Origin of the sequence: Trueperella bialowiezensis, from assembly GCF_900637955.1 — a bacterium.
GTDB lineage: Bacteria > Actinomycetota > Actinomycetes > Actinomycetales > Actinomycetaceae > Trueperella > Trueperella bialowiezensis.
The window spans coordinates 403,700-519,042 of sequence record NZ_LR134476.1 but is presented as its reverse complement, the minus strand read 5'-3'; the positions used below and the strand labels follow the sequence as shown (position 1 = coordinate 519,042).

Below are 115,343 nucleotides of genomic sequence, written 5' to 3'. Positions count from 1 at the left end.
TTTGAAAACGACGCCGAACGCGCCGAGTTTTACGCCCGCCACGACAAGGCGAGGGTGGAGTCCGTGCCGACGTCGGAGGCTCGCGGTGATTGCTTCCTCGGTATTGATGCCGGGTCGACGACGATCAAGGCCGTCGTCATTGATGAAGACGACCGCATTGTGTTCACGCACTACGCTTCGAATGAGGGCGATCCGGTGAACGCGGCGGTGGAGATCGTCACGCGCATCCAAAACGAGCTACCTGACACGGCGCGAATCGTGCGCTCGTGCTCGACCGGCTACGGCGAAGGTATTGTGCAGTCCGCGATTGGTGTGGACGAGGGCGAGATCGAAACGATGGCTCACTTCCGCGCGGCCGAGTACTTGCAGCCGGGCGTCACGTCCGTCATTGATATTGGCGGCCAGGACATGAAGTACCTGCGGATTAAGAACGGCGTGGTCGATTCGATCTCCGTCAACGAGGCTTGCTCCTCGGGCTGTGGATCGTTCCTGCAGACCTTTGCCGCGGGCATGAATACCGACGTGCAGAGCTTCGCGAAGGCCGCCACCGAATCCACTGCGCCGGTGGACCTCGGCACCCGCTGCACCGTGTTCATGAACTCCTCGGTCAAGCAGGCGCAGAAGGAAGGCGCGAGCGTGGCCGACATTTCCGCAGGCCTGTCCTACTCCGTGGTTCGCAACGCGCTGTACAAGGTCATCAAGCTCAAGGATGCGGACGAGCTCGGCGACCACGTCGTCGTCCAAGGCGGAACGTTCTTGAACGACGCCGTTTTGCGGGCTTTCGAACTGCTGACCGGCCGGGAAGTAGTCCGGCCTAACATTGCCGGACTCATGGGCGCTTTCGGAGCGGCGCTCACGGCCAAGCGGCACTACAAGCCGGACGAAGTGGATCAGGCCCGTCCGTCGTCGTTGCTCACCGTCGAAGAGCTTGATGGGCTGACGGTGGAAACCGAGCTGAAGACCTGCCGTCTGTGCCAAAACCACTGCAACATGACGATCTCGAAGTTTTCCACCGGTGAGCGGCACGTGTCGGGTAACCGGTGTGAGCGTGGGGCGTCGCTGGAACGCGTGCCGGCGAAGTCGCCGATCCCGAACATGTACGAGTGGAAGTACAAGCGTATTTTCGGCTACCGCCGCTTGCGTGAAGCCGACGCCGAACGCGGCGATATCGGCATCCCGCGCGTGCTCAACATGTACGAGGACTATCCGTTCTGGTTCACGGTACTGACCAAGCTCAAGTTCCGGGTGATGATTTCGGGGCGCTCGAACCACGCCCTATTCGAGGACGGCATGGAATCCATCCCGTCTGAAAACGTGTGCTATCCGGCCAAGCTCGCCCACGGACACATTGAATCGCTGCTGAGCAAGGGGATCAAGACGATCTTCTACCCGTGCGTGTCCTACTCTGAAGAGACGACGAGCGGGCAAGACAACAACTTTAACTGCCCGATTGTGGCCACCTATCCCGAGGTCATCCGCAACAATATGGAACGGCTGACGGAGGAGAAGGCGACGTTCATTTCGCCGTTCCTCTCGCTGTCGAACCGTGAAATCTTGCCGAGGCGAATTGCCGAAACCTTCGCGGATTGGGGCGTGACCGAAGAAGAAGCCCGGGAGGCCTGTGAGGCCGGCTGGGAGGAAATGGCGGCCGTGCGCGCCGAAGTCAAAGCCAAGGGGCAAGAGGCGCTCGACTACATTCGCGAGAACAACATCAAGGGCGTGGTGCTCGCCGGGCGGCCCTACCACCTTGATCCGGAGATCAACCACGGTATCCCCGAGCTCATCGTGGGGCTGGGAACGGCGGTACTGACGGAGGACGCCGTCGTCGAAAACAAACTCGAACGCCCGTTGCGCGTGCGCGACCAGTGGTCGTACCATTCGCGACTCTACGAGGCGGCCGCCACCGCCGGTGATGATCCGGACCTGCAGCTTGTGCAACTTGTGTCGTTCGGGTGTGGTCTGGATGCAATTACCGCCGATCAGGTGCAGGAAATCTTGGAGGGCAGGGGAGACGTCTACACCTCGCTCAAGATCGACGAAATCTCCAACTTGGGCGCGGCGCGTATTCGGCTGCGGTCGCTGGCTGCTGCCGTTGACGAACGAGCGGAACGGATGGGTATGGACACCCCGCCCGAGTCAGAAGAAGTGCTCACCTATCCGGCGCAGTTGGATGCGCAGGCCGACGGCGATGGGCGCAGGCGCCGCAACGCGATCGCGCCGTCGCAGGCCGGAATGGTGGAATACAAGAAGGCCGGGCATATTTACGAACCCGTGCCGTTTACCAAGCAGATGCGCGAGGACGGCTACACGATCCTCGTGCCGCAGATGGCGCCGATCCACTTCCGGTTGCTCATGCCGGTGCTCCGCCGTGGCGGCTATAACGTGAAGCTGCTGGAAAAGACGACGAAGGAAAACATTGAGACCGGGCTGAAGTACGTCAATAACGATTCGTGTTATCCGGCCATCGTGGTGATCGGGCAGCTCATCGACGAATTCGTGGCTGGGCGCGCCGATCCAGACCGCACGGCAGTTGCGATCACGCAGACCGGTGGGATGTGTCGCGCCACGAACTATGCGGGGCTTTTGCGCAAGGGGTTGCGCGACGCCGGATACAGCCAGGTGCCAGTGATCGCGGTGTCTGCGCAGGGGTTGGAAGACAATCCGGGCTTCGAGTTCACGATTCCGATGCTGCACCGTGCGATCCAGGCGGTGACGCTTGGTGATCTTTTGCAGAAGGTGCTGCTGCGCACGCGCCCCTATCAGATCGACGGCAACGTGGTGGCGCTCTACGAAAAGTGGGACCTCGTTGTCCGGGAGTTCTTCGAATACAAGGGCTATTCGCCCACGCTCGGGCGCAAGATTGGGTTCCACGCGCTGATCAAAGAGATCACCCGCGAGTTCGACACGGTTCCGTTGCAGGATATTCCGCGCAAGCCACGAGTGGGCATGGTGGGCGAGATCCTTGTGCAATACCATCCGGATGCGAATAACGACGCGGTTGGCGTGATTGAAGCTGAAGGGTGTGAGGCTGAGCTGCCGAGCTTGGCGCAGTTCTTCCACAACTCGCTGGTGACTGCCGACTGGAAGTATGAGACGCTCGGATCGCTGACGAACAGGCAGCGCAAGCTCAACAATCTTGCGCTGTGGGTGCTCCAGCAATACGAGAAGCCCTACCGCCGGGCGCTTGAAAAATCGGAGCGGTTCACGGCCGGGCCGACCATCCAAGAGCTGGCTGAGAAGGTTCAGGAGATCGCCCAGCTTGGCAACCAGGCCGGTGAAGGCTGGTATCTGACTGCCGACATGATGGACATGATCGAAAACGGGACGCCCAATATTATTTGTGCTCAGCCGTTCGCCTGCCTGCCCAACCACGTGGTGGGTAAGGGCATGTTCCGTGCGCTGCGCCAGAAGTACCCGCAGGCCAACATCACCGCGATCGACTACGATCCGGGTGCCTCCGAGGTTAACCAGCTCAACCGGATCAAGCTCATGATCTCCACCGCGTTCATCAACCATAAGGAAGGCGAGCAGAAGCTTGATCTCACCGGGGACGTGGATCTGGATCTGACCGATCCGAGCGAATACGACCCTTCAGAACTGCAGGGCGGCATGCTCGGCGGCGGTTGTGGCTGTGGGTGTGCAGGCGGAGGTGTTCCTGCGGGCGCCGGTTCTGCGGGTGCCGGCCAGTCCACCAAGGTGGGGCTCGGCATGCCGCGAATTAGGGTAGGCGCGCCGTCGGATGCGCGCTAAGAACGTAACGCTTTGCGTTCCGGGGGTATCTGTTTCGTTCGCGGGGTAGACAAATCGCCGGATTTGGTACCCCCGGAAGTGAACGTGTACCCCGGGAACTGTGAAAAGCACGAGTTCAACATAAGGGTGCCCGGCAGATCGGTTCGATCTGCCGGGCACCGCTTGCAATCAGCTAAGACCTCAGCCTAGAGCAGCATTCGGCGCATACCGCAGCCTAGAGGAGGGCCACCGCCTGCTGGGCAATGGAGAGCTCTTCGTTGGTCGGCACAACCATGACCTTGACGGTCGAGTCCTCGGTCGAGATCACGCGAGGCTCCTTCGAGCGCGTGTTGTTCTTCTCCTCGTCAAGCTTGATGCCGAAGGGCTCCAGGCGCTTGATCACCGAGGCGCGGGTCGAGTTGTCGTTCTCGCCAATGCCGGCGGTGAACGTGATGACATCCAGCCCGCCCATCACCGCGGAGTAGGCGCCGATGTAGTGCAGTAGGCGATGTACGTACACTTCGAGTGCTTCAATGGCGTTCTCATCGCCCTTGCCAGCAAGTTCGTTGACGTTGCGCATGTCGTTGTCGCCAGCCAAGCCCTTCATGCCGGACTTCTTGTTGAACAGCGTGTCGATCTCATCAATCGACATGCCACCCACGCGGGCCAGGTGGAACACGGCCGCCGGGTCGATGTCGCCGGTACGGGTACCCATAACCAGGCCTTCGAGAGGGGTCAAGCCCATCGATGTGTCAACAGCCTTGCCGTTCTTGACGGCAGACACCGAAGCGCCGTTTCCGAGGTGGAGCACGATCTGCTTGAGGTCATCGCGGCCGAGAATGTCCGAGACCTTCTGCGAGACGAACATGTGCGAGGTGCCGTGAGCGCCGTAGCGGCGGATCTGGTATTTCTCTGCCGTCTCGCGATCCAGAGCATAGGTGGCCGACTCGTTGGGCAGGCTCTGGAAGAACGCGGTGTCAAACACGGCCACGTTCGGCACGTCGAACAGTTCGCGAGCAACTTCAATACCTTTGAGGTTGGCCGGGTTGTGCAGCGGTGCCAGCGGCGCGAGTTCTTCGATGAGCGCCTGGACCTCGTCGTCGATGATGGCGGCCTTGCTGAAATGATTACCGCCCTGGACGACGCGGTGGCCAACAGCCTGCACTCCCGCGTCTGCGAGCTTGGGCCCGACGTCGTTGAACATGTCGATGACGAGGCGCAGGCCTTCGCCGTGGTCAGCGATCGGCTGGTTCAGCTCGGTGGTCTCGCCGTTGTAGTCGTGCTCGAGGTGGCTGGTTTCTTCACCAATGCGTTCCACGAGGCCGGAAGCAATCGATTCGCCCGACTCGGGGTTCACGAGCTGGTACTTGATCGACGACGATCCGGAATTAATAACCAGTACTGTCACTGGGGTCTCCTATCCTGTTTCTGTGTGCGCCCGGGCGGCTCCTGTGCCGCCCGGGCTACTCCTTGTAATTGACGACGAACCTAGCTTTGCGCCTGGATCGCGGTGATAGCCACCGTGTTGACGATGTCTTCGACGAGCGCACCACGCGACAGGTCGTTGACCGGCTTGTTCAGCCCCTGCAGCACGGGCCCGACGGCGACGGCACCAGCCGAACGCTGCACGGCCTTGTAGCCGATGTTGCCCGAGTTGAGCTCGGGGAAGATGAACACGGTCGCCCGGCCAGCAACTTCCGAACCGGGGAGCTTCTTCGCGGCGACCTTCGGTTCGACTGCGGCGTCGTACTGGATCGGGCCTTCGATCGGAAGATCGGGTGCCATCTCCTTGGCCAGCTTGGTGGCTTCGATGACGGCGTCGACGTCCGGGCCCGCACCGGAGGAGCCGGTGGAGTACGAGAGCATGGCAACCCGCGGGTCGACGCCGAACTGTACGGCGGTCTCTGCGGAGGAGACGGCGATGCCGGCCAGCTGCTCCGGGTTCGGGTTCGTGGTCACGGCGCAGTCGCCGTACACGTATACGCGGTCTTCCATGAGCATGAGGAAGCACGAGGAGACCAGTTTGGCACCCGGCTTGGTCTTGATGATCTGGAAGGACGGCACGATAGTGTTCGCAGTGGTGTTGACGGCGCCGGAGACCATGCCGTCGGCATCGCCCATGTGAACCATCATCGTGGCGAAGTAGGAAAGATCCTTGAGCGTTTCGACCGCCTTGTCGTAGGTGACGCCCTTCTTCTCGCGCAGGCGGGCGAACTCGGTGGCGTACTTGGCGATCCGCTCCGGGTCGTCAGCAGAGACGATCTCGGCCTTGGAAAGGTCAAGCCCGAGGTCAGCTGCACGCGAACGCACCTCGTCGGCGTCGCCAACCAAGATGATGTCGGCAACCTCGCGGGCGATCAGCTCGTCGGCTGCGCGCAAAATTCGTTCGTCGGAGGACTCCGGCAGCACGATCCGCTTGCGGTCAGCGCGCGCCCGTGCGATGAGAGACGACTGGAAGCTCAGCGGCGTGACGACGGGCGAACCGTGCTCCATCGCGCCGCGGATAATATCCCGGTCGCGATCTTCAAGTTTCACTTCCTCGTCGTCGTAGAAGTAGATGATCGGCGTGTGGTCGCCTTCTGGGCCGTGAGCGGCGGCGAGCTTGCGATCCGCATGCGTGACGGCAATAGCCGAAATCGGCGCGTTCTCGTTCTGGATTTCCATTGCGGCCAGGTGCGAGGTGTCGACGATCTGGTTCGGGGTGCGCATCGCACCGGAGAACACCGTGAACACGGACGTGCCGAGGTTCGCTGCGGCGCGGCCGGTACGTGCGAGGAAGCCGGGGTTGACCGGATCGCCGTCGAGCAGGCCGAGGATCACGACGGCGTCGAAATCGTGAGCGTAATCCGTGTAGCGCTTGACGAGGTCTGTCATCGCGGCGTCTTCGTCTGCGACGTAGGCCTGGCGCGTGGTGCCCCAAGCGCGCTCGAGGTCGTCGCTGCGGCCAACCAACTCGAGGAGGTCAATAAATTCTTGATCGGCGGTAATGGGGCCGTTTGTGAAGGCCCGGAAAAGGCCAAGGTTCGGATAGTCGTTCTTGAGCTGTTCGATCACGACACGGGCAACGGCGCGCGTGCCGGCATTCCCTTCTGCTGCTGTGAAGTAGACGCTCTTGGTCATGTCATCCTCTCTGATACTGATACGTGAGCGGGTGTAATCCCGTTCACTAATACAGTCTAATAGTCCCACGTTTTGGCTCGCTCGGTGGTGAAGTTGGAAATAATGCCAAGAAATGGGCACGAATGGGCTAGATTTTCTGGGCGAAGGAGGTCTCATGAGTCGACGACGTCCGCGTTCTCAGCGCCGTTCAGAGTATCAGCGTGCGGTGCGCCCGGCATTTCGCCATGGGATTAATGCCACGCCGGTGACGCTGCCGGAAGCAGATTTTGGCACGCTCGGCGAGTGGGCGGAGGATCGTTTTGGTGCCGAGGGTGCTCGGGCTTTCGACCGCGGGGACGTGTTCTACGACTTTTCCGTGCCCGCGAACGCCGCCGACCCGTATCGCCCTGGACAGCGCGTGTGGCTGTTCCGCCCGGTCCCGGACGAGCCCGCCGAGCCGATCATCCTCGACGTCGTCCACCGCGGCCCGCGCTTCATGGTCGTTGACAAGCCGCACGGGATCGCCACGATTCCGCGGGGGATGTACGTGGCGAAATCGGTGACGATAGCCGCACGTCGGCAGTTTTCGAACGACGACGTCGTCGCCGCTCACCGCCTAGATGCGGAAACCGCCGGACTCGTGTTGCTGACCGGAGAGCCACGCTGGCGCGGGGCCTATCAGGACATGTTCGCCAAGCGGGCGGTGACGAAGGTGTACGTGGCGGTGGCGCCCGTTATTGACCTAGGCGGCGGCGAGGACGGCTGGCTGACCGTTGACCTGCGCTTGGAGCGCGAACCGGGGGCGCTCGCGGTGTCGGTGGTAGATGGTGAGCCGAACGCGCGCACGCACATCCGGCTGGCGCGCGAGCTCGGCGACGGGCTGGCGCTCTACGAGCTACGCCCGATCTCGGGCAGGCTGCACCAGCTGCGCGCGACGATGAACCATCTCGGCGCGCCGATTGTTGGCGACCCGCTGTACCCGACGGTGCTGTCGTTGGAAGAGACCGCCGCGCGCGATCTTCCCACCCAGCTACTTGCCACCGAGTTGGCATTCACCGATCCCGTGGACGGCAGCCATGTACACGTGCGGACCCGGCGCCGCCTGGCGCTCGCGCCCGATATTCCGTAGGCCAAGACGTCAATTGCGCGGAACACGCAGCTAGCGCTTTTTGTGAGCCGCACGGGCGCGGTAGGATCGGGGCGTGAGTGAAATTCGCCCTGTACTTGTGATTGATAACGGCGCGCAGAACGCGCAGCTCATCGCCCGGCGCGTGCGTGACGCGGGCTATTACTCGGAGCTCGTGCCGCATTCGTGGCCGGCTGAAAAGATTTTGGCTAAGGAGCCGCTGGCGCTCATCCTGTCTGGCGGGCCGGCGTCCGTCTACGCCCCGGGCGCGCCGCAGCTGGACCGCGCTTTGCTCGAGGCCGGAATCCCCGTGCTGGGCATCTGCTACGGCTTCCAACAGATGACGCACGTGCTCGGCGGCACGGTGGAAGAAACCGGCAAGCAGGAATACGGGCAGACGGGCGTACAGACCGTTGCCGATTCGCTCGTCACCGGTGCGGCCGGGCAGAACGTGAACGTGTGGATGAGCCACGGCGATTCGGTGACTGCCGCGCCCGAGGGTTTTACCGTCACAGCCACGAGCCCAGGCGCGAAGGTGGCCGCGTTCGAGAACCGCCAGGCACGGCTGTTTGGCGTGCAGTGGCATCCGGAGGCGAAGCATTCTGAGGCAGGCCAAGAGCAGATCGTGGCGTTCTTGCGCGATGGCGCGGGGCTGGAGCCGAACTGGTCGGCGTCGTCGGTCATTGACGAGCAGATAGCGAAAATCCGAAAGCAGGTGGGGGATAAGCACGCGATCGTCGGGCTGTCTGGCGGCGTCGATTCCTCGGTAGCCGCCGCCCTCGTTCACCGGGCGATTGGCGATCAGCTGACTGCCGTGTTTGTTGACCATGGCTTGCTGCGCAAGGGCGAAGTCGAGCAGGTGGTACGTGATTATGCGGGCGCTCGCGGCATGCGTATCCTCGCCGTCGACGAATCTGAACGCTTTCTTTCCGCGCTCGCCGGGGTGACCGACCCGGAGGAAAAGCGCAAGATTATCGGCCGGGAGTTTATTCGCTCCTTCGAGGCGGCGCAGCGCAAGCTCGTCGAGGAGGCGGGCGCCGAGGGCAAGGACATCAAGTTCCTCGTGCAGGGAACGCTCTATCCCGACGTCGTAGAGTCCGGTGGCGGAGACGGCACGGCGAACATTAAGTCGCACCACAACGTGGGCGGACTGCCGGACGATCTTGAGTTTGAGCTGATCGAGCCGCTGCGTGACCTGTTTAAGGACGAGGTGCGGGCGATTGGCGAAGAACTGGGCCTCGGTCCGAAGTTGGTGTGGCGCCAGCCGTTCCCAGGGCCGGGTCTGGGAATCCGGATCGTCGGCGAGATCACCCGCGAGCGCCTCGACATTTTGCGTGAGGCGGATGCGATCGTACGCGAGGAGTTGAGCGCGGCAGGGCTCGACCGTGAGATTTGGCAGTGCCCGGTGGTGCTGCTGGCAGACGTGCGCTCGGTGGGCGTGCAAGGCGATGGGCGCACCTACGGGCATCCGATCGTGTTGCGCCCGGTGAGCTCGGAAGATGCGATGAGCGCGGACTGGTCGCGCATTCCTTACGATCTGCTGGCGAAGATTTCGAACCGGATCACCAATGAGGTTAAGGACATCAACCGGGTGGTGCTCGACGTGACGAGCAAGCCGCCGGGCACCATCGAGTGGGAGTAATCGATTCCCTGCTCTGTGTTCTTGAGGTTCTCGCCGAGAGCCTGCCCGTGTTTGCCTAGGAAGTAGAGATGTCACAAACTGTGCTTGAATCAATACGTCAAGTCCCGGAGGTTGACGGCCCAATACCGGTGACCGCCACGAGCCATCCGTTTTGCTCGATGGCTCACGCCAAGCAGCCGCTCGACTTGGCGGCGGCGGGCTACACCGAGGAAGAGTATTTCATCTCGGGTACCGCGAACGTCTACGAGGGCCAAAGCGAGCTCGCCGTCAAGTACCGCGAGCAGCCGTATACGACGCGCATCATGGTGCGCAAGCCTGCTGCGGAGAAGTTTTCGGGGCGGGTGTACATCGACATCTATAACGCATCGAACGGCTACGACATCGAGGACGTGTGGCGGCGCTCGTACGAGTACTACATGGCAGGCGGACACGTGTATGTTGGCGTCACGGCCAAGCCGATCAACGTCGTCTCGCTCAAGAAGTTCGATCCCGAGCGCTACGCAAGCCTGCGCTGGGATGGCCAAAAACCAGCGCCGCTTCCGAAGAAAGTCAACCCGCTCAAGTCGATCAAGGGCATGGAAGAAGGTCTGGTGTGGGATATTCTTTCCCAGCTGGGCTACATGGTGAAAGGCAACCGGGCGAGCTTCCTTGCCGATTACGACGTGACCGAGCTGTACTTGACTGGCCAGTCGCAGTCGGGCGTCTACCTCAACACCTACGCGTATTTCTTCCACAGGTACGTGCGCGATATTTACGACGGCTTCCTGACGGTCGTGGGCGCGGGGCGGATGCGCGACCTGCGGCAAAACGAACGCCTGATCACGCTGGCTGGCATACGTGACCAGCTCATCGCAGACAGCGAGGTGCCGTTCATTCTTGTGTCGGCACACGGGGACATCAATCTATTCCGTTCCAAACTGGAGATCCTCCGTGAGCTTGGCGCGGATCGCAGCAAGATTCGCCACTACGAGATGGCTTCGGCGCCGCACACCGATCCGACGTCGCCGCTCATCCCGGACAACAGGGAAGTGGAAAAGACGGGCAACAGGCCGCGGCTGCTCGATGGCGACTACGACTTCGAGGTCAACTCGATCAAACTGGCCTACTACGTGAACGCGGCTCTCGAGCACCTTCACGAGTGGGCGGTGAACGGCGTGGAGCCACCGGCGTCGCTGCTCATCGAGCGCGACGACGACGGCGATCCGCTTAGCGACGAGCACGGCAACGGCGTGGGCGGTTTGCGCAGCCCGTACGTGGACGTGCCGATTGCCACCTATCGCCCCAACGAGGAGACGAAGCTGAGCAAGATCGGCTTCGAGCTCGGCGTGAATGGATCGATGGAATATTTCGACGGGCCGACACTTGCCAAGCTTTACGCGAGTAAAGATGATTACTTGACTCGCTTCGCCGCGGCGGTGGACCAGCAGGTGGCTGACGGTTGGCTGTTGCCGGCAGACGCTCAGCGAATGGTGGACTGGTCGCGCCAGGTGGCCGACGAGCTCGACTTTCCTGCGTAATACACCGGAGCGTGTAGCGCCCGGATTGCGACGCCGAATCCGTGCACGGCAACGCCTGCTACGGGTGGCACAGTTCAAAGCGGGGCGCCTCCCAGAATTGTCGGAGGCCTGAATTAGGCTGAGAGAGCTATGTCTGAACACAACATGTCTCCAGCTGACCGCCTACGCGCCAAGCTTGTGGCCGCCCAAGAGGCACAAGCGGCGCGCCCAAGCGTTGCATCACCTGCTAAACCGAGCGTGGCGGCGCACGGGCAGGGTGATCCTGCTCTTCTCGAGGGGCTCAATCCGCAGCAGCGGGCAGCGGTGGTTCACGACGGCGGGCACCTGCTCGTCGTCGCCGGTGCAGGTTCAGGCAAAACCCGCGTGCTCACCACGCGGATTTCCCATCTCATTTCGACGGGGCGGGTGCGCCCGAGCGAAATCCTCGCGATCACGTTCACTAATAAGGCAGCTAAAGAGATGAAAGAGCGGCTCGAGCAGATGATCGGGCCAACCGCTCGCCGGATGTGGATATCCACATTCCATTCGGCATGCCTGCGCATTCTGCGCGCCGAACACAAGGCCATCGGCATGCGCTCAACGTTCACGATCTACGATTCGGCTGATTCGACTCGGCTGATGACGATGGTCGTGCGGGAAGAGGGCATCGATTCGAAGGCGTATCCGCCGAAGAAGCTGCTGCGCCAGGTCTCGGACCTGAAGAACGAGATGGTGAGCGCCGAACAGTTCGCCAGGCGCGCTCAGGATCGGGACGAAACCGTGCTGGCCGAAGCGTATCTCGACTACCAGAGCAGGCTGCGGGCTGCCAACGCGGTGGATTTTGACGACCTCATCATGCTGGCCGTACAGCTGCTGCGCAACAATCCGGAGATTGCCGAACATTACCGGCGTCGTTTCCGCCATGTGTTGGTGGACGAATATCAGGACACGAATGTTGCCCAGTACCAGTTGATCCGCGAGCTCGTGGGCGAGGAGACGGACGACCCGCACGGCGAGCTCACCGTGGTGGGCGACGCCGATCAGTCCATCTACGCCTTCCGGGGCGCAACCATTCGCAACATCGAGGATTTTGAGCAGGACTTCCCGAACGCCACAGCGATTTTGCTGGAGCAAAACTATCGCTCCACCCAGAACATCCTGTCGGCGGCGAACGCTGTCATCGCCAATAATTCAGGGCGGCGGCCGAAGAGGTTGTGGACGGACTCGGGAGCCGGCGAAAAGATCGTCGGGTACGTGGCGGATGCCGAGTCGGACGAGGCTGGCTTCGTCGTCGAAGAGATCGATGCGCTTCGCGACCAGGGCTACACGTATGGCGACGTGGCGGTGTTCTATCGCACGAACGCGCAGTCGCGAGCCTTGGAGGAAATGTTTGTGCGCTCGGGCATCCCGTACAAGGTTGTGGGCGGCACGAAGTTTTACGAACGCAAGGAGATCAAGGACGCGATCGCGTACCTGCAGGCGATCGCCAATCCTGATGACACGGTGTCGATCAGGCGAATCTTCAACGAGCCGCGCCGCGGGCTGGGTGCGAAAGCGGAAGAGGCGGTGGCCATGCACGCCTCACGCTACGGCATCTCGTTTGGTGCAGCGCTGACGGATGTGGCCCACCCCGAGGCCGCATCCGAAGCCGGTCGTAGTGAAGTGCTCGGTTTGCAGGCGCGTGCTGAGAAGACGATGCGAGAATTCGTCCTCATGCTCGAAGACTTGCGCGCGCAGGCCGAGGCCGGGGCGGCTCCGGCCGATATTCTCGACGCCGTCATGGACCGGTCGAATTATCTTGCCGTGCTCCAAGAATCACGCGACCCACAAGACGAAGTGCGCGTAGACAACCTGGCCGAATTTCACTCTGTGGCCTCCGACTTCCGAGTGGTCAACCCTGAGGGCACGCTTGGCGATTTCCTCGATCAAGTCTCGCTCGTAGCCGATTCGGATCAAATCCCGGATGAAGACGGCGGCGAAGGCGAAGTGGTTCTCATGACAGTGCACACCGCCAAAGGCTTGGAATTCCCGGTGGTGTTCGTGACCGGCATGGAAGACGGCACGTTCCCACACATTCGCGCGATGAATTCCCCCGAGGAGCTGGCCGAAGAGCGCCGGCTCGCCTACGTGGCCTTCACGCGGGCGCGCGAAAGACTCTACATTTCCCGCGCCGGGTCGCGGTCCCAGTGGGGCGCCCCGCAAGAGCTACCGGCCTCCCGGTTTTTGGAAGAGATTCCTGAAGAGACGATCGACTGGCGGCGCACCGAATCAGCGATGCAGACTCTGCGTGGTTCGGCGTCGTGGGGCAGGTCGCGTCAGCAACGCTGGGATGACGACGACGATTTCGCCCCGGCTTTCGGAACGGGCACAGGGCGCACGTTTGGGCGTCGCAGTGCAAGCGCTACCGGCTCCCGCACGTTCACGCCAAGCAAGTTTGGTGCCACCAGTAGCGCCGGATCGGTTAGTGGGTCGGCTGGCCAAGGCACACCCGCGCAGGATAAAGCCGAATCGAACGCACCGGAAACGGGCGGCTTGGCCGTAGGTGATCGGGTACGCCACAAGTCGTTCGGCACTGGCAAAGTGGTGTCTTTTGAAGGCAAAGGCAGATCCACAATCGCCAAGGTCACCTTCGACTCAGGGCCGACCAAACGCCTCATGCTCCGTTTCGCGCCTTTGGAGAAGGTATGAACAAGTACGGTCTGAGAACACCGGGGCGCTCGCGGCAATCCGAAAGCACGCCCACGCCCGCGCGTAGCAAACGATCTGCGATGTCCGATCCGGGCGGATACATTCGCGGCCTTGATGGCCTGCGCGCAATCGCCGTGGCAGCAGTGATCCTCTATCACGTGTTTCCAGGCGCCGTCCCTGGTGGCTTTTTGGGTGTGGACGTCTTCTTCGTCATCTCCGGCTTCCTTATCACCACCCTTTTGCTGCGTGAAGACAGGGCGAACAACTACATCGACCTCAAAGGCTTTTGGCAACGCCGCATCCGCAGGCTGTTGCCCGCACTCGTGGCGCTGGTCATTACAGTCGTGCCGGCTGCGCTTGCCACCCACCGCGACTTACTGGTTGGCACACCACGCCAAGTGCTCGGCGCGCTCACATTTTCCACGAACTGGCTGGAAATCATTCACGGCTCGAGCTACTTCGACCAAACCACGCCCAATCTGTTCAAGAACCTGTGGTCACTGGCAATCGAAGAACAGTTCTATCTGGTGTGGCCGCTGATTATTCTCGTTGTGCTCGCGCTCATCCCCGGGTGGCGTGTGCGCGTGGGAATCGCCATCGCATTAAGCCTCATCTCCGCAACGCTGATGGCCGTGCTCTACAACGGCACTAACCAGACGAACCTGTACTACGGCACCCACACTCACGCGTTTGGAATCCTCATCGGGGTCGGGCTAGCGTTCCTCTGGTCAGACAGGAAAGCGACCGTGCTCGGGCACGTGCACTGGCGTCGATACAGCTCGTGGTACGGCTGGGCAGCGCTCGCGCTGCTCGTTGTGTTCATGGCGCTCATGCCTGATACCGGGGCGTTCGCCTACCGCGGGGGAATGTTCTGCGCCTCGCTTGCAACCGCGGTCATCATCGCCGCCATGATCGCGCCTGGCTCTCGCATGGCAACTCTTGGTGAGGCGCGCATCTTCCACTGGCTCGGCACCCGCTCCTATGGCCTGTACCTATGGCACTGGCCAGCACTTGTGATCGCAAGCGTGCTCTTTCCGGCAGCGGTAGGATCCGCCCAATACCTGGTACGCTCGCTTATTGCTCTGGTTATCACAGGCATTATCTGCGAGCTGTCATATCGGTTTATCGAGACGCCGGTCCGCAAAAACGGCATCCGCGCCAGCCTGCGAGCATACCGGAACGCCGTCGTCGACACGACCGGAGGGAAGATCGCAGCCGGAATTGTTGCTGTGCTCGCAGTGGCAACCGTCGTCGGGCTCATTGTTGCACCTGCCAAGAGCCAGACTCAGTTGATGATCGAACGGCACGAAGCAGAAACTGCGAAAGCGGCCGAGCAGCAAGCGCAACCGGCAGACGACGACGCGATCTTGCCCCCGCCAAAAGAAATTTCCCCGACTCTGGACACCTCAATGCCGCCGTGGGAGCAGGTCACGGCGATTGGCGATTCGATGGTTGTGGCATCGAAGACCGGCCTAGAAGCGGCGATGCCCGGGATGAACTTCCACGCCAAATCAAACTTGCAATGGGCCGATGCGCTCGACGTCGTCAATAATGCGCTTGCCGAAGATTCGATTGGGCGAGTGGTCATCGTCCACTTCGGAACTAACGCAGGCGTGCCAGATGCCGACGACGTCTACCGAGTCATCCAAAAGCTCGGCCAAGAACGCATCATCCTGCTCGTTAACCTGTACTCGCCGTCGACGTTCATTGACGACTCGAACGACGTGCTCGCCAAGATCGCTGGCGAGTATCCGAATGTGCGGCTCGTGGACTGGCACAAGGCAGCATCGGAGAATCCCGATTTGCTGCAAGTGGACCAGACGCACACGTCGATAGAAGGCGCGAACTACTACGGAAACCTCATGGCAGAATCAATAGCCGAGTTCACCACGGAGCTGTCCGCACAAAAAGCTGGTAAGGAACAGGCTCAGGGCGCAGAAAGCAGTGGAGATAGTCCGGCTGAGGGCTAGGGTTTTCCCGCGTATCGTCAGCGAAAAGTAAAGATTGGAAGTTTCCCAAAAAGTGTGTCACAGCCGACGTTTTTAGGTATGCTCAAGGAGATGTCTCGACGGCGAGATAATCCGGGTTGTTCGGCAAGCGAAAGGACACTTCGTGGATCTCTACGAGTACCAAGCGCGCGATCTACTAGCAAAGCACGGCGTGCCTGTGCTTCCTGGCAAGGTCGCAACCACAGAAGATGAAGCATACGAAGCAGCACAAGAGCTGCTTAAAGACGGCGACCTCGTGGTCGTCAAAGCACAGGTGAAAACGGGCGGGCGCGGCAAGGCAGGCGGCGTTAAGCTGGCACGCACCGCAGAAGAAGCACGTGAAAAGGCAGGCGAAATCCTCGGTATGGACATTAAGGGCCATACCGTGCATCGGGTGCTCATTGCGGCGGGCGCCGATATTGCAGAGGAATACTATTTTTCGATCCTCCTCGACCGCTCCGAGCGGCGCTACTTGGCGATGTGCTCCACAGAGGGCGGGATGGACATCGAACAGCTGGCCGTGGAGCATCCCGAAAAGCTGGCACGCATCGCCGTCGATCCAAACGTGGGGATTGACGCGGCGAAAGCAAACGAGATTGTTACCGCGGCAGGCTTTCCAGACGATATTAAAGACGCGGTGAGCGACGTCATCGTCAAACTGGGCCAGGTTTACGGGTCTGAAGATGCCACGCTTGTGGAGGTCAATCCGCTCGTGTTGACCACAGACGGTGAAATCATCGCACTCGACGGCAAACTCACGTTAGACGACAACTCGCGTTTCCGGCACGGTGAACACGACGAGCTCGTCGATAAGGAAACAGAAAACCCGCTCGAAGCCAAGGCGAAGAGCCTCGGTCTCAACTATGTCAAGCTCGACGGCGGGTCAGTGGGCATCATCGGAAACGGTGCGGGCCTCGTTATGTCGACCCTCGACGTCGTCGCCTACGCGGGCGAAGACTACGGCGTGGGGCCGGCGAACTTCCTCGATATTGGTGGCGGAGCATCGGCCACAGTGATGTCGAATGGGCTCGACGTCGTGCTCAACGACGCGGACGTTAAATCCGTGTTTGTCAACGTCTTCGGTGGTATTACCGCGTGTGACGAAGTGGCGAACGGCATTGTGGAAGCGCTGGAAATCCTGGGTGATAAGGCCGCGAAGCCAATTGTTGTACGGCTTGATGGCAACCGGGTGGAACAGGGGCGCGCAATTTTGGAAGAGGCGAACCATCCGCTGGTCACGCTGGAAGAAACGATGGATGGCGCTGCCGCGAAGGCCGCCGAGCTGGCAAGGGGATAACAGATGGCTATTTTTCTGACGAAAGACGATTCAGTAATCGTCCAAGGAATAACAGGGGCGGAAGGCCAAAAGCACACGCTGCGAATGCTCGGAGCGGGAACAAAAATTGTTGCGGGAACGAACCCGCGCAAGGCAGGCCAGCAGGTGACGTTCGACGTCGAACCGATCGGATACGGCAAGGAAAACCGCCAGGCCGAAACGGTGAACGTGCCCGTCTACGGCACGGTGCGCGAGGCGAAAGAAGCGACGGGTGCGGAAGTTTCGGTGATCTTCGTGCCCCTAGCGTTTGCGAAGGCAGCCGTGGTGGAGGCAGTGGACGCGGGGCTACGGCTCGTCGTCATCATCACCGAGGGCATTCCGGTCAAGGACGCCTCGGAGTTCTTCACCTACGCAAAGGAAAAGGGTGTGCAGCTCATTGGCCCGAACTGCCCAGGAATTATCACGCCGGGCCAGTCCAATGTGGGCATCACGCCGCCGGATATTACCGGTCCGGGCAGGATCGGGCTGGTGTCGAAGTCCGGCACGCTCACCTACCAGATGATGTACGAGCTGTCAGACATCGGGTTCACCACGTGTATCGGTATCGGTGGAGATCCGATCATTGGCACCACACACATCGATGCGCTCAAGGCTTTCGAAGAGGACCCGGACACCGAGCTGATCGTCATGATTGGCGAGATTGGGGGCGACGCCGAAGAACGCGCGGCTGCCTACATCAAGGAGCACGTGACTAAGCCAGTGGTCGGTTACGTTGCTGGTTTCACCGCGCCGGAAGGCAAAACGATGGGCCACGCGGGCGCAATCGTCTCCGGTTCGGCAGGAACCGCGGCGGCCAAGAAGGAAGCCCTTGAAGCCGTGGGTGTGAAGGTGGGTAAGACACCAACCGAAACCGCTAACCTCGCTAGGGAGATCCTGCTCGGAAACTAACGTTGAGGGCGAACTCGCCTGAACGTGCGCGGCATCGAGCGTGCCAATGGGTGCGAGCCGTGGTTGGAGCCTATCGCGGTGGCGGCGTGAGCAACACGCCGCCACCGCTTTACATTCCACCATGGGCGCTTCAGGAACGATGGGAGTGTGAAAACCATCGATCTTTCCCGTGAAATGACCGTCGTGCGCGCGGGTCTTACCGCGCCCTTTTTCACGTGGCTTGCGATGGTCACATTTGCGGTGGTCGCGTTTACGCTCACGGCGTCGGCGCCCATGCTGGGGGATACCACCTGGGCGGATGCGGCCCGCGTGGGCACGGGATGGTGGATGACCACTTTCGGTGGTGAAACTGCGATTGGCGGCGTGCCAGTATCGTTGATGCCTCTCACGTTTACGATCATCGTGGTCTATGTCAGTTACATGCTCTTCCGCAAACGTGAAGTGGCACGGTGGTCGGAAGTGGTGACCGCCGGGATCACGCAGGCGCTCGTGGTTGCGCTCCTCGGCGTGCTCATCCGACCGAATGGGGCGTGGTGGCCGGCCATATTCGGAGCGTTTGCGCTCGGCTTTGGCAGCGCGCTGTGTGCGGCACGCCACGAGCTTATACACGTGAGCTGGTGGGACGCCGCCAAGCCGCGGCTGCGCTATCTCCTTGTTGTGCTGACCCTACTGGCGTGCCTGGTGTTGGTTGTCGCTATTGCTCTGGGCTGGTCGCGCATCACTCAAATCCACGGCTACTACCTGACGGGCGTGCTCGGCGGGGCAGGACTCGTGGTGTTACAGCTCGCCTATCTTCCGGTGGGGGCGGTGTGGGCGCTTGCGTGGCTGCTCGGTGCTGGTTTCGCCGTCGGCACGGGAACCGAGTTTTCATCGCTTGGCGTGGAATCGGCGCCACTGCCAGCCATTCCAATTTTCGGGGCACTACCGCAAGTATCTGACGGCTCGCCGTGGATCGTGGCAGGCGTATGCGTGATTTTTGCGGCCCTCGCAGTGGTGAATACGCGGCGTGAACAGGCCGCTCTTGGCGTGACTCTCAAGAACACAGCCGTGGCAACGCTTGCTACCAGCCTCGTTCTTGCCGTGTTGAGTTTGATGGCCAGCGGAGCGATCGGCCCGCAGAACATGGCCGAGGTAGGCCCGGTCGCCGCCGAGGTCTTCGGATACGCACTGGCCGTGATCGGCCTGCCGTATATGGCTGCCACACTTTTCGCACACAGCACGACCCACACTTTCATCCGGACTAAGTTTACGGAGGCACGTGAGCGGCGCCAGGACACGAAGGCCGAGTCCGAACCGGACGACGTCGAACCTGAACCACGCCAAGACGGGCAATAGTTCACATTCCGTTTAAATAACAGGTGTAACCTTAAAGACACACATTGGTTACATCTTTGGAGCTATTCATGCTTTCAACTGCGGCAATAACTGAACTCTCACCCATAGCAGACCCCATTATTAGTGTTCGTGGCTTGACGAAAACGTTCGGCACGGGCCAGGCGCAGGTGCGTGCACTACGCGGGGTTGATGTCGACTTCGCCAAAGGTCAGCTCACCGCTGTCATGGGACCATCCGGCTCAGGAAAATCGACGCTCATGCACTGTGTGGTCGGCCTGGAGGAGGCCACCTCGGGCACGGTGGATCTCGCGGGCAAGCGGGTCACTGACTTGAACGAAAAGGGGCTTACCGCGCTTCGACGCGACGAGGTGGGTTTCATCTTCCAGTCGTTCAACTTGGTGCCCACGCTCAACGCGCGGGAAAACATTGAACTGCCCGCCACGATCGCCGGGCGCAAAGTAGACCAAGCGGCGTTCGACCACGTCGTGCGCTCGCTGGGGATCGAAGATCGGCTCACTCACCGGCCATCTGAACTGTCGGGTGGTCAGCAGCAGCGCGTCGCCTGTGCACGTGCAATGGTGGGTAAGCCCGCCGTCGTGCTCGCCGACGAACCTACGGGAAACCTGGACTCGACGGCCACCCAACAGGTGCTTGAGTTCTTGCGTCGTTCGGTTGATGAGGACGGGCAGACGGTCGTCATGGTCACCCACGAACCCGAATCGGCCGCGATTGCTGATCGCGTGATCTTCCTTGCCGATGGCCAAATCGCTGGCGAGATCCTGAACCCCACGAAGGAACAGATCTTGGACGCGCTGAAGGAAGGCGAATAAGACGTGTGGAAAGTGACCCTTCGTGACGCGAAGGAACATTTCGGCAGGTTCCTCATGTCCGTTATCGCCGTGACGATCGGCGTGGCATTTTTGTGTGGCACGCTCTCGCTACGCGACCTGCTATCGGCGTCGTTTTCTGACTTGACGTCGTCAACATACCGCGACGACATCTACGTCTCCGGCCCGCAGATCGCTACCGATCCGATACCGCTCAACGACGACATGACGCCCGCCGACCTTGAAACGATTGCGGGCGTTGAGGGCGTGCGCGTGGCGTATCCGGTACGTCAGACGATGGCCTACGTGTATGACGACGACGGCCAGCAGGCGAACATGTATGGTGCGCCCGGGCTCGGTTACTCGTATCAGTCGGACACGGACGACCCGCTTCTTGTGGAAGGTCGCGCCCCGGCGTCGGGAGAGATCGTCATCGAACGCTCCGCCGCTACCCGCGCGGGTATCGAGGTGGGCGACGAGGTGCACGTCGTCATTGGCGAGCCGTCGCCGGCTAACGTGGTGGGCATCGTCGAATATGGCACTCCGATGGCAGGCGCGTCCGTCATCTTGATGGACGAGGCCGATCTCATCGCCCGGATAGGCGAGGAGTTTTCCGAGGTCGCGGTGAAGATCGAGGATGGGCAGACACGGCAGGCTGTCAAAGAGCGGATCGCTGCCCAGCTTCCTGCCGACTACGTCGTGCACACTGTTGAAGAAACGCGCGCAGAAACTGATGACGCGGTCAGTGAAATCTTGGACATGGTCAACACGTTCTTGCTCGTGTTTGTGATCATTGCGATCACGATTTCCACGTTCATCATCACGAACACGTTCACGATTTCGGTGCGCCAGCGCCAACGGCAGTTCGCGCTTTTGCGTGCGATTGGCGCCTCACCGCGTCAGGTTTTCCAAGCCGTGATGCTGCAGGCGTTGCTCATTGGCCTCATCGGATCGATCATCGGCGTGGTTGTCGGCCAAGGTCTACTGTTTTTGATTAAGGGTGGGCTAGAAGCTGCCGGTATGCCGCTCGGCGGGTCGGTCCTCGTCACCGGCAAGACCGCCATCATCTCAATCATTGCGGGTACCGTTGTCACATTCTTGGCAACGATCGTCCCATCGCGGCGTGCCGCGCTCACCCCAGCGATCGAAGCGATGCGTGAGGGCAGCGGGCAAAAGGAGAAGCCGCTTGCTAGGCGGACGATCATCTCGGTCGTCCTGCTTGTGGCCGGCACGGTGGCGATGGTGGTTGGCGCGGTGAACGGTGCGTCGCCGCTGTTCGGCCCGGGTGTGGCCGCCATGTTTATCGGAGTCATCGACGTCATGCCTGCACTCGTGCATCCGGTTGCGGGCACGGCTGGCTGGGCTGCCAAGAAGATCGCCCCGGCAACCGGCGTTCTGGCGTCACGTTCGCTGAGTGCCAGCCCGCGCAAAACGGCGACGACGTCGGTGGCGCTCGCGATCGGCGTCGCGCTGGTATGTGCGGGAAGCTCGGTGGCTGCGTCACTGGACGAGACGATTACCCAGAACGTTGACACGGAGATTTCCGCTGACATCGTGATGCTATCTCCGGTGGAGGTGCACAACGCTCCCGAGATCGCGAAGGAAGTCGAGAAGATCGCCGGCGTGGCTGCTGTGGATGCCACGATGACGAACGGCTGGGCTGTCGCCAACCCGGTGACAGCGGCCGAGCCGAACACGATGACGGCGATGACGGGCGCCTCGTCGGCGCGGGCCATTGATTCCTTGGGCATGAGGTTCCTCGAGGGCACACCGGGCGTGCTCGATTCCGGGCAAGCCGCGATTTTCGACAACGTGGCAGAGAGCATCGGCGTGGGGGTGGGCGACGACGTCGCTTTGACCTCGCCAGCCGGAACGATCGTCGTGCCGGTGGGTGCCATCATCGAGACCGGCACGCTCACCTTCGGCCAGCCACAGATCCTTCTACCGCCGCAGCTGGCGGAGGAACTGCAGCCCGCGCAGTCGTACACACCACTAGTGGCGGTATTCACTGACGACGGCGCGGACATCGCCGCGATCAAAGACGAGATTAAAGACCTGGTCAAAGACCAGTATGTGTGGCTCGTTAATGATCGCGCAGACATTAAGAATATTGCCGGAGGCCAGGTCACCATGCTGCTCACCATGCTGTATGCGCTGCTCGCGCTGTCAGTGGTGATCGCCGTGATCGGCGTCGTCAATACGCTTACGCTGTCGGTCGTGGATCGCACCCGCGAAATCGGACTGCTCCGCGCCGTTGGCATGCAGCGCTCGGGCGTGCGGCGCATGGTGTTACAAGAATCCGTGATCATCACGCTGCTCGGCACCTTGGTGGGCGTTGTGTTCGGCACTGCGCTTGGGCTTGGGCTCACCCGGTTTATGGCCGACGACGTCGCCACCACCTACGTGATCCCGTGGCAGGCGATCGGTGTGGTGATCGTTGTTGCCGTGATCGTGGGCGCGCTAGCCGCCTTCTTGCCGGCCCGCAAGGCCGCCAAACTGGACGTGCTGGACGCGATTGCCGAGGACTAGCCTCGCAGGTGTGTCGGTGGTGAGGGCGTAGACTGGGCGCATTGAGCGTTGGAGGTTATGTTGGCAAAGCGTGCGCTAATTTCGGTATCCGACAAGACAGGTATCACCGAGTTCGCCCAGGCATTGACCGGCGCGGGCTACGAGCTCGTCTCGACTGGATCGACAGCGGGCGTGCTCGAATCCGCGGGGCTTGATGTGACGCCCGTCGAAGCCGTGACTGGGTTTCCGGAGTCTTTCGACGGGCGGGTCAAAACCCTGCACCCGCATATTCACGGCGGGATTCTTGCCCGGCGTGACGCGCACGGAGAGCAGATGGCCGAACTTGGTATCGAGCCGATCGATATCGTCGTCGTCAACCTGTATCCGTTCGCAGAAGCGGTGGAAAGCGGCGCAAGCCACGCAGAGTGTATTGAACAGATTGACATCGGCGGGCCGGCGCTCATTCGCGGGGCGGCGAAGAATTATCGTGATGTCGCCGTCGTGACCGATCCTGACCAGTACGAGCAAGTGGCAGCTGAACTGGCAGCCTCTGCGGACGGCACGGTCAGTGATGGCCTCCGTGCCGAACTTGCCGCCGCCGCATTCGCGTTGACGGCCAGCTACGACGAGCAGATTGCGCGCTGGTTCGCTGACCGCGCTGTGGCCGATAGTGAAGCAGTGGCCGATAGTGAAGCCGCCGAAGACGGTCCAGCAGCCGACGACGAGTGCGCGCTTCCGCAGACAGTCACGGCCACATGGCAGAAAGCCAGGGACTTGCGCTACGGCGAAAACCCGCATCAGCCGGCAGCACTGTATCGTGATGCCTCCGGAGTGGGGCTGGCACATGCCGAGCTGCTGGGCGGGAAGCCCATGAGTTTTAACAATTATCAGGACACGCAGGCGGCTATCGACGCGGCTTTCGACCACCCGCAGCCCGCTGTCGCCATCATCAAGCACGCAAACCCGTGCGGAGTAGCGATCGGCGCCAACGTGCGCGAGGCACACGAGCGTGCCCACGCCTGCGATCCCGTGTCGGCCTACGGTGGCGTGGTTGCTGCAAACCGCACTGTCACGGCAGAACTTGCCGAGCAGCTCGCGCCCATCTTCACCGAAGTAGTGGTCGCACCGAGTTTTGCCGACGACGCGCTCGCGATCCTCCGCACGAAGAAGAATCTGCGGATCGTTCAGACCGGACCGAACTATGAACGATACGGAATCGTGCCGATCAGCGGCGGCGCGCTCATCCAGGAACGCGACATGGCATACGCGAATTTAGACGAGTGGGATCTCGTGGCCGGCGAGCCTGCTGATGCTGCCATGCGAGCCGATCTGGAGTTTGCTTGGCGGGCCGTACGATCCGTGAAGTCGAACGCGATTCTGCTTGCCGACGGCGGAGCCACGGTCGGCATCGGAATGGGACAGGTGAGCCGCGTGGATGCCTGCCTGCTTGCTGCTATGCGCGCGAACACGCTCACTGATACGGAGCGGGCACGGGGAAGCGTGGCCGCATCGGACGCATTCTTCCCGTTCCCAGACGGGGTGAAAGCGCTGGCTGACTATGGAGTGCGGGCCGTCGTACAACCAGGTGGGTCGATCCGCGACGGCGAGGTCATTGCCCTCGCACAGGAAGCCGGCATGACCATGTACCTTACGCACACCAGGCATTTCGCGCACTGATGAGCAGGGACCCGATGGATTCAGATTCGCGCAGTCCAAACAAGTTCCCGCCCGCGGGCGTCTACGCGCTGGGCCTGCTGTGGCTGGCGGTGATTGTTGCACTCGCTTTCGCCGTCGACGTGAAAACGGCTGCCTACGTTCTGGGCGGCTCGCTCATCGCCTACGCTGCCGCCCGGGCGATCTTGCCAACGGGAGCCATCCCGCGCGTACGTTCGAAGATTCACGACGCCGGGATTGCGCTTGTGTTCGCAGCCCTCCTATTCGCTCTTGGCAGCTGGGGCAACGCCCTGCCGGTGTAACTTGCTAGTCGTCCACCACGAGGTGCAGCTGGCGCAAATCGAGGTCGGCAGTCGAATCTGAGACGACGTAGACGATGTCTTTCAACGGCAGATACCACGGGTCGTAGGGGAGGCGGTCGTCCATGTCGATCAGTTCGTTCATGTGCGCGATTGGCCGGGCTTCAATTTCGCCGTCGATCATGCCCACGTGGTAGGACACGTGCCGGCCGGCATCTAGAAGTTCTTGAAGCTTTGACATCGCCGCGTCTACGAGCCGCACCGCCAGCGTGCGATCGAACGGGGAGGGGTTGCCGCCCTGTTGGGCATGCCCGAGCACAACCGAACGCACATCAAACAGCTGGTTGCCTTCCTGCTCGAAAATGTTGCCCATGACGTTCGCGTTGTAATACTCTGACGCGTTCTCGTTACGGACCACAAGGTAGAGTTGGCGACCGGATTCAAACGAGCTGATCATCTTCTTCGTGTCGCGTGCCAGCTGGCTGAGGGTCACGCCGTCTTCATACAGGTAAACCTGCTCGGCGCCAGTCGTCAGCCCGCTCATCAGCGCAAGGTAGCCGCACTTGCGGCCCATTGTTTCCACCACGAAACAGCGGCGGGAGGCCGACGCCGACTGGCGGATCCGATCAATAGTTTCAGTGTTCCAGTTCAGCGTGGTGTCCGCGCCGATCGAGTATTCGGCACCCGGCAGATTGTTGTCAATCGACGTGGGCACAAGAATCATCGGGATCTTAAACGCCGGGTAGCGGTCTTGTTCGCGCTGCATCTCGTAGACCATCTTGTAACCCTTGAAACCACCGATGATGATCAGGCCGTCCAGGCGGGCGTCTTCGATGGCCCTGCCAAGCGCGTAGTACTGGTCGATCGTGGGGATCGTTCGCCGAGTACCAAGGTAAGCGCCGCCGTCGCCAGCCCAGCCTTCGACGTCGTGCCACTTCAACTCACGCACGTTGCCCGCAAGCAAGCCGGGGAAGCCGCCTTCGATACCGAGCATGGTGTAGCCGCGGTCGATGCCGAGCTTAACGGCTGCGCGTGCCGCAGGGTTCATCCCGGGTGCAAGGCCGCCGGCGTGCATGATGCCGATCCTCTTCGAGTCTTCTGCACGTTCGGGTGCGATGGGGGAGGACAGCGTGTCGAACAGTGCGATCATGTCGTGGAAGTGCCCGCCACGCGAGGCGATTGCATCCTCCCAGTTGCCCTCCGCAAGATATTTGGCAACCGCGCGCGTATTAGACACCGCTTCCATCATTGGCAGTCGCTTCAGCTTGTTACGCCGGGTACCGATGATCATCGGCTCGGTGTCAGGCGTGGCGTGGAACATCTCGTAGGCCGCCGTGTATCCGAGCAAGGTGGGCATCCAGCGGTCGTAGGCCGACGGCGTGCCACCGCGTTGCACGTGCCCGAGCGAGGTAATTCGCGGGTCTTCATCCATCCGCTCTTTGAGCGCCTCCCGGATGCCTTGAGCCGTGATTGGGTTACCGCTACGATCAGTTGCACCTTCTGCCACGATAATGAGCGAATCGCGCCGCCCGCCGGCCCGGCCAATACGTAGCTTTTCTGCCAGTTCGTCTTCCCACCCGTTCGCAGGCGGCAGCTCGGGAATAAACACGTAGTCACAGCCACCCGCAATCGCGGACATCAGCGCAAGATAGCCGCAGTGCCGGCCCATGACCTCAATAATGAATGTGCGTTGGTGGGATGCCGCCGTCGCCTGAATCGCATCAATAGCTTCAATGATTCGGTGCAGGGCAGAATCTGCGCCCACCGTCATGTCTGTTCCCACCAGGTCGTTGTCAATAGAGCCAACGACGCCGGCCAGCATCAGTGTTTCGTGGTTTGCGGCTTGTTCGGGGCTCAGTTCGCCGTCGTCCACCAGCTCGGCTAAAAGTTCAGGCCACAGTTGGCGAAGTTCGTTCGCTCCGGTGAGCGTGCCGTCCCCGCCGATGACGACGAGCCGGTCAATCCCGTTGAGCACGAAATTCTTCACGGCCTTCTTGATGCCGGAGCGCTCGCGGAACTCGTCCGAACGCGCCGTACCTATCGCTGTGCCACCCTTGTTGATGGTGGATGAGACGTCGTCCCACGCCATCTTTTTAATGAGGTCGCCACCTTCAACAGGCCCGCGCCAGCCTTCTAAAAACGCGTAGGGTTGGGCACCCAGCTGTAGCGACGTTCGTACCACTGCGCGGACGATCGCGTTCATCCCCTGCGCGTCCCCACCTGACGTCAATACGCCAATCTTAACTTTTGCTTGTGAATCTGCTGGTAGATGTGCTGGCGATGATTGGGCCGCGGTATCGGTCAAGATAACTCCTTCATCCGAACTACCTTCTAATTCTCTCACAATTACAGATCGATTCTTAGGTAGAATGGCACTACCCATGAGGTCTTTTACTAGGAGTGACATGACAACCCCGATTGATGCAACACTCACCGACGCATGGGCTCGTTTGAAGCAGCTGCATGCGGAACTCGATGTTGATTTCCGTAGCTGGTTCCAAGACGAGTCGCGCGCCGAGAAGTTTACGTACCAGGCTGGCGATCTGTTCGTCGACATGTCGAAGTCGTACCTGACTGACGACATCAAGGCCGCTCTACTCGACCTTGCCGACCAGGTTAATCTCAAAGAGCGCCGCGACGCCATGTTTAGTGGCGAAAAGATTAACGTCACCGAGAATCGCGCCGTTTTGCACACTGCGTTGCGCCGCGAAAAAGGCGACGAGGTGTTCGTTGACGGCGAGAACGTAGTACCGGAGGTCCACGAGGTTCTCGAGCGCATGTTTGCCTTTGCCGATTCGGTGCGCGATGGTTCGTGGACGGGCGTAACTGGCAAGCCGATCAAGACCGTCGTCAATGTCGGTATCGGCGGCTCCGATCTTGGTCCGGTCATGGCCTACGAGGCGCTCAAGCCCTATGTGCAAGAAGGGCTCGAATGCCGGTTCATTTCGAACATTGATCCCACGGATGTGGGCGAAACGGTCAAGGATCTGGATCCGGAGACGACCCTTGTGATCGTGGCGTCCAAGACGTTCACCACCCTCGAAACCCTGACGAACGCGCGTCAGGTTCGCAGCTGGCTGCTTGAGACTCTCGAGAAGCAGGGCGCGCCCACAGACGGCGCGGTGGCCAAGCACTTCATTGCCGTGTCCACCAACCTGGAGAAGGTGGCTGAGTTCGGTATCGACCCGGCCAACGCGTTCGGGTTCTGGGACTGGGTCGGCGGACGCTACTCGGTGGATTCCGCGGTGGGCATGTCGCTGGCGATTGCGATCGGCCCGCAGGCGTTTTCGAATTTCTTGGGCGGTTTCCGGATGATGGATACCCACTTCGTGTCCGCTCCGGCCGAACGTAACGTGCCACTGCTCATGGGCCTGCTTAACGTGTTCTACGTGAACTTCGTGGGCGCACCGACTCACGCGGTGCTGCCCTATTCACAGTACCTGCACCGGTTCCCGGCCTACTTGCAGCAGCTGACGATGGAATCGAATGGTAAGCGCGTGCGCTGGGATGGCTCGCCCGTTACCACCGCCACCGGCGAGGTCTTCTGGGGTGAGCCGGGTACGAACGGCCAGCACGCGTTCTACCAGCTGATCCATCAGGGCACCCAGCTCGTGCCGGCGGACTTTATCGCCTTCGCCAACCCGGCCTTCCCGCTCAAGGATGGCGAGAGCGACCAGCACGAACTCTTCCTAGGCAACTTCTTCGCACAGACGAAGGCTCTTGCGTTTGGTAAGACGCCGGATGAGGTACGTGCGGAGGGGACAGCCGAGGAGCTCGTGACTGCTCGCACGTTCCCGGGTAACAAGCCGACGACGTCGATCATGGCGCCGTCGCTCACACCGTCGGTGCTCGGCCAGCTCATCGCGCTGTACGAGCACATCACGTTCGTGCAGGGCATCGTGTGGGGTATTGATTCCTTCGATCAGTGGGGAGTCGAGCTCGGTAAGGCGATGGCTAAGGAACTGCAATCGGCAGTTGAGGGAGACGAGGGGGCAATCGCTCAGCAAGACCCGTCAACCCGCGGACTGATCAAGTACTACCTGGACAAGCGCACGAAGTAAGGGCGTTGTCCTCTGTGACTGGAGGGCCGGGAGCAGCAAGCTCCCGGCCCTCCGTTTGTCCACCAAAGCCCGAGATTCAGAGTGCGGCTGCTATTCGGCCTTGCAAAGAGCCCACCGAGCAACCGAGATTCATGACTCGCATAGCGTCCTGTAGGCTTTCCCTATGGAGCAACAGCTGGGCAAGCGAGTACGCATCTTCGTCGGCACCGCATTAGTATTCGTGGGCATCTTCCTGATCGGCCCCACATCTCGCGGCGCCACGCTGGGTGGAGCCTTTGCCGAGAACTGGATGTACATGATCGGGATGGCGATTGTTGCGCTCGCGATTGCGATGTTCGTGCCGCTTTCCGACCGTCGTCGTAACGATAGTGACGACGACGAACACTGAGTCGCGCTGATTGCGTAGCTGCGCGGACCGGCGCCCTGGCAATCGCGTCGTGTTCGTCACGCTTGAGGTGAAGCTGGGCCGTTAGCCCACCGCCTGCATAAAAAGTCGTGGGATAATCATTCGTGGCTGGTAAGCCGTACGTTAAAGGATGGTTATGACCGCGGTTTTTGAGTTTTTGGCTTCGCAACCCGTGCTTCTCGCGTTCTTCCTCGTTGGTCTGGGAATGGTATTCGGCCACATTAAAATCAAGGGAATTTCGCTGGGTGCGGCTGCCGTGTTGTTCGTGGCGATTGGCCTGTCTGCGTGGGCGGCTCACTTGGGCGTTGACCTGCTGGTGCCGCATGAGATCGGCGTGCTTGGGCTGGCCCTGTTCGCGTTTACGATTGGCAATAATTCCGGTCCGTCGTTCTTTGAGAACGTGAAGAAGGCGGTGGGGCCGATGGTCTCGCTGGTCGCGCTGTATGGCGTGGTGGCGGGAGTCGGCTACGCGGTGGGGCGCTTCGTGTTTGATATGGACGTCTCGCTTATTGCCGGTACGTTTGCTGGTTCGGTGACGAATACGCCGGCGCTGTCGGCGGCCGGTGAGGCCTCCGGGGATGCGGCGACAGCGACCGTCGGCTATTCGATCGCCTACCTGTACGGTGTGATCGGCATGCTGATCGCGGCCTACGTCGCCTTGCGCAAGGCTCATGAGGATACGGATAAGCCGGAGCCGGTCACGCACGTGACTTTGCGCGTGGATCGCGACGATCAGCCGCGCTTGGGCGAGATCGTTGGCCTGCTCAAGCGACCCGTGGAAATTTCGCGCATGCGCCGCGGTGAGGACGGCCCGATTTGGATTCCCACCCGCAATGACATCTTGGAGAAGGACGACCTGCTGACCGTCGTCGGCACGAACGCTGAGCTGAGCGCGCTTGAGGACTTGGTGGGGCATCGTTCCTCGCACTCGCTGCGTTCGGATCGCCGCTTCTTGGATTTCCGCCGCATCACCGTCTCGGAGCCGAAGCTGGCCGGTAAGACTATCGCGGAGCTCGACGAGGTTCTGACCGAGAAGTTTGGCGCCACGGCGTCGCGTATCCGCCGCGGGGATAACGACATGCTTGCCATTCCCGATTTCATGATCGAAATGGGGGATCGCATCCGGGTGATTGGCCCGACGTCGAACATGAAGGCGATCTCGCGGTTCTTCGGCGATTCTGCCAAGGGGCTGACGGATATTAACCCGGTGGCGCTCGGTCTAGGTATCGCGCTGGGTATGGCTATCGGCTCGATCAAGATTCCGCTTCCGGGCGGTTCCACGATGGCGATAGGTGCGGCGGCTGGCGCGCTTATTGTTGGCCTGATTTTCGGGCGGCTTGGGCGGATTGGTGGCCAGGTGACGGCGCTGCCGAACACCACCGGCACGGTTTTAGCTGAGATTGGTCTGCTGCTCTTCCTGGCCCAGGCGGGTACGAATGCGGGCGCCCAGATTTTGGTCGCGTTCTCGTCCGGCACGTGGATCAACATCCTGATTTTGGGTGTGTTGATGACGACGACGCTCGCCATCGGCATGTTCTTGGTAATGCGCGGTCTGTTCAAGATTGGTGCCACCCAGTTCTCGGGTATGTTGGCCGGCGCGCAGACCCAGCCCGCCGTGCTTGCGTTTGCGAACTCGCGAACCAACTCTGACCCGCGCGTGGCCTTGGGTTATTCGTTGCTCTATCCGGTGGCGATGATTGGCAAGATTGTGGTGGCTACGATCCTCGGCGCCCTGTAAAATTTGATCTTGACTCCGGGCACGGCTCACTGCACTACACTGCTGGCTTGGAGCCTTGATCACAGGAGGGCGGACGATGAGCTCGGGTGCGGGATTTCGACGCACATACCGAAAGCGCGCCGATAACCGTCGCCTGCGCATGGCAAAGCGGAGCGTCTCCCGCCCTGAATTTTCCCGCGTCATCAAACAGCACGCGCACAAACGATACGGAACTAGACCGTCCCAAATTGCGTTGATCGGCCTGTCCTATGCGCTTGTTGGCTTCTTCTTGTTTCGCATGCTCGATGTTGGATTGGGCGCTGTACGGCATGCGCGTCTCAATGGTCTGGCGAGCCTTCAGGATTGGGCGCCAGAACCGTGGTCGAACGTGATTCGCAATCTCGGCGTGGTCGGCATCGACTTAGGAGACTTCCTCGCCACACTCGGAATCGTGGTCAGCGTGCTCGCGTTAGCTCAAGGGTTCCATTCGGCGAGCCGGAACCAGACCGACGAAGATTCACGTTCCGTGTTCATCTATGCGCTCACCCGTTTTGATGTGAGGGATACCGAGAAGCTCACCCTGCCAGCTTCACGTAGTAAACCGAGTGTAGCCAGGCGCTTTTCTCGGCATGACAAGGAGAACGGCTATCAAAAATTGACCGACGCAACGAGACGCCTGAGCGATGGCCTGTTCTTGCGACCAAGTACCGCTAGGTTTGCGTCGGCTGGCCCTGACCGCGTCCAGCACTCGCTGAATGAGTTCGCGAAGATCATGGCGTCACTCTTGTTTGGGTTTGGATTGCTGACGATTCTGGTCGAGGTACACGTAGCCGTTACTCAGTGGGATGATCGCAGGCCAGCGCGGTTTGCGTTAATTATCGCCACCTTAGTGGCGTGCGCGTATTTGCCCACGATCCTGTCGAAACTGGGCGCGATCACCGGCGAGGTGTATCAGTTCAGTACGGCTGCCCGTGAGCACATAAGCATCGTAGAGAAAACCCTCAGCGGCAAACGGGCATCCGGAAACAACCATTATTGGGCCCAGCAGATTAAGCGCTTCTTCAACAGCCCGATCACGTGGGAGAAGCGCATTGACAGTTTTATTTTCCGAATCTGCCAGCCCAACAACGGCGGGTGGGCGATAGCTGTAGTTCTCGCCGGAGTGGCCACGGTCGCGGCTGGCATTATTGCATGGCCAATGGAGACTCAAGCGTTAGCGAACAGGCTGCTCGTCATCGTGTTCATGCCTATGGCGTGGGGATGGTTGTGCGTCGAGCAGGTGGTACCGAGCTTTGTCAACGTTGCTGCCGACGCCATCTTGCGCAATGAACCCCCGCGCCGCCTCAGCAAACCCACTCGTATTGGCGCGATCTTGCTGATCGTGTTCTCCGTCGGTCTTCTTGGCGCCTATGGGCTTGCGGTGTTGGGGGAGCACGGCTGGGCGTCGGCGATTACAGAAACGGTCGCGTGTGGCCTATGGCTGATTGTTGCGGTGCTGTGGATGGCATCGCGCACTCACCGCGCGATAGCAAGCCTGCTTGCCGAACGCTTGGACGAGGCCGGCGATTCGGTCAAGGCGATTCTGGCCAGCCAAGAGTCGCGGAGCTAATTATTGAGAAAAGGCGAAACGTTGCGCATATATGCAGCGAGCCTGAAATTCTCAATGATTGGCTCGCGCTTGTGTGCGGCCCACCCAACCCGCTGTCGGAAAGCCCCAACTCGCACCAACAGCCAGCTCAATCCGTAAGATGGTTATCCACGATGTGAGACGATTCGGTTTTAATTTGGCCCACCCGAAAAGGCGGGATACCCTATGAACTATGACGACGCTCCTCGTAGTAATTAACTAGCGCGCCACAGGCCTCAGTGCCACGGTGCGCCCCTCGGAAACCTACGAGGGGTTTTTTATTGCCCGGAACGCGTCACACCCACATCCAAGGAGGAACTATGGCTAAGGCGCCAACCCCGCCCAAGGCTAAGGATCGCAAAATCCGCGAAACAGCCACCGGTGCAAGCGCAGTCATTCGCTCTCTCGAAGAGCTGGGAGTCAAGAACGTTTTCGGGCTCCCCGGTGGGGCAGCACTCCCACTGTATGACGCGATTTTTGAATCCGACAAGATCCGCCACATTCTCGTACGCCACGAGCAAGGCGCAGGCCATGCTGCAGAAGGCCTCGCCGTCTCCACAGGAGAGGTAGGCGTATGCATCGCCACCTCAGGCCCTGGAGCATCCAACCTCGTGACCACGCTACTCGATGCATACCTCGACTCGGTTCCTCTGGTTGCGATCACCGGTCAGGTGGGCGCAAACCTTATTGGAACAGACGCCTTCCAAGAGGCTGACATCATCGGCGCCACCATGCCGTTTGTTAAGCACTCGTACCTGATCACGGACGCCAACGAAATCCCGGCGCGCATCGCAGAGGCATTCCACCTCGCGAAGTCGGGACGGCCAGGCCCGGTCGTCGTCGACGTCACCAAGTCCGCACAAAACGACCCATGCGAATTCGTGTGGCCGCCGAAAATGGAACTACCCGGATACAGCCCGCAAACCACGCCGTCGCTGCGAATGGTTCGCGAAGCTGCCCGCCTCATCGCAGGTGCGCAGCGCCCGGTGCTCTACGTGGGCGGCGGCGTGATCCGCTCCCGCGGACACGAAGAACTGGCCAAACTCGTAGAGATCACCGGCATTCCCGTGGTCACCACGCTGCAAGCCCGCGGCGCGTTCCCGGACGCCGACGAGCATCACCTCGGCATGCCCGGCATGCACGGCACGGTTCCAGCCGTGGCTGCCATGCAAAAGTCGGACCTGCTCATCACGCTCGGTGCACGTTTCGACGACCGCGTGACAGGCAAACTCGACGACTTCGCCCCCGGAGCCAAGGTCATCCACGCCGACATCGACCCGGCCGAGATCGGCAAGAACCGCAAGGCCGACGTCGCTGTGATCGGCGACGTGAAAGAAACGATGGCCGCACTCGCTGAGGAAATGGAACCCACCTACGAACAGTACGGCAAGCCGGATCTGACCGATTGGTGGGCGTACCTCAACAAGCTGCGCGAAACCTACCCGGTGGGCTACGAAGAGCCAGATGATGGCCTTATGAGCCCGCAGTACGTGATCTCCCGCCTCGGCGAACTCGCTCCGGACGCGATCTTTACCTCGGGCGTGGGCCAGCACCAGATGTGGGCCCAACAGTTCATCTCCTGGAAGTTCCCCGGCCAGCTCGTCAACTCGTGCGGCGCGGGCACCATGGGATTCGGTGTCCCGGCCGCGATGGGTGCGAAGGTCGGCAACCCGGACAAGACGGTGTGGTGTATCGACGGCGATGGCTCGTTCCAGATGACGAACCAAGAGCTCGCCACCTGCCGCCTTAACGACATTCCGATCAAGGTTGCACTGATCAACAACTCGTCGCTGGGCATGGTGCGCCAGTGGCAAAACCTGTTCTACGACGGGCGTTTCTCGCACACCGACCTCAACACCGGCCACGGCACGCAGCGCATCCCCGACTTCGTCAAGATGGCTGAAGCCTACGGCTGCCACGGCATCCGGGTTGAGAATCCCGACGACGTCGACGCCGCAATCAACGAGGCGATGGAAATTAACGACCGCCCCGTCGTCGTTGAATTCGTTGTCTCACCCGACTCGATGGTGTGGCCGATGGTGCCCGCCGGCGTGTCGAATGACGACATCATGTACGCGCGCGACCTGCGCCCCACCCACGAAGATGAGGAACAAGCATGATTTCCCACCGCAAAACTCTCTCGGTTCTCGTAGAGAACAAGCCGGGCGTGCTCGCCCGCGTCTCGGGCCTATTCGCACGCCGAGCATTCAACATTCACTCGCTCGCAGTTGGCCCCACCGACGATCCCGAACTGTCGCGGATCACGCTCGTAGTCGACACGGACGAAACGTCCTTCGAACAGTTGAAGAAACAGCTGGACAAGCTGGTCAACGTCATCAAGATCGCCGAGCTGGAAGACAACAATGCCGTCCAGCGTGAGCTCATTTTGGTCAAGGTAGCGGCCGACGACGCGTCGCGCACGTCCGTCATCCAGATCGTCGAACTGTTCCGCGCTCATATCGTCGACGTCGTACCCGATGCGGTCACGATCGAGGCCACGGGCGGAGAAATGAAGATCCGCGCCCTGCTGACCGCTCTCGAACCCTACGGGGTCAAGGAGATCGTCCAGTCCGGCGCGGTTGCGATCGGCCGTGGCGCAAGGTCAATGACCGAGGTCGTAGCCGCTGAACGCAAGCAGCTTCGCCGCGCATAACCCGGCCGGCGTTAATCCCTGCGCGGACACGACGCCAACACCAAACAAGAACACAATAGAATTTCACTACGCCCACCTAAGGAGAAATAACGTGGCAGAAATCTTTTACGATGCAGATGCTGATCTGAGCATCATCCAGTCCAAGAAAGTGGCCGTCATCGGCTATGGCTCGCAGGGGCACGCACACGCGCTCAACCTGCGTGATTCGGGGGTCGACGTCGTTGTTGGCCTGCGCCCCGGATCGAAGTCGATTGCGAAGGCGGAAGACCAGGGTCTGAAGGTCGCCTCGATTGAGGACGCCGTTAAGGGCGCCGACGTCGTCATGATCCTCACCCCGGATCAGCACCAGCGCAAGGTCTACGCTGAGCAGATCGAGCCGAACCTGAAGGACGATGCCGCACTGTTCTTCGCCCACGGATTCAACATTCGCTTCGGCTACATCAAGCCGGGCGAAGGCCATGACGTGTGCATGGTGGCTCCGAAGGGCCCGGGTCATACGGTGCGCCGCCAGTACGAGGAAGGCCGGGGCGTTCCGGACATCATCGCTGTTGAGCAGGACGCGTCGGGCAATGCCTGGGATCTGGCGCTGTCGTACGCGAAGGCAATCGGTGGTACCCGTGCGGGTGCGATCAAGACGACGTTCACCGAAGAGACCGAAACCGACCTGTTCGGTGAGCAGGCCGTGCTCTGCGGTGGTGTTTCCCAGCTCATCCAGTACGGTTTCGAAGTGCTGACGGAGGCTGGCTACCAGCCGGAGATCGCCTACTTTGAAGTGCTGCACGAGCTCAAGCTCATCGTTGACCTCATCAACGAGGGCGGCCTGACGAAGCAGCGCTGGTCGATCTCGGACACGGCCGAATACGGCGACTACGTGTCTGGCCCGCGCGTGATCTCCCCGCAGGTCAAGGAGAACATGCAGGGCGTGCTCAAGGACATCCAGTCCGGCGCGTTTGCCACCCGGTTCATCGAGGACCAGGATGCGGGCGCCCCCGAGTTCGCCGAGCTGCGTAAGCGCGGCGAAGACCACCCGATTGAGAAGGTCGGTGTGGAACTGCGCAAGATGTTCGCGTGGGAGACCGTTGACGAAGATTACGTGGACGGATCGGCGGCGCGCTAACGAAGCGCTGTACGCGTTAGGTTAACGCGGCCAAATAACTGCGAAAGCGGGCGGCTGGAAAGCCGCCCGCTTTTTGCGCGTAGGTTATAGCAGCGCGCAGGTTATATCAGCACGAGCACGCAGCCGAGGGAGATGAGTGCGGCGAGCACGCCGGCGATAAGTGAAAGGACGATGGAGGATCGCCCGCGGCGTAGTACAGAGCTAATATCGACGCCCGCGCCCATACCGAACATGGCAGCCGATAGCAGTAGCGTGGCGATGGTCTTCACCGTGGAAGGCAGCGGATGCGCATCGGGCAAGCCTAGGATCGTGCGCAGGGCGACCATGGCAATGAAGCCCGCGACGAACAGCGGCACCAGCGGCGGTTTCTTGATCGAGACCGAAGCGCTGGGAGCGTTCGCGCCTACGGTTTTGCGTGCTGCTCGGCGTCGCATGAGAAGCCCGACGGCGATGACCATCGGCGCAAGGGTGAGCACCCGGCCGAGCTTTGTTGCCACCGCGGTCTGTAACGCGTCGGGGGAGACGAGCCCGCCGGCAGCCACAACCTGCCCGACTTCATGTACAGCAGAACCAATCCACACCCCGGCTGCCGTGTGAGCAAACGATGTTGCGCTGATGATCGCTGGCAGCACGAGCATGGCAACCGTGCCGAAAATCGTGACCCCGGCGAGCGCAGTGGCAGCTGATTCTTCGACGTCGTCGCTGTTCTTGCCGTCGTCGATCACGGCAGCCATCGCAGCGATCGCCGAAGCTCCGCAAATCGACGTTCCGGTGGCCACCAAATAGCGATCTGGCATGCTCATTGACAGGGCGCGCCCAATTGCGATCGTGCCGGCAAACGTCCCAACCACCGTGGCGACGATGGTTACCAGGGCGCCAAGCCCGAGGTCGGCAATCACACTCAGCGAAAGCTGGAAACCAAGCAGGACGACGCCGAGGCGGAGCACCTTCTTGGACACGAACGTGAGTCCGGCCTCGGCGCTTGCGGGAATGAGCCGCAGGTTGCGTGCCGCGATGCCAAGGATGATCGCCACGAGGAGGGCCGATAATGCGGGGACGGCCATGTTAATGAGGTAGGCGAGCGCCGTGCCGATACCGGCAAGAATGAGTCCGGGGATGAGAGCGCGCGTCATGACTGTCTCGTTGTCGTATTCACAAACAGCCAGCATAACAGCCCGCAAAGTTTCAGACTATGGGCGCCCTATTCTGCCCCTGGAGCCAAGCGCGTATGATGAGCCCATGAGCATTGAACTTGCAGTGATCCCCGGCGATGGCATCGGCCCCGAAGTAGTGGCCGAAGGCCTTAAAGTACTAGACGCGGTGGCAGATGGCGAACTGTCGATCAATACCACCACCTACGATCTAGGCGCCGCACGTTATCACCGCACGGGCGAGGTGTTGCCCGACGACGAGCTCGCCGATATCAAGTCCAAAGACGTCATCCTGCTCGGCGCGGTGGGCGATCCGTCCATGCCCTCGGGCGTCCTCGAACGCGGCCTGCTGCTCAAACTGCGCTTCGAGCTCGACCACTACGTTAACCTGCGCCCGTCCAAGTACTATCCGGGTGTGCCAAGCCCGCTGGCCAATCCGGGTGATATTGATTTCGTGGTCGTACGCGAAGGCACGGAAGGCCTCTACGCGGGCAACGGCGGGGTAGTCCGCCACGGAACGCCTCACGAGATCGCCACGGAAGTCTCGGTTAACACTCGCTTCGGCGCTGAACGTGTGGTTCGCTTCGCTTTCGAACAGGCTCAAGCCCGGCGCAAGAAGCTCACGCTCGTTCACAAGCACAACGTGCTCGTTAACGCCGGCCACCTGTGGCGCAGAACCGTCGACGAGGTCGGCACAGAATACCCGGATGTTGAAACCGACTACCTGCATGTTGATGCGGCCACGATTTTCTTGGTCACGCAGCCCGAACGTTTCGACGTCATCGTCACCGACAACCTGTTTGGCGACATCCTCACCGACGAAGCCGGCGCCGTCACCGGCGGGATTGGTTTCGCGGCGTCGGGAAACATCAACCCCGATAAGACCTTCCCATCCATGTTCGAACCCGTCCACGGTTCGGCCCCAGATATTGCGGGCAAGGCGCTCGCGGACCCCACAGCCACGATCTCATCGATTGCGATGATGCTCGACTTCCTCGACAGGCCCGATTTGGGAGATAGGGTTCGCGACGCCGTCGACGCCGACATGGCCGCACGCGCCGCAGCCGCCGAAGCCGGCACGCCGCTAGTTCGCAGCACCCAGCAGATTGGCGACGACGTCGTCGCCCAGCTCTCGCGCTAAGTCACGGCTAGCGATGTGGACGCCGGGGACATTCCCGGCTCCGAGAAGTAACATATACAACGAAGAGAAAGGACGATCATGCGCAAACCAACCGAACTAGAAGAACTCGCCGCACGGCCGGCTCCGGGAGCCGATGAGGTAGCTGGCACGTTCGTACGTGAACCGCATGATCAGCTCGCCTCCGAATCCGATTACGAGCGGGTGATGGCGAACCTTTCTTTCGGCGTGGATTTCACGGACTACATGGCACACGCCACGTGGACGGCCGATAAGGGTTGGCATAACAAGCGCATCGAACCGTACGGGCCGCTAACACTCGACCCGGCCGGTGCCGTATTGCATTACGGGCAGGAAACTTTCGAGGGCATGAAGGCCTACCGGCACGATGACGGCTCGATCTGGACGTTCCGCCCCACGTACAATGCGGCGCGTATCAACATGTCGAACCGCAGGCTTGCTATCCCGGAAATTTCCCGGGAAGACTATCTGGCCTCGATCGTGGACCTCGTGCGTGCGGATGCTCGGTGGGTGCCATCGGACGAGGGCACGTCGTTGTACTTGCGCCCCTTCGTGTTCGCATCTGAATCATTCCTGGGCGTGCGTGCAGCTAGCCGCTACGAGTATTTGGTGATTGCCTCGCCGTCGGGAGCCTATTTCAAGAACGGATTGCAGCCGATCGACCTGTGGGTGGACCGTACGTACCATCGCGCTGGCCCTGGCGGCATGGGTGATGTCAAAACCGGCGGCAACTACGCCTCGTCGCTGCTGCCGAAGGTACGCGCCGCCGAGGCTGGCTTTGACGAGGTGCTGTTCCTCGACGCCGCCACAAATACGAACCTTGACGAACTGGGCGGGATGAACGTGTTCGTCGTCATGGCAGACGGCTCGGTCAAGACGCCCGCGCTGACCGGCAATATTTTGCCGGGTGGCACGCGCTCGTCGATCATTCAGTTCCTCGAAGCCGAGGGAGTGAACGTGTCTGAAGAGACGATCTCGCTGCAGTCGGTGCTTGACGGGCTGGACAGCGGGGACGTCGCGGAAATGTTTGCTTGTGGCACTGCCGCCGTCGTTACGCCGATCGGCCGGCTGGCATCTGAAGATTTCGACGTCGCGGTGCCAGTTGGGGAGAAGACGAAGCAGATCTACGAGGAACTGACGGCCATTCAGCTCGGTCACGCGGAAGATCGCTTCGGCTGGCTGTACAAGATCGCTGACGCGTAAGGGGCGCCGGGCCCTCAGTCCTAAACTGGAGCGAGCCTAGTTAAGCCTCCAGCAATAGCGCCGGAAATGTCCGGTAAAACAGCTGTGAGGTGAGTCGCGATGACCCCTCGCGTGGTTGATATTTCCTAGAATATGTAGTGGATATTTAACAACCACGAAGGAGCCACACGAGTGACCATCGACGCCGGTACATTGACTAAGACGAAACAATGGGACGGTTTTGAATCTGGCACGTGGACGTCCACGATCGATGTCCGCGATTTCATCCAGAAGAACTACACCCCATACGAAGGCGACAAGGATTTCTTGGTTGGCCCAACCGACAAGACCTTGCGCCTGTGGGACACCCTTGACAAGAAGTATCTGTCCGTCGAACGTGAAAAGCGCGTGTACGACGTCGACACCGAGACCCCCGCGGATATCGACGCGTTTGGCCCCGGATACATTTCCGAAGACGACGACGTGATCGTCGGCTTGCAGACCGACGTTCCGCTCAAGCGTGCGATGATGCCCTATGGCGGCTGGCGCATGGTGGAAACCGCGATTAAGGAAGCGGGCAAGGAAGTTAACGACGACGTGAAGGAAATCTTCACGCGTTACCGTAAGACGCACAACCAGGGTGTGTTCGATGTTTACACCCCGCGTATTCGTGCGGCTCGCTCCTCGCATATCATTACCGGTCTGCCGGATGCTTACGGCCGTGGCCGTATTATTGGCGACTACCGGCGCGTGGCGCTCTACGGCGTTGACCGCCTCATCGAGGAGAAGAAGAAGGATAAGGATCGCCACGCTGAGGCTCCGTTCAGCCAGGATTGGGCGCGTGACCGCGAGGAGATCACCGAGCAGATCCGCGCTCTGGAAAAGCTCAAGAAGATGGCGGAAAGCTACGGCTTCGACATCTCTGGTCCTGCTGAAACCGCCCAGGAAGCTGTGCAGTGGACGTACTTCGGCTACCTTGGTGCGATTAAGAGCCAGGACGGCGCTGCGATGTCGTTCGGCCGCCTGTCCGGCTTCTTCGACATCTACTTTGAGCGTGACTTCGAGCGCGGAATCCTCACCGAGGAGCAGGCGCAGGAGATCATCGACGCGCTCGTTATCAAGCTGCGGATCGTGCGCTTCTTGCGTACCGAATCCTATGATCAGATCTTCTCGGGCGATCCGTACTGGGCCACCTGGTCGGACGGCGGTTTCGGTAACGACGGGCGTACCCTCGTCACGAAGACCTCCTTCCGTCTGCTGCAGACCCTGATCAACTTGGGCCCGGCTCCGGAACCGAACATCACCGTGTTCTGGTCGGAGAACTTGCCTGATGGCTACAAGCGTTTCTGTGCAGAGGTCTCTATCGAGACGTCGTCGATCCAGTACGAGGCCGATCACCAGATCCGCGAACACTGGGGCGACGACGCCGCGATCGCATGCTGTGTTTCGCCAATGCCAGTGGGTAAGCAGATGCAGTTCTTCGGCGCGCGCGTGAACGCCGCGAAGGCTCTGCTGTACGCGATCAACGGTGGCCGTGACGAGATCAGCGGCAAGCAGATCGTTGAAGGTTACGAACCCGTGCAGGGCGATGGCCCGCTCGACTTCGACGACGTGTGGATGAAGTACGAGCAGATGCTCGACTGGGTTGTGGAAACCTATGTTGAAGCGCTCAACATCATCCACTGGAGCCACGACAAGTACGCCTACGAGGCCATCGAAATGGCGCTCCACGACACGGACATCGTGCGCACGATGGGCTGTGGTATTGCTGGCCTGTCGATCGTTGCCGACTCGCTGTCTGCCATCAAGTACGCCACAGTGACCCCGGTTCGTGACGACACGGGCCTCATCGTCGACTACATTACCGAGGGCGATTTCCCGCGCTACGGTAACGACGACGACCGCGCCGACGACATCGCTGCCACCATCGTTCACACGGTGATGGCAAAGATCAAGGCAATTCCGATGTACCGTAACGCGATTCCGACCCAGTCGGTTCTCACGATCACGTCGAACGTCGTTTACGGTAAGAACACCGGAAACTTCCCGTCTGGCCACCGTGCTGGCACACCCTTCTCCCCGGGTGCAAATCCGGAGAATGGTGCGGATACGCACGGCATGCTCGCTTCGATGCTGTCGGTGGGCAAGCTCGACTACACCGATGCACTCGACGGCATTTCGCTGACGAACACGATCATCCCGTCCTCGCTGGGGCGTAACCTCGATGAGCAGATTACGAACCTCGTGGGCATCATGGATGCTGGCATGGTCGTCAAGGGCTAAATTCAACGAGCATCTCGCACCTAGAACAGTTAAACTTGGAATAGATCCACAAAGGAGAAAACAATGGCTTCGGTCAAGACATACGAAGAGCGCCTCGCCTCGATGAAGGCTCAGCGTGAAGAAAACGGCGGCGTACAGGGTCTGTACCATGCGAACGTCAACGTGCTCAATCGCGAAACCCTCGAGGATGCGATGGAGAACCCGGAGAAGTACCCGCAGCTGACGGTACGTGTGTCCGGTTACGCAGTGAACTTTGTGCGGCTCACGCGCGAGCAGCAGCTCGACGTGCTGTCGCGCACGTTCCACGACCAGATGTAGTTTTTGAGTCTGAGTAGTTTTTGCCGGGCGTGCGGGGGATTTCCGCGCGCCCGGCAAAGTTTCCGCATTCAATTGAACCGTAGCGGTTCTTAAAGGACGACATGGCAGACAGGACTCTCGACGCTCGTACGTATTTCGCGAGTGAAGGCTCGACGGGCGAATATCGCCCGGAACCTCTCGAATTCGAGGTACCTCGAGAAACTGGGGCAGGGCTTGACGGTATTGATCTGGCCCCGGAGATGAGCCATTCGGAACATATTGCGGCAGTGCGTTCCGGCGAGGTGGGATCCGTACATTCGTGGGAGTTGGTCACGGCAGTAGACGGGCCTGGCACACGGATGACCACCTTCCTAGCTGGTTGCCCGCTACGTTGTTTGTATTGCCACAACCCGGATACTCTGCGTCTGCGCGATGGTACGCGGGTGACGGCCGAGGCGTTACTTAAGCGGATTAGGCGTTACAAAACGATCTTTAACGTGACCAATGGTGGCGTCACGTTCTCGGGCGGTGAGCCGCTCATGCAGCCCGCATTCTTAGCCCGGTTGTTGCGCGGCGCGAAAGAGTCCGGGATCCATACGGCAATCGACACGTCGGGCTTCTTGGGCTCGGCTCTTACTGACGAGATGATGGACGACGTCGATCTGGTGCTTCTCGACCTGAAATCGGGGCTGGCAGGCCACTACGAACGCACAACCGGCCGTAAACTCCAGCCCACGTTGAATTTCGGGCAGCGGCTGTCTGCCGCGAATAAGGAAATCTGGATTCGGTTCGTGCTCGTTCCAGGGCTGACGGACGATCGGGAGAACATTGAGGCGGTTGCCGAGATCGTGTCACATTGGGACAGCGTCTCGCGCGTCGAAGTGCTTCCGTTTCATCAGATGGCCCGCGATAAGTGGGACAACCTCGGCCTGGAATACCAGCTCGAAGCTGTGGAACCGCCGTCGGCGGAAGCCACGGAAGCTGCCCGCGATATTTTCCGGGCCCGCGGGCTCAACACGTTTTAACGCTAGCTGCGTGGGCGCTCGCCGAAAACAGCCGTCCCTACGCGCACGGTTGTTGCTCCCTCGGCGATCGCAATGTCAAGATCGCCAGTCATTCCCATCGAGAGTTCAGCCGCATCTTCAAGCCCGGGCAGGCCGCGCATCTGTAGTGATAACTCGCGGGTGAGTGCAAAGCTGCGGTGAATCTTCGCCGTATCGGACGTGTGTGCTCCGATGGTCATCAACCCGTCAATCCGCACGAGGTCCAGTTCAGAAATCTGCCCGGCAAGATCCACAAGCTCGTCCGGGGAGCATCCCGACTGCGTGGTCGAACCGGAAGAGTTTACCTGAATGAGGATCGGGTAGGGCCCGCTTGCTTCGCCGTCGTCGATCCGCGCCTGCTGGCGCCGTGCGATCCGCTGGGCAGTCTTGAGCGAATCGACCGTGTCAATGCGGTCAGCCCAGGTCATCGCCGCGCGAAGCTTATTCGACTGTACAGGCCCGATCACCGTGTTTATCGATGAGATCGCGGCCTCCTGGAGCCCCTGCACAGATTGTTCTAGCTGCTGGACGATATTGTGCCCAAAAAGAGTCACGCCTTCAGCGCTAGCTGCCAGCAGGTTCTCCACAGGCTGGTGTTTGGCGGCCAGCATGAGCTTCACCGAGCCGCGCTGCCGGCCGGCGTTGCCCTCGGCACGCTCAATGCGTTCGGTAAGCCGTGCAATGTTCTGAGCAATTGAGATTGTCAATCGTGTCCTTTCTAGTTAACGCAAAGCAGTAGAGTCTTAGCGTTCAGCAAGATCAATAATGTGAAGTACGAGCTGTCCCGCCTCGTCGGAAGCATCAAGGTCCACGGCGGCCCAGATTGCCCACGTCATCTCTGCTTCGTCTTGCGGGGGATCAGCCGAGCCTTGATCGTCGAGGATTTGGATCACCAGCCACAGGCGTCCTGGTTTGTGGCTGTCCAGCCAATTCGCTGCCGTCTCTTCATCCACGCCGGCCTGCAACAAGTCAGCATAGGAGGGGTCTTCAAGAATTGAGAAGAACTTATCCGAACGCGAATCGGCATCCGTACCGAGCGTGGCGTACTCATCCCAATACGGGTCCATCGCGTCAGCCCAGCGATCGCCATCCCAGCCGGATGCGCTATCAAGCCTGCCGAGTTCCTCGTAATCGTCGCGGTCCAGCGCTTCGACGCGGGCAAACATCGCATTACGCACAGCCTTCCGTAGCGCGTGCTTGTTCCTTGTGAACGCGACGTTGCCGTCTTCATCAGCACCGAACGCAGCCTCTTCGCCGCTGTGAGAATCGTCAGAGGCAAGCAGGTCAAGATCCTCGATGGTCACCCGTCCATCAGCAAGCGCTTCCCATTCATCGAGCAGCGAGGAATCAACCGAACGGATGAGCCGGCCCAGCCAGTCAATGATGTCATCTACCTCGCCAGTGCGTGCTTCAAAGGGCAGGGTTTGCCGCATCGCACGATACACGTCCGTGATGTAACGCAAGACGATGCCTTCGGAACGTGCCAGATCAAAACGTGAAACGAACTCGGAAAATGTCATCGCCAACTCGATCATCATGCGCACCACCGATTTCGGCGAGAGCTCGTGCTTACCCACCCACGGATTCGTCTGCGCGTAAATCTCCAAGGCAGGTTCGAGCAGGTCAGCGAGCGGGCGCGGCCAAGTTACCTCATCAGCCAGGTTCATCCGTTCGTTGTACTCAACGCCGTCGGCCCTCAGCTTGTTGAGTAGCTGGGTGCGTGCTTGTTTCCGTTGCGCGTTCAACACCGGCATCGGGTCTTCCTGGACGGCCTCGATCACTGACACGACGTCGAGCGCGTAATCAGCATCCTCCGGATCCAGTAAATCGAGCGCTGCCAACGCGAAAGGCGCGAGCGGAGAGTTGAGCGCAAAATCATCGGGTACGTCTTTTGCAAACCGGATGGCAGGCATGTCCGGGTGGGTGGCACGCCAATCACGATCCTCGTGAACGATCACGTCAGCACGGCGCAAGGATGCGTAAATGTCCAACGCCTGGCGGATAAACGGGTTGCGCTCCGAGCGTGGTTCGTGGTTGTCCGTCAGTATTTTCGTGATCGCAGGAATCGGATCGGGGCGCTGCAACAGGTTAAGAATAAGCGAGTGGTCAACCTTGAATCGGCTGCGCAGAGTCTCCGGAGCAGCATGCTGGAGCCGCTCAAACGTCTTTTCCGACCACGACACTTCACCCTCCGGCGGTTTCACCCGCTGCACGCGTTTAATTCGCGCCGGGTCGTCACCAGCCTTACGCAGCCTGCGCTCATTTTCAATCTCGTGTTCGGGGGCTTGCACTACGACGTAACCAATCGTGTCGTACCCTGCCCGGCCTGCCCGCCCAGCAATCTGGTGGAACTCACGCGCACCCAGATTACGCATCCGCGCCCCGTCAAACTTCGTCAGCGATGTGATGAGCACGGTTCTGATCGGCACGTTAATACCCACGCCGAGCGTGTCAGTCCCACACACGACGACGAGCAGGCCTGCCTGCGTGAGCCGCTCCACGAGGCGGCGGTAACGGGGGAGGAGACCAGCATGATGCACGCCCACACCATTACGGATGAGTTTTGACAGGGTCTGGCCAAACCCCGGACCGAACTTGAAATCCCCCAGTGCGGTGCGGATGCGCTCGCGATGATCAGGCGAGATGAGCGCCATGGGCAACAGTGCTTGTGCCTGGGCCACCGCCTCACGCTGCGAGAAGTGAACCACGTACACCGGAGCCATGTGAGTGGCGACCAGCTCCTTAATCTGTTCACTCACCGGCTCGCGCGAATAGCTGAAGTGCAAGGGAACCGGGCGAACGGCGTCGTCGACCACCGAAACCGGGCGGCCCGTGCGGCGCTCGAGGTCTTCTTCAAAAAACGACGTGTCACCAAGCGTTGCCGAAAGCAGGATCTGCTGGGCCTGCGGCAAATCGAGCAGCGGAATCTGCCACGCCCAGCCGCGCTGCGGTTCGGAATAGAAGTGGAACTCGTCCATGACGACGACGCCCACATCCGCCTCCGGACCTTCCCGCAACGTGATGTTCGCGAGGATTTCCGTGGTTGCGCAAATAATGGGTGCGCCCGTGTTAATCGCGGAATCGCCGGTGATCATCCCGACGTTGTGAGCGCCAAACTGGCCGATAAGATCAAAGAATTTTTCGGACACGAGCGCTTTGAGCGGAGCCGTGTAATAACAGGTGCGGCCTGTGGCAAGACCAGCGAAAATCGCCTGCGACGCTATAAGCGACTTGCCCGAACCCGTAGGCGTGGCCACGATGACGTGGTCGCCGGCCACAATACTCAGCAGAGCCTCTTCCTGATGCGGATACATCTGCTTACCGGTAGACGTGAACCACTCGGTGAAAGCATCGTGGATCGCCTCCGGGGAAGGCGATAGCCCGTGCGCATCTTCGAGGCGGTCAAGTGCGTGATTAAGGGAAGTCACTGATCCTCCGCAGCCGTGTCATCTGGCGAAGCATCATGCTTTCTGCGGGCGCACGCACGGGAAAGTTCCGCAACCGCGAGCAAACCGGCCAGTACGAGCAGAATGACCCGCTCGGTCGAATTAGCGACGAACGCGAAAAACAGTAACGCGAAAAATGCGACCACCATCATGGGGTTGAACGTCGATTCTCTAAACAACCGGTGCCACGCGCTCATCGTTTTCTCCCCACAGAGCCATCCTATACAAAAGGCGGCCAGCTAACGCTGACCGCCGAGTGGTACACCGCCTGGGACTCGAACCCAGAACCCCCTGATTAAGAGTCAGGTGCTCTAGCCAGTTGAGCTAGCGATGCGATAAATAATATAGACCTAATTCGGCGTGGCAGGCAAATCAGATTCGCGGATAACCCTGTGAGCTCAAACACGAAGCCCAGACGTGGTTCTTGCGCTTGCCACCTCGAGCTAGCGCGTGGTTATTTGCGCCTTGAAGCGAGCAACTTTGTTAGGGACGCAACATGGCAGTGAGAAATAAACTAGAGTGGACGTGTGTCTGAGCCAAAAGTATTTCTAGCCACGTCCGAGTTCCTGCCCAACCTGGACCAAGACGAGCAGGACCTTCCCGACGCGCTTCGTGACCGCGGAATAGAACCAGTTATTGCCGTGTGGAACGATCCAAGCGTCGATTGGAGCGCTGCAGACCTCGTGGTCGTTCGCTCCGTCCGCGACTACGCGCGCTATCCCAAAGAATTCAACGACTGGGCGAAATCCATCCCGCGCATTGCGAACTCTGCTCCTACGATGGAGTGGAACATGGACAAGCACTACATGCAGGATTTTGAAAAACTTGGCCTGCCAATTGTTCCGACCACCTGGCTCGAACCGGAAGACAAGCTAACCAAACAGCAGATCCATTCGCGGTTCCCCTCGCACGGTGACTTCGTCATCAAGCCCGCGGTCTCTTCGGGTGGGCGCGGTACGGGGCGGTACACGGCCACCGATGCCAAGTCTCGTTCCGACGCTATTTTGCATGCCCAATACGAGCTCGAAGCGGGGCGCTCCGTCATGGTTCAGCGCTACCTTGAAGACATCGAAATCTCTGGCGAAACCTCGCTCATTTACCTCAACGGGTTGAGCGCCTACAGTGTGCAAAAAGAGCCGATGTTGCATCCGCGCTACCGCAATCCGCGCGATTCTGGCGTAATGGAGGAAATTGCTCGTTCGGCCGAGGCTTCGGAGGAATCGTGGCGCTGGGGAGAGCGGATCCGGCTTGGGTTGCATCAGCACATCAAGAATAAGACGGGACGCGACGAGCTGCTGCTCTTCAACCGGGTTGATATCGTGCGTGGAGCGCCGGATTCTCCGGAAGAGTTCTACATCATGGAGATCTCGCTCATCGATGGCTCCCTGTATCTTTCTGCAAATCCGGAGCACCTGAATCGATTCGCGGACGCCATCCAGATGCGCGCCTTCTTGTAATCGCACTAGCCGCGTTCTGGTGATCGGCCTCACCGCCTGCGAATTCGGCATGGCGGGGTTCGCTTGGTATAGTCTACTATCGTTGCCATTAGGCACGTGGTGGCTGTAGCTCAGGGGTAGAGCACCTGGTTGTGGTCCAGGATGTCGCGGGTTCAAATCCCGTCAGCCACCCCATCGTCTCGTATCGCACATCTGCGATGCGAGACTTTTCATGTCGCGGCGCGGTGGACGTCCAGAAATTTTGGCTCACACGGCAAAGTCGAGCGGATTGTGCTGGAATAGCCACATGGAAGATTCAGCTTCGTCCACCTCGGATCGCTCGCAGTCATGTCCACAGGCGCAAGGGCAGGTCGATGCCCAGCGTCACACCAACGCGCAGGCCTCCGGGCAGATCGACACGAACGCGCAGGTGGCGGCCTTTCTCACCTCTGCGCAAGCTGAATCAATTGTGGCGGCGTCGCTGGAATCTTTGGGCTGGCTGCTTATTGACTACACGCCTGACAAGCCCTTTTTACGGCCGGGCGCTGGAGTGTCTGTGGGATATTTTGTGACGGCGCGGGCAACGGATCGAGATTTTTCTACCTACCTTATTGCGTCGACGGAAAAGGTTGATGCCTCGCATGCGGTGCTCACGTTCACAGACCCGGAGGGTGTGATCACCGATCCGATCTACGTATGGCAATTTCCGCATGATCCTTCGCTGCCTGCGCTGCCGGAGGCCACGCACCCCCAGCACATGGCGAACCAGTTAGGTATTGAGGGGCTGGGCGCTAACGTGGTTGTGTATCGGCCGACTCGCCGCGCGGTGATCGAATACAAAGTGGGCGAGGAATCGGTGGCGTTTGGCAAGGTTGTCCACCCGGCAACTGGGGCGGAGCTTGTGCGCAGAACGAACGCGGTGGCGCAGGGTGCGGCGCCTTTTCCGCGGATTATTTACGCCACGGAGGGCGGCTTGGTTGTCTCGGAAGCCGCTCGGGGAAGGTCGTTCGCGAATGAGATTGCCTTCCGCCCGGACGAAGCTAAAGCGAAAATCGCAGACTTTGAAAGGGTGTTGGACTCTCTTGGGCCGGCGGTTGCCGCGTTGGACGAGCATGCGTCGTGGGCAAAGCGGATTCACCACTATGCGAAGACAGCGCGGGAGATTTTGCCCGAGTACGTGGCTGATATTGATCGGATAACGGAGCTGGTCACGCACGTGCTCAGCCTTGATATTGGTGGCCCGGACGTGGCCACACATGGCGATTTTTTTGAGGCGAACGTGCTTATTGACGACGACGGACGGCTCACTCTCATTGATCTGGACCATGTGGGTCCGGGCAAGCGTAACGATGATTGGGGCTGCTTGCTGGCGCACGTCTCCGTGTTGCCTTTCCTTACCGAGAACGAGTGGGTGGTGGCTGATCCGTCTGAGCCGTATCGGGAACGGTTGGAAATGTTAAACCCGGGTGGAATGAGGTGCAGTTTTTATCCGAGGTCGGAAGAAGTGCTGGAAGCCTGGTGTCAGTATTTGGAGCAGCGGACTAACCCGTACGATTTGTATGCGCGTACAACCGCGGTTGCGTTATCGATGGCTTCAAATTCGGACGTGGGTGCGGCCCCTCGTGAAGCGCATGCGCGGATGAGGCGTGTGTTGTGGTGGGAAGAGCGTACACGTTCGTGGGCACCTAGCGCTCGGATCAACCCTCGCTAGGTTTGCGGCCAGCATCAACTATTGAGTGGACTTATCGGCGCGGGAGACGAGCCGGTATCCCATGCCGCGCACGGTTTCAAGCCGCGAGCTGCCGATCTTTTGCCGCAGATAGCGTACGTAGACGTCGACGACGTTCGAGCCGGGATCGAAGTCGTAGCCCCACACGTTATCGAGCAGTTGGGCGCGGGAGAGTACCTGGTCAGGGTGAGTCATAAAGAATTCGAGCATGGCGAATTCGCGGGCGGAGAGTTCTTTTTCGACGCCGGCCACGTTGACTCGCCGGGAGCGCAGATCGAGCATGAGGTCGCCGACTGTGATGAGGGAGGTGTCGGTGGTTGGCGTGTTGGTCCGGGCGCTGCGTAAACGTAGGCGTACTCGTGCGAGGAGTTCTTCAAAGCGGAAGGGTTTGGCCATATAGTCATCAGCTCCGGATTCGAGACCGGATACGGTGTCTTCTACCGAGGAGCGTGCGGTGAGAATGATGACGGGGATGGACACGCCTTGGCCGCGGGCTTGTTCGAGAACTTCGAAGCCGTCGATGTCGGGTAGTCCGATGTCGAGGATGGCAAGATCGTAGCCGTCGGTGAGCAGGTGGAGAACTCCTTCGCGTCCGGTTGCTACCACTGTGGTTTGGTAGCCGGCAGCTTTCAGGCCTTTCGCGATAAAGGTGGAGATTCCTACCTCGTCTTCAATGACCAAAATATTTGCCATATGTGTGTGCTCCGTTTGCTGTTTGCCGTCTGACCTGTGAGGTCTTTATGTTTCTGAGTCTACGGGCATTCCGTTCGAAAGTGGCAACACGAGCGAGAAGGTGGATCCGCGCCCTTGCTGGGAGGTGAGTGCTACGTCTCCGCCGTGTGAGTGGGCGATGCCCGCCACGATGGACAGGCCGAGGCCTGCACCGGTTCGACTCGCATCAACTCGGCCGAAACGTTCGAAGATGCGAGTTTGGTTTTCCCGGGCGATGCCGAGGCCTTCGTCGGCGACGGACAGGTAGAGTTCGCTACCATCGCCGTGTATGTCGGCAGAGAGCGTGATGGTGGATTCGAGTTCGGAGAATTTGACGGCGTTAGCGGCAAGCTGCAGTAGTGCCTGCAAGAGGCGTTGGGCATCACCATCAACAATGATCGGGGCGACCGTGCCGAGTTTCCAGTTCCGTTCGCCGAGTTGCTGGGCGTGCGTAAACGCGTCGTGCATGAGGTCGGTGACGTCGACTGGGCCGATTTGCAAGAAGTCCGGCCGTTCCGTTTTAGCTAGGAGCACGAGGTCGTCGGTCAGGCGGCGCATCCTGTCGAGTTCACCGAGCGCAAGTTCGCGGGTTTGTGCGACGTCGTCCGGGTCGTTGACGTCCATGAGTTCGAGGTGGCCTTGGACGATGGTGACGGGAGTGCGTAATTCGTGCCCGGCGTCGTCAAGCAACTGGTATTGGGAAGTGAAGGCGGCGGCCATGCGGTCGAGCATCGCGTTGAATGAGCGGGATACGTCTGCGAGGTCGTCTGTGGATTGGATGGGGATCCGCTCGTCGAAATTATGTTCCGTGATCCGCGTGGTTGCGTCTCGGAGCCGTGCTAGTGGTTCCATGACGCGGCCTGCAGCCCACCAGGCGGCGATTCCAGCACAGAGGATCGTAATGAGTGCGATCACCAGATATGACCAGATGAACACGCGCACGGGCGCCAGCTCGTTGCCGATCTCGTAGACGAATACGATCGCAGCAGAATCGCCGTCGGCCATGACGACGGGAACGCTCAGCGCCCTGTAATGACCCGTGGCGGTTTTAACGTCAGTCCATTCGGTGAAATTTGACGCAGTCAGAGGCTTGAGAGTGTCGACGAGTTCGGAATCATCCTGCACTGGGATGCCGAGCTCTCCTTGGTGATAGGTGAGTTCACCGCCGATGAATCCCATCATGCCTTCGTTCGTGACGGGCAGCTGTTCACGCATGAACTGCAAAATAAAATCGCCGGCGCTCGCGGGCTGATCCGCATAGAGAGAATTTTCGGTGGCGATCCGGTCAGCAAATTCGCGCACTTCGGTTTCGGAATGCTTGAGGTGGTCATCAACAGAGCTGAGCACGCTGCGATATTGGATGACACCGACGACAACGCCGACGACCATCATAGATAGCGCTGTAATGAGCAGGATGATCAGGGTGACACGGGAGCGCACCGTGTTGCCTGCAAAATATTTTCTTATGCGAGCACGCAGGGAAGGTTTGGGGCGGTCCTGAGACTCAGGCCGGGTGTTTTTCACCGTTCGTCCTTCGCAGCCTGCTGGGCACGGGACCGCGTGAGATCGCTTTCGATCTGGCGTGCGATCTCCTGTGATTCTTCGGTGCTGGGGCCTTCGCCGTCGGGGAAGAGCACGGCCCGGTAGTAGCGAAGTTCATCGATGGAATCATAGATGTCGCCGAGCGCGGTATGGTTGCCCGTCTTTTCGGGGGCAGCAAAATAGGTGCGTGGATACCAGCGTTTGGCCAGTTCCTTGATGGATGAGACGTCGATGATCCGGTAGTGCAAGTGGGCGTCAAGTGTGGGCATGTCGCGTGCAATAAACGACCTGTCGGTGCCGACCGAGTTTCCGCCCAGTGGTGCTCGGCGCGGTTCGGGTACGAAACGTTCGATATAGGCCATGACGGCGGCTTCGGCGTCGGCAAGGCTCACGCCGTCGTCCCACATGTTGATCAAGCCGGTGGCGGTGTGCATATCGCGTACGTATGGATCCATCTGTTCCACGGCTTGAGCGGTTGGTTTGATGACGATCCGCAGGCCGTCGTCGAGGGGGAAGAGTTCCGAATCGGTGACGACGACGGCGATCTCCACGATCGAGTCGACGTCCAGATCGAGGCCTGTCATTTCGCAGTCGATCCAGACGATGGGCGTTGTTTGGGCTGAAAATGTACTCACGAACTTAGCCTACCCCAGCGCCCCCAGCAGGACTCGAACCTGCGACACATGGCTTAGAAGGCCACTGCTCTATCCGCTGAGCTATGAGGGCATGCAAGCAAATATTACCGGTTGAATGTGGAAATGGGCTACTTCCGGTGGCCTTCGTCGAATTTGCCGGGCGGATGCGACACAATAGAGGGGTGAGTACTCCAGCTTTTTCGAACGCACGCCTCGCGGGTCTGGTTCGCCGCACACTCGAGGCGCTTCATGATGCCGATTTGCCGTTAGACATGCCGGGCGCTAGAGAGCTGTCCGAATCGCGAAAGCAGCTGATTACCCAGTTGGAGAGTCGTATTTTGCCCCAGCTGGAACAGGGCGAGTTACCCACGGTGATCGTGTTTGGTGGTTCGTCAGGGGCTGGCAAATCGACGTTGGTGAATTCGTTGGTGGGTAAGGAAATCTCACCTGCCTCAGTGTTGCGTCCGACCACCCGCACGCCGGTGATCGTCATGCATCCAGACGACGAGCCGACAATGGCAGGCCATGCTCTGGAGCGTATGGGCGAGTATCAGGTGGTGGATTCCGCGATTTCGGGAGTTGTGCTTGTTGACGCGCCGGATTTGGATTCGGTGGACGATTCGAACCGGGAGCTGTCGTCTCGTTTGATTGACACGGCAGATTTGTGGGTGTTCGTCACGACGTCGTCGCGCTACGGCGATGCCGTGGCTTGGGATACGCTGCTGCGTGCTCACACGCGCGGAATTACGTGTGCCGTGGTGTTGGACAGGGTTCCGCATTCGGCGCTTGCGACTGTTCGTTCGGATCTGGTTGCTCGGATGGGCCAGATGGGGCTTGCGGAAAGCCCGCTGTTCATCATCCCTGATGCGGGTGCTCATTCGGGCTTGCTTCCTGATGAATATGTGGAAGAACTGCGTTCGTGGCTGGATATTTTGGCGCGTACGAAGGCCGGTGAATCGTTGATTTCGCGGACGACTGCGGCCACGTTGCCGCAGCTTCGTAACGATCTGCTCGTGCTAGCGGACGCGGTGGAGGCCCAGGAGAACGCGCTCACAGATTTGAAAGATAAGGCGTATGAGGGCGCTCAGCAGCCGTTGGAAAAGCTGGCAACGAACATTGCTAACGGGCGTTTTGGGCAGGGAGCACCGACGACGTCATGGCTGTCGCTCGCGTCCACGGGCGGGCCGCTGGCGGGGATGGTTGCGCGGAGAAAGCCCCGGTTTTTTGATCGCGGTAGCCAGGCTCGTGATCGGGCGATGACCACGATTTTCGACGCGATTTTAACGTCGGCACGGGTGGCGCTCACCCAGGGGCTGACGGCCGCGCAGGCGAACGTGAACCAAGCATGGCGGGCTGATGTGGTGAACACGACTCAGTTGGCCGCGGAGGCTAACGCCAACCTAGATATTGACGCGATCGTGGAGCGGGCGCTCAAGGGATGGAAATCCGATATCGCGGCGGTCCCAACGAAAGACAACCCGTGGCTGAGCAAAGCGGGAACGGCGTCGTTGCTCGGCGTGGCTGCCGGGGGAATATCAGGTGCGCGCAAAGTGGCTGAATTCCTTGATATGGACGGCGAGGTGCGGGAGGTTCGCGAGCAACTGGCGAGCCGGGTTCGTAGCGCTCTGGACGAGCTCGTGGCCGTCTACACTGACGTCGTTGATACTGTCCGCGTGGGTGGCGCCGCAACCTTGCGTCTGCGTGCCAGCGAATTACTTGATCGAGTCTGAGAGGAACGGAAGGTAGGCCAATGGAAGGGCGAGGTTCGAACGACGTCGTTGAAAGGTTGAAAGCGCTCCAGCGTGCGGTCGCGGCAGGTGGCCGATTTTTCGACCCGTACGTGGCATCCCGTGCCCAAGATGACTTGCGGCGGACCGAGGAGCGGATGCGCCTGGGAGTGGACATCACGGTGGCGGCACTCGTGGGCGGTACCGGATCGGGTAAGTCGACGATGTTTAATGCGATTACCGAGCTGGATTTCGCTGATTCTGGTGAGGTCAGGCCAACCACGGAACGTGCGGCAGCATGTACGTTCGACGTGGATGCGACCCCGTTACTGGACTACCTCGAGGTCGATGACGACCGCCGGATCGAACATTCGTCCATTTTGACTCTCGGTAAGGAAAACCTCGACGGCCTGGTACTGCTTGATCTGCCAGATAACGACTCGGTGAAACTGGCGCATTCGGCGCTCACCGATCGGCTATTGCCGATGGTTGATCTGCTCATGTGGGTGGTGGATCCGCAAAAATACGCCGACCAAGTGTTGCACAAAGATTTCCTTGCCGGGCTAGCAGGGAGGCAGGACGCGATGGTCGTGGTGCTGAATCAGATTGATCGAGTGCCGTTAGATCAGCGTGAAGCTATCGTGGCTGACCTGCGGGAGCTGCTGGATAGTGACGGGCTGGAGCGGGTTCCCATCATGGTCGCCTCGGCGTTGACGGGGGAGGGCATCCCGGAGATTCGGTCTATGCTCGCGGAAGCTGCGGCCCGCCCGTCGAATAATGCCCGCACTGCGGCTGCGGAACTGGATGCGATCGCAAGCAGGCTGCGCGATAACGTGGGCGAACGTGAGCCGGAGATGAGCGAAGAGGTGGTGTCCGACGTCGTCGACCGTATCGTGCGTTCCTCGGGTATCCCGTCCGTGGTGGAATCCATTCGAGTCTCTGGTGAGTCGTATCAGCCTCCAGCGCTCGTAGTACCTGAACAACCGGCGAATTCGATGGTGCACGCTATTCGTGATGCGTGGGTTGCGCACGTGCGGGAAGGCCTTCCTGCGGTGTGGCAAGAGGTCGTTGTCAGTGAGGTCAAGCCGGCGGAGCAGTTCCGGCGCGCACTTGGCACAGCGATTAGAACGACGCCGTTGCCCGCTATTTCGCGCAGGCCCGTGATCGTAGGTGGCGTGCTTGGAGCGCTCATTGCGCTGGCTGCCATTGCGTTGGCGGTGTTTGCGCCGGTCAGCACAGCAGTAGGTATTGCTCTGAGTGTGGGAGGCGTGCTTCTTGGGCTGGCTTGTGGATGGGCAGGTCGGCAGGCGTTGCGTGCTTCTGCCCGCCGGGCAGCACGTAGCTATGAACGTCAGGTTCACGGTGCGGTTGCAGATGTGACCGAGGAGTACTTGGTGGACGGTCCGCGGGAAATTGTGGATCAGCACAGGATTACTCGCACAGAGCTCGCCTCTGACGTATTTGGAAGCTAGCCGGCCGCGGCGTCACCGGAGCAGAAACTTTTCCACAGCTGCCCAAACGCGTGCGTTAATCGCAATTTGCTCGCCGTGCCATCCGTCTTTTTGTGGGATTTGGCAGAGTCGGTACCACACAACGCGACTAAGGAGAGCAAATGAACGATACGCATGTGACCATCCGCGGATGGATCGGGGGCAGCCCCAGAATGTTTACGAACACGGCTAGTGATGGAACGGAAACATACACGACCATTTTTCGAGTGGGAGTAACTCCGCGCCATTACGATCGCCGGAATGGCCAATATACCGACGGCGTAACAATGTGGTATTCCATCCGCTGCTATGGGCAAACGGCAAAGAACGCGGCGATGAGCTTGAGTACCGGAAATCCGGTGATCGTGCGCGGGCGGCTTGTGACAAGGCTGTGGGTGGATCGCGACGGCGTGCAGCGTAGCGAGCTCACGATCTATGCCGATTCGGTTGGGGTAGAACTGTCGACTGGGCTGGTCAACTATACGAAACGTCACGAGATTCCCGCGGATCTGCAACCGGGTGAACCCGGGTGGTCCAGCCAAGGTCAGCCGAATGAAGATCCGGGGAGCGAGCCAGTGGACGATGAGCAGTTCCTTGTCAGGCCACCAGAGCTTGCCGACGGCGAGCCAGGCGCAGCGGACACTGCCGTGGAAGATAGCGTTCTGGAAGACGGTGGTATGGAAGACGGCGGTGTACCGGACGCGGATGCTAAGGAGCGTGAGAGCGAGCTGGAGCAGATGGCTGAGCTCGTGCAGAACTAGTAGGACGCGAAGGCGTGCACCATCAGGTGCACGCCTTTGCGTTATCGGGCGAGTAAAATAGGCTTAGAACAGTGTCGGTGGTGCGTTGCCTCCGCGAGTAGCAATTGGAGAACAGTGGCTGAGTTTATTTATCAAATGATCAACACCCGCAAGACTGTGGGTGACAAGGTCATTCTCGACGACGTGACGATGGCGTTCTTCCCGGGCGCGAAGATCGGTATGGTCGGCCCGAATGGTGCGGGTAAGTCAACGATCCTCAAGATCATGGCGGGTCTTGACAAGCCGTCTAACGGTGAGGCCAGGCTCTCGCCCGGATATAGCGTGGGAATCTTGCTGCAGGAGCCCCCGTTGAGTGAAGACAAGACGGTGCTTGAAAACGTGCGTGAAGGCGTGGCCGATATTCTGGCCAAAGTCGAGCGTTTTAATGAGATCGGCATGGAGATGGCCGATCCGGACGCCGATTTTGATGCGCTCATGGAAGAAATGGGCAAGTTGCAAACCGAGATCGATGCGGCCAATGCGTGGGATATTGACGCCCAGTTGCAGCAGGCGATGGACGCGCTGCGCTGCCCGCCAGGTGACACGCCCGTCAACGTGCTATCCGGTGGTGAACGGCGTCGTGTGGCCTTGTGCAAGCTCTTGCTGGAGGCGCCCGATCTGTTGCTACTCGACGAGCCGACTAACCATTTGGATGCCGAATCCGTGCTGTGGCTCGAGCAGCATCTCAAGCAGTACCAGGGCGCAGTCATTGCGATTACCCACGATCGTTACTTCCTCGACCACGTCGCTGAGTGGATCGCGGAAGTCGATCGCGGCAAGCTCTACCCGTACGAGGGCAACTACTCGACGTACTTGGAGACGAAGGCTCAGCGTCTGAAGATTCAAGGTCAAAAGGATGCGAAGCTGCAAAAGCGGCTCAAGGATGAACTGGAGTGGGTGCGCTCGTCTGCTAAGGGACGGCAGGCGAAATCTAAGGCTCGTCTGCAGCGCTACGAGGAGATGGCTCGGGAAGCTGAGCAGATGCGCAAGCTTGACTTCGAAGAGATCCAGATTCCGCCAGGCCCGCGCCTGGGTAATGTGGTGATCAAGGCTGATTCGATCAAGAAGGGCTTTGGCGATCGCGTACTCATCGACGACTTGTCCTTCAACCTGCCTCCGAACGGCATCATTGGCATCATCGGTCCGAACGGCGTTGGTAAGACCACGCTGTTTAAGACGATCGTAGGCCTCGAACCGCTTGATGGCGGTGAGTTGAAGATCGGCGAGACCGTCAAGCTGTCCTACGTCGACCAGACCCGCGCGGGTATCGATCCGGATAAGACGCTGTGGGAAGTCGTCTCGGACGGCCTGGACTACATTCAGGTGGGCAAGGTGGAAATGCCCTCGCGTGCCTACGTGTCCGCGTTTGGCTTTAAGGGTGCTGATCAGCAGAAGAAGGCGGGAGTTCTTTCGGGTGGAGAACGCAACCGGCTCAACCTCGCGCTCACCCTCAAACAGGGCGGTAACGTGATCTTGCTCGATGAGCCGACCAACGATCTTGACGTCGAAACACTCGGCTCGCTCGAAAACGCGCTGCTGGAGTTCCCGGGCTGCGCCGTCGTCATCACCCACGACCGCTGGTTCCTTGACCGCGTCGCAACCCACATTCTGGCGTGGGAAGGCACGGAAGAAAACCCGGCGAACTGGTACTGGTTTGAAGGGAACTTCGAAGCCTACGAGAAGAACAAGGTCGAACGGCTCGGAGAGGAAGCAGCCCGCCCGAGTGCAATGACGTACCGCAAGTTCAAACGCGACTAACCCATACTCGACTAGCCCGTGGCGTCGTCGTCGGCTCCGTTGCCAGCGACGACGCCACGTTTGGCTTTCTACGTTCGCGTGGGGTTACTGAGCCTCGCGCGAACGCACCATTCCTTCCTGGGACATCGTGGCAACATGGCGGCCATCTTGGAAGAATTTCGCGAGTGAAAGCCCGCGCCCACCCTGAGCAGACGGGCTGGTGAGCTCGGCGAGCACCCATTCAGACATGTCGATATCACGATGCCACCAGATCGCGTGATCGAGGGTAGCGAGCGACAGGTTGCGGCTCGTCCAATACATGCCGTGCTGGCGCAGGATCGGTTCGAGCATGAACTGATCGGAACTGTACGCCAAGATCGCACGGTGCAACAGTTGAGGGGCGTCCGCGGGCATACGATTGCGCAGCCGGAACCAGATGAGAGTCGGCTCGTTCGTGATCGGCACGGGCTTAAGCCAGATCGCTCCGCCCACGTGGCGCATGTCGATAGCGTTCGTGGAACTCATCGCTTTTGCTGCCGGGTGGTCAAAACTGGCGAAGAACGCGGCAGAAGATTCGAGCGATTCTGGAGCCGGCGCTGCTGGTTGGGGAGTTTCATGCTCCACACCGGGTTGGGATTCTTGGAACGACGCGCGGGCAGTCAGAATCGTTTTCCCGTTTTGTGAAGCGAACACGCGCCGGGTTGAAAACGACCGCCCGTCAAGTATTTCTTCCACATCGAAATGAGTGGGCGTATCGAGATCACCAGGCCGCAAAAAAGCTGCCGTGATCGAATGGATCTGGCGCTCCGCGTATTCGTCGGCAACTGTTGCACGCGCTGCCACAACCGCCTGCGCAAACACCTGCCCGCCGTATACTCGGCCCGATATTTGGTGCAGGTTCGAACCCACGTAACTACCGGGTTCTCTTTCTTGCATACGAAGAGTATTGAGCACGGACGAGAGCGGCTCATCAGACGTTTGAGGGACTGGGAGATAGGCCATGACGAACTTTCCACGTTAAGATTTATGTCTTTATCCATCCATCCTATCGCTGGCATGAGCAGGCGTTGCAAAGTATGAAATAGATTTCAAAACAAAGGGTAGGTCTGGCACACTAGGAGGAGACTAAAGTGAAGGAGATGCAATGACGCACGGCATGATCAGCCGAGATCTCATTGAGGCCTTAGCCGATAGTTACGGTGTGGCAACCAGCTACTGGGATTTCGATGGGAACCATGTCAAAGTCTCTAACGCCACGCTAGTCGCCGTTCTCACCGCCATGGGAGTTGATGCTTCCAGTGATGAAAGTATTGAACACGCACTGCAAGCACGCGCGGAAAAGGAATGGCGCAGCGTACTGCCAACCTGTACGGTAGCGCGAGATGATCAGGAAACACCGTTCCAGGTACACGTGCCTCACGGATGTCCGATCCAAGTCGACGTCGTCACTGAAACAGACACTTTCCCGACCCGGCAAATCGACGACTACGCGGCCCCCCGCTACATTGACGGCACACTCATCGGCCAAGCCTCCTTCGTCTTGCCGGCAGGGCTTCCGCTCGGCTACCACAGTTTGCGGGCGCGGATCGACGACGCCGGAGTCGTCACCGAAGCATCTGCCACACTGATCGTCACACCCGGCAGACTCGAGACCTTTGACAGGGCCGCAGGGCGCTCGTGGGGGATGATGGCCCAACTGTATTCCACACGCTCGCGAGATTCGTGGGGTGTTGGCGACACCGCGGATCTTGCTGAAATGGGATCGCTTTTCGGGGATATGGGTGCTGATTTCCTGCTGGTGAACCCGCTTCACGCCGCAGAACCTGTGGAGCCGATGTCACCGTCGCCGTACTTGCCCGTCACGCGCAGGTTTTTTAACCCGCTGTACATTCGCCCGGAAGATATTCGCGAAGTAGGCTACATGTCTGGCCCGCAGCGTTCGCTTGTCACATGGGCGGGCGAAAACGTGAAGAAGATGTCGCTGGAAAACCATCCCATTGACCGCGACGCCGTATGGAAGGCCAAGCGTGAAGCCTTAGAAGTCATTTACGCTGCCGGCCGCTCTCAAATGAGGCAGCGGAGCTTCGAGCGCTTCCGCAAACTTGAAGGCCAGGGCCTCGAAGATTTTGCACTGTGGTGTGCACTGTACGAAAAGTACCACGGAGTTTTACCTGCGAAACTTCAGGACATCGATTCCCCGTACGTGGCCCGTGAACGCCGCGAGCTGCAGGATCGCATAGATTTTTGGGCCTGGCTGCAGTGGATCATGGACGAACAGCTCCGTGATGCTCAAGCCGAATCGCAGGCGGCTGGTATGCGCATTGGCATCGCACACGACTTGGCCGTGGGAGTGCATCCGCGTGGAGCTGACGTGTGGATGATGCCCGACGCGTTTGCAACCGGGATCGGCGTGGGCGCACCACCGGACATGTATAACCAGCAGGGTCAGAACTGGAGTCAGCCGCCTTGGCGTCCCGACACCCTCGAAGAGCTGGCATATGAGCCGCTGCGCAGTATGGCACGTACTGTCATGCGCCACTCGGGGCTCCTGCGAGTGGATCACATTATGGGGCTGTTCCGTCTGTGGTGGATTCCCGAGGGCATGTCACCTACGGAAGGCACGTATGTACGTTTTAATCATGAGGCGATGGTCGGCGTGCTCCTGCTCGAGGCGCACCTTGCCGGTGTCGTCGTCGTTGGTGAAGACCTCGGAACTGTGGAGCCGTGGGTGCGCGACTACCTGAGCGAACGAGGAATCTTCGGCACCTCCGTGTTCTGGTTCGAAAAAGACTACGCAGGTTGGCCGATCCACCCCGAACAGTACCGAAAAGACGTGCTCGTTTCCGTCGACACCCACGACCTTCCTCCGGCTGCAGGCTACCTCGCCGGTGAACATGTTGATTTGCGGGAAAGCTTGGGGCTGCTCGTCAGGCCGGTGGAACAGGTTCGAGCCGACGCCGTCGAAGAACGCGATCGGGCTTTACAACGTCTGCGCGAGCACGGCTTGATCGGGGAAAATCCGTCTGAACGTGAAATCGTGGAGGCGATGCACCGGTATGTGGCTCGCACGCAGGCTCCGATGATCCAAGTCTCGCTTGTCAATGCGGTTGGGGAGCGGCGCACACAGAACCAGCCGGGAACAGATCAGGAATATCCGAACTGGAAGATACCGCTCGCGGACGGCACAGAGCAGGTCGTGCTCGTGGAGGATCTCGAGAAGAATCCTCGCCTCGTATCCCTGATCAGTGCACTGACTGAGGAAATCGACGCGAACCAGCACTAAACTGGATAATGTGAACGCAGTACAGGTATCGGTGGACATCGGCGGGCTTCTCGCCGCTCTGGGTGGAGCCGAGAACATCCGCTCAGTCGAGGGCGCGCTATCGCGTATCCGGGTGGGTCTACACGATAAGAACCTGGTTGACGGCGAAGCGTTACGAGAACTTGGGGTGATCGGCGTCGTGCTCCAACACGATGCGGTGCAAGTAATTCTTGGCGCGGGTGCGGAGCAGACAGCCGTTGAACTTGCCAAGTGCGTATCACAACTGCCGTCCTAGGCGGAAAGCCCGTTACAGTCGGTGATCGTACATTCCAATCGCCTGCATGAGCGCAAACATCGTCACTGGGCCAACAAACGTGAAGCCACGGTGTTTCAGCTCTTTCGCAAGTGCTGACGACTCGGCTGACTGGCCTGCCTCCGGGCCGGGCTCGTACGGATTGTCAGGTGCGAACGACCACACGAGCTCACCGAGGTCAACCCCGGAAGCTTCCAGCGCCACGGTTGCGCGGGCGTTGGTGATTGCTGCCCGGATTTTGCGTTCGTTTCGAATAATGCCCGGGTTGTCGAGTAGGCGTGCGACGTCGTCGTCAGTGAACTCTGCGATAATGTGCGGGTCGAAACCAGCGAAAGCCTCGCGAAAAGCCGGCCGTTTTCGTAGCACGGTTTCCCACGAGAGCCCGGATTGGAATCCCTCGAGCACGATGAGCTCAAAGATCTGCTGGGAATCGCTGGTGGGAAAGCCCCATTCGGTGTCGTAATAGTCGCGTAACAGGTCGGACTGCTGTGCCCACCGCGGGCGAGGGGGAGCATCCGGCCGATCCTCTTCATGAATGTCTGAAATCGTCATGAGGTCATCGTACGCGGGCGCATCCAAGCCCGACTGCGAGAATCGGGGACATGTGGATAGCGCCCGCGTATGACGACCAGTGGAAAACTTTCTAGCGGCTTAGGCGGGCTAGTCGGCGACGATCACGTGCAAAATACGCGGACCGTGCACCCCTTCCACACGGTTAAGCTCGATATCCGACGTGGCCGACGGCCCAGACACGTAGGTCAGCGGCTGGCCCTCCAAGATAGCCGGCTTGAGGCGGGTCATCGCCTCCGGCAAGTCGGTCACCACCTGATCTTTACGAACCACGCACACGTGCACGTCCGGCACCAGCGTGAGTGCGCGCCTGCCCTGATCGGGCCGGTGATCCATGACGAACGTGCCCGTCTCCGCGATACCGAGAGCAGCGGCGGTGACCACCGCATCGATCTCGTTGAGCTCACGGGCGGTCAGCCCATCGTCGTCGTGAATGGTGATCCCGGCGTCGGCAATGGCCTCGCGCCACGAAGGCTCAAGCCCCGCGGGCAACACCACGGATTCGGCACCAGCAAGGCGGAGGTGGCGAACCACGGCCTCGGGCACATCGTCAGCCTGTACTTCCTCGACCTCGGCCCGGTAATCAGCAACCCGTTCCAAGAACAGTTCCACGACGTTCGACACGTCAGTGGGCAGGCCGTACTCCCAGTCCACCGGGGTTTCTTCCGGATCAGGATCCGTGACATCCGCGAGCGCGGCGTCAATACGGGCGAAAATTTCTTCGCGAGCTCCCATTACTCCTCCTCGTCTTTCGCCGGGACATCGTGGCCGCCAGCGTGATCGCCAGATGGGCGCGCATCCCACTCGTGTCTAAACGACTTGGGGATCATCGGCACGTCACGTGCCCGTAGCCAGCGGTTCGCACCGGGGATTGGCCAGTCGCCGATCTTGTCGAAGAGCTTCGAGCCGACTGAACTGGCTGCGCTCGTGAGTTTGCCGGCAAGTTCGAGGTTTTTGCCGCTGGAAAGCGCCCAGCCGCCGACTTCCATGAGTGCCGGCTCAATATGCAGCCCTCCCTCTTCTTTCTTCGCCTGCACAGCCTTATGGCGTAGGTAGACCAAGATCTTCGAGATCGGGATTTTAACCGGGCACACGTCGTCGCACGCCCCGCACAGGGTGGATGCGAACGGCAGCGACTTGTCGATCTCCGATTCCATGCCGCGCAGCTGCGGGTTGAGGATCGCGCCGATCGGGCCGGGGTAGACCGATCCGTAGGCTCCGCCGCCCACCTTTTCGTACACCGGGCAAATGTTCAAGCATGCCGAACAGCGGATACACCGCAGTGCTGCGCGCCCCACCTCGTCCTTGAGGACGTTCGTACGCCCGTTGTCCATGAGCACGATGTGGACGTTTTGTGGGCCGTCGCCATCGGGGGACGGGCCTGTCCACAGCGACGTGTACGGCGCCATACGCTCACCTGTTGACGAGCGTGGCAGCAACTGGAGGAACACTTCCAGATCTTCCACTTTGGGAAGCAGCTTCTCGATCCCCACGCATGAAATCAGCGTTTCGGGCAGGGTCAGGTTCATCCGCCCGTTGCCCTCGGATTCGACGACGACGAGCGATCCGGTTTCCGCAATCGCGAAGTTCGCGCCCGAGATGCCGACCTTGGTGCGCAGGAACTTGTTGCGCAGGTGCGTGCGGGCGGCGCCGGCGAGTTCTGCCGGGTCGTCGCTGAGATCCTCGGGGGCGGGCGTGCCGTATAGACCCATTTCGCGCAGGAAGATTTCCCGCACTTCGCTCCTATTACGGTGGATCGCCGGCACCAGGATGTGGCTGGGGCGATCGTGGCCGAGCTGGACGATCAGTTCAGCAAGGTCGGTTTCCCATGCCGCGATGCGTTCGGCCTCGAGCGCCTCGTTCAGGTTTATTTCCTGGGTGACCATGGATTTGACCTTGGTCACCTCGGTTTCGCCGGTTTGCTTGACGAGGTCGATGACGATCCTGTTTGCTTCTTCGGCGTCGCGCGCCCAGTGCACCACAGCACCAGCGGCGGTGGCGTTCTTTTCGAACTGTTCGAGGTAGTAACGCAAGTGCCTGCCCACGCGCGTCTTAATCGCTTCGCCCGCGCGGCGGATCTCCTGCCAGTTATCGAGTTCAGCGACGACGTTCGCGCGCTTGGCCCGAATCGTATGAGTGGCATGGTGGAGATTCTTGCGCTGGGTCGGATTAGCCAGCTGAACCACGGCTCCCTTGGGGAACGGTGGCGAATCAATGAGGTCGCCTGGTGGGGGAGCTGGTGTAAGTCGTTCTTGTGTTTGGCTCATCGGTTCATACCTCCTGCGTATGCCGGGGTTTTCACACTGGCAAGAATTTCGGCGATGTGGATGGGCTGCGGGGCTGAACCGCGGCGCTTGAGCACGCCGCCAAAATTGAGCAGGCATCCGGTATCGCCGGTGGCGACGTAGTCAACATTCGTGGATTCGATGTGATCGGCCTTGTCGTTGGCCATCGCGATCGACACGTCAGAGTTCTTGAGCGAGAACGTGCCTCCGAAACCGCAGCACTGGGTCTTTTCGGGAAGCTCCACGTAACGCAAGCCTTCAACACCGCGAAGCAAATCCTCGGCCCGTTCCCCAATCTGTGCCACTCGCAAGGAGTGGCAGTTGGGATGGTAGGTAACCGAGTGTGGGAAGTAGGCCCCGACGTCGGTGGTTCCCAACACGTCAACGATGAACTCGCTGATGTCATAGACGCGAGGCATGAGGCTGTCCACTCGTGAGCCGAGCGCGGCGTCGTCGGCCCACGTGGTGAGCATCGGGAACTGCTCGCGTACGCTTCCCACACACGAGCCGGACGGCGCCACGATGTACTCGTAGGGCTCGAACGCCTCAAGGAAGGGCGTGACTGTGGCTAGCCCCTTGTCGAAATAACCGGAATTGGTGAACATCTGGCCGCAACAGGTTTGTTCACGCGGGAACACAACTCGGCACCCTAGCCGCTCAAGCAACACGGTGGTCGCTTTCAGGATGCGCTGCCCAATGATGTCGTTAATACACGTAGCAAACAAGGCCACTGTTTTAGGTGCTGCCGCACCTTGCTTGGACGTCATAGGTTTCCTTTCTTTACCAAACTTAAAGTTATGCCGGGATCATCCACGTGAGCGGGCCGGTTGCCTGCAAGCCGACGAGCAGGCACATGGCCACGATGAACAGCGCGGACCACGGGGCGGCCTTGCGCAAGATCTCCGGCTCCTTGCCGCTTTCCGGCATCGCGCCTGCTGCGATCGCAAGGTTTTGCGGGCTGATCATCTTGCCAGCCGCACCTCCGGCCGTGTTCGCAGCAACCAAGAGGTTTTCGTTGACGCCGATCTGGTTGGCAGCCGCCTGCTGCAAGTTGGAGAACAGGGCGGTGGTAGACGTGCCCGAGCCCGTGACAGCTCCGCCGATCCATCCCAGCAGGGGAGCGAGGAACGGGAAGATCTTGCCCGCACCCGCGATGAACGTGCCAATCGTGAGGGTCTGCCCCGAAATATTCATGATGTAGGCAAGGGCGAGCACGGCGCCGATGGTGACGAACGTCCAACGCAACTTGTACAGCTGCTGGCCAAACACGCCCAGCGTTTTCTTCATGCCCATCCCGTAAATAAGCCCAACCGCGATACCGGTGATCAAGAGGATCGTTCCCGGCGAGCTCAACCACTGGAAGTTGTAAACCACTGAGGAGGACGGTTCGCCGTGCGCGTTGAGAACCTGGGCGACGCCGTCGTTGGAAAGAAGCGGCCACTCGATGAGAATATTCGTGGAAGCCAGCCAATTCTTGACAGGCGTGACCAGCTGCGTGACACCGAAGACCACGATAATGAGCACGTAGGGGAAGAGCGCCCAGGTGACTTCTGAGCGGGTAACTTTTTCTTTGGGCAGCTGCGCGGCGTCCTTGCCGGTGACCCGCTGGAGTGCAGCTTCGGCGCCCTTCGGTTTCCAGATGAACAGCATGCCGACGCCGATTGCCAGGCTTCCAAGTCCTGCCACCATGTTGACCAGTCCGGGTGCGCCGAACTTCGCCGAAGCGATCGTGAGCGCCGCAAAAGATGCGCCTAGAACGAGGGCGAGCGGCCAGACTTCCTTCAGGCCCTTGACCCCGTCCATGATGGCCAACATGAGGAACGGAACGAGCCCGACCAGGGTTCCGGTGATCATCGTGACGGTGAACGACATGTTGCCCAAGTCGATACCGGTGAGATTCGCACCCGTGATGACCGGAGTGGCCATCGCGCCGAACGGCACGGCCATCGTGTTACCTACAAGGGCAATAATCGCGGCCTTAACCGGCGGGAAACCAAGCGCAATCAGCATCGCCACCACAATGGCAATCGGTGCCCCGAATCCGGCGAGCGCCTCCAAGAGCGAGCAGAAGCTAAACGCGATGAGAAGCCCGAGAACCCGCGGATCGAAGGAGATCGCATTAAAGGTTTTCATCAGGTCATCGTGATGCCCTGAAGCCACCGTGAGTTCGAAATAGAAAATCGCGGTGAGCACGATCCACGTGATAGGGAAAATACCGAACAGTGCGCCGTGCAATCCGGACGATACTGCCATTCCTGCCGGCATGTTGTAGCCGAATATCGCCACAGCCAACGCAACGCCCACACCGATCAACCCAGCCCAGTGCGCTTTCATACGAACCACGCCAATGAGCACGAAGACCGCGAGTAACGGAAGGATGGCAACTAGCGCCGATGCCGCAAGATTATCCGCGATCGGCGCCAATTCGGGCTGATACATAGTGTTTTACCTATCTACGTTGATGAGAGACGAGGACACGCAAACAAAAGCGTACGAAAACGTGCGCTTTCCTTGTGTGTCAAAATGCCGCGCTACCAGTATAAACGCTTAGGTGCGCGCTCGCGAATCGCTCGCGTTGGCGAGCGTGGGTTCGATCAGCCACAATGGGGGCATGAGTGAAAAAGTTAGCTTTTGGTTCGACCCTTCGTGTCCATGGACGTGGATTACGTCCCGGTGGCTTGTTGACGTAGCGCGCCAGCGCGATCTTGACGTGACGTGGAAACCGTTTTCCCTGTTCGAGCTGAACCGCGATCAAGAGCTTCCGGAGAAGTACCGAGCACATATTGACAAGATTCGTAACTGGGGCCGGATCTCCATGGCAGTTGCCGTAGAAGCTCCAGACAAGCTTGGTGATTTTTACACCGCGATTGGCACGCGGGCACATAACGACGGCGAGCCACAGACGAACGAGACGATCCTCGCGGCACTCGCCGACGTCGGCCTTGACGCAAAACTGCTTGAGCAGGCCGAGGCCGGCCAGTACGACGACGCCGTCGCCGCGAGCACACAAGAAGCACTCGACCTGGTGGGCGACGACGTCGGCGTGCCCATCATCCAAGCGGGCGGAACCGCGTTCTTTGGCCCGGTCATGTCGCCGGCTCCAAAGGGCGAGGCAGCGCTCAAAGCGTGGGACGGAACGTTGGCACTCGCACAGACGAAAGGCTTCTTCGAGCTCAAGCGCTCACGCGACGTTGGTCCGATCTTCGACTAGCGCTTAACCGCTTCGGACCCGATGGTGGTCTGGACGCTAGCGTTTGAGTGCGTGGAGGTGGCCGTCGTCGCCCTGTTCGATTTTGACGGGTTCTTCTTTATGGCCAAACGGTAGGAGTGCCACAATGCCGACGACGAGCGCGCGCCACACTAGGCCGAACAGCGCGGAATATGCGGTGTCGATGAGCCAGGCGAAGAACCCGGTCGCGCCGAGCGCATTCGTGATCGCGTGACCCAGTTCGAGCGGGCCAGCCCACACCAGCTCGTCAAGTCCAACAAGCACGATGTGCCCGCCAACCCACAACATGGCGACAGTACCCACCGCGGTGATCGCGCTCATGAGTTTCGGCATCGCAGCAAACAGGCCTCGGCCAAAGGCAGCGACGGCGCTGTTGCGTTTCTTCGCAAGCCACACCCCGACGTCGTCCATCTTCACCAAGATCGCAACCACGCCGTAAACGAGCACGGTAATCCCAATCGCCACCAAGATGAGAATCACCGCCCGCATCCACAACACTTCGTCAGCAACCTCGTTGAGCGAGATCACCATGATCTCAGCCGACAGGATGAAATCCGTGGTGGTGGCTTCTTTGACGATGCGGTCTTCGGCCTCGGGGCCTTGCACAGCGGCCGGGGCGTCCTTCTTAGTTTCGCCGCCGCGGCGTAGCTTGTCGATGACCTTGTGTGCCCCCTCATAGGCCAGGTAGGTGCCACCTAGCATAAGTAACGGTGTGAGGAGCCAGGGCGCGAACTGAGACAGCAGCAACGCCACAGGCACAATAAACACCAGCTTGTTGCGCAGCGAGCCGACGAAAATTCGCTTGATGATCGGCAACTCACGCGAGGGACTGAGCCCGTCCACGTATTGCGGGGTGACCGCCGTATCGTCAATAACGACGCCGATCGCTTTCGACCCGGCCTTAGCAGCACCGGCCGCGATGTCATCAAGTGACGCCGCGGCAACCCGTGCCAGCGCGGCGATGTCGTCTAACAGCGCGAGAAGTCCGCTTGCCATGGGGGCCCTTTCAACAAACTGTTGCCGGAGATCGGCGTGCTACCAGATCCGTACCCGCTCGGCAGGATCCAACCACAGGGCGTCACCTTCCTGAACCTCGAAGGCCTCGTGGAAAGCATCGACGTTCTTGACCACACCATTACAGCGGAACTCTGCAGGGGAGTGCGGGTCAACTGCCAGTAGCTGGACCGCGATCTCATCACGGCGCTTCGACTGCCAGATCCGTGCCCAGTTCAAGAACACACGCTGAATACCCGTGTATCCCGCGATAACCGGCGCGTCAGCAGCGCCGTCGTGACCTTCCCTTTTCATCGCGATGTCATAAGCTTTCAACGCGATCGAGAGCCCACCCAGGTCACCGATGTTCTCACCTAGCGTGAACTCGCCATTGACGCGATGCTCACTGCCAGCGAGCTGGGCCGGAGTGTACTCGTTGTACTGGCCAACCAGAGCACCGGTACGCTTGTCGAACTCGGTTCGATCTTCGTCCGTCCACCAATTGTTTAGCCGGCCCTCGCCGTCGTACTTCGACCCCTGATCGTCAAAGCCGTGGCCGATCTCGTGACCGATCACCGCGCCGATCCCACCATAGTTGTAGGCCGGATCCGTATCGGCGTCGAAAAACGGCGGCTGCAAAATAGCTGCGGGGAAGACGATCTCGTTGGCCACCGGGTTGTAGTAGGCGTTGACGGTCTGCGGATTCATAAACCATTCGCCACGATCAACCTTGGTACCCAGTTTGGCAATGTTGCGATCGTGCTCGAAGCGAGCCGCCCGGCGAATATTGCTCATCAGAGCATCGGTGATCTTCAGGGCCGAGTAGTCACGCCACTTATTCGGATAGCCGATCTTGGTCACGGTGGTATCCAGTTTGGCGAGCGCCTTGGTCTTCGTCTCTTCCGTCATCCAGTCCAGGTTCGTGATCGACTCGCGATAGGCCTCAATCAGATCAGCGACCAGCTGCTCCATCTTTTCCTTGTGCGACGGCGGGAAGTGCCGCTCCACGTAGATCTGCCCCACGGCCTCGCCAAGCACAGAGTTAACGAGCGACACTCCGCGCTTCCAGCGATCGCGCTGCACCTGCGTACCAGAGAGCACCTTGCCGTAAAAATTGAAGTGGGTAGCCACGATGTCGTCGCTCAGATACGGCGCCCGTGCCAACACGACCTGCCAGCGCAAATAAGCCTTCAACTGCGCGAGATCGGCCTCCTGCCATTCCTTACCGAAACCAGCTAGCGCGTCCGGGTTCATGACGATAAACTCCGGCGCATTGGACGGCCACAGATCCATCGCATCGAGGGCGGCATCCCAGTCGAAACCGGGAGCCGTTTCCTTCAGTTCGCTCCACGTCATGACGTTGTTCGTCTTATCGGCGTCGCGCGAATCAACAACGCTCATGTGATGCGAAGCGAGCTTGGTTTCAAAGTCAAGAATCATCTCAGCCGCCGTTTTGGCAGCCGAATCGTCCTCGCCCACAGCGAGCGAAAACAGCGTAGGAATGAACTCACGGTACGCGTCGAGGATCTCCGCATAGGTGGGATCACGGTAGTAGGCCTCATCCGGAAGTCCCAGGCCAGACTGGTACAGCCAGGGAATATAGGCGTGCGGATCGTTGCGATCTGCCTCAATACTCACGCCAAATGGCATGGTCACGCCGGTTGCGTAGAGCTGGCCAACCACAATCTCAAGATCGTCCTTGTCACGCGCCTGGAAAATCAGATCAAAATCCTGCCGCAACGAAGCATTGCCAAGCCCGTTAATCCGCCCTTCGTCCATGAAAGACTCGTACAGGTTAGCGATCTTCTCTTCGTTCGTGCCTTCGTACGCGCCGGGATTCTCGGACACGTTCTGTGCCACTTCAACCAAAATATCGCGCACGTCGCGTTCAGCCTGCAAGTGAAGATCCATGAAACCGCCGGTGGATGCCTGATCGGCGGGGATCTCCGTTTCTTCTAACCACGTGCCGTTCACGTGCCGGAACAGGTCATCCTGCGGGCGCACGCCATGGTCAAGGCCGTCGATGATCTCACGAGTAGTGTTGTCAAACTCCATGTACCAATTCTATTAGGCATTCGCCGCTTCTTCGAATCCTCCTGCACGCCCGCTCGGCGGCGCCTATAATCAGGACTATGCGCATCCATATTGCCGCTGATCACGCGGGATTTGAACTTCGAGAACACCTCATCGCACACCTGAGCGCCGCTGGCCACGACGTCGTCGACCACGGCTACAAAGAATACGACGCTCTGGACGCCTACCCTCCAGTATGCTTCGCAGCCGCCGAAGGTGTTGCAGCAGAACCAGGTTCGCTGGGGATCGTCATCGGCGGATCCGGCAACGGCGAACAAATGGCCGCGAACCTCGTGCCCGGGATCCGTGCCGCACTCGCATGGAGCGAGGCCACCGCTGAACTCGCCCGCTCCCACAATGACGCGAACGTTATCTCGCTTGGCGCCCGCCAGCACACGCTGGACGAGGCCACCCGCTTCGTCGACATTTTCATTGCAACCGGCTACGATCCAGACTCGCGTCACCAGTCGCGCATCGACATGCTCACGGCGTACGAAAACGGCCAGCGCGAGTTCTAATCACACTGGCCGAATCTCGTTGGCACACGGCGGAGCTTGCGGGCGCCCGTTAGTTGTGCGAGCGGGTCGTTAGATATAGATTGCCGGGTCGATGAGCGGCTCGGTCGCGCCCTTCTTTTCCCGGTTCTTCGCCGGCACCCCGACTGCGATGTTATTGGACGGCACGTCTTTAACCACGACGGCGTTCGCGCCGATCCCGACGTCGTCGCCAATCGTAATCGGACCAAGAACTTTCGCACCCGAACCGATCGTTACCCGGCTGCCAACCGTCGGATGGCGCTTGCCCGGGTTCGTGGATGTGCCGCCGAGCGTGGTGCCGTGGAAGATGACGACGTCGTCGCCAACCTCCGCGGTTTCCCCGATGACGACCCCCATGCCGTGGTCGATGAAAAGCCTGCGCCCAAGCGTGGCACCCGGGTGAATCTCCACGCCGGTCAGCCCGCGTACCACCTGTGAGAGCAAACGGGCGGGCAGTTTGAGCCGGGAATCCTTATTCCACATCGCGTGTGCCACCCGGTATGCCCATACGGCATGCACACCCGGATACGTCAGAAAAACTTCCAACCGGTTGCGGGCGGCCGGGTCGTTGTCCACGGCCGCCTGCAGATCCTCGCGCATCTTGTCGATAATCCCGGCTTCCATTTAGTCGACCAGCCCTTCGAACAGCGGGGTCGACAGGTAGCGTTCGCCAAAATCGGGGATGATGACCACGATGTTCTTACCCGCGAACTCTTCACGCGCGGCGAGCTCGCTTGCCGCCTTGAGAGCCGCGCCGCCGGAGATACCCACGAGCAGCCCTTCTTGGTGGGCGGTGCGCCGGGCGGTGTCGATGGCGTCCGCCGTCGGGACTGCGATCACCTCGTCGTAAAGCTCGGTGTCGAGCACCTCGGGAACGAAGTTCGCGCCGATGCCTTGGATACCGTGCGGGCCGGCCGTGCCTTCGGACAGCAGCGGTGATTCTTTCGGCTCAACAGCAACCAGGTGCAGATCCGGGTTCTTCTCCTTAAGAAAGCCGCCAGCTCCCGTGAGCGTGCCGCCCGTTCCGATGCCGGAGACGAGCACGTCAACCTTGCCGTCGGTCGCTTCCCAGATTTCCGGGCCGGTGGTCGCCCGGTGCTTAGCCGGGTTTGCCTCGTTGGCAAACTGCGATGCGAGCAGGGAACCGGGGCGCTCCGCGGCAATCTCTTTCGCCCGGTCGATCGCCCCCTTCATCCCCTTGGCTGGATCGGTGAGCTCGAGCTGGGCGCCAAATCCGCGGAGCAGAGCCCGGCGTTCCTTCGACATGGAAGCGGGCATTGTCAACACAACCTCATAGCCGCGAGCTGCACCCACCCATGCCAGTGCGATACCGGTGTTTCCGGACGTCGCCTCAACGATCGTGCCACCCGGCTTGAGCACGCCTGCTTCTTCAGCGGCGTCAATAATGGCAACGCCCACCCGATCCTTGACCGAATTAGCTGGATTGTAGAACTCGAGCTTGGCGATCACGTTGGCGCCGCCTGGCGCTACGCGGTTAATCCGCACGAGGGGAGTGTTGCCGATGATCTGGGTGGCGTCTTGGTAGATGGTCATGTCTGTTTCCTTAAAGTTAGTAGTTTTAATTTGCAACGACGGCGCACGTGCCGCCTAAATTTTTTTTGCTCTTTAACGGCGAGCTCACCTAGGTGGCACACATGCGCGAGGGCACCAAACTACGGTCTGCCACCTCACAGACACATGCAGCAACACATCGAGGCGGTCATCGAGGTCATGGGATGCCGTCCTTTCCGATCGTTGCCTATCATCAACCGTGAGGATCGACTGCCGGTGCGAGCCAATCCATCGATGATTGATGTTTCAATAACTCTAAGCTAGCCGATTGTTTGGGCTGGGTCAATTCTGTTTACCATGTGGGAAACTTGCCCGCGGGAACCTCATGGATGACGGTTCCGACGTCGAGCGGTGCAGCGCCACCAGCGCTCAGTTGGGCGACCTCGGCGGCAAAAGCCTCCGGATCGGCCACTGCGACGTCGATCTCCACCGTCGTCACACCATAGTTGACGTCCACCACCTCGTAGCCGCGCCCGCGTAACTCTGCTTCAACTTTGCCGGCCAGCGCGTGGCGAGCAGTAATCCGCTGCTTGCGGTACACCTCTTGCTTGACGAGCCGGGCGTCAGAGAGCACTGCCCGCACTGAATCAGAATATGCGCGCACCAACCCGCCAGTACCGAGCAGGGTTCCACCGAAATAGCGCACGACGACGACCGACACGTCAGTCATATTGTGCCCAGTGAGCACGTCAAGCATCGGGCGGCCGGCCGTGCCCGACGGTTCGCCGTCGTCGGAAGAATTAAGAACCGCGTGCGTGTCCCGCTGCGAAACAACGTAGGCCGAACAGTGATGCCGTGCATCCGGGAACTCCGCCCGGGCATCAGCTAGGACCGCGCGGGCTTCCTCCACTGAAGAGACTCGACGAGCGATCGCAATGAAACGAGAACGCTTGATCTCTATCTCGGCACGGAGTTCTTTACGGGTGCGAAGGCGCAGGTCGGTCATAGCGCTATTATTGCAGTCAGCCCCGTGGGCACCCGGCCGATTGCGCGTGTTTCCGCACACAGTTCACCGCTTCAATGTGGCTTTACGCCGGGGCAGTGGGCTAGAATCGAACACTGTCTGCTCGGAGCGCGTGCTCCGGAAAACGCGTGACGCCAGGTTGGATGAAACCGTAACATCTGGCTCACATAAGGATTGAAAGGAGCGGTTGGATATGGCAGTTCCCAAGCGCAAGATGTCTCGCGCCAACACCCGCTCTCGCCGCTCCCAGTGGAAGGCAAAGCTTACCGAGCTTCAGCCGGTTCGCGCTGGTGGCGTTGAGAAGCGTATCCCGCGTCGCCTTGCGAAGGCGGCTCAGCGTGGTCTGATCGACCTCGACTAAGCATCGAGACTTGAAGGCGGAGGGCTCCTTGAGGGGCCCTCCGTTTTGCATTCCACGCCGCTGGCCGCGGCCGTAACTTGGTGACTTTGGTTGACGGCGCATTGCCTGGTAACTATAGTTGACATATGGAAGTAGTGGAAAGCGCTCTCAAACACGGTGTTCACCCTGATGATATTGAGCATGCATACCGCAACGCCATATTCGTTCACTTCGAGGATGGCTATCAAATGATTGTCGGTCCAAGTAGAAGTGGGCTCATGCTGGAAATCGCGCTCAACAACTCAAATCAGATATTTCACGCAATGAAAGCGCGCCCCAAGTACCTGAGAAAGTGATAGTAATGCGAACAAACGAAGAGATGCTCGAAGAAATCGAGACCGCGAATCAGGGCGAAGGCCCGGATCCGATGCATACCATCACGGATCCGGCGTTGATTGACGTGTATAAGGCTATCGTCGCTACGCGTGAAGCTGACAGAATGCTAGATGACGCCGTGTTGACCGCGCGAAAGTCAGGCGTCACATGGCAAGCTATCGGGGATGTTATCGGCATGACTCGCCAAGGCGCAATGAAACGCTGGGGGAGCGTAGCGTAAACTGGCGGGGATGAGTGCATTTTCTGGAATCTTCAAACGCGCGGGCGCAGGTGCGCCTCGCAGCGAACCGGTGCAACGGAGCGCGGTCGCTGAGATTCCATCTGCCTATGCGGATTTCGTCGGAGCAGCAAACTTCGAGTGTGCACCCCCGATGGTCCTCCACAATCTTTGCTTTCCAGGCACAGTCGAGGTGTTGTCCGATCCTGCCATTCCGGCGCGCTTGCTTGGCCTCGTACACGAATCGCTCGCGTGGGAACTTCGCGAGCCAGTTCCGGCGGGAACCACGGTGGAGGCAAACAGCCTCGTCACGCGTGTAGTGCGAGGCCGCGGCCTGACGATTGAGGTGACGTCCGCCGTCGTCTCCAATCACGGAGTGCACTACATCGAAAAGGCGGTCTATTTTTCTCGCAAACTGCTGCAAGGCACAGAGTTCGTTCGCGAACATCCGAGCGTGCCGACGGACTGGCAAGCTCCTGCCGTGCCTGACCTGCGAGCAGAGTTTGGTGTGAACGACGCCGGCTCGCTCGAACTTGGCCAGCTGCGGCCACGTGCACGCCACACGTTGACTGCCGACGCCGGGAGGCAATGGGCTCGAATCTCCGGAGACGCAAACCCGATTCACCTCAGCGCTATCGCCGCGCGCCCGTTTGGCTTCAAGAGCGCCATCGCTCACGGTATAGCGATTGAGGCGTGGGTCCACCACGAGCTAGGGATCGACGGCGCTAACCCTGCAAGCGGCGCCACTCGTTTCCGTGCACCAACCCGAATTCCAAATGAGATCGAACTCGTTGAACTTGAGCCGCATGCGTACGCCGTCGTTGAATCGCGCACTGGTCGCGATCTTGTGCATGTGCGAACCCGAACGAATGACCTCGGTACACAAACGCCTAGTACCGAGGCGCCTATTGAAACGCGGATTGATAGTACAGGCGGGTCGCCTGTTACTACACCGATTGTTATTCCGCGCTTCCAGGGGCGGATCAGTTCAACCGAGCTCGGTCGGGCGGTATTCAGCGCCGCGGCCGAAGGGGAAAAGGACGTGCTCGCCGCTATCAGCGCGGCACGCAACTGGCGTAAACAATACCGCGAGCCGGTGCGGCAAGTGTCCATTGTCGACGATCCGGCACGCGGTTCGGAGGTAGCACAACGCGGACTCGATTACATCGCGAATAACGTCACGCTTGCGGATGGCATACCGCTTGGGCAGATCGCGCCAACCTCTGGTGTCCCACTTGGTCTGCGCATCGTGGGAAGGCATATGCCACGCCGGGAGCTTGCGATTCCGTACGGCGGGAAAAGGCTGGAAGGTGAAGAACTTGACCGCCAACTGACGAGCTGGATTGCTGGCGGAATCCTCACGGCTACGGCTGGTGACAGGATTCGGCAGGTGGCGCGCAATCCGCAGTGGCTCAACCTTTCCGGTGCTACGTTCGGCGTGATTGGCGCGGGCGCTGAGCTTGCCCCGACGTCGTTCCTGCTCGACTACGGAGCGAAAGTCGCCGGGGTGATTCGACCAGGGTCCGCCCGGTTGCCATCGCTGACCGAAGTGGCACGTAACAGTGCCGGCACGCTTGATCTTTCTCCCGCGCAGGCGTCTGATGTCGTTGGGCAAACAGCGGCGGTAGCCGGATGGTTGATTGATAGGCGCCCTGACGTCGTCGTGGAAACGCTGTATGCGCCGGGCGTGGATTTCTTGCTGCTGGAAATGGGTGCGGATGTCATTATGGCGGCGCTCGCGGAGAACACGGATGCTATGCCGGCCTGGTACGGCACGCCTACGGACGCCTATCCGATTGGGGAGCGGCGCGAACGAGCTGGTGGTGTGGCGTATCGGCCGGGTAAGAGCGCGAAGCTGTGGCGTTCACGCGGCAGTGAGGCGATTGCTGACGGCGTGTATAACGGGATCGTCGACTTCCAAGGGCCGAACTATATTCTTGCTAAGCGGATCGGACGCTGGCGTGCGACCGTGCTGGCGGCTGCCGGGCGGCCGGTCTCGTTCAATATTGCGCCGATGGCTCGCACCGAGTCGGTGCTTATCTCTAAGACGCTCATTGCCACCTATCGCGGGCTCGACAAACTTGGCCTCGAGCCGCTGGATGCCGACACCGCCGCGGCGCTCATGGGCACGCTTCTTGTATGGGATTACCGCAACCAGCGAGAACCCGGCGCGAACTTCCTGACGGAAGCGGCTATCCCCAGCGGGCTGTGGAGCCAGGATGCAGCAGCGCAAGACGTGATGAAACGTGCAGTATTGCTGGGGAGCGGAGCGTTCCTCAGATAGCGCGAGGTAGTGCCGGTAGTGCGAGGCGGAGAGCCTGCGTGCATCAGGACATTCTGCGGCGAAATGTCCTATCGTGCGGGCTTGCAATGTAGCATCACTGGTATGCGTAAGATGATCACCGTGGCTGCCGTAGCTCTACTCCTAGCCGGTTGTACCTCCACGACTGGCGGGCAAATGCCAGGGTCCGAGGTGTCCGAAACGGGAACCACGCAAAGCCCGACACCGAGCGCTGAGGCGAGCTCGACGCCGTCGCCAACGCCCGAGCCCAGCGATGTACGTACATCCGACGACGGTGAAAACATCACCTATACGCTCGCAGGTGGCGACCTGGAACTGACGCTGCCGAACACGTGGTCCGACGTCGTCGAAAGTTCGCGATCTTTCCCGATTGCGGTGCGTAACCCGGAGGGGAGCCAGCGAGTCGTCGTCGCGGAAATCGGGCCAGCACGCCTCACCCCGGAAACTGAGCAGTATCGCGACCTTCTCGTGGAGCAGCTGAACGTGGACGACGGCGATGTGGCCTATCTCGGTTCACGCTATGCAGGAGATGGAGCTTACCCGGCGTTTGAGGTGGTGACCGATGAGTATGCTGCGTGGATTTTCCTGGTGACTGCCGATGAGCGTCAGTTTGAACTCACGGTGAAAGCGGATACTTACGGGCAGTTGAGCGAAGCGCTGGAGTTTGTGAAGTCGTTGAGGAATACGACCGGGCTCGAGAAACAGAGCTAAGCGGGCAAGTATAGGGCGACGCCGCTAAGAAGCCGGTAGAAAAATGGTGCGCCTATTGTCAGTGATCGCTTCGCCGGAGGGGCAAGAGGCTCAGCAGGTTACTCGTTCGTGCCATTCATCGAGCAGCATCTGATTCCGTTGGCAGAAGCAATTAAGTAGGTTCTTCGTGGCGGTAATGATCCGACGACGTCGCATTGCGCGCCGACGTGAGTTTGTTTCAATACCACTCCTGTCGACTTATTGTTAGCTGGACGTGTCATTGTGTGGGGTGTTTGCGGTCTGCCGTCAATTAGGCAATCTTAACTGATAGAGCAATGCAGGCTACTTACGCTACCGCGCTTAGAACACAAATGCGATATGTCGCATAGCTTGCATTTAGATTTAGTTCGGCGCATGGGGCAGTGTCGTATGTCATACTTCTTGCATTCTTTCTGGAGTGAGAACGTAGTAAGCGCGTTGGGAGGCCCTGTGGGAATTGGGATTTCTCTGGGATGGGCAGCTTGGCGCTGTCGAGGTGAACTGTGAGCGGACAACGGATTGGAACGAGCAAGGGGCGAACGGCTATCGCATACGGGGCGGTATTCGTTTGCACTCTACTGATCGCGAGGTTGATTGATGACCTGGCGCGGCATGGGACCCTTTTCCACAAAGATTCCTGGTTCACCGTAAGTGATTGGATCACTGCTATCGGTTTTGCGTTTATCGGTTGTTATGCCTACTGGTATAGAACGCAGCAATGAGACCTGAGTCCTTATCTAGCCACTTCGTTTTAGTGCTTGCCGTTCCCGGGGTACCCGTTGCGCTCGCGGGGTAGACAATTCGCCGGACTTGGTACCCCGAGAAGCAAATGTGTACCCCGGGAATGCCGACTGTGAAAAATGGTGTCTGGCGTTGCTATTGCCTTGAGTCGTCGTGGAGCGGGTGACGGGAATCGAACCCGCACTATCTGCTTGGAAGGCAGAGGCTCTACCATTGAGCTACACCCGCACGTGTCAGCCATGCGTATCGCTGACCAACCGAGTTTAACAAGAAAGACGTGCGAAAAGAAAAGCGGAGTCTGTGATGTGTCCCTTATTACGGTTGCCCGGATTCGTTTCTTTTGGCGGCTTCAACTAATATGACGTAAGACCGGGGCGTGGCGCAGCTTGGTAGCGCACCTGCTTTGGGAGCAGGGGGTCGCAGGTTCAAATCCTGTCGCCCCGACAGCGAACGATCTCGCGGCGCGGATAGTCCAGCGCCGCGAGATTCTTCGTCTCAGTCGGTAATCCGCCGCGGGTCTATAGGCCATAAGTGCCCAAGTAGACAAAAAGAGGGGTTGTGACCCGTATTCGAGTCACAACCCCTTGCTGTATCGGGCATCTAGGTTATCCTCCAAATTATTCCTATCTGCCCGGTGCGATTCGGCTACCACCCCTTACCGGCTGGTGAGCGTTGCCTGACCGGCAAGGCCACCCCTCGCAGGGTAGTAGTGGTGGCAGCCGAATCGCGTGGTCACATTCAGGCCTTCAAGGATCAGGCCTGCTGCTGTGCAGCCTCGCGACGCCGCTTGAGTTCAGCAACGTTGGCGGCGATGCGTCCCTTCTTGAGCGGGTACAGGAAGACCAGTGCCAGTCCAACGAGCACGCACGCAATACCTGGTACGAGGTTGGCGAGCATGTAGATCGAGTCCACGACCTCTGGTGCCTGTTGCCCGCCAGCGGCGGCAACATCTTGATCGAAGCCGACTGCACTAAGAGCCCAGCCAGCAAGGCCGCCAGCGAGTGCCTGGCCGAGCTTGCGAGCCCACGAGTACACGGAGTACACGGTGGCGTCGTCGCGGTTTCCAGTGCGAACTTCCTGGTCGTCAATCACGTCCGTGATGAACGCCCACACAAGGAAGTTGAATGTGGAGATGCAGAACATTGCAACAGCGTAGAAAACGATCCACATGTAAGGCGCATCGGACGAAATCTTCAACGCCCACGCGGCAATCAGGACGATGCCACCGAAGAGCATGGCAACTGCACCGGTTTCAGCCTTACCGAACCTCGCTGCAAGCCAGGGTGCCAACACGATGAGCACGAAGGCCGGAAGCGTGCCGGCAGTTGTTGCTATGGATTGGAGCTTGCCGTTACCGAAGTAGTTGAGCATGAGGTAGGGCAGCATCTGGCCGAGGAACAGGTTGCCAAGCAGGAGAAGCAGGGCAGCGACGATCAGGCCGCCGAGTGCCCGGTTGGTGAACACGGCCTTGAGCATTGCGCCAATGCCAGGGCCTTTAGCGTCCGAGCTCGTGTCTACAACAGGCTCCACGCGTTCTTCGACGTTGAGGAGCATCACCATGTAGCACACGATAGCGAGGATCGAGCAGACGCCTGCTGCGATTGTCATCCGTTGGCCGTCCATAACTGCAACGCCTTCAGCGTTCTCGGTCATGACGAAGGCCGGAACAGCTGCGTTGATGACGAGCATGGCGAGCTGTGCGCCGGTGGAACGGAACACGGACAGCTGCGCGCGGTCATCCGGATCATCGGAGATGACCGAGGCCATCGAACCGTAGGGGATGTTGACGATCGTGTAGGCGACCGAGCCCCACATGACGTAGCTGACGATCATCCACAGGAGTTTCATGTTGTAGTCGCTGAAATTACCAACGAAGGACTGGTACATGAGGAACGATGCGAGTGCAACCGGCACCGCCCCGTACTTGATCCAGCGCTTGAACTTCCAGCCGCGCCTCTTGACAGGCAGGCGGTCAACGATGATTCCGACGGCGACGTCGGTAAACCCGTCAACAATACGGGCGACGAGGAACAGTGTTCCGACGTGTGCAGGGTTGATTCCCACGACGTTCGTGTAGAACGTCATGAAGAAGACGGCTTGAAGCATGAAAGAGAAGTCGTTGCCGAAGTCACCGAACATGTAGCCGATCTTGTCCCTCATGCCGAAGGGACGAACCTTGCGTGGTGCAACAACGGGTGTGTTGCTGGGGGTTGCGTTCATTTTTCCTCCTTGTTCACATCGGCATTGATGTAAACCTGTGTGATGCGAGTGCGTATCGGCGTGCCCGTGCGGCGTTGCCGGGTGGATACACCGATAGCCCTGCAACTTATTGTGGAGTATTTAAGCGCACGGTGAAAGGGGTTGCCGTAAGTTGCAGAATGATACGTTAACCCTAGAGAAACGGGTCACATTCCGATAGAAATAGAGATGTGGGTCGATCCCCCACCCTGTAGCTCCCCGAGGAAGCTTGCGTGTGAAGCATGCCGCTAGGTGTAGCGCTTGGAACGACGACGCCTCCAGGGCACACGCTTTAACCGTTCGATCTGGCCGGGGCGCAGAAAGCAGGACGACCAAGCAAAGGAGCTTACATGCTAGCATTGCGTGACTCACTCTCTCGTAACTCCAAATGCCTTGATGGTGTTTGGGATTTCAAAGTAGACACTGATAATTCGGGTGTTGAGGAGCGGTGGTTTGATAAGCCGCTTACCGATACCCGGTCGATGCCTGTTCCGGCGTCGTATAACGACATCACCACGGAAATCGAGGTTCACGATCACGTGGGTCTCGTGTGGTACGAGCGTGAGGCTATTGCGCCGCGTTTCGGTGATGATCGTTTGCTGATCCGCTTCGGTTCGGTGACGCACGAAGCGCAGGTCTACATTAACGGTAAGGAAGTTGCCTACCACAAGGGTGGTTATCTGCCGTTCGAAGCTGACATTACTGACCTGGTGAAGGACGGCGAACCGTTCCGCGTGACGGTGGCCGTCGATAATCGTCTTGGGTGGCAGTCGATTCCGCCGGGTTACATTACACAGGACGAGGCCGGTAACGATCAGCAGAAGTACTGGCACGATTTCTACAACTACGCGGGCATTCACCGGTCCGTCCACCTGTACACCCGTCCGGAGGTACACGTGTCCGATGTGACTATCGTGACGGATATCGACGGCAGTGCCGGCGTCGTCAAGTACGACGTCGTAGCTGAGGGTGCGAAGAACGTGTCGGTTCGCGTGCTTGACGCCGAGCGTAACGAAGTGGCTGCCGGCGAAGGCGCCTCGGGCGAACTACGCGTCGAGAATGCCAAGCTGTGGGCACCGGGCGAGGGCAACCTGTACACGCTCGAGATCACGGCTGACGACGACGTCTACCCGCAGCGTTTCGGCATCCGCACCGTGGAAATCAAGGACAACCAGTTCCTCATCAACGGTAAGCCGTTCTACTTCCGTGGATACGGCCGCCATGAGGACAACCTGATTCGCGGCAAGGGTCATGACAACGTCATGATGGTTCACGACTTTGAAGTGATGAAGTGGCAGGGTGCGAATTCGTTCCGCACCTCGCACTACCCCTATGCGGAAGAGGTCATGGACTATGCGGACGAGCAGGGCTTCGTCGTCATCGACGAAACCCCGGCTGTTGGTCTGAACATGGGTATCGGCGGCGGTATTTTCGGCGCTCAGGGCTTCGTCACCTTCTCGGAGGACACGGCGAACAAGGAAACCCAAGAAGTTCACGCCAACGAAATCCGCGATCTCATCGCACGCGACAAGAACCACCCCTGCGTGGTTATCTGGTCGATCGCGAACGAGCCGGAGACGAACACGGACGCCTCGCGCGAGTACTTCGAGCCTCTGGCGAAGGTCGCCCGCGACGCCGATCCGACCCGCCCAGTTGGCTACGTGAACGTCATGCTGTCCACCCCGGATGTTGAGAAGATCACCGACTTCTTTGATGTCATCATGCTCAACCGCTACTACGGCTGGTACTTCCAGACTGGCCACCTTGGTGATGCCGAGGCCGGCCTGCGCCGCGAACTTGATGAATGGATCAAGCGTTACCCGGGCAAGCCGATCATCTTCACCGAGTACGGCCCGGATACGATGCCTGGCCTCAAGGATTACTTCCGCCGCCCCTGGTCGGAGGAGTTCCAGGAGGACAACATTGGTATGTTCCACAAGGTGTTCGACGACTACCCAGAAGTGGTTGGCGAGCAGATGTGGAACTTCGCGGACTTCCAGACCACCCCGGGCACGATGCGTGTGGGTGGCAACAAGAAGGGTATGTTCACTCGCGATAGGCTCCCGAAGTCGAACGCCTACAAGGTCCGCGACCGCTGGCTGGCGATGAAGGAAAAGCAGGGTAACTAACTTTCCCACCCGTCGAGTATGGGTATACTCCAATAACAGGAGTTATCTATACGCGAGGGAGCTAAACGTGAACACCGGCCGTCGAGTCACGATATATGACGTGGCTCGGCGTGCCGGTGTTTCCCCGTCGACGGTGTCTCGGAGCCTGTCCCGCCCGGGGCGGGTAAGCGCGGCCACGTTGAAAATCGTGTACGAGGCAATTGAAGAGCTTGGTTATGCGGCTGGGCCTACAGTCGCCCAGTCTGAGGCGAAAACTCGCACGATTGCTTTTTCGGTGCAACGGCTGTCCAACCCGATTTATGAGGATATCCTTTCGGGTTTCCGTGATAATTTTCCGGATAGTTATGTACCGGTTGTGTTGGATGCCGGAGAGAACGCCGAGCGTGAAGCGGCTAATATTATTCAGATTTTGCCGCATGTGGACGGGCTCATCATGTCGTCGTCGCTTCTGACCGAATCGCAGATCGCGAATATTCATAAGCAAAAGCCCACAGTGTTGGTTCAGCGCAGGATTAACGGTATTCCGTCGGTCATGTTTGACATGGTTCCCGGGGTGGGGCAGCTGATGGATCTTTTTGCCGCGCACGGCCACGAAGATTTACTTTACGTGTCTGGTCCGGAGGAGTCGTGGACGAGCGGCATTCGTTGGCGTGCCCTGCAAACGGAGGCAAACAAGCGGGATTTGCGAATAAGCCGTAGCGCCCCGTTTGAACCAAACGTGGTGTCTGGTTTTGAAGCTGTGCGAGCTTGGCAGGGAACGAAGGCCACGGGGATCGTGGCGTTTAATGACATTCAAGCAGCCGGTTTACTGCACGGTCTTCGACGCGCGGGCGTGCGGGTGCCCGACGACGTGTCGGTGGCGTCATTCGATAACACGATTGCCGCCGTCGTCGCTCAAGTGCCGCTGACGAGCATTGGTGGGTCGAACTACGACGTCGGGCGGCACGCGGCCGAGTTGCTACGTGACCATCTGCGCCGGCGCAACGATGATGTGCCGGAGATTGTGTTGCCGATGAAGACGCATGTGCGCATGTCGGTAGGGAAGGCGCCGAACAACTAGTTGGACGCCGGAGTGGAGGCAGACATGGAATATCGCAGGCTGGGTAATTCGGGGCTTGTAGTCTCGGTTCTTGGGTACGGTGCGAATAATCTTGGCCGGGCAGGAAGCCGAAGCGCCGATCAGGCGGGTGCGAACGCCGTCGTGAATGCGGCCTTGGATCTGGGAATTACCTATTTTGATTCAGCTGACGTGTATGGCAGTTATTACGGTCAGTCGGAAGAATTGCTGGGTGCGGCTCTTGGGAACCGGCGTGATGAGGCCGTGATTGCCACGAAGTTTGGAATGCCGAAAACGAAGCCGGGTGAGAAGGTCGCTAAGGGGAGCCGCAAGTACATGATGGCATCGCTCGAAGGCTCGTTGCGGCGGCTCGGCACTGACTACGTGGACCTGTATTACTATCACAGTCCCGATCCGTTGACGCCGCTTGCAGAGACAGTCGACGCCCTCGAAACGGCTGTGGAGCAGGGCAAGATTCGGTACTATGCGGTGTCGAATATGGCTGGATGGCAGACGGCTGCCACTGCCGAGTTGGCAAGCATGGGCAGGCTCGTGGGCACGCAAAATCACTACAATCTGATGGATCGGCGTGCCGAGCTAGAAATTTTGCCGGCGGCCAGGCACTACGGGCTGGGCGTGATTCCGTACTTCCCGCTCGCGGCCGGGCTGTTGACGGGCAAGTATACGGATGGTCATCCGGGCGAAGGCCGCCTCAAGGTGGGCGATGTGAAGATCGCGGCGGCTGACATGAACCAGTTGCGCGCGTACCGCGATTTTTGTGCCGAGCGCGGATTCGACCAGGCCCGCGTGGCGATCGCGTGGCTTGCCAGCCAAGAACCAGTGGCCTCGGTGATCGCGGGTGCGACGACGCCGGCGCAGCTGGAATCGAACGCGCAAGCAGTGTCTGTGCGGCTCTCCGACGACGACCTGGCCCGCCTTGACGAGATCTTCCCAGCACCCGAGCCGGCTGCCCTGTTTTAAGCTGTGGTTGCTTTCATGGCGAACGAAAATAAGGATTGGCGCCCTTTTGTTCTATTATTGAACGGCGAGCGTGCACTGCACGCAGGAAAGATGTGATGGACGGCATCCCGTCCCTAAACTCAGGAGAATTGTGAAGCACAACGTAGAGCACGTGAGCGAAACCCGCGCGAAGTTGAGCGTCGAGGTACCCGCGTCAGAATTTGAGCCCAAGTACAACAAGGCCGCTAAGGATCTTGCCCAGCAGGTGGACATCCCCGGCTTCCGTAAGGGGAAGGCTCCGCGCCGTGTTCTTGAGTCAAAGATCGGCCGCGGATACATCATCGAGCAGGCGATTAACGACAACCTGGATGGCTACTACCAGATCGCCGTCGTGGAAACGGGTATCGTGCCGATGTCGCGACCAGAGGTGGACATCGTCGAGGTCCCGGAGATGACGGGTAAGGACGACACGACTGCCCTGAAGTTCACGGTTGAGGTGGACGTGCGCCCGGAGATTTGGCTGCCGAACCCGGCTGATTTCACGGTCGAAGTGCCGAGCGCCGAGGTGACTGACGACGACGTGACGTCCGAGCTCGATGCTCTGCGCGAGCGTTTTGCCACGCTGACGAACGTCGACCGGGAGGCCAAGGAAGGCGACTACGTCAACATTGACATGGTGGCCACGATTGGTGGCGAGAACGTGGACGACGTGGCAGGTATCTCCTACCGTATCGGCGAAGGCAACATGCTGGACGGCCAAGACGAGGCGCTCACCGGTGCGAAGGCTGACGACGTCGTCGAGTTCAAGGCAAAGCTGGCCGGCGGTGAACACGAAGGTGAAGAGGCCGACGTGACGATCACCGTGCATTCCGTGAAGGAATCGGTGCTACCCGAGGCCGACGACGATTTCGCGATGATGGCATCAGAATTCGACACGATCGACGAACTACGCGAGGACCTTCGCGAGCAGGCGGCTAAGCACAAGGCGAACATGCAGCTGTCGGGTGCCCATGAGCTGCTGGTCAACCAGTTAGTGGAAGCATCGGACTTCCCGCTGCCGCAGGGAGTCATCGACGAAGAGGTAGCCAACCACTTGAGCAATGAAGGTAAAGAGGCAGACGATCCGCACGGTGAGGAGATTCGCCCCGAGATCGAGCAGGCTTTGCGTCAGCAGCTGCTACTCGACACCTACGTGGAAGCTTTCAAGGTCGATGTTCCACAAGAAGAACTCATTGATTTCCTTGTGACCCAGGCGCAGATGTACGGCATGGATCCGAACCAGTTCATCCAGGCCGCCGCGCAAGCCGGCCAGATCGGTGCGTTCTCGAACGAATTGGCTCGTAACAAGGCTGTGACGGCAGCGTTGCGCCTTGCCACCGTCAAGGATTCCGATGGCAACGACGTCGATGTTGCGGCAGTGTTGGGTGAGCAGCCAGAAAATGAGGTGCTGCCCGAGTTCACGGCCAAGCCAGCGAAGGCTGATAAGCCGAAGAAGGCTAAGGCCGACAAGGCTGACAAGCCCAAGAAGGCCGTGAAGGCTAAGGCCGACGAGGCTGCTGATGAGGAATCGGCAACCGATGCAGCTGACGGCGAATTTGACCCTGCCGCCCACACCGTGGGTGAAGTGCTCGACTACGTTGGCAGCGTCGACGAAGCTGAAAAGGCTCGCGTGCTAGCCGCGGAAAAGGACGGCAAGAACCGTAAGGGGATCGTTTCGAAGCTGGAAGGCTAGTCGAAAAGTCTGTGGCACGTGAGTAGTTGCGGGGCAGGCACCGTGCGTGATGCACGGGAGCCTGCCTCGCCCCTTGAATGGGTACGAGCGCACATGTGCCATCAGCGAAATAGCCGCGTAAACCGGAAGATCGGCCAAGCCCCGCCGTTAGTATCTAGTGAGTGACAAGCATCCGCACTATATGCGGAAGGAATAGACCGTGCCCGAGTGGGCAAAGGAGGCGGCATGAACATGCCACAAGCTGCCGTTGGAGGCCAGAACCTTGGCCTTGGCGACTCGATTTACAACCGTCTTTTGAAAGAACGCATCATTTGGTTAGGCGACCAGGTTACTGATGAACTGGCCAACATGGTCTCTGCCCAGCTTCTGCTGCTGGCGGCCGAAGATCCGGATAAGGACATCTACCTTTACATCAACTCACCGGGCGGTTCGGTGACGGCTGGCATGGCTATTTTTGACACGATGCAGTACGTGAAGCCGGACGTAGCCACGGTTGGCATGGGGCTGGCTGCTTCGATGGGGCAGTTCCTGCTCACGGCAGGAGCGAAAGGCAAGCGGTACATTACCCCGCACACCCGCGTGCTCATGCATCAGCCGCTGGGCGGCGTGCAGGGTACGGCAACCGAAATCCGTATTAACGCGGACTTGATCTTGCAGATGAAGCAGGAGCTGTCTGAGCTGAACGCCAAGCACACAGGCAAGTCCGTGGAACAGATTTTGGTGGATTCTGATCGGGATAAGTGGTTCACCGCTCAAGAAGCGTTGGAATACGGTTTTGTTGATCACATTATCGAGCATTCGTCGTCGGTTGTTGGCGGCGGCGGTGTTGACGGTGGGCGTTCGGTGACGCCGGAGAGCAAGTAGGGGAGAGCACTGATGACTAATTTCTCGCTGACAGGAATGGCTCCACAGATGCCGACGAACCGTTACGTTCTGCCGAATTTCGAGGAGCGCACGCCGTACGGCTATAAGCGGCAGGATCCGTATGCCAAGCTGTTTGAGGATCGGATCGTGTTTTTGGGTGTTCAGGTGGACGACGCGTCTGCTGACGACATCATGGCCCAGCTTCTCGTGTTGGAGTCGCTTGATCCGGATTCGCCGATCACGATGTACATTAATTCGCCGGGTGGATCGTTCACGGCGATGACCGCGATTTACGACACGATGCAGTACGTACGCCCGGAGATTCAGACGGTGTGTCTGGGGCAGGCGGCGTCGGCTGCCGCAATTTTGCTGGCAGGTGGCTCGCCGGGTAGGCGTTTGGCGCTGCCGAACGCGCGCGTGCTCATCCACCAGCCGGCTATGCAGGGCGCTCAGGGGCAGGCCTCTGACATCGCGATTATTGCCGATGAGATTGACCGCATGAACCAGTGGTTGATTGACACGCTTGCCGAGCACACCGGTCAGGATCCGAAGCAGATTGAGCTGGATATTTCTCGTGATAAGATCCTGTCCGCTCAACAGGCGAAGGAATACGGGATCGTCGACCAGGTGCTTACTTCGCGTAAGGCAAGCCGCGAGGACGCCGAGGCATAAATCTCGGCAGGAATGCACGACGTCGGTAACACGCGGCGGGAGCTGTCACGAATGTGACCTCTCGCCGCGTGTGCCACACTAGCCATGGGCGCAGTTTTGGTGTGGAATGGTAGGCAGGGTTAGAAAAGAGGGTAGATCATGACTCGTACTGCAGACGCTGCAGACATGCTCAAGTGCTCGTTTTGCCAGAAGAGCCAGCGGCAGGTCCGCAAGCTCATCACCGGATCGGGTGTCTACATTTGTAACGAGTGTATTGAGCTGTGTAACGAGATCATTGAAGAAGAGCTCGGCGCGCAAGATGAGGGCAAGCCGGCTGTCGAATTGCCCAAGCCGAAGGAGATTTACGAGTTCCTTAACGAATACGTGATTGGCCAGGAGGGAGCTAAGCGAACCCTGTCCGTCGCGGTGTATAACCATTACAAGCGAATCCGGGCGCAGAAACCGTCTGGGAAGAAGAAGGACGACGACCACGTCGAGATCGGCAAGTCGAACATCCTGCTCATTGGCCCAACAGGCACGGGCAAGACGTACCTGGCTCAGACCCTGGCGAAGATTCTTGACGTGCCCTTCGCAATTGCGGATGCCACTGCTCTTACCGAAGCGGGTTACGTGGGCGAGGACGTGGAAAACATTCTGCTCAAGCTCATTCAGGCAGCTGACGACGACGTGTCGCGCGCCGAACACGGCATCATCTATATTGACGAGATCGATAAGATTTCGCGCAAGTCTGAGAACCCCTCGATTACTCGCGACGTGTCTGGTGAAGGCGTGCAGCAAGCCCTGTTGAAGATTATTGAGGGGACAGTTGCGGCGGTGCCTCCACAGGGTGGGCGCAAGCATCCGCAGCAAGAGTTTATTGAGATTGACACGTCGAACATTCTGTTCATCGTTGCCGGAGCGTTTGCGGGCATGGAGGAGATCGTTTCCTCGCGCACGGGCAAACGTGGCATCGGTTTCGGTTCGACTCTGCACGAGGCCGAGAAGGCCGGAGAGTTGCTCAAGCAGACCACTCCGGAGGATCTACATAAGTTCGGCCTTATTCCGGAACTCGTTGGCCGGTTGCCTGTGATCGCCACGGTTAATGAACTGAGCGAGAGCGACTTGGTGGAGATCCTACAAACTCCGCGTAACGCGCTCGTTAAGCAGTATCAGAAGATGTTTGCACTCGACGGCGTGGATCTTGAGTTCACCTCCGAAGCGCTCGGGAAGATTGCCGCCGAGGCAATTGCTCGGGGTACGGGTGCTCGCGGCTTGCGCTCGATCATGGAGAAGCTGCTCAGCGAGCTCATGTTTGAGTTGCCCTCACGCGACGACGTCGCCAAGGTCCTTATTGAAGGCGGCGTCGTTGACGGAACGGCAGAGCCGACCCTCGTGTTGCGCGGGCGTGAAAACAAGACGGCCTAGGTGAAATCATGGACTCTGCCGAAAGAGTAGTGGGTGAGGGCGCCGCCAATAGTGCGGGCAACGGCGCGGGCGAGAGCCCTCTCCAGCAGCTGGAGAATTACCGTAAGACGATTGACAACCTCGACGCCGCGCTCGTACACATTTTGGCCGAGCGTTTCCGGTGTACCCAGCGGGTGGGCCAGCTGAAAGCTGAACATGCCATGCCCGCATCCGACAAAGAACGTGAGGCACGCCAGATCGCCCGGCTGCGCATACTGGCCGAAGAATCGGATCTTGATCCGGTGTTTGCCGAGAAGTTCCTCAAGTTCATCGTGGCCGAAGTCATCCAACACCACGAAGAGATCGCCGCTGAAAAGAACGCCTAGGAACATTCACGCGTTATTGCTTATGAAGCAAAAATGCCGGACTCGAAGGCTCTCGAGTCCGGCATTTCTGCTGTTATAGCAGTATCGGCGAGAACACCCGGCGCGCCGGGCCTTCTGAGCCTGTGAATCCTACTGGGCGTAGATCTTTTCGATCACGTCCGCGTAGTCCTTGAGCACTTCGCTGCGCTTAACCTTGAGCGACGGCGTCAGGTAGCCATTTTCCACCGTGAAATCGCCGGGGAGGATCTCGAACTTGCGGATCGACTCGGCGCGAGAGACGTGCGTGTTCGTGCGCTTGATCGCGCGGTCGATCGCGGCAATGATCTGCGGATCGTTGACCGCCTCAGTTGCCGACATGGCAGGCAGTCCGCGGTTGGCCAAGTACTGCGGCAGCGCCTCGGCGTCGATGGTTACAAGTGCGGAGATGAACGGTTTCTTATCGCCCACGACCACCACCTGGGAGATGATCGGATGAGAGCGGAGCCTATCTTCGAGTTCGGCCGGTGCCACGTTCTTGCCACCAGCAGTGACGATGATTTCCTTCTTCCGGCCGGTCACCCACACGAAGTCATCTTCGTCCACACGCCCGATGTCACCGGTGCGGAACCAGCCGTCCTCGGTGAACGCCTCGGCAGTTGCCTCAGGGTTCTTGTGGTATTCCTTGAACACGTGATCGCCCTTGACGAGCAGTTCGCCGTCCTCAGCTGCTTTCACATAGCAACCCGGGTAGGCCGGGCCGACCGAGCCAAGGCGTGACTTGTTCGTACGATTCACCGTGGTTGGTGCTGAGGTTTCGGACAGGCCGTAGCCCTCGAGCAAGGTGATGCCCGCGCCGGTGAAGAACGCCGCTAAGCGGTTGCCCAGCGGAGCACCACCGGAGATCGCGTAGCGTACGCGCCCGCCCATGATGTCCCTGATCGTGGAGTAGACGAGCTTGTCGAACATCGAATGCTGGAGTTCTTGACGCTTGGTCGGACCTTCTTCGGTTTCGAGTGCGCGAGCATAGTTGATCGCCACCTTCGCGGCCGTACGGAAAATCTTGAGCTTTGCGCCCTTGCCCGCCTTGGCGTCCGCGGCGTTGTAAATCTTCTCGAACACGCGCGGCACTGCGAGCACGAACGTGGGGCGGAAGGATTGCATGTCGCTCACCAGATTCTTCGTGTCCGGGCAGTAGCCCACACGCACCGAGGCGTACAGCGCCACGACGTTAATAAAACGTGCGAACACGTGTGCCATCGGCAAGAACAGCAACGTGGCCGAATCTTTACGTGAGAGCACGTCGATGAGTCCGGAGTCTGCCGGGCCGTTAAGCACCACGTGCAGGAGATTGCGATGCGTGAGCACAACGCCCTTGGGGCGGCCCGTGGTGCCCGACGTGTAGATGATCGTCCACACGTCGTCGGCCTTCTGCGCGTCAATGCGGCGGTCGATCTCGCTGTCGTCCTCAAGAGAACCGGCGGAGGTGATGCGCCCCTGCGCGTCGTCGTTGATGACGAAAATCTTTTCCAAAACAGGCTGGCGTTCGAGCACCGGCTGAAGCATCATTTCCATCGCCTGATTTTCGACGACGACGAAGCGGCAGCCCGCGTCCTCGATAATCCACTCAGCCTGCTCAACCACGGACGTTTCGTAGATCGGCACCGCGTAGCCGCCTGCGAACTGGATCGCGAAATCAAACAGCGACCACTCGTAGGAGGTGCGCGCCATGATGGCCACCCGGTCGCCAGGCTTGAGGCCGTAAGCGATGAAACCACGAGCAAGAGCCCGAATCTCATCAATAAACTGCGCCCACGTGATCGAAATCCACTGGTTACCCATCGACGACTTGCGCTGGCAGGCCACCTTCTTCGGCATTTCCTGGCCGCGCCTACGGATAAGGGCGGGAACATTCATCGACTCGGTGACTTCCATCTTGCCGGGGACGAATGAAACACCGTCTTCGTTAATGTATTCGCTCACGGTACTCCTTTTTGGTGCTGATCAAAAACACGTACTGACCTACGGTAGCGTAGGTAAAGTAAAAAGTGGCGGTATCACAGCCTTATTGGCCATGATATCCGCCACTTTTACGTATTGTCGCAGGTCTGCGACGTGGACCGGTTAGTCCTCCACAGCAAACTCGAAGGCCGTAACCTCCGGTTCTGCGACGTCGCCACCAACGAAGTCGAGCGTGCCGGTCACGTGTGCGGCGGCCTCGAGCTCACTACGAACGAGCTCCACCGCGTCCGCCCAATCCTGCGGGATCTCCACGGTGACGCTTGCATAGGCCGTACGCTGGGAGACCTTCTGCTCAGACTTGATCTTGCGCAGTGCCGCAAGCGTACCGCCCGCAATATCCACCAGCTGCGGATCGCCCTCTGCCGCGTTACCCACCTCGGAAGCGCTCGGCCACTGTGCGTTGTGTACCGATCCGGTGCGGTACCACGACCACACCTCTTCAGTTGCATAGGGGAGCACGGGAGCAAACAGGCGTAAGAACGCGTCGACCGCGAGGTTGAGCGTCACGCGTGCCGAACGTACCTTGGCGCCCTCGCCGCGTGTGGCCAGTTCGCCGTCGCGGTCATAAGCGCGGTCTTTGACCAGCTCAAGGTAGTCGTCACAGAACGTCCAGAAGCAGGTTTCGGTCACTTCGAGTGCGCGCGTGTGATCGTAGGCCTCGAACGCAGTGGTGGCCCGCTCAATAACGCCGGCCAGCATTGCGAGCATCGCACGATCGAGTGGCTCGCTCACTGCGCTCGGATCGAGATCCACCTGAGCGTCACCGCCGGCCATCCCGAGCGCGAACTTCGAGGCGTTGAGCAGCTTCATCGCCAGACGCCGCCCAATCTTCATCTGCTGCTCGTCAAATGCGGCATCCGTGCCCAGCCGCGCGGAGGCAGCCCAATACCGCACAGCATCCGAGCCGTGCTGTTCGAGCAGCCCCATCGGGGTGACAACGTTGCCCTTCGACTTCGACATCTTCTTACGATCCGGATCGAGAATCCACCCAGAAATCGCCGCGTGCTTCCACGGCAACCCGTCGAACTCGAGGTGCGCACGCACCATCGTGGAAAACAGCCAGGTGCGAATGATGTCCTGGCCCTGCGGGCGCAGATCCATCGGGTACACGGCGTCGAACAGCTTCTCGTCACGCAGCCAACCACCGGCGACCTGCGGGGTGAGCGACGACGTCGCCCACGTATCCATAATGTCTACTTCACCGACGAAGCCGCCCGGCTTGCCACGCTGCGCCTCGTCGTATCCCGGTGGGGTGTCCGTGGTCGGATCGATGGGAAGCATGTCTTCGGTCGGCGTAATGACGGCGTCGTAATCGACGTCGCCAGAATCGCTCACCTTGTACCACAACGGGATCGGAACGCCGAAGAAACGCTGGCGAGAAATCAGCCAATCCGAATTTAGGCCTTCCACCCAGTTGTTGTAACGCACGCGCATAAAATCAGGGTGGAACTCGAGCTCTTTACCGCGCACGAGCAGGCTGTCGCGCAAATCCTTGCCCGTGGCGTCGGTGAATGCGCGCCCGCCGTTGCGGATGTACCACTGGCGGGATGTGACGATTTCGAGCGGCTTATCGCCCTTTTCGAAGAAGTTCGTCATACGCTGCGTGGGCTTTTCCTCGCCCACCATCTCGCCGCTGGCCTTCAGGCGCTCAACGAGCACCTTGCGTGCCGTAAACGTGGTCTTCCCAGCCATCTCCTCGTAGGCCTCGGTACCGGCGTCGGACGTGATCCACTCCGGGGTTTCGTTCAGCAAGCGGCCGTCTTTACCCAGCACCGCACGCATCGGCAGGTTCAGCTCGCGCCACCACTGCACGTCTGTCAGATCACCGAACGTACAGCACATGGCGATACCCGCACCCTTGTCGATCTCCGCAGCCGGATGGGCAAGAATCGGGATCTCAACGCCGAAGACGGGCGTGGTCGCCGTCGTGCCAAACAAGTGCTGATAGCGCTCGTCGTCGGGATGCGCCACGAGAGCCACACAGGCCGGCAACAGCTCCGGACGCGTGGTCTCGATAAGGACGTCGTCGCCGTCGGTATGGAACGCGAGCGTGTGGTAGGCGCCCGGATATTCGCGGGCCTCCAACTCGGCCTGCGCGACGGCGGTCTGGAACGTCACATCCCACAGGCCGGGAGCCTGCGCCTGGTAGGCCTCACCGCGGGCAAGATTGCGGATGAACGCAGTCTGCGCCACTCGCTGGGCGTTCGAATCGATCGTCTGATACTGATGCGTCCAATCAATCGACAGGCCAAGCCGGCGCCACAGCGCCTCAAACTGCTTCTCATCCTCTGCTGTGAGCTTCCAACACAGCTCAATAAAATTACGCCGCGAAATCGGCTTCTGATCGGCATACTTGATCGACTTGCCGTCGCCGCCGTCGTGCGGCGGCACGAAATCCTCCACGTACGGCTGCGACGGATCAACCCGCACGCCATAGTAGTTTTGCACGCGGCGCTCGGTGGGCAGACCGTTGTCGTCCCAACCCATCGGGTAAAACACGTTGTAGCCGCGCATCCGCTTATAACGGGCGACGACGTCCGTGTGAGTGTACGAAAACACGTGCCCCACGTGCAGCGAACCGGACACCGTGGGCGGGGGAGTATCAATCGAGTAAACCTCGTCGCGTTCCGTATCCGGATTAAACGCGTAGGTTCCGCCTTCTTCCCAGGCTGCGCCCCAGCGTTCTTCCAGCCCGTCAAGACTTGCCTTCTTCGGCACCTGCGTGGATGTACGTAGTGTTTCGTCAGTCATATGGCCATTGTTCCATGTCCGGCGCGCTAGACGTACTTTCTGCCGTGTGAAATGAGACAGCGCCGCTGAAGAGCACACGTAGGGTGTGGTGTCGGGCGGCTACACTGACCCCATGAGCAGTGAGCCAGCGAACCAAACCCCGCCAGTTTCGCCGACGACGCGCGTGCAAGCCGTCGCCGTGCCCGGCATCCCGACGGTGACGAGCGGGGACGACCTAGCGGCCGTCATCTCCCCACACCTCAACGTACTGCAGTGGCCCGATGGCTATGTGGGCTTGCGGGGCGACGACGTCGTCGTCATCGCAGGCAAAATCCTCGCCAAATCGCAAGGTCGCTGGCATCGGGAAGGAAACGAGCCCGACGGCTTTCGTACCCGCACCGGCATTCCAGCCAAACTCGGGCTGAAAGAGCCCGCCGAACCCGATTCCGCCGCCGCGCAAATCCGGCGCGGGTTAGCAGCGCGTTTTGGCGGCAGGCCGGGAGTAATCATCACCGGCTCCGGTGGGAACGGACAGTGCGGAGTTGATACCCTGCGCGGAGCAGGCAAGCAGAGTGGAACCGCTGAGCAGCGCGGCGTCGTCGACGTTGCGCTCGGATCCGCAGGACTCGACCTCGTTCACCGTAGCGGCATGGCGGTCGCGGATGCGATCGCGGCGCTCGCGGGCGTCGTGGCGATGAGCCAGCCGGACTGCCCGGTCGTCGTCGTACGCGGAATCCCAGACGTCATGACGTGGGAAGACCAGCCGGAACGTTAGGAGTTCGCGGAAGGTCAGGAGTTTGCGACCTCGTGGTCGCGCGCAACCGCCGCCTTGACCCCGGCTACCACGGCAGGCGTGAAACCGGCGTCCTCCATCGCGATGAGCCCTGCGATCGTGGTGCCGCCCGGGGAGGTCACCTGATCACGCAGCTCAGCCGGCGTGTGCGTGCCCAGCGAATCGAGCACGAGCTGCGCGCTGCCCAACACGGCCTGCGCGGCAATCCGGCGCGCCTCGGGAAGCGTAATTCCCTCGGCGAGGGCCCCGCGTGCCAGGGCGTCGATATACGTGTACGTCCACGCGGGCGAGGCGCTCGCGATAGCGGAGAAAGCCGCCATGTCCTTTTCCGCGAGTACGGTGGTGAGCCCGACGGCATCGAACACCTCTCGTACGGCGGCCAGCTGTTCGGAGCTCGTGGCCGAGTTTGCACATAGAGCGCTCATGCCCGCGCCGATCTGCGCGTTGACGTTTGGCATCACTCGAACAGCGGCCGTGCCCTCCGGTAGCGCGTCCTCGAGGGTGGAAAGCGGGACTCCAGCGGCGATAGACACGACAGTCTTGCCCGCGCACGCCCCAGAGATTTCGTTGAGCACCGGTGCGATCTGATGGGGCTTCACCCCGACGACGATGATCCCGCCGTCGTCAACCGACTCGGCGAAGGCCTTGTTGCCCGCGACGAATCGCACACCAAGCTCGTTGGCGCGCTCCTTGCCGAAGTCGGCGTCGACATCCGTGACCACCACGCGGTCAGGATCCACGCCCCCGCGCAACACTCCGCGCGCGATCGCACTGTTCATGTTTCCAATTCCAAGAAAACCAAGCATGTGCCCATTTTCGCACACAGCAACCGGTGATGTGCAGGCGCAGGCGTTGTGTACCCGCGCGAGAGACTGAGGCGACACTTGGGTGCGGCGGTTGTGGCGCGGGGCGTCGAACGTCGTCGGCGTAGATTACGATAACGTAGCTAGGAACGAAGGAGACGGGAAATGGCACCGAACGCACAACAAGCCGGGCGAAATTTGTGGGCGCTCTTCATCTGGGCATACCGGGTGGCAATTGCTGGCTTTTCTGGCTGGTACACCTACTATTCGCTGAGCGTGTTCCACGACTGGAATTTCGTGTCGAACTTTGCATTCCTCACTCAGTGCACGGCGCTTCTTGTTTTCGTGTACTACGCGGCGTGGGCCATTCGGGCACTGCTCAATGGCGTGCGCAAGGTGGCGGACTTTCCCGCAGAAATCCGAGGTTTCATCGTGCTACTTGCCGCAATGGTGGGTATCATTTTCAATGCGCTCCTCGGCCCAGCAGAAATTTGGCCGTCGAAAGTCTCGCACATCATCATCCCCGTGCTCGTGGTGGGAGACTGGCTTGTGTGCCGAACCAACCAACACCGCCTGCGCCCGTGGGTGCCGCTCACGTGGCTCGTGCCTATCGTCGTCTACCTCGGCTACTACATCTGGTTTTCCACGAGCGGAGGATACGCGCCGCCCTACCCGTTCCTTGACCCTTCCGCATCTGATTTCTTACGCTGGGTGGCCATCCTCGCGCTGGCCTTCCTCGCGGGTGGGTACGTGGTGTACGGCGTCGGCAAAATCGGGGCGCGAGCCGGCCGGGCACGAACCAGGTGATCAGGCGCTTACTTAACGGCAACCGGCGAGAGCCGCCAGCCGTGGGCGGACTGCCAAATGATAGGTGCCCACAAACTCTTCGACGTTACCGTTCAACAACTCCTTGAACTGCAAGACGGGTGCGTCCGGCGCTGAACTATCCCAAATTCCGGAGATCCCGAACGTGTTGTAAATATCCATGCCGCGGTCGCATGCCTCTTTGAAGAATGCGCGCTCCACCGGATAGTCGCGTAGGTAGTCCTGGAAACGCTTGTCCATCGCTCCGATCATGAGCACCAATTCATGGTCCACGTAAAAACCTACGGCACAATTGATCGGGATCTCCTCGCCATACTCCGCGAGCGTGCTACGGGCTGCCTCCAGTTGCGTGTCAATGTGTGCGAAGCGCTGAGCAATCTCACCGAGCTCCCGATCCCGATTCTTTGTAGCCTTGCGAGTAAGTAGCTCTTCTTGCCGTTTTTCCAATTGAGCACGCTCAGCACTCAGCTGCTCGATGTAGTGGCCCGGACGCAAATACGCGATTCCCAAAGCGGCGTTTTCTTCACCGAACTGACGCAAAAACTCCCGATACGACTCATGCATCCGCTGTGAATAGGCCGTCATTCCTGTTCGTGCCACAGTGAGCTCGTGCAGGCGTTCAAATACCTCCCACTTGTCCGGGCCTTCCATTACGGTTTCCACGCCGTAGCGGCCTTCGTGCCGGAAACGACGCCGTAGCCCTTTCGCGAGCGTCGGAAGCGCCTCGTCAAAAGTCAGCCCAGAAATATTCTTTGTGTAGATGAAACGCACACTCACCGCAGGATCTTCATAGAACTCTTTCTCTTCCCGGCGCGCTCCCAATTCAACCATTATTCTTTCGAAGCTGTCAGCCACCTCGTTCGATGACGTCGGAACTCGCGAGCCAACGTCATAAAAATTCCGCGCCAAAATCGGATTGAACGTAAGACTAATGACCCTACTATGCTTCTTAAGATGAGCGACTAGACCGGTGAGGAAAGCGCGCGCGACGGCGTCGTCGCACCAGTCTAGAATTGGACCGAACGGAATACGCGCGACCTGAAACACCTTACGCCACGGTGTAAACAGCACGAGTGCCACGCCGTGACACGTGAACACGTCACCGTCATCATCGACAAGCCCTACAAGTTCCACCTCACGCCCAAGATTCTGGTAAGCGCGGAAGAACTCAACGGATTGGGTTTGGAAACGCCGGAGCTCGGAAGTCTCGGTAAACTGCGAAAACTCTTCGGGTGAGAGAGTGCGGAACGTCAAAGTCATAGCCGACATGCTACCCGACCCACATGGCGAGCGTAGTCAACCTAGGCGCCTATGTGGTGAACCGATCTGTACACAATATGAACTACGATGGCCGCATGCACGAAGAAAGCAGCTACCGGCCACGCCACGGCAAAACCCGTGATGTTAGTACGCGGATTAAAACGCAGATCGATGATCTGTTTGCCGAAGCCGACTGGGTACGAAGCCCCGACGTCGCTGGTGTACCTCAACCCGGAGGAGTACAAGAGGCCGGCGGGGTAGCAGCTGCTACTGGTGCAGATCCGGATGCGGACGGCAAAGCTGGTGCGGACGGCGAAGCTGGTACGGACGGGGAAGCTGGTGCGGCTGGCAAAGCCGGTGAGGGTGGTGCAGCTGGGGAAACGAAGCCAGAAAAACGAACCTCAGTTGGCAAATCGTCGCTGACGATGGCACTTGGCACATTCACATCCCGCGTGCTCGGACTCGTACGCTCACCGTTACTCATGGGAGCCGTCGTAGGTCTGACCGGTCCGGTGTCCGACGCCTTCGACATCGCCAACAAAATCCCCAACCTGCTCTACATGATCATCGCAGGTGGACTCGTTAACGCAGTCCTCGTGCCCGCGATTGTGCGAGCGATGAAGAACTCCGAAGACGAAGGGCAGTCCTTCATCAACAAGTTGCTCACCATGTCGATCACGCTACTGGGGGCGATCACGCTCGTCGTCGTCGCCGCTGCACCCATCATCGTGAAATTCTACGCCGCCACGATGAGCCCCGAGTGGTACCACCTCACCGTACTGTTCGCCTACTGGTGCCTGCCACAAGTGTTCTTCTACGGCATGTACACAATCTTCGGGCAGATCCTCAACGCACGGGAAAACTTCGGGCCGTACATGTGGGCGCCAGCCCTCAACAACGTCGTGGCGATCATCGGCCTCGTCGCCATGCTCGGCATCTACGGGCGGGAAGACCCCACCGCAGTATCGTCCGCAGCCGAGTGGATGGGTGATCGGGCAATCATGCTCGCCGGCGTGTCCACCCTTGGCATTGCCGCACAAGCACTCGTGTTGATCATCCCCATGTACCGAGCCGGTATTCGTTTCAAACCCGACTTCCACTGGCGCGGATCCGGACTCGGGCGAGCCGGGCGCGTGTCGCTGTGGGCGCTGGCGACCATGCTCGTCGGCATGGTCTCCGGAATGATCGAATCAAACATGGCCGCCGGAGCCACCGCTAGGGGACTAGCCATGGGCCTGGAAACAACCGACGTGGCAGGAAATTTCGCCTACAGTACCGCCTACTCGATCTACTCACTACCCACCTCACTCATCACCGTGTCGATCACCACCGCGATGTTCACACTGTTCACCAAATCTGTGGTGGATCGGAACATCGTCCGGCTCAAAGCTCAAATCTCCACAACACTCAAAGTGGTCAGCATGTTCAACGTTCTGGCCACCGCCGGGATCGTTGCTCTCGCACTGCCCATCATGCGACTGCTCGGGCCTGTTGCCGAGCCGAATGAGGTCGCCGCACTCGCCCGCGTTCTGACCACGATGTCATTCGGCCTCATCGGCATCGGCATTGTCAGCGTACTCGACAAAGTGTTTTACGCAATGGAGGAAACTCGCACCGTCTTCTTCATCGGTCTGCCCTTCCAATTTTTGGGCATGGCCGGTTTCCTCATAGCAGGCCAGCTGGATCCGCGGTGGACCGTTGCGGGTATCGGCGTCGTCATGTCAGTGACCAACCTGCTATCGGCAGCACTCACCTTCTATGTGCTACGTCGCAGGCTCGGCTCACTCGACACTCGGGATCTGATCGCCACCCACGTAAAACTCATCGCGATCGGCGCGATCATGGCGGGTATCGGCCTTGTGCTTGTGCGTGCGGTCGGCACCGATCTCCTTGCCTCGAGCGTTCCCGCATCGTTTGGCGCAATCGTGGTGATCGGCGTCGTGATCGTCGCCGGATTCTTCCTCCTCATGAAAGCCTTCAACATGCCCGAATACGACGAGGCGAAACGCTACGCGCGGCGGATTCTCGGGCGCTTCACCCGCCGGCGTTAGGTGCGCACTCGCGTTTTTGCTGTAGTAGCAGAAACGGGGAGGTTCGGGGCCCTTGAGTTCGCCAAAACTGCTATATAAGCAGAAACGAGAGGGTTTGGCGGCGTCGTGATCCGTCTTTTGCTTATCCACAAGCCTCCAAACGACGGCGTCTTCCACAGATCACCGTAACGCCTGTGAGCTCGAATACGAAATATTAGAAGATGCTCGCATGGGATTCTATCGTCGCCGCCAGATCAACAACATGCGTGAATTCTTGCCGCACATGGCTGGGCACAGGTTCACGCGGGTCTTCAAAGACACCTATGTGAGTTCTGACGTCACGCTCTCAACCCGGGTCGTCGCAAGTGCTGCGCTTGACGCATACCCACAATTGGTCATTACAGGGCTCAGCGCTTTACAGCTTCGCGGCATCGACGTCGGCCCGATACTTCCACTTCATGTGGCATCTCCTCAACAGGTGCGCGTCAACAATATGGTGTGGCATCCGGGCGAGCGGGAACACAGCGGCGGGATCGCAGCCCTCGGCGACGCCCTCACAGACACGACACTGTCTGACGGAGACATCGTCATTGTCTTCGACGAAATCCAACGCAAACAGATCCCTCTCACCGACATCGACAGACGAAGCATAATGAACTCTCAACGCCTGAGAGAACTGTTCGCGAAATCCGTTGACGATTCCGGTTCGCGGCGTGAGTCGGCTACGCGTTTTATCTTGGAATCTGCGGGATTACCAACTTTAGAAACACAAATCGAAGTGTACAGTTCCGATTCTCTACATGAGTTCATCGGGCGTGCCGACATGGGGAACAGACAGTACCAGATCCTTATCGAGTATGAAGGCTACGGCCACTTTGGCAACAAGGACCAATCAGTCAAAGATATCGCCCGGTACGCTCGGATGGATCACGAAGGATGGGCGGTCGTGCGCGTCCCAGGGGAGTACATGTGGAAGCCGCATAAACTCGTGGCGTGGGTTGCCGAGTTCTTTCGTAAGCGGGGGTGGCGGGGTCGGCCGCGATGTGACATGAGCTGGCTAGCTGGTCTTCCGACCATCACAGCCTGATAAGGCTTTAAGTGGGGCCCGCTGGGCGGCGTCGAGTCCGGCAGAATTGCTATATAAGCAGAAACGGGGAGGTTTGGCGGCGTCGAGTCCGGCAGAATTGCTATATAAGCAGAAACGACGCTGTTTGACGCCGTTGAGTTCGTCAAAACTGCTATACAAGCAGAAACGACGCCGGGAGGCTGTAGAACGACGCCGGGAGGCCGCCGATCCTTGGCTCACGTGAGATTGAGCGCACGGTTACAGCAAACGCGGTTGGCTGGGCTAGACTGATCGCTGGCTATGATCCGGCAATCACCGGGGAGCTTCCGGAAGAACGGCAAGGCTAGCACCGCTGAGTGCAGCAGAAGGCGGCCAGCTCAGTAGAACCGGGCGGATGGACTCGTGATCGTCCCCAATAAGCGGCCGAAACGGCGAGCTTGGCAACAGCACAGTGGCTAAGCAGGCGTTGTCGGCAAGCGAGGTGGTACCGCGGCATAAGTCGCCCTCGCCTAGACACTTCACGAACTGGAGGAGTGCGGGGCGGGCAGCCTCGTACTTCAGAGGAGAGGTACGGATGGCTGACCAGGCTAAATATCAATTGCATCGCGAGCAGGACGTGGTGGCGTCCCCGAATTTCCCCGAGCTTGAAAAAGACATTTTGGCCTACTGGGAAGCTGACTCCACGTTTGAGGCATCGGTTGATCAGCGTGAGGGCGAGGAGTTCGTCTTCTATGATGGTCCGCCGTTCGCTAACGGTCTACCGCATTACGGGCATCTTCTGACGGGTTACGTGAAGGACGTCGTCGCACGCTATCAGACGCAGCGCGGCAAGAAGGTCGAGCGCGTGTTTGGTTGGGACACCCACGGTCTGCCGGCGGAGCTCGAGGCGGAGCGCATGCTGGGCATCGAGGATAAGTCTGAGATCGACGAGATGGGCATCGAGAAGTTCAACGATGCTTGCCGTGCCGGAGTGTTCAAATACGTCAACGAGTGGGAAGAGTACGTTAATCGGCAGGCGCGCTGGGTGGATTTCCGCAACGGCTATTCCACGTTGGAGCCCACGTACATGGAGTCGGTGATCTGGGGCTTTAAGCAGCTGTGGGACAAGGGCCTGGTGTACGAGGGGTATCGCGTGCTCCCGTACTGTTGGAATGATCAGACTCCGCTGTCGAATCACGAGTTGAAGATGGACGACGACGTCTACCAGGATCGTCAGGATACGACGGTGACGGTGGGCTTGCGTTTGGAGTCTGGCGAGTTGGCGCTGATTTGGACGACGACGCCGTGGACGCTTCCGGCGAACCTCGCGATCGCGGTGGGCCCGGACGTGGATTATGTGACGGTTGTTCCCGACGACGGTCCGCTGGCTGGCGAGAAAGTTCTGCTGGCGAAGGCCCTGGTGGGCTCGTATGAGAAGGAGCTGGGGGAGGACCCGCGCGTCGTCGCTGAATATAAGGGCAGTGACTTACAGGGTAAGCGCTACAATCCGATTTTTGACTATTTCAGCCGGGAAGAGGCGAAGCCGGGGCCGAATGCGTGGACGATCCACACGGCAGACTACGTGTCGGTGGAAGACGGCACGGGCCTGGTGCATATCGCGCCCTATGGTGAAGAGGATATGTTCGTGCTCGCCGAGGCGGGTATTGAGGTTGTGGAAACGGTGGACGCGGCCGGTAAGTTCATGGCGAATACCACCGACTACGTGGGCCAGAACGTGTTCGAGGCGAACCGGCCGATCATCAACGATCTCCGCGATGGCACGGGCTCACAGGAGCGGATCGCGCCCGAGGTGCGGGCGGTGCTCGTGCGCGAGCAGTCGTACGTGCATTCCTATCCGCATTGCTGGCGTTGCCGCAAGCCGCTTATCTACAAGCCGGTCACCTCGTGGTTTGTGGCTGTGACGAAGTTTAAGGATCGGATGGTTGAGCTTAACCAACAGATCACGTGGCAGCCGGAGCACATTAAGGACGGTATTTTCGGTAACTGGCTGGCAGGTGCTCGCGACTGGTCGATTTCGCGTAACCGCTACTGGGGTACGCCGATCCCGGTGTGGAAGTCGGATAACCCGGAATATCCGCGTGTTGACGTGTATGGATCTTTCGCTGAGATCGAGAAGGACTTCGGGCGCCTGCCGCGTAACCGTCAGGGCGAGCCGGATTTGCACCGGCCGTTCGTCGACGAGCTGACCCGCCCGAATCCGGATGATCCGACGGGTAAGTCGACGATGCGCAGGATTGACGACATCTTGGACGTCTGGTTCGATTCGGGCTCGATGCCGTTCGCGCAGAAGCACTACCCGTTTGATAACCAGGAGTGGTTCGAGTCGCACTTCCCGGGCGACTTTATCGTGGAGTACATCGGCCAGACCCGCGGGTGGTTTTACGTCATGCACGTGCTGTCGACCGCGATTTTCGATAAGCCGGCGTTCACGTCCTGTATTTCGCACGGTATTGTGCTGGGCAACGACGGGCGGAAGGCCTCCAAGTCGCTGCGCAACTATCCGGATCCGATGGAGATGTATGACGTCTACGGTTCGGACGCGGTGCGCTGGATGCTCATGAGTTCGCCGGTTTTGCGCGGCGGCAACCTCGTGGTCAACGAGGAAGGTATCCGCGAGGCGATGCGGCACGTGATCTTGCCGCTGTGGAACACGTGGTACTTCTTCGCGCTCTATGCCGGCACGTGTAATGGCGGGAAGGGTTACGTGGCCAAGCCGATCGACGTCGCCGACGCCGACGTGCTGGCTGGCCTCGACGTCATGGACCGCTACCTGCTGTCGCGGACGAAACTGCTGGCAGATTCTGTACGCGAGCACCTTGACGGCCTCGACATTCCAGCGGCAGCGAAGGACATCCGCGACCACATTGACCTGTTGACGAACTGGTACGTGCGTACCTCGCGCGACCGTTTCTGGGACGAGGATCATCGCGCGTTCGACACGCTGTACACCGCACTGGAAACGCTCATGCGGGTCACTGCCACGTTGCTGCCGATGGTTGCGGAGGAAATTTGGCGCGGCCTGACGGGCGGGCGTTCGGTTCATTTGACGGATTGGCCGATCTGGCCGAACGACGTCGTCGATACCGAACTTGTGGAGCAGATGGACGAGGTGCGCGACGTCGTCTCGCATGCTCATTCGCTGCGTAAGGCGAACCAGTTGCGCGTGCGTCAGCCGCTGCGGTCGCTGACTGTCGTGACGAACCTGGATCTGGGTAAGTTCGCTGATCTGATCGCTTCTGAGGTGAACGTTAAGGAGGTGCGTATCCAGACGGCCGAGGAGTCCGGCTTGGAGGTGCGCCACGAACTTGCCGTGCTGCCGCGCGAGTTGGAGCCTGAGGTGCGCCGGCACACGTCCGCACTGTTCAAGGCAGCGCGTGAGGGCAAGTGGGAGAAGGTCGACGGCGGAGTGCGCATGTTGATCGAACCGGAAATCGTGCTCAAGGACGGACAGTTTGAGGCGACGACGGCGGTCGAGGCCGACGAGGGGCAGGTTGCCGACGTGCTCAGTTCCGGGGCGTTCGTCGTGCTTGACACCGTTCTGGATGCCGAGCTCGAGGCCGAAGGTTATGCTCGCGACGTCGTGCGCGCGGTACAGGATCAGCGCAAGGCTGACGACCTGCACGTTGCCGACCGCATCCGCTTGACGCTGCGCGTGCCCGACGAGCACGTGGCGGCCGTCGAAGCGAATATTGACATGATCGCAGCCGAAACCCTGGCATTGGAGACCTCCGTGTCGGGCGGAGCGAGCAAGATCGAAGCAACCGTGGAGAAGCTTGCGTGAACCAGCGACCAGACGAGCCTGAGTTGAGCGACGACGAGCTGGGCGGCGAGGAGCCCGAGCTCACTGCGGAGGAAGAACAGACGCAACGAGCACTTGAGGCGCTGTTGCGCTCCCCGCTCGTGGCCGGGCCTGATCCGAGCGTCATCGACGACCTTTTGGCCGAAGACGACGCCGAGGCCTCGCCTTCCGCCGCGAGCGCCGGTGATCCCACAGCGGAGCTGGCTGAAACTGCCAAGCTCGACGAGCAGGTGGCCGAGATCTACGCGCAGATTTTGACGCGGGCTCCCGAGCACAAGGTGCAGCCGTCCACGCAGCGCGTTGTTGACTGCTTGGACATGATGGGCAACCCGCAACACCAGTACCGTGCGATTCACATCACGGGCACGAACGGGAAGACCTCGACGGCCAGAATGATCGAGGCGCTGCTGCGCGAGCGCGGCATACGCACCGGCCGGTTCACCTCTCCGCACCTGAACTCGGTGCGCGAGCGGATCTCGATTGACGGGCAGGCGATTTCTCGCGAAGGTTTCATCCAGGCGTGGCAGGACGTGGCTCCGTTCGTTGAGATGGTTGATGCGCAGTCGGCAGCGAACGGCGGGCCGCAGATGAGCTTCTTTGAAGTGTTCACCGTCATGGCCTTCGCAGCGTTCGCGGATGCGCCGGTTGACGTGGCCGTAGTGGAAGTTGGCATGGGCGGCCTGTGGGATGCGACGAACGTGATCGACGCCGATGTCGCCGTCCTCATGACCGTGGCACGTGACCACGAAAAGTGGCTCGGCGCGCAGCTGACCGATATCGCCCGCGAAAAGCTGGGCATCCTCAAACCGGGCGCCACGCTTATCAGTGCGCCTCAAACGCCCGACGTGAGCGAGCTCGTTAAACAGGCGGTGGCGAAGAACCGGGCAACACACGTGCAGTACGGGAAGCACCTCGAGGTGCTTGAGCGCGAGCCAGCCGTTGGCGGCCAGATGCTGACCGTGCGCACGCCGTCGGCAGTGTACGAGGACGTTCCGCTTGCCATGTACGGCAAATACCAGGCCGAAAATGCGGCGATTGCGCTCGCGGCCGTAGAAGCCCTGTTTGGTGGGGGTGCGTGGAGTGGCGACGTCGTCGAACACGCCCTCATGGCAACGAATTCGCCCGGACGCATGGAAGTGATCAAGAACTCTCCGCTCGTGATCGCCGACGCCGCGCATAATCCCGCCGGCGTGCAAGCAACAGTGGAGGCCCTCGACGAGTCTTTCCCCGGCACTCGCGTACTCGTGTTCGCGGCGATGGCGGACAAGGACGTAGAGGGCATGCTTTCCGTGCTCGAGCCGAACGTTCATTCCGTGGTGGTGACCGAGCTGCATTCTGAGCGAGCGATGCCGATTGACGAGGTCGCGCAGCTGGCGCGGTCGGTGTTTGGCGAGGATCGGGTGGCCGTGGAGCCGCATTTGGATTCGGCGATCGTGTATGCGGCGGATGTGGCTGAATCGGTGGATCCGGAGGAGGTGACCACCCCGTCGGTGATCGTCATGGGCTCGGTGATTCTTGCTGCCGAAGCGCGCGCGGTGATGGGCCGGCCAAGCGTGGACGAACCCTAGCCTAGGGACGTCGCGTTTGCGGGGTTCAGTGCATTCAGTTCCGGGGGTACACGTTGCGTTCCTGGGGTAGACAAATCGCCGGATTCGGTACCCCGGGAAGGCAACCGGTACCCCGGGAACGGCAAGAACACATGCGGGCGAATAGTAGGATGGCACCATGGCACAACAGACACTTATTCTGGTTAAGCCCGACGGCGTGCAGCGCGGCCTCGTCGGGGAAATCCTGCGGCGAATCGAATCCAAGGGCTATCGCATCACGCGCATGCGGATGCTGACCGCCACCGACGAGCAGCTGGCCAGCCACTATCACGAACACACAGCGAAGCCGTTTTATCCGGGCATGGCCGAATACATGAAGTCGGGGCCGATCGTGGCCGCCGTGGTTGAGGGTAACCGGGTGATTGAGGGTGTGCGCTCCCTGTCGGGTGCCACTGATCCCACGAGTGCGGCGCCGGGCACGATCCGCGGCGATCTGGGCCGCGACTGGGGAGACGGGCAGATCCGTAACCTTATTCATTCGTCCGACGGCGAGGAGTCGGCAGCCCACGAGATCGGCGTCTGGTTCTCCGAGTAGTGCGCTTTTGTGGCTAAACTAGCTGCGTGCACCTGAAAACTCTGACCCTGCGTGGCTTTAAGTCGTTTGCGACTGCCACCACCCTGCATTTCGAACCGGGGATCAACTGTGTTGTGGGGCCGAACGGCTCTGGAAAATCCAATGTGGTTGATGCTCTTGCGTGGGTGATGGGTGAGCAGGGTGCGAAGAACCTGCGTGGCGGTGCGATGGCGGACGTGATTTTCGCCGGAACCGCCAAGCGGCCCGCGCTGGGCCGAGCCGAGGTGACGCTGACCATCGACAATTCGGATGGTGCGCTGCCGATCGACTACTCCGAGGTCACCATTTCCCGCACGCTGTTTCGCACGGGCGGTTCCGAGTATGCGATCAATGGCACGGCCTGCCGCCTGCTCGATATCCAAGAGCTGCTGTCCGATTCGGGCATGGGTAAAGAAATGCACGTCATTATCGGGCAGGGCAAGCTCGATGAGGTGCTCACGGCAACGCCTGAGGATCGGCGCGGGTTTATTGAGGAAGCTGCCGGGGTGCTCAAGCACCGGCGTCGTAAAGAGAAGGCTTTGCGCAAACTCGAATCGATGCAGGGCAATCTCACCCGTATTGAAGACTTAGCTGCGGAGCTGCGCCGCCAGCTTGGCCCGCTTGCTCGCCAGGCGGCGACTGCGCGGCGTGCTCAGGTGATTCAGGCTGAGGTGTTTGATGCTCGGGCGCGCATCCTGGCTGATGACGTTGCACAGGCACAGGCACGCTTGCAGGCACAGGCGGTTGACGAGGAAAAGTTTGCGGCGCAACGCGAGCAGCTGGCACACAAGCTCGCTGAGGCGCGGGCGGAGGTTGCCCGGCTCCAGGCGGAGGCGGACGCGGCAAGCCCGCATATCGCGGCGCTCACCGAGGATTGGCAACGGCTGAGTTCGCTCGTGGAGCGCTTCCGCAGCCTCGGCCAGTTGGCAATGGAACGCCAGCGTTCACTGACGCAGGCCGCACCGAATACACATCGGGGTGAATCGCCGGAGTCGATCAGGCAGCGCGCCCAACAAGCTCGACTCGAAGAAGAGGCGCTCGCGAAGGAAGTTCGCGACGCCGAGGACGCCCTACACGCCGTCATTGCTCAGCGGGAACGTGCGGAGGCTCGAGAAGCTGAGCTGACCGAGCAGCTCGCTGGGATCAATCGTACGCTCGCGGATAGGCGGGAGACCGCGGCGCGCCTGTCGGGAAAGATTGCCACGGCAACCTCTCGTATTGAGGCGCTGACCGCAGAGCGGGAGCGAGTACTCGCGGCCGTGGCTGGAGCCGAAGAGCGGGCGGCACAGGCTGAAACTCAGGTGATCGAGCTCGAGCAGCAGGCAGTGGCACACGCCGATGGCGACGATTCGCTGTCGATCTCTCATGAGGAGGCGGCGCGCAGCCAGCAGGAGGCACGCGACGCGGTGGAACACGCCCGGCAGGCGCTCGTTGAGGCGCAGGCGGCAGTGGTTGAGTGGCGTACGAAGGCCGATACGCTCGAGCTGTCGTTGGAACCGCAGGATGCGACGGCGTGGCTGGTTGGTGAACACCGGGCGGGCGTGCAGGGTTTGGTGCGCGACGCCGTGAAGATCTCGGCGGGCTGGGAGGCCGCGGCTGAGGCGGCGCTGGCCGGCGTTGCTGAAGGTGCGATCGTTAAGGATGTGGGCGCGGCAGTGGACGCGTTACGTGCGGCTCGTCAGGTGGGTGCTGGGCATCTAGAATTGCTTGTCGCGGACGCGCACACTGCGAGTGATCCGGCAACCTCCCGCGAAGCGAAAGCAAGCGAAGCGCTGAACGTCTGCGGTTTGGCAGCCGACCAGGCGCGGCTGGCCACGGACGTTATTACAGGTGAATCGACGACGGCGGATGCCCTGCGCGCGCTCGTGGCGGGCACGGTGCTGTGCATCGACTTGGCGGCGGCTCAACAATTGCTTGATGCGGGGGCTCCCGCGGTGGCCACGATGGCCGGAGACGTTCTGACACCCTCACATGCATGGGGTGGCGAGGTCCAGGCAGCTGCGATTCTGTCTCGGCAGGCCGCTTACGATGACGCCCGCACCCAGCAGGAAAAGGCACAGCAGCAGGTGGAGGAATACGAGATCGACCTCGACAACGCGCGTGCTCGCGCCGAGGTAGCAGAGCAAGAATTTAACAGTCTGGCAGCAGAACTTTCGGCGCGCGATTCACAGTTGGCTGCAGTGACGGCGCAGCTGGGCGTGCTCCGCCAATCAGTCGCGGCAGCCCATCAGGAAGTCGAGCGTAACTCTCAGCGCGCTGATCATATCGACGCAGACCTCACAGCACGCTCCACAGAATTGGACACCTTGCGTGAACAGCAAGACCAGCTCGACGCCGAACCGGAAGACCTCGCAGCTCGGGCTTCGCAGCTGGCCACCGAACAGACCAGCGCACATAAGGCCACGGTGGCGGCCAGGTCTGACGAAACAGAAGCGCGCCTGAAGTTGCGCACACGCGAGGAGCGGCTGCGGGCGTCGTCGGGAAAGTCAGATGCTCTCGAAAACCAGGCGAAAGCGGTAGAAGCCCGGATTGCGCAAGAAGAACGGCAGGCCGCGCGTAGAGCCGACGCGGCGCAGATTGCCGACAGGGTTGCAGCAGATGCACACGCCGCGCTCGCAGCCACACAAGAATTACTGGCAGCTGTCACGAGCGAACGGCACGAGGCCGAAGCTCAACGCTCTACGAGGGAAACAGAGCTATCAGCAGCGCGCCGCTATTTCGAACGACTGCAAGCGGAAGACCGCGAGCTGGGGGATGTGGCGCACCGGCAAGAGTTGGCGCTCGCCGAACAACGGCTCAAGTATGACCAGCTGGCAGAGCGAGCGATCTCCGATCTGGGAATGTCGGCCGAAGTTCTCGTGGCAGAATTCGGCCCGCACCTTCCGATCAAACAGCCAGTTGAGGAAGGTAAAGAACCGAAACCGGATATCCCGTTTGTGCGCGCCGAACAAGAAAAGCGGCTCGCGAAAGCCGAGCGTGACCTATCACGGCTCGGCAAGATCAACCCGCTTGCACTTGAAGAACACGCTGCGCTCGAAGAACGCCAACGCTACCTCACTGAGCAGTTGGAGGATCTGCGCCGTTCGCGTGCCGATCTGCTCGGAATCGTTAAAGAGATCGACGAACGAGTAGAAGAAGTGATGACGAGCGCGCTCGCGGACGTGGCACGTGAGTTCGAGAGCACGTTCGCGCGTCTTTTCCCGGGTGGCAAGGGCAAGTTGACGCTCACGGATCCGGATGACGTTCTGACCACCGGCGTCGATATTGAGGCTCGTCCGCCCGGAAAGCGGGTCAAGCGGCTGTCGCTGCTGTCTGGTGGTGAACGATCCTTGACGGCGATTGCCTTCCTTGTGGCGATTTTCAAGGCGCGCCCCTCGCCGTTCTATGTGATGGACGAGGTCGAGGCTGCTCTTGATGATACGAACCTCTCGCGCCTACTCGGACTTTTTGAGGAACTACAGGACAATTCGCAGCTGCTGATCATCACGCACCAGAAGCGCACGATGGAAATCGCCGACGCGCTCTACGGCGTGGCCATGCGCGAAGATGGCGTGACCACTGTCATATCACAGCGGGTCAAGGATCTCGCAACGTAGCGTTCGCGCAAAAAGTGGTGACCGCGCGGATATCGCGGGCTGGGAAATATCTCACCTCTTAGCAAAACATGGCGCGTGATAGCCGAATCTCGGCGCGTTTTCAGATAGAAAAGAAGTGTGTTCTCAACTATCTTGCTTGTTGTTGCCGCCGGCGCCACGATTGCCGGTGGCGTTCGGTTGTACAAAAGAAACGAGGATCGAGCCGCCGAGGGGTTTAAGTGGGTGGAAGAATCCGTGGAGGCTTGGCGTTCGAATGAGCTAGACCGGGATAATTTCTCGGTGCACGTGAAAGACACGCAGCTTGACGATCTGTTTACCACGTTTGATCACGACGACGGCGATCCGTACTATTCTCCTGAAGGTATCGAGAATCGTCTGGTCAATGTGACGCGTTCGAATGTGCCGACGCGGATTGCTGATTCCACTGAGGCGGCCGTGACGCGGGCGCTTGACCTGTTGCGTACAGGCGCAGTGCGCGTGGTTGATGGTGTGAAACGCGTCGGGCACAGAGCTGTCAACAAGACCACGCAGACGTTGGCAAAGCCGCGCAAGTAAGGGACACTAGACACGTGGATACAACTCAAATTCTTATTCTTATTCTTGGCCTGCTCGCCATCGCCGCTCTTGGTGTTGGCCTGGTAGCCCGCCATCGTCGTAGCACTACGCAAGAACTACCGTGGGAAAAGCGCGAGGAACTTACCGGTGGTGAGGAACTAGTTCCGGATGAGCCTGCTAGCAGTGAGGTGCAGCCAGCCGAAACACCTGCTGAGATCGCCCCGGAAGAAGCTGCGCCGGTGGATGCCGCACCGAGTGTGCTGGAGCGTCCAGAGCCCGTGGTCTCCCGTATGGAACGTCTGCGCGGGCGGCTGGCCTCCGGTGGAAAGCTCGGCAAGGCACTGCTGTCGATCCTGTCGCGCGGCGATCTTTCTGAGGCCGATTGGGAAGAGCTCGAAGAGACCCTGCTCATGGCCGACGTCGGCCTAGAAGCAACAACTGAACTTATGGACAAGCTGCGCACGGAAATCAAAGTGCGTGGCACGTCTGATCCGGCTGAGGTGCGCCAGATACTGCGCGAGGAACTGATCAAGCTTGTTGATCCGAGCATGGACCGCACGCTGAACGTAGAACCAGGTATTGGTGACGACGGCCAGGCCCATCCGGCTACGATCCTCATGGTGGGCGTGAACGGTGCGGGTAAGACGACCACCGTGGGTAAGCTGGCTCGCCTGTTGGTTGCTGAAGATAAGACAGTCTTGCTTGGCGCGGCCGACACGTTCCGTGCGGCGGCGGCAGATCAACTTGCCACGTGGGGTGAGCGCGTTGGCGTCGAGGTTGTGCGTTCAGATCGGGAAGGTGCCGATCCGGCATCCGTTGCGTTCGACACGGTGAAGGTCGGGCGTGAAAAGGGCGTCGACGTCGTCATTGTTGATACTGCTGGCCGCCTGCAAAACAAGGCGGGGCTCATGGATGAGCTGGGCAAGATTAAGAGGGTCATGGAGCGTAGCGCGCCGATTCGGGAAGTTCTGCTCGTGTTGGACGCGACGACGGGCCAAAATGGCATGCGCCAGGCTGAAGTTTTCGCCGAGGTCGCTGGTATCACCGGAATTGTGTTGACGAAACTGGATGGCACCGCGAAGGGCGGAATCGTGATTTCGGTTCAGCGCGCACTGGGCGTGCCAGTGAAGTTTGTTGGCCTTGGTGAGGGCGCCGATGATTTTGCGCCTTTCGATCCGGAAGGTTTTGTGGATTCGTTGCTGGCTTAGCGTAGACTTAACGCCAGTTTCATTCCCAGTCGAGGTTGTTGATGTTTAATTCCCTGTCAGATCGGATTACCGGTTCGCTACGAAACCTGCGGAAAGCGGGGCGGCTGTCTGAAAAGGACGTCGAGGCGGTTATCAGTGACATCCGCCGTGCGTTGTTGGACGCCGACGTCGCACTGCCGGTCGTCCGTCAGTTCACGGCGTCGGTGCGGGAAAAGGCCGTTGGTGCGGTCAAATCTCAGGCGCTGAATCCGGCTCAGCAGGTTGTCAAGATCGTCAACGACGAACTCATAGAGGTCCTCGGTGGGGAGAGCCGCGAGCTGAATTGGGCTGCCAAGCCACCAACTGTCATCATGTTGGCTGGCTTGCAGGGTGCGGGTAAGACCACGCTGGCAGGTAAGCTTGGCCTTTGGCTACGGGAGAACGGTCACCGTCCGCTGTTAGTGGCCTCCGATTTGCAGCGTCCGAACGCCGTGCAACAGTTGCAGGTTGTGGGCGAACAGGCAGGGGTGGCCGTGTGGGCACCCGAGCCGGGCAACGGCGTCGGCGATCCTGTTGAGGTGGCACGCTCGTCAATCCAGTACGCGAAAGAGAATACGTACGACGTCGTCGTCGTCGATACCGCGGGGCGGCTCGGTGTCGACGAAGAGATGATGGAGCAGGCGCGCAATATTCGCGACGCCGTTAACCCCGACGAAATCTTGTTCGTGCTCGACGCGATGGTTGGCCAGGACGCGGTTAACACGTCGGTGGCATTCCGTGACGGCGTGGGCTTCACCGGAGTCGTGCTCTCAAAGCTCGACGGCGACGCGCGCGGTGGTGCCGCGCTGTCCGTGCGTGGCGTGACGGGTCAGCCGGTTCTCTTTGCCTCAACCGGTGAAAAGCTGGACGCCTTTGAACGCTTCCACCCGGACCGGATGGCGTCGCGCATCCTCGACATGGGCGATCTGCTCACCTTGATTGAGCAGGCGGAAAAGACGTGGTCGGCCGAGCAGGCCGAGGATCTCGCTACCAAAATGGTTGGCGGGGATTTCACGCTTGATGACTTCCTCGACCAGCTCAACCAGCTGCGCAAGATGGGTTCGATGAAGAAGCTCATGGGGATGCTGCCCGGGATGGGGCAGTTCCGGGAGGCGCTCGAAAACTTTGATGAACGTGAAGTGGATCGGCAAGAGGCGATCGTCAAGTCGATGACTCCGGCTGAACGTGCCGACACGAAGATTCTTAACGGCTCGCGCCGCCTGCGTATTGCAAACGGCTCGGGAACCACGGTGACCGAGGTCAACCAGCTGGTGGATCGCTTCGAACAAGCGAAAAAGATGATGACGGCGATGAGCCGTGGCGGCGGCGTGCCCGGCATTCCTGGTATCCCTGGAATGGGCGGCGGCCGGGGCGGTTACACCAAGCGTCAGCCTAAGCGGAAGAAGAACCGTTCGGGCACGAAGAAGGGCCGCTCTGGTAATCCGGCCAAGCGTCGTCAGCAGGAATTGGCAGCACAGCGCGAACGTGAAGCCAGGCAGAAGGGCTCGGCGTTCGGTCCGGGCGCGCAGACCGCGCAACCCGACGTCGATTTCGACGAGTTGGCGAAGTTCCTCAAGTAGGCAAGAGATCGGCGGCGCGCGATGATCGTTCACCTGACGGGCACTTTACGGGGTACTGACCGCTCGGAAGCGTGGATCGTCGATGGGCGTTTGAGCTTTACTCGGCCGGATGTTGACAGCGCGGGCTCGCGCGCGGTACGCGAAGTATCTGGCTACGCGTATCCCGGTCTGCTTGACGTACACACTCATCCGGGGCTACGCCGTAGCCCAGAGGCGTTGGAAACTTCGGAAATCCGGCGTCGTTTGGAGATTTTGGCGCGCATCGGAGTGAGTGATGTGCGCGATTCGGGTGGTCAGCACGATCCGAATGTGGCCTGGGAACCGGGGCTGCCGAGGGTCATTCACTGCGGGCAACACATCGCCCGGTATCGGCGTTACGAACGTTATTTGGCCAC

At 59.9% G+C, this 115,343-nt stretch carries 84 protein-coding genes, 5 tRNA genes and 1 pseudogene (2 of these 90 running past the window's edge); 61 read left to right on the top strand and 29 right to left on the bottom strand.

Features of this window, described 5'->3' with window-relative positions:
• A protein-coding gene (locus EL234_RS02355) for an acyl-CoA dehydratase activase-related protein (RefSeq protein ID WP_126415958.1) crosses the window boundary here: on the top strand, positions 1-3,750 show its 3' portion. It extends 852 nt beyond the left edge of the window; 3,750 of the gene's 4,602 nt are visible here — the last part of the coding sequence; the start codon falls outside the window, past its left edge; it ends in the stop codon at positions 3,748-3,750.
• Between the two features lie 214 nt (positions 3,751-3,964).
• Here EL234_RS02355 and EL234_RS02350 read toward each other — a convergent pair whose 3' ends face one another.
• Positions 3,965-5,137: an acetate/propionate family kinase gene (locus tag EL234_RS02350; RefSeq protein ID WP_126415957.1), complete on the bottom strand. Its 1,173-nt coding sequence runs from the start codon at positions 5,135-5,137 to the stop codon at positions 3,965-3,967.
• A gap of 80 nt (positions 5,138-5,217) precedes the next feature.
• Positions 5,218-6,849, bottom strand: coding sequence for a phosphate acetyltransferase (pta, locus tag EL234_RS02345; RefSeq protein ID WP_126415956.1), 1,632 nt, complete (start codon positions 6,847-6,849; stop codon positions 5,218-5,220).
• Positions 6,850-7,003: 154 nt separating this feature from the next.
• Here pta and EL234_RS02340 point away from each other — a divergent pair, with 154 nt between their 5' ends.
• From EL234_RS02340 to EL234_RS02285, 12 genes are all read left to right on the top strand, one after another.
• Positions 7,004-7,957 carry a pseudouridine synthase gene (locus EL234_RS02340; RefSeq protein ID WP_164712297.1) on the top strand — a complete coding sequence of 318 codons (954 nt, stop codon included), beginning with the start codon at positions 7,004-7,006 and terminating at the stop codon, positions 7,955-7,957.
• A gap of 82 nt (positions 7,958-8,039) precedes the next feature.
• A complete protein-coding gene (gene guaA, locus EL234_RS02335) occupies positions 8,040-9,596 on the top strand; it encodes a glutamine-hydrolyzing GMP synthase (RefSeq protein WP_126417220.1) in 1,557 nt (518 codons plus the stop codon).
• A 68-nt stretch (positions 9,597-9,664) separates the two neighbouring features.
• The gene (locus EL234_RS02330; RefSeq protein ID WP_126415954.1) at positions 9,665-11,113 is read left to right on the top strand and encodes an alpha/beta hydrolase domain-containing protein; all 1,449 of its coding nucleotides are present in this window, start codon (positions 9,665-9,667) and stop codon (positions 11,111-11,113) included.
• A gap of 129 nt (positions 11,114-11,242) precedes the next feature.
• Positions 11,243-13,780 (top strand): DNA helicase PcrA, encoded by a 2,538-nt coding sequence (gene pcrA / locus EL234_RS02325; protein ID WP_126415953.1) that lies wholly within the window; start codon positions 11,243-11,245, stop codon positions 13,778-13,780.
• Entirely contained in the window at positions 13,777-15,750 is a 1,974-nt protein-coding gene (locus tag EL234_RS02320) for an acyltransferase family protein (protein ID WP_126415952.1), read from the top strand. The genes pcrA and EL234_RS02320 overlap by 4 nt, the downstream gene beginning before the upstream one ends.
• Positions 15,751-15,892: 142 nt before the next feature.
• Positions 15,893-17,065 (top strand): ADP-forming succinate--CoA ligase subunit beta, encoded by a 1,173-nt coding sequence (gene sucC / locus EL234_RS02315; RefSeq protein ID WP_126415951.1) that lies wholly within the window; start codon positions 15,893-15,895, stop codon positions 17,063-17,065.
• Between the two features lie 3 nt (positions 17,066-17,068).
• Positions 17,069-17,992 (top strand): succinate--CoA ligase subunit alpha, encoded by a 924-nt coding sequence (sucD, locus tag EL234_RS02310; RefSeq protein ID WP_126415950.1) that lies wholly within the window; start codon positions 17,069-17,071, stop codon positions 17,990-17,992.
• A 147-nt stretch (positions 17,993-18,139) separates the two neighbouring features.
• On the top strand, positions 18,140-19,327 hold the full coding sequence (locus tag EL234_RS02305) for a cell division protein PerM (RefSeq protein WP_126415949.1): 1,188 nt from the start codon (positions 18,140-18,142) through the stop codon (positions 19,325-19,327).
• Positions 19,328-19,461: 134 nt separating this feature from the next.
• Positions 19,462-20,157 carry an ABC transporter ATP-binding protein gene (locus EL234_RS02300; protein ID WP_241969064.1) on the top strand — a complete coding sequence of 232 codons (696 nt, stop codon included), beginning with the start codon at positions 19,462-19,464 and terminating at the stop codon, positions 20,155-20,157.
• A gap of 3 nt (positions 20,158-20,160) precedes the next feature.
• Positions 20,161-22,683 (top strand): ABC transporter permease, encoded by a 2,523-nt coding sequence (locus EL234_RS02295; RefSeq protein ID WP_126415947.1) that lies wholly within the window; start codon positions 20,161-20,163, stop codon positions 22,681-22,683.
• A 57-nt stretch (positions 22,684-22,740) separates the two neighbouring features.
• Complete coding sequence (gene purH / locus EL234_RS02290) at positions 22,741-24,339, top strand: bifunctional phosphoribosylaminoimidazolecarboxamide formyltransferase/IMP cyclohydrolase (protein WP_126415946.1); 1,599 nt, start codon at positions 22,741-22,743, stop codon at positions 24,337-24,339.
• Between the two features lie 14 nt (positions 24,340-24,353).
• Positions 24,354-24,638, top strand: a complete 285-nt coding sequence (locus EL234_RS02285; protein ID WP_126415945.1) for a hypothetical protein — start codon at positions 24,354-24,356, stop codon at positions 24,636-24,638.
• Positions 24,639-24,642: 4 nt separating this feature from the next.
• Here the strand turns inward: EL234_RS02285 and EL234_RS02280 are convergent, their stop codons facing one another.
• A complete protein-coding gene (locus tag EL234_RS02280) occupies positions 24,643-27,018 on the bottom strand; it encodes a 6-phosphofructokinase (RefSeq protein ID WP_126417219.1) in 2,376 nt (791 codons plus the stop codon).
• A 22-nt stretch (positions 27,019-27,040) separates the two neighbouring features.
• Between EL234_RS02280 and pgi the strand changes: the two genes are divergently transcribed.
• From pgi to ilvC, 7 genes are all read left to right on the top strand, one after another.
• Positions 27,041-28,696 (top strand): glucose-6-phosphate isomerase, encoded by a 1,656-nt coding sequence (gene pgi / locus EL234_RS02275; RefSeq protein WP_126415944.1) that lies wholly within the window; start codon positions 27,041-27,043, stop codon positions 28,694-28,696.
• A gap of 163 nt (positions 28,697-28,859) precedes the next feature.
• Positions 28,860-29,084: a hypothetical protein gene (locus tag EL234_RS02270; protein ID WP_126415943.1), complete on the top strand. Its 225-nt coding sequence runs from the start codon at positions 28,860-28,862 to the stop codon at positions 29,082-29,084.
• A 154-nt stretch (positions 29,085-29,238) separates the two neighbouring features.
• Complete coding sequence (locus tag EL234_RS02265; protein ID WP_126415942.1) at positions 29,239-30,840, top strand: aspartate:alanine exchanger family transporter; 1,602 nt, start codon at positions 29,239-29,241, stop codon at positions 30,838-30,840.
• Between the two features lie 139 nt (positions 30,841-30,979).
• Positions 30,980-32,428, top strand: a complete 1,449-nt coding sequence (locus EL234_RS02260) for a hypothetical protein (RefSeq protein ID WP_126415941.1) — start codon at positions 30,980-30,982, stop codon at positions 32,426-32,428.
• 338 nt (positions 32,429-32,766) lie between these two features.
• A complete protein-coding gene (locus EL234_RS02255; RefSeq protein ID WP_126415940.1) occupies positions 32,767-34,566 on the top strand; it encodes an acetolactate synthase large subunit in 1,800 nt (599 codons plus the stop codon).
• Positions 34,566-35,099 carry an acetolactate synthase small subunit gene (ilvN, locus tag EL234_RS02250; RefSeq protein ID WP_197718477.1) on the top strand — a complete coding sequence of 178 codons (534 nt, stop codon included), beginning with the start codon at positions 34,566-34,568 and terminating at the stop codon, positions 35,097-35,099. Before EL234_RS02255 ends, ilvN begins: the two co-directional genes overlap by 1 nt.
• A 91-nt stretch (positions 35,100-35,190) precedes the next feature.
• Positions 35,191-36,216 (top strand): ketol-acid reductoisomerase, encoded by a 1,026-nt coding sequence (gene ilvC, locus EL234_RS02245; RefSeq protein WP_126415938.1) that lies wholly within the window; start codon positions 35,191-35,193, stop codon positions 36,214-36,216.
• A 101-nt stretch (positions 36,217-36,317) separates the two neighbouring features.
• Here the strand turns inward: ilvC and EL234_RS02240 are convergent, their stop codons facing one another.
• Positions 36,318-37,349, bottom strand: coding sequence for a YeiH family protein (locus EL234_RS02240; RefSeq protein ID WP_164712296.1), 1,032 nt, complete (start codon positions 37,347-37,349; stop codon positions 36,318-36,320).
• A gap of 106 nt (positions 37,350-37,455) precedes the next feature.
• Here EL234_RS02240 and EL234_RS02235 point away from each other — a divergent pair, with 106 nt between their 5' ends.
• The 4 genes and pseudogenes from EL234_RS02235 to pflA all read left to right on the top strand — a co-directional run bounded on the left by EL234_RS02235 (position 37,456) and on the right by pflA (position 43,313).
• Positions 37,456-38,508 (top strand): 3-isopropylmalate dehydrogenase, encoded by a 1,053-nt coding sequence (locus EL234_RS02235; protein ID WP_126415936.1) that lies wholly within the window; start codon positions 37,456-37,458, stop codon positions 38,506-38,508.
• Between the two features lie 78 nt (positions 38,509-38,586).
• On the top strand, positions 38,587-39,729 hold the full coding sequence (locus EL234_RS02230) for a branched-chain amino acid aminotransferase (protein WP_126415935.1): 1,143 nt from the start codon (positions 38,587-38,589) through the stop codon (positions 39,727-39,729).
• 171 nt (positions 39,730-39,900) lie between these two features.
• Positions 39,901-42,309: pseudogene (gene pflB, locus EL234_RS02225) on the top strand (formate C-acetyltransferase).
• Between the two features lie 101 nt (positions 42,310-42,410).
• On the top strand, positions 42,411-43,313 hold the full coding sequence (gene pflA / locus EL234_RS02215; protein WP_126415932.1) for a pyruvate formate-lyase-activating protein: 903 nt from the start codon (positions 42,411-42,413) through the stop codon (positions 43,311-43,313).
• A 2-nt stretch (positions 43,314-43,315) separates the two neighbouring features.
• On the opposite strand, the gene EL234_RS02210 is transcribed toward pflA, so the two are convergent.
• The 4 genes from EL234_RS02210 to EL234_RS02195 form a co-directional block, all read right to left on the bottom strand.
• Positions 43,316-44,038, bottom strand: coding sequence for a YggS family pyridoxal phosphate-dependent enzyme (locus tag EL234_RS02210; protein WP_126415931.1), 723 nt, complete (start codon positions 44,036-44,038; stop codon positions 43,316-43,318).
• 36 nt (positions 44,039-44,074) lie between these two features.
• Positions 44,075-46,759 carry a DEAD/DEAH box helicase gene (locus EL234_RS02205; protein ID WP_197718453.1) on the bottom strand — a complete coding sequence of 895 codons (2,685 nt, stop codon included), beginning with the start codon at positions 46,757-46,759 and terminating at the stop codon, positions 44,075-44,077.
• The gene (locus tag EL234_RS02200) at positions 46,756-46,974 is read right to left on the bottom strand and encodes a hypothetical protein (protein WP_126415930.1); all 219 of its coding nucleotides are present in this window, start codon (positions 46,972-46,974) and stop codon (positions 46,756-46,758) included. The genes EL234_RS02205 and EL234_RS02200 overlap by 4 nt, the downstream gene beginning before the upstream one ends.
• A 60-nt stretch (positions 46,975-47,034) precedes the next feature.
• Positions 47,035-47,111, bottom strand: a tRNA-Lys gene (locus tag EL234_RS02195).
• A 193-nt stretch (positions 47,112-47,304) separates the two neighbouring features.
• On the opposite strand from EL234_RS02195, the gene EL234_RS02190 reads away from it, so the two are divergent.
• The 3 genes from EL234_RS02190 (at position 47,305) to EL234_RS02180 (ending at position 49,924) form a co-directional block, all read left to right on the top strand.
• Entirely contained in the window at positions 47,305-48,234 is a 930-nt protein-coding gene (locus tag EL234_RS02190; RefSeq protein ID WP_126415929.1) for an ATP-grasp domain-containing protein, read from the top strand.
• Positions 48,235-48,333: 99 nt separating this feature from the next.
• Positions 48,334-48,408 (top strand) — tRNA-His (locus EL234_RS02185).
• A 112-nt stretch (positions 48,409-48,520) separates the two neighbouring features.
• Positions 48,521-49,924: a phosphotransferase gene (locus EL234_RS02180; protein WP_164712293.1), complete on the top strand. Its 1,404-nt coding sequence runs from the start codon at positions 48,521-48,523 to the stop codon at positions 49,922-49,924.
• Positions 49,925-49,942: 18 nt separating this feature from the next.
• On the opposite strand, the gene EL234_RS02175 is transcribed toward EL234_RS02180, so the two are convergent.
• The 4 genes from EL234_RS02175 to EL234_RS02160 all read right to left on the bottom strand — a co-directional run bounded on the left by EL234_RS02175 (position 49,943) and on the right by EL234_RS02160 (position 52,921).
• The gene (locus EL234_RS02175) at positions 49,943-50,635 is read right to left on the bottom strand and encodes a response regulator transcription factor (protein ID WP_126415927.1); all 693 of its coding nucleotides are present in this window, start codon (positions 50,633-50,635) and stop codon (positions 49,943-49,945) included.
• 45 nt (positions 50,636-50,680) lie between these two features.
• Complete coding sequence (locus tag EL234_RS02170) at positions 50,681-52,177, bottom strand: sensor histidine kinase (protein WP_126415926.1); 1,497 nt, start codon at positions 52,175-52,177, stop codon at positions 50,681-50,683.
• Positions 52,174-52,830, bottom strand: coding sequence for an oligoribonuclease (gene orn, locus EL234_RS02165; protein WP_277870837.1), 657 nt, complete (start codon positions 52,828-52,830; stop codon positions 52,174-52,176). Before orn ends, EL234_RS02170 begins: the two co-directional genes overlap by 4 nt.
• Before the next feature lie 18 nt (positions 52,831-52,848).
• A tRNA-Arg gene (locus EL234_RS02160) sits at positions 52,849-52,921 on the bottom strand.
• A 91-nt stretch (positions 52,922-53,012) separates the two neighbouring features.
• Here EL234_RS02160 and EL234_RS02155 point away from each other — a divergent pair.
• The 4 genes from EL234_RS02155 to ettA all read left to right on the top strand — a co-directional run bounded on the left by EL234_RS02155 (position 53,013) and on the right by ettA (position 58,605).
• Positions 53,013-54,560, top strand: a complete 1,548-nt coding sequence (locus EL234_RS02155) for a dynamin family protein (RefSeq protein WP_164712291.1) — start codon at positions 53,013-53,015, stop codon at positions 54,558-54,560.
• 20 nt (positions 54,561-54,580) lie between these two features.
• A complete protein-coding gene (locus EL234_RS02150; protein WP_126415924.1) occupies positions 54,581-56,029 on the top strand; it encodes a P-loop NTPase family protein in 1,449 nt (482 codons plus the stop codon).
• A 140-nt stretch (positions 56,030-56,169) separates the two neighbouring features.
• Positions 56,170-56,808: a single-stranded DNA-binding protein gene (locus EL234_RS02145; protein ID WP_126415923.1), complete on the top strand. Its 639-nt coding sequence runs from the start codon at positions 56,170-56,172 to the stop codon at positions 56,806-56,808.
• Between the two features lie 114 nt (positions 56,809-56,922).
• Positions 56,923-58,605: an energy-dependent translational throttle protein EttA gene (ettA, locus tag EL234_RS02140; RefSeq protein WP_126415922.1), complete on the top strand. Its 1,683-nt coding sequence runs from the start codon at positions 56,923-56,925 to the stop codon at positions 58,603-58,605.
• A gap of 84 nt (positions 58,606-58,689) precedes the next feature.
• Here the strand turns inward: ettA and EL234_RS02135 are convergent, their stop codons facing one another.
• On the bottom strand, positions 58,690-59,520 hold the full coding sequence (locus EL234_RS02135; RefSeq protein WP_241969062.1) for an acyl-CoA thioesterase: 831 nt from the start codon (positions 59,518-59,520) through the stop codon (positions 58,690-58,692).
• A 208-nt stretch (positions 59,521-59,728) separates the two neighbouring features.
• Here EL234_RS02135 and malQ point away from each other — a divergent pair, with 208 nt between their 5' ends.
• Both malQ and EL234_RS02125 read left to right on the top strand, forming a co-directional pair.
• Positions 59,729-61,867 (top strand): 4-alpha-glucanotransferase, encoded by a 2,139-nt coding sequence (malQ, locus tag EL234_RS02130; protein WP_126415920.1) that lies wholly within the window; start codon positions 59,729-59,731, stop codon positions 61,865-61,867.
• Between the two features lie 10 nt (positions 61,868-61,877).
• Positions 61,878-62,141, top strand: coding sequence for a glucose PTS transporter subunit EIIB (locus tag EL234_RS02125; RefSeq protein ID WP_164712289.1), 264 nt, complete (start codon positions 61,878-61,880; stop codon positions 62,139-62,141).
• Positions 62,142-62,153: 12 nt separating this feature from the next.
• On the opposite strand, the gene EL234_RS02120 is transcribed toward EL234_RS02125, so the two are convergent.
• The 5 genes from EL234_RS02120 to EL234_RS02100 all read right to left on the bottom strand — a co-directional run bounded on the left by EL234_RS02120 (position 62,154) and on the right by EL234_RS02100 (position 67,453).
• Positions 62,154-62,711: a DNA-3-methyladenine glycosylase I gene (locus EL234_RS02120; RefSeq protein ID WP_126415918.1), complete on the bottom strand. Its 558-nt coding sequence runs from the start codon at positions 62,709-62,711 to the stop codon at positions 62,154-62,156.
• A 108-nt stretch (positions 62,712-62,819) separates the two neighbouring features.
• Positions 62,820-63,464 carry a LutC/YkgG family protein gene (locus EL234_RS02115; RefSeq protein WP_126415917.1) on the bottom strand — a complete coding sequence of 215 codons (645 nt, stop codon included), beginning with the start codon at positions 63,462-63,464 and terminating at the stop codon, positions 62,820-62,822.
• Positions 63,464-64,996 (bottom strand): lactate utilization protein B, encoded by a 1,533-nt coding sequence (locus tag EL234_RS02110; protein WP_126415916.1) that lies wholly within the window; start codon positions 64,994-64,996, stop codon positions 63,464-63,466. Before EL234_RS02110 ends, EL234_RS02115 begins: the two co-directional genes overlap by 1 nt.
• Positions 64,993-65,781: a (Fe-S)-binding protein gene (locus tag EL234_RS02105; protein ID WP_126415915.1), complete on the bottom strand. Its 789-nt coding sequence runs from the start codon at positions 65,779-65,781 to the stop codon at positions 64,993-64,995. Before EL234_RS02105 ends, EL234_RS02110 begins: the two co-directional genes overlap by 4 nt.
• A gap of 28 nt (positions 65,782-65,809) precedes the next feature.
• Positions 65,810-67,453 (bottom strand): L-lactate permease, encoded by a 1,644-nt coding sequence (locus EL234_RS02100; RefSeq protein ID WP_126415914.1) that lies wholly within the window; start codon positions 67,451-67,453, stop codon positions 65,810-65,812.
• A gap of 172 nt (positions 67,454-67,625) precedes the next feature.
• Here EL234_RS02100 and EL234_RS02095 point away from each other — a divergent pair, with 172 nt between their 5' ends.
• Positions 67,626-68,225, top strand: a complete 600-nt coding sequence (locus EL234_RS02095) for a mycothiol-dependent nitroreductase Rv2466c family protein (protein WP_126415913.1) — start codon at positions 67,626-67,628, stop codon at positions 68,223-68,225.
• A 36-nt stretch (positions 68,226-68,261) separates the two neighbouring features.
• Here EL234_RS02095 and EL234_RS02090 read toward each other — a convergent pair whose 3' ends face one another.
• Together EL234_RS02090 and EL234_RS02085 are read right to left on the bottom strand one after the other, a co-directional pair.
• Positions 68,262-69,239: a DUF808 domain-containing protein gene (locus tag EL234_RS02090; protein ID WP_126415912.1), complete on the bottom strand. Its 978-nt coding sequence runs from the start codon at positions 69,237-69,239 to the stop codon at positions 68,262-68,264.
• A 39-nt stretch (positions 69,240-69,278) separates the two neighbouring features.
• Complete coding sequence (locus EL234_RS02085) at positions 69,279-71,291, bottom strand: M13 family metallopeptidase (RefSeq protein ID WP_126415911.1); 2,013 nt, start codon at positions 71,289-71,291, stop codon at positions 69,279-69,281.
• Positions 71,292-71,368: 77 nt separating this feature from the next.
• Between EL234_RS02085 and EL234_RS02080 the strand changes: the two genes are divergently transcribed.
• Positions 71,369-71,827 carry a ribose-5-phosphate isomerase gene (locus EL234_RS02080; protein ID WP_126415910.1) on the top strand — a complete coding sequence of 153 codons (459 nt, stop codon included), beginning with the start codon at positions 71,369-71,371 and terminating at the stop codon, positions 71,825-71,827.
• Between the two features lie 69 nt (positions 71,828-71,896).
• Here the strand turns inward: EL234_RS02080 and epsC are convergent, their stop codons facing one another.
• From epsC to EL234_RS02065, 3 genes are all read right to left on the bottom strand, one after another.
• Positions 71,897-72,469, bottom strand: a complete 573-nt coding sequence (gene epsC / locus EL234_RS02075) for a serine O-acetyltransferase EpsC (RefSeq protein WP_126415909.1) — start codon at positions 72,467-72,469, stop codon at positions 71,897-71,899.
• A complete protein-coding gene (gene cysK / locus EL234_RS02070) occupies positions 72,470-73,399 on the bottom strand; it encodes a cysteine synthase A (protein WP_126415908.1) in 930 nt (309 codons plus the stop codon).
• A gap of 310 nt (positions 73,400-73,709) precedes the next feature.
• Positions 73,710-74,363, bottom strand: coding sequence for a YigZ family protein (locus EL234_RS02065; protein WP_126415907.1), 654 nt, complete (start codon positions 74,361-74,363; stop codon positions 73,710-73,712).
• Between the two features lie 211 nt (positions 74,364-74,574).
• Between EL234_RS02065 and rpmF the strand changes: the two genes are divergently transcribed.
• The 5 genes from rpmF (at position 74,575) to EL234_RS02040 (ending at position 78,347) form a co-directional block, all read left to right on the top strand.
• On the top strand, positions 74,575-74,742 hold the full coding sequence (gene rpmF / locus EL234_RS02060; protein WP_126415906.1) for a 50S ribosomal protein L32: 168 nt from the start codon (positions 74,575-74,577) through the stop codon (positions 74,740-74,742).
• 125 nt (positions 74,743-74,867) lie between these two features.
• Complete coding sequence (locus EL234_RS02055) at positions 74,868-75,077, top strand: hypothetical protein (RefSeq protein WP_126415905.1); 210 nt, start codon at positions 74,868-74,870, stop codon at positions 75,075-75,077.
• 5 nt (positions 75,078-75,082) lie between these two features.
• Positions 75,083-75,337 carry a hypothetical protein gene (locus tag EL234_RS02050; protein ID WP_126415904.1) on the top strand — a complete coding sequence of 85 codons (255 nt, stop codon included), beginning with the start codon at positions 75,083-75,085 and terminating at the stop codon, positions 75,335-75,337.
• 10 nt (positions 75,338-75,347) lie between these two features.
• On the top strand, positions 75,348-77,618 hold the full coding sequence (locus EL234_RS02045; RefSeq protein ID WP_126415903.1) for a MaoC family dehydratase: 2,271 nt from the start codon (positions 75,348-75,350) through the stop codon (positions 77,616-77,618).
• Positions 77,619-77,720: 102 nt separating this feature from the next.
• Positions 77,721-78,347: a hypothetical protein gene (locus EL234_RS02040; protein WP_126415902.1), complete on the top strand. Its 627-nt coding sequence runs from the start codon at positions 77,721-77,723 to the stop codon at positions 78,345-78,347.
• Positions 78,348-79,260: 913 nt separating this feature from the next.
• On the opposite strand, the gene EL234_RS02035 is transcribed toward EL234_RS02040, so the two are convergent.
• Positions 79,261-79,334, bottom strand: a tRNA-Gly gene (locus tag EL234_RS02035).
• Positions 79,335-79,476: 142 nt separating this feature from the next.
• Here EL234_RS02035 and EL234_RS02030 point away from each other — a divergent pair.
• Positions 79,477-79,550: transfer RNA gene (locus EL234_RS02030), tRNA-Pro, on the top strand.
• Between the two features lie 309 nt (positions 79,551-79,859).
• On the opposite strand, the gene EL234_RS02025 is transcribed toward EL234_RS02030, so the two are convergent.
• Positions 79,860-81,326 carry an MFS transporter gene (locus EL234_RS02025; RefSeq protein WP_197718452.1) on the bottom strand — a complete coding sequence of 489 codons (1,467 nt, stop codon included), beginning with the start codon at positions 81,324-81,326 and terminating at the stop codon, positions 79,860-79,862.
• 368 nt (positions 81,327-81,694) lie between these two features.
• Here EL234_RS02025 and uidA point away from each other — a divergent pair, with 368 nt between their 5' ends.
• From uidA to EL234_RS01985, 8 genes are all read left to right on the top strand, one after another.
• Positions 81,695-83,473 (top strand): beta-glucuronidase, encoded by a 1,779-nt coding sequence (uidA, locus tag EL234_RS02020; RefSeq protein ID WP_126415901.1) that lies wholly within the window; start codon positions 81,695-81,697, stop codon positions 83,471-83,473.
• A gap of 67 nt (positions 83,474-83,540) precedes the next feature.
• A complete protein-coding gene (locus EL234_RS02015; RefSeq protein WP_126415900.1) occupies positions 83,541-84,533 on the top strand; it encodes a LacI family DNA-binding transcriptional regulator in 993 nt (330 codons plus the stop codon).
• A gap of 24 nt (positions 84,534-84,557) precedes the next feature.
• Complete coding sequence (locus tag EL234_RS02010; protein ID WP_126415899.1) at positions 84,558-85,511, top strand: aldo/keto reductase; 954 nt, start codon at positions 84,558-84,560, stop codon at positions 85,509-85,511.
• A gap of 130 nt (positions 85,512-85,641) precedes the next feature.
• Positions 85,642-87,222 (top strand): trigger factor, encoded by a 1,581-nt coding sequence (tig, locus tag EL234_RS02005; protein ID WP_126415898.1) that lies wholly within the window; start codon positions 85,642-85,644, stop codon positions 87,220-87,222.
• Positions 87,223-87,453: 231 nt separating this feature from the next.
• Positions 87,454-88,086, top strand: coding sequence for an ATP-dependent Clp protease proteolytic subunit (locus EL234_RS02000; RefSeq protein ID WP_126417215.1), 633 nt, complete (start codon positions 87,454-87,456; stop codon positions 88,084-88,086).
• 12 nt (positions 88,087-88,098) lie between these two features.
• Positions 88,099-88,758 carry an ATP-dependent Clp protease proteolytic subunit gene (locus tag EL234_RS01995; RefSeq protein ID WP_126415897.1) on the top strand — a complete coding sequence of 220 codons (660 nt, stop codon included), beginning with the start codon at positions 88,099-88,101 and terminating at the stop codon, positions 88,756-88,758.
• A 138-nt stretch (positions 88,759-88,896) separates the two neighbouring features.
• A complete protein-coding gene (gene clpX, locus EL234_RS01990) occupies positions 88,897-90,162 on the top strand; it encodes an ATP-dependent Clp protease ATP-binding subunit ClpX (RefSeq protein WP_126415896.1) in 1,266 nt (421 codons plus the stop codon).
• Between the two features lie 8 nt (positions 90,163-90,170).
• Positions 90,171-90,527 (top strand): chorismate mutase, encoded by a 357-nt coding sequence (locus EL234_RS01985; protein WP_126415895.1) that lies wholly within the window; start codon positions 90,171-90,173, stop codon positions 90,525-90,527.
• Positions 90,528-90,656: 129 nt separating this feature from the next.
• On the opposite strand, the gene EL234_RS01980 is transcribed toward EL234_RS01985, so the two are convergent.
• On the bottom strand, positions 90,657-92,486 hold the full coding sequence (locus tag EL234_RS01980; protein ID WP_241969061.1) for an AMP-dependent synthetase/ligase: 1,830 nt from the start codon (positions 92,484-92,486) through the stop codon (positions 90,657-90,659).
• A gap of 141 nt (positions 92,487-92,627) precedes the next feature.
• The gene (gene valS / locus EL234_RS01975) at positions 92,628-95,276 is read right to left on the bottom strand and encodes a valine--tRNA ligase (protein WP_126415894.1); all 2,649 of its coding nucleotides are present in this window, start codon (positions 95,274-95,276) and stop codon (positions 92,628-92,630) included.
• Positions 95,277-95,388: 112 nt separating this feature from the next.
• Between valS and EL234_RS01970 the strand changes: the two genes are divergently transcribed.
• Complete coding sequence (locus EL234_RS01970) at positions 95,389-96,030, top strand: coenzyme F420-0:L-glutamate ligase (protein ID WP_126415893.1); 642 nt, start codon at positions 95,389-95,391, stop codon at positions 96,028-96,030.
• A 14-nt stretch (positions 96,031-96,044) separates the two neighbouring features.
• Here EL234_RS01970 and proC read toward each other — a convergent pair whose 3' ends face one another.
• Positions 96,045-96,854, bottom strand: coding sequence for a pyrroline-5-carboxylate reductase (gene proC, locus EL234_RS01965; RefSeq protein WP_126415892.1), 810 nt, complete (start codon positions 96,852-96,854; stop codon positions 96,045-96,047).
• Positions 96,855-97,016: 162 nt separating this feature from the next.
• Between proC and EL234_RS01960 the strand changes: the two genes are divergently transcribed.
• The gene (locus tag EL234_RS01960) at positions 97,017-97,658 is read left to right on the top strand and encodes a hypothetical protein (protein WP_126415891.1); all 642 of its coding nucleotides are present in this window, start codon (positions 97,017-97,019) and stop codon (positions 97,656-97,658) included.
• Between the two features lie 12 nt (positions 97,659-97,670).
• On the opposite strand, the gene EL234_RS01955 is transcribed toward EL234_RS01960, so the two are convergent.
• Positions 97,671-98,936 (bottom strand): peptidoglycan bridge formation glycyltransferase FemA/FemB family protein, encoded by a 1,266-nt coding sequence (locus EL234_RS01955; RefSeq protein WP_126415890.1) that lies wholly within the window; start codon positions 98,934-98,936, stop codon positions 97,671-97,673.
• 95 nt (positions 98,937-99,031) lie between these two features.
• Between EL234_RS01955 and murJ the strand changes: the two genes are divergently transcribed.
• From murJ to EL234_RS01905, 10 genes are all read left to right on the top strand, one after another.
• A complete protein-coding gene (gene murJ, locus EL234_RS01950) occupies positions 99,032-100,987 on the top strand; it encodes a murein biosynthesis integral membrane protein MurJ (RefSeq protein WP_126415889.1) in 1,956 nt (651 codons plus the stop codon).
• 208 nt (positions 100,988-101,195) lie between these two features.
• A complete protein-coding gene (locus EL234_RS01945) occupies positions 101,196-102,053 on the top strand; it encodes a hypothetical protein (protein WP_126415888.1) in 858 nt (285 codons plus the stop codon).
• A 553-nt stretch (positions 102,054-102,606) separates the two neighbouring features.
• Positions 102,607-105,813, top strand: coding sequence for an isoleucine--tRNA ligase (gene ileS / locus EL234_RS01940; protein WP_126415887.1), 3,207 nt, complete (start codon positions 102,607-102,609; stop codon positions 105,811-105,813).
• Positions 105,810-107,399 carry a bifunctional folylpolyglutamate synthase/dihydrofolate synthase gene (locus tag EL234_RS01935; protein WP_241969058.1) on the top strand — a complete coding sequence of 530 codons (1,590 nt, stop codon included), beginning with the start codon at positions 105,810-105,812 and terminating at the stop codon, positions 107,397-107,399. The genes ileS and EL234_RS01935 overlap by 4 nt, the downstream gene beginning before the upstream one ends.
• A gap of 157 nt (positions 107,400-107,556) precedes the next feature.
• On the top strand, positions 107,557-107,973 hold the full coding sequence (gene ndk / locus EL234_RS01930; protein ID WP_126415886.1) for a nucleoside-diphosphate kinase: 417 nt from the start codon (positions 107,557-107,559) through the stop codon (positions 107,971-107,973).
• A gap of 26 nt (positions 107,974-107,999) precedes the next feature.
• Positions 108,000-111,587 carry a chromosome segregation protein SMC gene (smc, locus tag EL234_RS01925; RefSeq protein ID WP_126415885.1) on the top strand — a complete coding sequence of 1,196 codons (3,588 nt, stop codon included), beginning with the start codon at positions 108,000-108,002 and terminating at the stop codon, positions 111,585-111,587.
• A gap of 117 nt (positions 111,588-111,704) precedes the next feature.
• Positions 111,705-112,142: a hypothetical protein gene (locus EL234_RS01920; RefSeq protein ID WP_126415884.1), complete on the top strand. Its 438-nt coding sequence runs from the start codon at positions 111,705-111,707 to the stop codon at positions 112,140-112,142.
• A 14-nt stretch (positions 112,143-112,156) separates the two neighbouring features.
• Complete coding sequence (gene ftsY, locus EL234_RS01915) at positions 112,157-113,350, top strand: signal recognition particle-docking protein FtsY (RefSeq protein ID WP_126415883.1); 1,194 nt, start codon at positions 112,157-112,159, stop codon at positions 113,348-113,350.
• A gap of 41 nt (positions 113,351-113,391) precedes the next feature.
• Entirely contained in the window at positions 113,392-114,948 is a 1,557-nt protein-coding gene (gene ffh, locus EL234_RS01910; RefSeq protein WP_126415882.1) for a signal recognition particle protein, read from the top strand.
• 21 nt (positions 114,949-114,969) lie between these two features.
• Positions 114,970-115,343, top strand: partial view of an amidohydrolase family protein gene (locus EL234_RS01905; RefSeq protein WP_126415881.1) — the 5' end (the start) only. Its footprint extends 706 nt past the window's final position; the window shows 374 of its 1,080 coding nt (coding positions 1-374); its start codon is at positions 114,970-114,972; the stop codon falls past the right edge of the window.

What these genes read in the sequence shown, in the direction of transcription:
- pta (WP_126415956.1), bottom strand. Translation starts at nt 6,849, where the DNA reads ATGACCAAGAGCGTCTACTTCACAGCAGCAGAAGGGAATGCCGGCACG.
- EL234_RS02340 (WP_164712297.1), top strand. Translation starts at nt 7,004, where the DNA reads ATGAGTCGACGACGTCCGCGTTCTCAGCGCCGTTCAGAGTATCAGCGT.
- EL234_RS02330 (WP_126415954.1), top strand. Translation starts at nt 9,665, where the DNA reads ATGTCACAAACTGTGCTTGAATCAATACGTCAAGTCCCGGAGGTTGAC.
- pcrA (WP_126415953.1), top strand. Translation starts at nt 11,243, where the DNA reads ATGTCTGAACACAACATGTCTCCAGCTGACCGCCTACGCGCCAAGCTT.
- EL234_RS02320 (WP_126415952.1), top strand. Translation starts at nt 13,777, where the DNA reads ATGAACAAGTACGGTCTGAGAACACCGGGGCGCTCGCGGCAATCCGAA.
- sucD (WP_126415950.1), top strand. Translation starts at nt 17,069, where the DNA reads ATGGCTATTTTTCTGACGAAAGACGATTCAGTAATCGTCCAAGGAATA.
- purH (WP_126415946.1), top strand. Translation starts at nt 22,741, where the DNA reads ATGTTGGCAAAGCGTGCGCTAATTTCGGTATCCGACAAGACAGGTATC.
- EL234_RS02285 (WP_126415945.1), top strand. Translation starts at nt 24,354, where the DNA reads ATGGATTCAGATTCGCGCAGTCCAAACAAGTTCCCGCCCGCGGGCGTC.
- EL234_RS02280 (WP_126417219.1), bottom strand. Translation starts at nt 27,018, where the DNA reads ATGGGTAGTGCCATTCTACCTAAGAATCGATCTGTAATTGTGAGAGAA.
- pgi (WP_126415944.1), top strand. Translation starts at nt 27,041, where the DNA reads ATGACAACCCCGATTGATGCAACACTCACCGACGCATGGGCTCGTTTG.
- EL234_RS02270 (WP_126415943.1), top strand. Translation starts at nt 28,860, where the DNA reads ATGGAGCAACAGCTGGGCAAGCGAGTACGCATCTTCGTCGGCACCGCA.
- EL234_RS02265 (WP_126415942.1), top strand. Translation starts at nt 29,239, where the DNA reads ATGACCGCGGTTTTTGAGTTTTTGGCTTCGCAACCCGTGCTTCTCGCG.
- EL234_RS02260 (WP_126415941.1), top strand. Translation starts at nt 30,980, where the DNA reads ATGGCAAAGCGGAGCGTCTCCCGCCCTGAATTTTCCCGCGTCATCAAA.
- EL234_RS02255 (WP_126415940.1), top strand. Translation starts at nt 32,767, where the DNA reads ATGGCTAAGGCGCCAACCCCGCCCAAGGCTAAGGATCGCAAAATCCGC.
- EL234_RS02240 (WP_164712296.1), bottom strand. Translation starts at nt 37,349, where the DNA reads ATGACGCGCGCTCTCATCCCCGGACTCATTCTTGCCGGTATCGGCACG.
- EL234_RS02235 (WP_126415936.1), top strand. Translation starts at nt 37,456, where the DNA reads ATGAGCATTGAACTTGCAGTGATCCCCGGCGATGGCATCGGCCCCGAA.
- EL234_RS02230 (WP_126415935.1), top strand. Translation starts at nt 38,587, where the DNA reads ATGCGCAAACCAACCGAACTAGAAGAACTCGCCGCACGGCCGGCTCCG.
- pflA (WP_126415932.1), top strand. Translation starts at nt 42,411, where the DNA reads ATGGCAGACAGGACTCTCGACGCTCGTACGTATTTCGCGAGTGAAGGC.
- EL234_RS02200 (WP_126415930.1), bottom strand. Translation starts at nt 46,974, where the DNA reads ATGAGCGCGTGGCACCGGTTGTTTAGAGAATCGACGTTCAACCCCATG.
- EL234_RS02180 (WP_164712293.1), top strand. Translation starts at nt 48,521, where the DNA reads ATGGAAGATTCAGCTTCGTCCACCTCGGATCGCTCGCAGTCATGTCCA.
- EL234_RS02175 (WP_126415927.1), bottom strand. Translation starts at nt 50,635, where the DNA reads ATGGCAAATATTTTGGTCATTGAAGACGAGGTAGGAATCTCCACCTTT.
- EL234_RS02150 (WP_126415924.1), top strand. Translation starts at nt 54,581, where the DNA reads ATGGAAGGGCGAGGTTCGAACGACGTCGTTGAAAGGTTGAAAGCGCTC.
- EL234_RS02145 (WP_126415923.1), top strand. Translation starts at nt 56,170, where the DNA reads ATGAACGATACGCATGTGACCATCCGCGGATGGATCGGGGGCAGCCCC.
- EL234_RS02135 (WP_241969062.1), bottom strand. Translation starts at nt 59,520, where the DNA reads ATGCAAGAAAGAGAACCCGGTAGTTACGTGGGTTCGAACCTGCACCAA.
- malQ (WP_126415920.1), top strand. Translation starts at nt 59,729, where the DNA reads ATGACGCACGGCATGATCAGCCGAGATCTCATTGAGGCCTTAGCCGAT.
- EL234_RS02120 (WP_126415918.1), bottom strand. Translation starts at nt 62,711, where the DNA reads ATGACGATTTCAGACATTCATGAAGAGGATCGGCCGGATGCTCCCCCT.
- EL234_RS02115 (WP_126415917.1), bottom strand. Translation starts at nt 63,464, where the DNA reads ATGGGAGCTCGCGAAGAAATTTTCGCCCGTATTGACGCCGCGCTCGCG.
- EL234_RS02110 (WP_126415916.1), bottom strand. Translation starts at nt 64,996, where the DNA reads ATGAGCCAAACACAAGAACGACTTACACCAGCTCCCCCACCAGGCGAC.
- EL234_RS02105 (WP_126415915.1), bottom strand. Translation starts at nt 65,781, where the DNA reads ATGACGTCCAAGCAAGGTGCGGCAGCACCTAAAACAGTGGCCTTGTTT.
- EL234_RS02100 (WP_126415914.1), bottom strand. Translation starts at nt 67,453, where the DNA reads ATGTATCAGCCCGAATTGGCGCCGATCGCGGATAATCTTGCGGCATCG.
- EL234_RS02095 (WP_126415913.1), top strand. Translation starts at nt 67,626, where the DNA reads ATGAGTGAAAAAGTTAGCTTTTGGTTCGACCCTTCGTGTCCATGGACG.
- EL234_RS02090 (WP_126415912.1), bottom strand. Translation starts at nt 69,239, where the DNA reads ATGGCAAGCGGACTTCTCGCGCTGTTAGACGACATCGCCGCGCTGGCA.
- EL234_RS02085 (WP_126415911.1), bottom strand. Translation starts at nt 71,291, where the DNA reads ATGGAGTTTGACAACACTACTCGTGAGATCATCGACGGCCTTGACCAT.
- EL234_RS02080 (WP_126415910.1), top strand. Translation starts at nt 71,369, where the DNA reads ATGCGCATCCATATTGCCGCTGATCACGCGGGATTTGAACTTCGAGAA.
- epsC (WP_126415909.1), bottom strand. Translation starts at nt 72,469, where the DNA reads ATGGAAGCCGGGATTATCGACAAGATGCGCGAGGATCTGCAGGCGGCC.
- cysK (WP_126415908.1), bottom strand. Translation starts at nt 73,399, where the DNA reads ATGACCATCTACCAAGACGCCACCCAGATCATCGGCAACACTCCCCTC.
- EL234_RS02065 (WP_126415907.1), bottom strand. Translation starts at nt 74,363, where the DNA reads ATGACCGACCTGCGCCTTCGCACCCGTAAAGAACTCCGTGCCGAGATA.
- rpmF (WP_126415906.1), top strand. Translation starts at nt 74,575, where the DNA reads ATGGCAGTTCCCAAGCGCAAGATGTCTCGCGCCAACACCCGCTCTCGC.
- EL234_RS02055 (WP_126415905.1), top strand. Translation starts at nt 74,868, where the DNA reads ATGGAAGTAGTGGAAAGCGCTCTCAAACACGGTGTTCACCCTGATGAT.
- EL234_RS02050 (WP_126415904.1), top strand. Translation starts at nt 75,083, where the DNA reads ATGCGAACAAACGAAGAGATGCTCGAAGAAATCGAGACCGCGAATCAG.
- EL234_RS02045 (WP_126415903.1), top strand. Translation starts at nt 75,348, where the DNA reads ATGAGTGCATTTTCTGGAATCTTCAAACGCGCGGGCGCAGGTGCGCCT.
- EL234_RS02040 (WP_126415902.1), top strand. Translation starts at nt 77,721, where the DNA reads ATGCGTAAGATGATCACCGTGGCTGCCGTAGCTCTACTCCTAGCCGGT.
- EL234_RS02025 (WP_197718452.1), bottom strand. Translation starts at nt 81,326, where the DNA reads ATGAACGCAACCCCCAGCAACACACCCGTTGTTGCACCACGCAAGGTT.
- uidA (WP_126415901.1), top strand. Translation starts at nt 81,695, where the DNA reads ATGCTAGCATTGCGTGACTCACTCTCTCGTAACTCCAAATGCCTTGAT.
- EL234_RS02010 (WP_126415899.1), top strand. Translation starts at nt 84,558, where the DNA reads ATGGAATATCGCAGGCTGGGTAATTCGGGGCTTGTAGTCTCGGTTCTT.
- EL234_RS02000 (WP_126417215.1), top strand. Translation starts at nt 87,454, where the DNA reads ATGCCACAAGCTGCCGTTGGAGGCCAGAACCTTGGCCTTGGCGACTCG.
- EL234_RS01995 (WP_126415897.1), top strand. Translation starts at nt 88,099, where the DNA reads ATGACTAATTTCTCGCTGACAGGAATGGCTCCACAGATGCCGACGAAC.
- clpX (WP_126415896.1), top strand. Translation starts at nt 88,897, where the DNA reads ATGACTCGTACTGCAGACGCTGCAGACATGCTCAAGTGCTCGTTTTGC.
- EL234_RS01985 (WP_126415895.1), top strand. Translation starts at nt 90,171, where the DNA reads ATGGACTCTGCCGAAAGAGTAGTGGGTGAGGGCGCCGCCAATAGTGCG.
- valS (WP_126415894.1), bottom strand. Translation starts at nt 95,276, where the DNA reads ATGACTGACGAAACACTACGTACATCCACGCAGGTGCCGAAGAAGGCA.
- EL234_RS01970 (WP_126415893.1), top strand. Translation starts at nt 95,389, where the DNA reads ATGAGCAGTGAGCCAGCGAACCAAACCCCGCCAGTTTCGCCGACGACG.
- proC (WP_126415892.1), bottom strand. Translation starts at nt 96,854, where the DNA reads ATGCTTGGTTTTCTTGGAATTGGAAACATGAACAGTGCGATCGCGCGC.
- EL234_RS01960 (WP_126415891.1), top strand. Translation starts at nt 97,017, where the DNA reads ATGGCACCGAACGCACAACAAGCCGGGCGAAATTTGTGGGCGCTCTTC.
- EL234_RS01955 (WP_126415890.1), bottom strand. Translation starts at nt 98,936, where the DNA reads ATGACTTTGACGTTCCGCACTCTCTCACCCGAAGAGTTTTCGCAGTTT.
- murJ (WP_126415889.1), top strand. Translation starts at nt 99,032, where the DNA reads ATGCACGAAGAAAGCAGCTACCGGCCACGCCACGGCAAAACCCGTGAT.
- EL234_RS01945 (WP_126415888.1), top strand. Translation starts at nt 101,196, where the DNA reads ATGGGATTCTATCGTCGCCGCCAGATCAACAACATGCGTGAATTCTTG.
- ileS (WP_126415887.1), top strand. Translation starts at nt 102,607, where the DNA reads ATGGCTGACCAGGCTAAATATCAATTGCATCGCGAGCAGGACGTGGTG.
- ndk (WP_126415886.1), top strand. Translation starts at nt 107,557, where the DNA reads ATGGCACAACAGACACTTATTCTGGTTAAGCCCGACGGCGTGCAGCGC.
- ffh (WP_126415882.1), top strand. Translation starts at nt 113,392, where the DNA reads ATGTTTAATTCCCTGTCAGATCGGATTACCGGTTCGCTACGAAACCTG.